Origin of the sequence: Paenalcaligenes hominis (assembly GCF_011927625.1) — a bacterium.
GTDB lineage: Bacteria > Pseudomonadota > Gammaproteobacteria > Burkholderiales > Burkholderiaceae_B > Paenalcaligenes > Paenalcaligenes hominis.
Genome location: NZ_JAATIZ010000004.1, coordinates 56,062 through 171,404, shown reverse-complemented (window position 1 = coordinate 171,404; position 115,343 = coordinate 56,062). Strand labels below are relative to the sequence as shown.

The 115,343-nt window shown below is 47.5% G+C and carries 109 protein-coding genes, 4 tRNA genes and 1 riboswitch (1 of these 114 running past the window's edge); of the genes, 69 read left to right on the top strand and 44 right to left on the bottom strand.

The genetic code is table 11. The annotated features are described in order from the left end of the window. The first annotated feature begins 396 nt into the window (after nucleotides 1-396). The 4 genes from GGR41_RS10755 to GGR41_RS10740 all read left to right on the top strand — a co-directional run bounded on the left by GGR41_RS10755 (nucleotide 397) and on the right by GGR41_RS10740 (nucleotide 5,727). Nucleotides 397-2,148 (top strand): amidohydrolase, encoded by a 1,752-nt coding sequence (locus GGR41_RS10755; RefSeq protein ID WP_167661839.1) that lies wholly within the window; start codon nucleotides 397-399, stop codon nucleotides 2,146-2,148. Between the two features lie 328 nt (nucleotides 2,149-2,476). Next, nucleotides 2,477-4,438: a YkoP family protein gene (locus GGR41_RS10750; protein ID WP_167661838.1), complete on the top strand. Its 1,962-nt coding sequence runs from the start codon at nucleotides 2,477-2,479 to the stop codon at nucleotides 4,436-4,438. After that, entirely contained in the window at nucleotides 4,435-5,025 is a 591-nt protein-coding gene (locus GGR41_RS10745; protein WP_167661837.1) for a polysaccharide deacetylase family protein, read from the top strand. Before GGR41_RS10750 ends, GGR41_RS10745 begins: the two co-directional genes overlap by 4 nt. A 75-nt stretch (nucleotides 5,026-5,100) precedes the next feature. Beyond that, nucleotides 5,101-5,727, top strand: coding sequence for a hypothetical protein (locus GGR41_RS10740; protein WP_167661836.1), 627 nt, complete (start codon nucleotides 5,101-5,103; stop codon nucleotides 5,725-5,727). Nucleotides 5,728-5,813: 86 nt separating this feature from the next. On the opposite strand, the gene GGR41_RS10735 is transcribed toward GGR41_RS10740, so the two are convergent. After that, nucleotides 5,814-6,089 carry a hypothetical protein gene (locus GGR41_RS10735; RefSeq protein WP_167661835.1) on the bottom strand — a complete coding sequence of 92 codons (276 nt, stop codon included), beginning with the start codon at nucleotides 6,087-6,089 and terminating at the stop codon, nucleotides 5,814-5,816. A 211-nt stretch (nucleotides 6,090-6,300) separates the two neighbouring features. On the opposite strand from GGR41_RS10735, the gene GGR41_RS10730 reads away from it, so the two are divergent. The 3 genes from GGR41_RS10730 to GGR41_RS10720 all read left to right on the top strand — a co-directional run bounded on the left by GGR41_RS10730 (nucleotide 6,301) and on the right by GGR41_RS10720 (nucleotide 8,901). Beyond that, a complete protein-coding gene (locus tag GGR41_RS10730) occupies nucleotides 6,301-7,209 on the top strand; it encodes a DUF808 domain-containing protein (RefSeq protein ID WP_167661834.1) in 909 nt (302 codons plus the stop codon). Between the two features lie 394 nt (nucleotides 7,210-7,603). Next, the gene (locus tag GGR41_RS10725; RefSeq protein ID WP_167661833.1) at nucleotides 7,604-7,813 is read left to right on the top strand and encodes a CsbD family protein; all 210 of its coding nucleotides are present in this window, start codon (nucleotides 7,604-7,606) and stop codon (nucleotides 7,811-7,813) included. 176 nt (nucleotides 7,814-7,989) lie between these two features. Continuing rightward, nucleotides 7,990-8,901 (top strand): hypothetical protein, encoded by a 912-nt coding sequence (locus GGR41_RS10720; protein WP_167661832.1) that lies wholly within the window; start codon nucleotides 7,990-7,992, stop codon nucleotides 8,899-8,901. 83 nt (nucleotides 8,902-8,984) lie between these two features. On the opposite strand, the gene GGR41_RS10715 is transcribed toward GGR41_RS10720, so the two are convergent. Further along, nucleotides 8,985-11,051 (bottom strand): catalase, encoded by a 2,067-nt coding sequence (locus GGR41_RS10715; RefSeq protein ID WP_167661831.1) that lies wholly within the window; start codon nucleotides 11,049-11,051, stop codon nucleotides 8,985-8,987. A 181-nt stretch (nucleotides 11,052-11,232) separates the two neighbouring features. On the opposite strand from GGR41_RS10715, the gene GGR41_RS10710 reads away from it, so the two are divergent. Continuing rightward, nucleotides 11,233-11,448, top strand: a complete 216-nt coding sequence (locus GGR41_RS10710; protein ID WP_167661830.1) for a hypervirulence associated TUDOR domain-containing protein — start codon at nucleotides 11,233-11,235, stop codon at nucleotides 11,446-11,448. A gap of 12 nt (nucleotides 11,449-11,460) precedes the next feature. Beyond that, the gene (locus GGR41_RS10705; RefSeq protein ID WP_167661829.1) at nucleotides 11,461-12,210 is read left to right on the top strand and encodes a DUF72 domain-containing protein; all 750 of its coding nucleotides are present in this window, start codon (nucleotides 11,461-11,463) and stop codon (nucleotides 12,208-12,210) included. A 16-nt stretch (nucleotides 12,211-12,226) separates the two neighbouring features. Here the strand turns inward: GGR41_RS10705 and GGR41_RS10700 are convergent, their stop codons facing one another. After that, on the bottom strand, nucleotides 12,227-14,020 hold the full coding sequence (locus GGR41_RS10700) for an ABCB family ABC transporter ATP-binding protein/permease (protein WP_167661828.1): 1,794 nt from the start codon (nucleotides 14,018-14,020) through the stop codon (nucleotides 12,227-12,229). A gap of 315 nt (nucleotides 14,021-14,335) precedes the next feature. Between GGR41_RS10700 and GGR41_RS10695 the strand changes: the two genes are divergently transcribed. Genes GGR41_RS10695 through GGR41_RS10680 form a run of 4 tightly spaced genes read left to right on the top strand, consistent with a single transcriptional unit; the run spans nucleotide 14,336 to nucleotide 17,413 of the window. Then, on the top strand, nucleotides 14,336-15,373 hold the full coding sequence (locus GGR41_RS10695) for an acyl-CoA dehydrogenase (RefSeq protein WP_229711198.1): 1,038 nt from the start codon (nucleotides 14,336-14,338) through the stop codon (nucleotides 15,371-15,373). Continuing rightward, nucleotides 15,361-16,122, top strand: coding sequence for a PIG-L deacetylase family protein (locus GGR41_RS10690; protein ID WP_167661827.1), 762 nt, complete (start codon nucleotides 15,361-15,363; stop codon nucleotides 16,120-16,122). Before GGR41_RS10695 ends, GGR41_RS10690 begins: the two co-directional genes overlap by 13 nt. Further along, nucleotides 16,119-16,691, top strand: a complete 573-nt coding sequence (locus GGR41_RS10685) for a class I SAM-dependent DNA methyltransferase (protein ID WP_167661826.1) — start codon at nucleotides 16,119-16,121, stop codon at nucleotides 16,689-16,691. The genes GGR41_RS10690 and GGR41_RS10685 overlap by 4 nt, the downstream gene beginning before the upstream one ends. 8 nt (nucleotides 16,692-16,699) lie before the next feature. Then, a complete protein-coding gene (locus tag GGR41_RS10680; RefSeq protein ID WP_167661825.1) occupies nucleotides 16,700-17,413 on the top strand; it encodes a glycosyltransferase family 2 protein in 714 nt (237 codons plus the stop codon). Here GGR41_RS10680 and GGR41_RS10675 read toward each other — a convergent pair. Together GGR41_RS10675 and GGR41_RS10670 are read right to left on the bottom strand one after the other, a co-directional pair. Next, nucleotides 17,410-18,315 (bottom strand): TIGR01777 family oxidoreductase, encoded by a 906-nt coding sequence (locus GGR41_RS10675; RefSeq protein ID WP_167661824.1) that lies wholly within the window; start codon nucleotides 18,313-18,315, stop codon nucleotides 17,410-17,412. The two genes, GGR41_RS10680 and GGR41_RS10675, sit on opposite strands and share 4 nt — an antisense overlap. Nucleotides 18,316-18,408: 93 nt before the next feature. After that, the gene (locus tag GGR41_RS10670) at nucleotides 18,409-18,861 is read right to left on the bottom strand and encodes a PAS domain-containing protein (protein ID WP_167661823.1); all 453 of its coding nucleotides are present in this window, start codon (nucleotides 18,859-18,861) and stop codon (nucleotides 18,409-18,411) included. 118 nt (nucleotides 18,862-18,979) lie between these two features. Between GGR41_RS10670 and GGR41_RS10665 the strand changes: the two genes are divergently transcribed. After that, nucleotides 18,980-19,957 carry a MerR family transcriptional regulator gene (locus GGR41_RS10665; RefSeq protein ID WP_167661822.1) on the top strand — a complete coding sequence of 326 codons (978 nt, stop codon included), beginning with the start codon at nucleotides 18,980-18,982 and terminating at the stop codon, nucleotides 19,955-19,957. Here the strand turns inward: GGR41_RS10665 and hemH are convergent. The 5 genes from hemH to GGR41_RS10640 form a co-directional block, all read right to left on the bottom strand. Then, complete coding sequence (hemH, locus tag GGR41_RS10660; protein ID WP_167661821.1) at nucleotides 19,954-20,991, bottom strand: ferrochelatase; 1,038 nt, start codon at nucleotides 20,989-20,991, stop codon at nucleotides 19,954-19,956. The two genes, GGR41_RS10665 and hemH, sit on opposite strands and share 4 nt — an antisense overlap. 38 nt (nucleotides 20,992-21,029) lie before the next feature. Next, entirely contained in the window at nucleotides 21,030-22,448 is a 1,419-nt protein-coding gene (gene phrB, locus GGR41_RS10655) for a deoxyribodipyrimidine photo-lyase (RefSeq protein WP_167661820.1), read from the bottom strand. Between the two features lie 276 nt (nucleotides 22,449-22,724). Beyond that, entirely contained in the window at nucleotides 22,725-23,114 is a 390-nt protein-coding gene (locus tag GGR41_RS10650) for a TehB family protein (RefSeq protein ID WP_167661819.1), read from the bottom strand. 97 nt (nucleotides 23,115-23,211) lie between these two features. Next, nucleotides 23,212-23,637 carry an OsmC family protein gene (locus GGR41_RS10645; RefSeq protein WP_276529468.1) on the bottom strand — a complete coding sequence of 142 codons (426 nt, stop codon included), beginning with the start codon at nucleotides 23,635-23,637 and terminating at the stop codon, nucleotides 23,212-23,214. A gap of 176 nt (nucleotides 23,638-23,813) precedes the next feature. After that, on the bottom strand, nucleotides 23,814-24,251 hold the full coding sequence (locus GGR41_RS10640; protein ID WP_229711196.1) for a PACE efflux transporter: 438 nt from the start codon (nucleotides 24,249-24,251) through the stop codon (nucleotides 23,814-23,816). Between the two features lie 268 nt (nucleotides 24,252-24,519). On the opposite strand from GGR41_RS10640, the gene GGR41_RS10635 reads away from it, so the two are divergent. From GGR41_RS10635 to GGR41_RS10590, 10 genes are all read left to right on the top strand, one after another. Beyond that, on the top strand, nucleotides 24,520-24,912 hold the full coding sequence (locus tag GGR41_RS10635; RefSeq protein WP_077732938.1) for a diacylglycerol kinase: 393 nt from the start codon (nucleotides 24,520-24,522) through the stop codon (nucleotides 24,910-24,912). A 310-nt stretch (nucleotides 24,913-25,222) separates the two neighbouring features. After that, nucleotides 25,223-26,764, top strand: coding sequence for a BcsE family c-di-GMP-binding protein (locus GGR41_RS10630; RefSeq protein ID WP_167661817.1), 1,542 nt, complete (start codon nucleotides 25,223-25,225; stop codon nucleotides 26,762-26,764). A gap of 198 nt (nucleotides 26,765-26,962) precedes the next feature. Beyond that, nucleotides 26,963-28,633: a cellulose biosynthesis protein BcsG gene (gene bcsG, locus GGR41_RS10625; RefSeq protein ID WP_209279802.1), complete on the top strand. Its 1,671-nt coding sequence runs from the start codon at nucleotides 26,963-26,965 to the stop codon at nucleotides 28,631-28,633. Then, nucleotides 28,630-28,812 (top strand): cellulose biosynthesis protein BcsR, encoded by a 183-nt coding sequence (bcsR, locus tag GGR41_RS10620; protein WP_077732941.1) that lies wholly within the window; start codon nucleotides 28,630-28,632, stop codon nucleotides 28,810-28,812. Before bcsG ends, bcsR begins: the two co-directional genes overlap by 4 nt. Continuing rightward, complete coding sequence (bcsQ, locus tag GGR41_RS10615) at nucleotides 28,809-29,534, top strand: cellulose biosynthesis protein BcsQ (RefSeq protein WP_167661816.1); 726 nt, start codon at nucleotides 28,809-28,811, stop codon at nucleotides 29,532-29,534. Before bcsR ends, bcsQ begins: the two co-directional genes overlap by 4 nt. 10 nt (nucleotides 29,535-29,544) lie before the next feature. After that, nucleotides 29,545-32,160, top strand: a complete 2,616-nt coding sequence (gene bcsA / locus GGR41_RS10610) for a UDP-forming cellulose synthase catalytic subunit (protein WP_167661815.1) — start codon at nucleotides 29,545-29,547, stop codon at nucleotides 32,158-32,160. Then, nucleotides 32,150-34,435, top strand: coding sequence for a cellulose biosynthesis cyclic di-GMP-binding regulatory protein BcsB (gene bcsB, locus GGR41_RS10605; protein WP_167661814.1), 2,286 nt, complete (start codon nucleotides 32,150-32,152; stop codon nucleotides 34,433-34,435). The genes bcsA and bcsB overlap by 11 nt, the downstream gene beginning before the upstream one ends. Further along, complete coding sequence (gene bcsZ, locus GGR41_RS10600) at nucleotides 34,425-35,537, top strand: cellulose synthase complex periplasmic endoglucanase BcsZ (RefSeq protein ID WP_167661813.1); 1,113 nt, start codon at nucleotides 34,425-34,427, stop codon at nucleotides 35,535-35,537. Before bcsB ends, bcsZ begins: the two co-directional genes overlap by 11 nt. Beyond that, nucleotides 35,534-38,761 (top strand): cellulose synthase subunit BcsC-related outer membrane protein, encoded by a 3,228-nt coding sequence (locus GGR41_RS10595; protein ID WP_167661812.1) that lies wholly within the window; start codon nucleotides 35,534-35,536, stop codon nucleotides 38,759-38,761. The genes bcsZ and GGR41_RS10595 overlap by 4 nt, the downstream gene beginning before the upstream one ends. A 144-nt stretch (nucleotides 38,762-38,905) precedes the next feature. Further along, on the top strand, nucleotides 38,906-39,310 hold the full coding sequence (locus GGR41_RS10590; RefSeq protein ID WP_167661811.1) for a carboxymuconolactone decarboxylase family protein: 405 nt from the start codon (nucleotides 38,906-38,908) through the stop codon (nucleotides 39,308-39,310). On the opposite strand, the gene GGR41_RS10585 is transcribed toward GGR41_RS10590, so the two are convergent. The 7 genes from GGR41_RS10585 to GGR41_RS10555 form a co-directional block, all read right to left on the bottom strand. Next, nucleotides 39,307-40,320: a YeeE/YedE family protein gene (locus GGR41_RS10585; RefSeq protein ID WP_167661810.1), complete on the bottom strand. Its 1,014-nt coding sequence runs from the start codon at nucleotides 40,318-40,320 to the stop codon at nucleotides 39,307-39,309. The two genes, GGR41_RS10590 and GGR41_RS10585, sit on opposite strands and share 4 nt — an antisense overlap. A gap of 1 nt (nucleotide 40,321) precedes the next feature. Continuing rightward, complete coding sequence (locus GGR41_RS10580; RefSeq protein WP_167661809.1) at nucleotides 40,322-41,629, bottom strand: NAD(P)/FAD-dependent oxidoreductase; 1,308 nt, start codon at nucleotides 41,627-41,629, stop codon at nucleotides 40,322-40,324. Beyond that, complete coding sequence (locus tag GGR41_RS10575) at nucleotides 41,626-41,976, bottom strand: c-type cytochrome (RefSeq protein WP_167661808.1); 351 nt, start codon at nucleotides 41,974-41,976, stop codon at nucleotides 41,626-41,628. Before GGR41_RS10575 ends, GGR41_RS10580 begins: the two co-directional genes overlap by 4 nt. A gap of 57 nt (nucleotides 41,977-42,033) precedes the next feature. Continuing rightward, the gene (gene soxZ, locus GGR41_RS10570; protein WP_077732949.1) at nucleotides 42,034-42,360 is read right to left on the bottom strand and encodes a thiosulfate oxidation carrier complex protein SoxZ; all 327 of its coding nucleotides are present in this window, start codon (nucleotides 42,358-42,360) and stop codon (nucleotides 42,034-42,036) included. Nucleotides 42,361-42,369: 9 nt separating this feature from the next. After that, a complete protein-coding gene (locus GGR41_RS10565) occupies nucleotides 42,370-42,876 on the bottom strand; it encodes a thiosulfate oxidation carrier protein SoxY (protein WP_077732950.1) in 507 nt (168 codons plus the stop codon). Beyond that, a complete protein-coding gene (locus GGR41_RS10560; protein WP_167661807.1) occupies nucleotides 42,863-44,188 on the bottom strand; it encodes an FAD-dependent oxidoreductase in 1,326 nt (441 codons plus the stop codon). Before GGR41_RS10560 ends, GGR41_RS10565 begins: the two co-directional genes overlap by 14 nt. A gap of 147 nt (nucleotides 44,189-44,335) precedes the next feature. Then, complete coding sequence (locus tag GGR41_RS10555) at nucleotides 44,336-44,761, bottom strand: DUF4395 family protein (protein ID WP_167661806.1); 426 nt, start codon at nucleotides 44,759-44,761, stop codon at nucleotides 44,336-44,338. A gap of 162 nt (nucleotides 44,762-44,923) precedes the next feature. Between GGR41_RS10555 and GGR41_RS10550 the strand changes: the two genes are divergently transcribed. The 3 genes from GGR41_RS10550 to GGR41_RS10540 all read left to right on the top strand — a co-directional run bounded on the left by GGR41_RS10550 (nucleotide 44,924) and on the right by GGR41_RS10540 (nucleotide 46,224). Further along, the gene (locus GGR41_RS10550) at nucleotides 44,924-45,250 is read left to right on the top strand and encodes a tetratricopeptide repeat protein (RefSeq protein WP_167661805.1); all 327 of its coding nucleotides are present in this window, start codon (nucleotides 44,924-44,926) and stop codon (nucleotides 45,248-45,250) included. Beyond that, nucleotides 45,247-45,579: a YnfA family protein gene (locus GGR41_RS10545; RefSeq protein ID WP_209279801.1), complete on the top strand. Its 333-nt coding sequence runs from the start codon at nucleotides 45,247-45,249 to the stop codon at nucleotides 45,577-45,579. The genes GGR41_RS10550 and GGR41_RS10545 overlap by 4 nt, the downstream gene beginning before the upstream one ends. A gap of 114 nt (nucleotides 45,580-45,693) precedes the next feature. Further along, nucleotides 45,694-46,224 (top strand): ferritin-like domain-containing protein, encoded by a 531-nt coding sequence (locus GGR41_RS10540; protein ID WP_167661804.1) that lies wholly within the window; start codon nucleotides 45,694-45,696, stop codon nucleotides 46,222-46,224. Nucleotides 46,225-46,265: 41 nt separating this feature from the next. On the opposite strand, the gene GGR41_RS10535 is transcribed toward GGR41_RS10540, so the two are convergent. Beyond that, complete coding sequence (locus GGR41_RS10535) at nucleotides 46,266-46,895, bottom strand: energy-coupling factor ABC transporter permease (protein ID WP_167661803.1); 630 nt, start codon at nucleotides 46,893-46,895, stop codon at nucleotides 46,266-46,268. 79 nt (nucleotides 46,896-46,974) lie between these two features. Then, nucleotides 46,975-47,820, bottom strand: a complete 846-nt coding sequence (locus GGR41_RS10530) for a mechanosensitive ion channel family protein (RefSeq protein WP_167661802.1) — start codon at nucleotides 47,818-47,820, stop codon at nucleotides 46,975-46,977. 300 nt (nucleotides 47,821-48,120) lie between these two features. Between GGR41_RS10530 and serA the strand changes: the two genes are divergently transcribed. The 3 genes from serA (at nucleotide 48,121) to GGR41_RS10515 (ending at nucleotide 51,494) form a co-directional block, all read left to right on the top strand. Then, nucleotides 48,121-49,350: a phosphoglycerate dehydrogenase gene (gene serA, locus GGR41_RS10525; protein WP_167661801.1), complete on the top strand. Its 1,230-nt coding sequence runs from the start codon at nucleotides 48,121-48,123 to the stop codon at nucleotides 49,348-49,350. Between the two features lie 69 nt (nucleotides 49,351-49,419). Further along, a complete protein-coding gene (locus GGR41_RS10520) occupies nucleotides 49,420-49,815 on the top strand; it encodes an SH3 domain-containing protein (protein WP_167661800.1) in 396 nt (131 codons plus the stop codon). A gap of 254 nt (nucleotides 49,816-50,069) precedes the next feature. Then, nucleotides 50,070-51,494, top strand: coding sequence for an aspartate ammonia-lyase (locus tag GGR41_RS10515; RefSeq protein ID WP_167661799.1), 1,425 nt, complete (start codon nucleotides 50,070-50,072; stop codon nucleotides 51,492-51,494). Nucleotides 51,495-51,639: 145 nt separating this feature from the next. On the opposite strand, the gene GGR41_RS10510 is transcribed toward GGR41_RS10515, so the two are convergent. Beyond that, nucleotides 51,640-53,295 (bottom strand): FMN-binding glutamate synthase family protein, encoded by a 1,656-nt coding sequence (locus GGR41_RS10510; protein WP_167661798.1) that lies wholly within the window; start codon nucleotides 53,293-53,295, stop codon nucleotides 51,640-51,642. Between the two features lie 112 nt (nucleotides 53,296-53,407). Between GGR41_RS10510 and GGR41_RS10505 the strand changes: the two genes are divergently transcribed. Continuing rightward, nucleotides 53,408-54,088 carry a class I SAM-dependent methyltransferase gene (locus tag GGR41_RS10505; RefSeq protein WP_167661797.1) on the top strand — a complete coding sequence of 227 codons (681 nt, stop codon included), beginning with the start codon at nucleotides 53,408-53,410 and terminating at the stop codon, nucleotides 54,086-54,088. On the opposite strand, the gene GGR41_RS10500 is transcribed toward GGR41_RS10505, so the two are convergent. From GGR41_RS10500 to dtd, 3 genes are all read right to left on the bottom strand, one after another. Further along, nucleotides 54,085-55,662, bottom strand: coding sequence for a phospholipase D family protein (locus tag GGR41_RS10500; RefSeq protein ID WP_229711195.1), 1,578 nt, complete (start codon nucleotides 55,660-55,662; stop codon nucleotides 54,085-54,087). The genes GGR41_RS10505 and GGR41_RS10500 overlap by 4 nt on opposite strands. Nucleotides 55,663-55,901: 239 nt before the next feature. Further along, complete coding sequence (locus GGR41_RS10495; RefSeq protein WP_077732963.1) at nucleotides 55,902-56,159, bottom strand: hypothetical protein; 258 nt, start codon at nucleotides 56,157-56,159, stop codon at nucleotides 55,902-55,904. 89 nt (nucleotides 56,160-56,248) lie between these two features. Beyond that, a riboswitch (SAM-I-IV-variant riboswitch) is annotated at nucleotides 56,249-56,347 on the bottom strand. A gap of 342 nt (nucleotides 56,348-56,689) precedes the next feature. Next, nucleotides 56,690-57,130 (bottom strand): D-aminoacyl-tRNA deacylase, encoded by a 441-nt coding sequence (gene dtd / locus GGR41_RS10490; RefSeq protein WP_167661796.1) that lies wholly within the window; start codon nucleotides 57,128-57,130, stop codon nucleotides 56,690-56,692. A 131-nt stretch (nucleotides 57,131-57,261) separates the two neighbouring features. Between dtd and fdnG the strand changes: the two genes are divergently transcribed. The 9 genes from fdnG to GGR41_RS10445 all read left to right on the top strand — a co-directional run bounded on the left by fdnG (nucleotide 57,262) and on the right by GGR41_RS10445 (nucleotide 68,316). Beyond that, nucleotides 57,262-60,324, top strand: a complete 3,063-nt coding sequence (gene fdnG, locus GGR41_RS10485) for a formate dehydrogenase-N subunit alpha (RefSeq protein ID WP_167661795.1) — start codon at nucleotides 57,262-57,264, stop codon at nucleotides 60,322-60,324. A 10-nt stretch (nucleotides 60,325-60,334) separates the two neighbouring features. Further along, entirely contained in the window at nucleotides 60,335-61,243 is a 909-nt protein-coding gene (gene fdxH / locus GGR41_RS10480; protein WP_077732965.1) for a formate dehydrogenase subunit beta, read from the top strand. After that, nucleotides 61,236-61,874 carry a formate dehydrogenase subunit gamma gene (locus GGR41_RS10475; protein WP_077734926.1) on the top strand — a complete coding sequence of 213 codons (639 nt, stop codon included), beginning with the start codon at nucleotides 61,236-61,238 and terminating at the stop codon, nucleotides 61,872-61,874. Before fdxH ends, GGR41_RS10475 begins: the two co-directional genes overlap by 8 nt. Before the next feature lie 76 nt (nucleotides 61,875-61,950). Beyond that, nucleotides 61,951-62,892: a formate dehydrogenase accessory protein FdhE gene (gene fdhE / locus GGR41_RS10470; RefSeq protein WP_167661794.1), complete on the top strand. Its 942-nt coding sequence runs from the start codon at nucleotides 61,951-61,953 to the stop codon at nucleotides 62,890-62,892. Nucleotides 62,893-62,900: 8 nt separating this feature from the next. Continuing rightward, nucleotides 62,901-64,322, top strand: a complete 1,422-nt coding sequence (gene selA, locus GGR41_RS10465; protein ID WP_167661793.1) for an L-seryl-tRNA(Sec) selenium transferase — start codon at nucleotides 62,901-62,903, stop codon at nucleotides 64,320-64,322. Continuing rightward, nucleotides 64,319-66,259 (top strand): selenocysteine-specific translation elongation factor, encoded by a 1,941-nt coding sequence (selB, locus tag GGR41_RS10460; RefSeq protein ID WP_167661978.1) that lies wholly within the window; start codon nucleotides 64,319-64,321, stop codon nucleotides 66,257-66,259. The genes selA and selB overlap by 4 nt, the downstream gene beginning before the upstream one ends. Further along, nucleotides 66,259-66,354, top strand: a tRNA-Sec gene (locus tag GGR41_RS10455). The genes selB and GGR41_RS10455 overlap by 1 nt, the downstream gene beginning before the upstream one ends. A gap of 64 nt (nucleotides 66,355-66,418) precedes the next feature. Beyond that, on the top strand, nucleotides 66,419-67,477 hold the full coding sequence (gene selD / locus GGR41_RS10450) for a selenide, water dikinase SelD (protein WP_167661792.1): 1,059 nt from the start codon (nucleotides 66,419-66,421) through the stop codon (nucleotides 67,475-67,477). A gap of 155 nt (nucleotides 67,478-67,632) precedes the next feature. Beyond that, nucleotides 67,633-68,316: a peptidoglycan DD-metalloendopeptidase family protein gene (locus GGR41_RS10445; protein WP_167661791.1), complete on the top strand. Its 684-nt coding sequence runs from the start codon at nucleotides 67,633-67,635 to the stop codon at nucleotides 68,314-68,316. Here GGR41_RS10445 and GGR41_RS10440 read toward each other — a convergent pair whose 3' ends face one another. Continuing rightward, the gene (locus GGR41_RS10440) at nucleotides 68,317-69,327 is read right to left on the bottom strand and encodes a PTS sugar transporter subunit IIC (protein ID WP_167661790.1); all 1,011 of its coding nucleotides are present in this window, start codon (nucleotides 69,325-69,327) and stop codon (nucleotides 68,317-68,319) included. Between the two features lie 131 nt (nucleotides 69,328-69,458). Here GGR41_RS10440 and dbpA point away from each other — a divergent pair, with 131 nt between their 5' ends. Then, a complete protein-coding gene (dbpA, locus tag GGR41_RS10435) occupies nucleotides 69,459-70,844 on the top strand; it encodes an ATP-dependent RNA helicase DbpA (RefSeq protein WP_077732971.1) in 1,386 nt (461 codons plus the stop codon). Between the two features lie 7 nt (nucleotides 70,845-70,851). Here the strand turns inward: dbpA and GGR41_RS10430 are convergent, their stop codons facing one another. From GGR41_RS10430 to bioF, 5 genes are read right to left on the bottom strand one after another with little or no spacing between them, the layout of a single operon-like run. Then, the gene (locus tag GGR41_RS10430) at nucleotides 70,852-72,213 is read right to left on the bottom strand and encodes an adenosylmethionine--8-amino-7-oxononanoate transaminase (protein WP_229711193.1); all 1,362 of its coding nucleotides are present in this window, start codon (nucleotides 72,211-72,213) and stop codon (nucleotides 70,852-70,854) included. Continuing rightward, complete coding sequence (gene bioD / locus GGR41_RS10425; protein ID WP_167661789.1) at nucleotides 72,206-72,910, bottom strand: dethiobiotin synthase; 705 nt, start codon at nucleotides 72,908-72,910, stop codon at nucleotides 72,206-72,208. Before bioD ends, GGR41_RS10430 begins: the two co-directional genes overlap by 8 nt. After that, on the bottom strand, nucleotides 72,907-73,686 hold the full coding sequence (gene bioC / locus GGR41_RS10420; RefSeq protein ID WP_167661788.1) for a malonyl-ACP O-methyltransferase BioC: 780 nt from the start codon (nucleotides 73,684-73,686) through the stop codon (nucleotides 72,907-72,909). The genes bioD and bioC overlap by 4 nt, the downstream gene beginning before the upstream one ends. Next, nucleotides 73,679-74,347, bottom strand: a complete 669-nt coding sequence (locus GGR41_RS10415) for an alpha/beta fold hydrolase (protein WP_167661787.1) — start codon at nucleotides 74,345-74,347, stop codon at nucleotides 73,679-73,681. Before GGR41_RS10415 ends, bioC begins: the two co-directional genes overlap by 8 nt. A gap of 32 nt (nucleotides 74,348-74,379) precedes the next feature. Then, nucleotides 74,380-75,534 (bottom strand): 8-amino-7-oxononanoate synthase, encoded by a 1,155-nt coding sequence (gene bioF / locus GGR41_RS10410; RefSeq protein ID WP_167661786.1) that lies wholly within the window; start codon nucleotides 75,532-75,534, stop codon nucleotides 74,380-74,382. A 19-nt stretch (nucleotides 75,535-75,553) separates the two neighbouring features. Between bioF and GGR41_RS10405 the strand changes: the two genes are divergently transcribed. Both GGR41_RS10405 and GGR41_RS10400 read left to right on the top strand, forming a co-directional pair. Beyond that, nucleotides 75,554-76,048, top strand: coding sequence for a HugZ family pyridoxamine 5'-phosphate oxidase (locus tag GGR41_RS10405; protein WP_167661785.1), 495 nt, complete (start codon nucleotides 75,554-75,556; stop codon nucleotides 76,046-76,048). A gap of 9 nt (nucleotides 76,049-76,057) precedes the next feature. Further along, nucleotides 76,058-76,486, top strand: a complete 429-nt coding sequence (locus tag GGR41_RS10400) for a GNAT family N-acetyltransferase (RefSeq protein WP_167661784.1) — start codon at nucleotides 76,058-76,060, stop codon at nucleotides 76,484-76,486. A 49-nt stretch (nucleotides 76,487-76,535) separates the two neighbouring features. Here the strand turns inward: GGR41_RS10400 and GGR41_RS10395 are convergent, their stop codons facing one another. From GGR41_RS10395 to GGR41_RS10365, 7 genes are all read right to left on the bottom strand, one after another. Next, on the bottom strand, nucleotides 76,536-77,135 hold the full coding sequence (locus tag GGR41_RS10395; RefSeq protein WP_167661783.1) for a YceI family protein: 600 nt from the start codon (nucleotides 77,133-77,135) through the stop codon (nucleotides 76,536-76,538). 151 nt (nucleotides 77,136-77,286) lie between these two features. Continuing rightward, nucleotides 77,287-78,135: an ABC transporter permease gene (locus GGR41_RS10390; protein ID WP_209279800.1), complete on the bottom strand. Its 849-nt coding sequence runs from the start codon at nucleotides 78,133-78,135 to the stop codon at nucleotides 77,287-77,289. Beyond that, a complete protein-coding gene (locus GGR41_RS10385; protein ID WP_167661782.1) occupies nucleotides 78,132-79,334 on the bottom strand; it encodes a quaternary amine ABC transporter ATP-binding protein in 1,203 nt (400 codons plus the stop codon). Before GGR41_RS10385 ends, GGR41_RS10390 begins: the two co-directional genes overlap by 4 nt. A 78-nt stretch (nucleotides 79,335-79,412) precedes the next feature. Continuing rightward, entirely contained in the window at nucleotides 79,413-80,294 is an 882-nt protein-coding gene (locus GGR41_RS10380; protein WP_167661781.1) for a glycine betaine ABC transporter substrate-binding protein, read from the bottom strand. 123 nt (nucleotides 80,295-80,417) lie between these two features. Next, nucleotides 80,418-81,794 carry a Re/Si-specific NAD(P)(+) transhydrogenase subunit beta gene (gene pntB / locus GGR41_RS10375; protein WP_167661780.1) on the bottom strand — a complete coding sequence of 459 codons (1,377 nt, stop codon included), beginning with the start codon at nucleotides 81,792-81,794 and terminating at the stop codon, nucleotides 80,418-80,420. Between the two features lie 22 nt (nucleotides 81,795-81,816). Further along, the gene (locus GGR41_RS10370) at nucleotides 81,817-83,352 is read right to left on the bottom strand and encodes a Re/Si-specific NAD(P)(+) transhydrogenase subunit alpha (protein WP_167661779.1); all 1,536 of its coding nucleotides are present in this window, start codon (nucleotides 83,350-83,352) and stop codon (nucleotides 81,817-81,819) included. A 594-nt stretch (nucleotides 83,353-83,946) separates the two neighbouring features. Next, nucleotides 83,947-84,031, bottom strand: a tRNA-Leu gene (locus tag GGR41_RS10365). Nucleotides 84,032-84,168: 137 nt separating this feature from the next. Between GGR41_RS10365 and rnr the strand changes: the two genes are divergently transcribed. From rnr to GGR41_RS10295, 14 genes are all read left to right on the top strand, one after another. Further along, complete coding sequence (gene rnr / locus GGR41_RS10360) at nucleotides 84,169-86,628, top strand: ribonuclease R (protein WP_167661778.1); 2,460 nt, start codon at nucleotides 84,169-84,171, stop codon at nucleotides 86,626-86,628. Nucleotides 86,629-86,651: 23 nt separating this feature from the next. Beyond that, entirely contained in the window at nucleotides 86,652-87,398 is a 747-nt protein-coding gene (gene rlmB / locus GGR41_RS10355) for a 23S rRNA (guanosine(2251)-2'-O)-methyltransferase RlmB (protein ID WP_167661777.1), read from the top strand. 109 nt (nucleotides 87,399-87,507) lie between these two features. Then, complete coding sequence (locus tag GGR41_RS10350; RefSeq protein ID WP_167661776.1) at nucleotides 87,508-88,755, top strand: cystathionine gamma-synthase family protein; 1,248 nt, start codon at nucleotides 87,508-87,510, stop codon at nucleotides 88,753-88,755. Nucleotides 88,756-88,995: 240 nt separating this feature from the next. Then, nucleotides 88,996-89,268 (top strand): HU family DNA-binding protein, encoded by a 273-nt coding sequence (locus tag GGR41_RS10345; RefSeq protein WP_077732981.1) that lies wholly within the window; start codon nucleotides 88,996-88,998, stop codon nucleotides 89,266-89,268. Between the two features lie 110 nt (nucleotides 89,269-89,378). Continuing rightward, nucleotides 89,379-89,454, top strand: a tRNA-Val gene (locus GGR41_RS10340). 68 nt (nucleotides 89,455-89,522) lie between these two features. Further along, a tRNA-Val gene (locus tag GGR41_RS10335) sits at nucleotides 89,523-89,598 on the top strand. 269 nt (nucleotides 89,599-89,867) lie between these two features. After that, nucleotides 89,868-91,544, top strand: coding sequence for a carbon starvation CstA family protein (locus tag GGR41_RS10330; protein WP_167661775.1), 1,677 nt, complete (start codon nucleotides 89,868-89,870; stop codon nucleotides 91,542-91,544). Between the two features lie 12 nt (nucleotides 91,545-91,556). Then, nucleotides 91,557-91,835 carry a cory-CC-star protein gene (locus tag GGR41_RS10325; RefSeq protein WP_077732982.1) on the top strand — a complete coding sequence of 93 codons (279 nt, stop codon included), beginning with the start codon at nucleotides 91,557-91,559 and terminating at the stop codon, nucleotides 91,833-91,835. Next, entirely contained in the window at nucleotides 91,836-92,846 is a 1,011-nt protein-coding gene (locus GGR41_RS10320) for an ArsA family ATPase (protein ID WP_188372615.1), read from the top strand. A gap of 102 nt (nucleotides 92,847-92,948) precedes the next feature. Next, the gene (locus GGR41_RS10315; protein WP_167661774.1) at nucleotides 92,949-93,821 is read left to right on the top strand and encodes an energy transducer TonB; all 873 of its coding nucleotides are present in this window, start codon (nucleotides 92,949-92,951) and stop codon (nucleotides 93,819-93,821) included. Between the two features lie 9 nt (nucleotides 93,822-93,830). Next, nucleotides 93,831-94,691, top strand: a complete 861-nt coding sequence (locus GGR41_RS10310) for a MotA/TolQ/ExbB proton channel family protein (RefSeq protein WP_167661773.1) — start codon at nucleotides 93,831-93,833, stop codon at nucleotides 94,689-94,691. A 9-nt stretch (nucleotides 94,692-94,700) separates the two neighbouring features. Beyond that, on the top strand, nucleotides 94,701-95,144 hold the full coding sequence (locus GGR41_RS10305) for an ExbD/TolR family protein (RefSeq protein WP_167661772.1): 444 nt from the start codon (nucleotides 94,701-94,703) through the stop codon (nucleotides 95,142-95,144). 28 nt (nucleotides 95,145-95,172) lie between these two features. Further along, a complete protein-coding gene (locus tag GGR41_RS10300; protein ID WP_167661771.1) occupies nucleotides 95,173-95,853 on the top strand; it encodes a response regulator transcription factor in 681 nt (226 codons plus the stop codon). Next, nucleotides 95,837-96,943, top strand: a complete 1,107-nt coding sequence (locus GGR41_RS10295; protein WP_167661770.1) for a sensor histidine kinase — start codon at nucleotides 95,837-95,839, stop codon at nucleotides 96,941-96,943. The genes GGR41_RS10300 and GGR41_RS10295 overlap by 17 nt, the downstream gene beginning before the upstream one ends. Here GGR41_RS10295 and GGR41_RS10290 read toward each other — a convergent pair. From GGR41_RS10290 to GGR41_RS10260, 7 genes are all read right to left on the bottom strand, one after another. Beyond that, nucleotides 96,933-97,379 carry a hypothetical protein gene (locus tag GGR41_RS10290; protein WP_167661769.1) on the bottom strand — a complete coding sequence of 149 codons (447 nt, stop codon included), beginning with the start codon at nucleotides 97,377-97,379 and terminating at the stop codon, nucleotides 96,933-96,935. The two genes, GGR41_RS10295 and GGR41_RS10290, sit on opposite strands and share 11 nt — an antisense overlap. Before the next feature lie 74 nt (nucleotides 97,380-97,453). After that, on the bottom strand, nucleotides 97,454-97,840 hold the full coding sequence (gene mnhG, locus GGR41_RS10285) for a monovalent cation/H(+) antiporter subunit G (protein ID WP_167661768.1): 387 nt from the start codon (nucleotides 97,838-97,840) through the stop codon (nucleotides 97,454-97,456). Further along, nucleotides 97,837-98,118, bottom strand: coding sequence for a K+/H+ antiporter subunit F (locus GGR41_RS10280; RefSeq protein WP_077732989.1), 282 nt, complete (start codon nucleotides 98,116-98,118; stop codon nucleotides 97,837-97,839). Before GGR41_RS10280 ends, mnhG begins: the two co-directional genes overlap by 4 nt. Continuing rightward, a complete protein-coding gene (locus GGR41_RS10275) occupies nucleotides 98,115-98,603 on the bottom strand; it encodes a Na+/H+ antiporter subunit E (protein WP_167661767.1) in 489 nt (162 codons plus the stop codon). Before GGR41_RS10275 ends, GGR41_RS10280 begins: the two co-directional genes overlap by 4 nt. Then, nucleotides 98,596-100,221 (bottom strand): monovalent cation/H+ antiporter subunit D, encoded by a 1,626-nt coding sequence (locus tag GGR41_RS10270; RefSeq protein ID WP_167661766.1) that lies wholly within the window; start codon nucleotides 100,219-100,221, stop codon nucleotides 98,596-98,598. The genes GGR41_RS10275 and GGR41_RS10270 overlap by 8 nt, the downstream gene beginning before the upstream one ends. Next, nucleotides 100,221-100,565, bottom strand: coding sequence for a Na+/H+ antiporter subunit C (locus tag GGR41_RS10265; RefSeq protein ID WP_167661765.1), 345 nt, complete (start codon nucleotides 100,563-100,565; stop codon nucleotides 100,221-100,223). Before GGR41_RS10265 ends, GGR41_RS10270 begins: the two co-directional genes overlap by 1 nt. Next, on the bottom strand, nucleotides 100,565-103,483 hold the full coding sequence (locus GGR41_RS10260) for a monovalent cation/H+ antiporter subunit A (RefSeq protein ID WP_167661764.1): 2,919 nt from the start codon (nucleotides 103,481-103,483) through the stop codon (nucleotides 100,565-100,567). Before GGR41_RS10260 ends, GGR41_RS10265 begins: the two co-directional genes overlap by 1 nt. Before the next feature lie 191 nt (nucleotides 103,484-103,674). Between GGR41_RS10260 and hemN the strand changes: the two genes are divergently transcribed. Both hemN and GGR41_RS10250 read left to right on the top strand, forming a co-directional pair. Further along, entirely contained in the window at nucleotides 103,675-105,075 is a 1,401-nt protein-coding gene (gene hemN, locus GGR41_RS10255) for an oxygen-independent coproporphyrinogen III oxidase (protein WP_167661763.1), read from the top strand. Nucleotides 105,076-105,083: 8 nt separating this feature from the next. After that, entirely contained in the window at nucleotides 105,084-105,773 is a 690-nt protein-coding gene (locus GGR41_RS10250) for a Crp/Fnr family transcriptional regulator (RefSeq protein WP_167661762.1), read from the top strand. Here GGR41_RS10250 and GGR41_RS10245 read toward each other — a convergent pair. Then, nucleotides 105,770-106,669: a recombination-associated protein RdgC gene (locus GGR41_RS10245; protein ID WP_167661761.1), complete on the bottom strand. Its 900-nt coding sequence runs from the start codon at nucleotides 106,667-106,669 to the stop codon at nucleotides 105,770-105,772. The genes GGR41_RS10250 and GGR41_RS10245 overlap by 4 nt on opposite strands. A 248-nt stretch (nucleotides 106,670-106,917) precedes the next feature. Here GGR41_RS10245 and recA point away from each other — a divergent pair, with 248 nt between their 5' ends. The 10 genes from recA to GGR41_RS10195 form a co-directional block, all read left to right on the top strand. Continuing rightward, on the top strand, nucleotides 106,918-108,009 hold the full coding sequence (gene recA / locus GGR41_RS10240) for a recombinase RecA (RefSeq protein WP_229711192.1): 1,092 nt from the start codon (nucleotides 106,918-106,920) through the stop codon (nucleotides 108,007-108,009). A 5-nt stretch (nucleotides 108,010-108,014) separates the two neighbouring features. Then, complete coding sequence (gene recX, locus GGR41_RS10235) at nucleotides 108,015-108,551, top strand: recombination regulator RecX (RefSeq protein ID WP_167661760.1); 537 nt, start codon at nucleotides 108,015-108,017, stop codon at nucleotides 108,549-108,551. A gap of 315 nt (nucleotides 108,552-108,866) precedes the next feature. After that, entirely contained in the window at nucleotides 108,867-109,430 is a 564-nt protein-coding gene (locus GGR41_RS10230; protein WP_077732996.1) for a DUF2889 domain-containing protein, read from the top strand. 75 nt (nucleotides 109,431-109,505) lie between these two features. Next, on the top strand, nucleotides 109,506-110,666 hold the full coding sequence (gene sucC / locus GGR41_RS10225) for an ADP-forming succinate--CoA ligase subunit beta (RefSeq protein WP_167661759.1): 1,161 nt from the start codon (nucleotides 109,506-109,508) through the stop codon (nucleotides 110,664-110,666). Nucleotides 110,667-110,684: 18 nt separating this feature from the next. After that, complete coding sequence (gene sucD / locus GGR41_RS10220; protein WP_077732997.1) at nucleotides 110,685-111,566, top strand: succinate--CoA ligase subunit alpha; 882 nt, start codon at nucleotides 110,685-110,687, stop codon at nucleotides 111,564-111,566. A gap of 89 nt (nucleotides 111,567-111,655) precedes the next feature. Beyond that, entirely contained in the window at nucleotides 111,656-112,642 is a 987-nt protein-coding gene (locus tag GGR41_RS10215) for a DMT family transporter (RefSeq protein ID WP_167661758.1), read from the top strand. A gap of 168 nt (nucleotides 112,643-112,810) precedes the next feature. Then, nucleotides 112,811-114,160, top strand: a complete 1,350-nt coding sequence (gene nhaA / locus GGR41_RS10210; RefSeq protein WP_167661757.1) for a Na+/H+ antiporter NhaA — start codon at nucleotides 112,811-112,813, stop codon at nucleotides 114,158-114,160. Nucleotides 114,161-114,168: 8 nt separating this feature from the next. Continuing rightward, complete coding sequence (gene fdxA, locus GGR41_RS10205; RefSeq protein WP_167661756.1) at nucleotides 114,169-114,516, top strand: ferredoxin FdxA; 348 nt, start codon at nucleotides 114,169-114,171, stop codon at nucleotides 114,514-114,516. Between the two features lie 156 nt (nucleotides 114,517-114,672). Beyond that, on the top strand, nucleotides 114,673-115,164 hold the full coding sequence (locus GGR41_RS10200) for a hypothetical protein (RefSeq protein WP_167661755.1): 492 nt from the start codon (nucleotides 114,673-114,675) through the stop codon (nucleotides 115,162-115,164). A 140-nt stretch (nucleotides 115,165-115,304) separates the two neighbouring features. Further along, nucleotides 115,305-115,343 carry the beginning of a hypothetical protein gene (locus tag GGR41_RS10195; RefSeq protein WP_167661754.1) on the top strand. Its footprint extends 474 nt past the window's final position, so only the first 39 of its 513 coding nucleotides appear in the window; the start codon lies at nucleotides 115,305-115,307; its stop codon lies off the right edge, out of view.

Sequence of the window (115,343 nt, the reverse complement as noted above, 5' to 3'; positions counted from 1 at the left end):
CGGCTTCAAACAGCGCAAGATTGCTAAATTAGGCACTCATTGATTTGCTCCGCTATCAATCAATTTCATCGTGTCATTAGAATTATCATACAACATCCACGCGTCTACTATGTGCTTGTAATGGCTATGGAAGAGGGCAAGCCCTGACTTAAAACGTCGCTGTGTAACAGGGGTAGGGATAGGGTGGCCGCCTTGGCTAACTCTAGAGGCAACGCGGCCGCAGACAGAGTAGTAAGACAGCTATTTAGGGGCGTTGTTTACATTGTGAGTCTTTGCTAAAGGTGTCAGTAAAGGTAAGCGTTAGATTGACAGAAACCAATCCTTTTCATTAGAGTTGATAGGAATTATATAAATAATGAAACAAATCATATCAATAAAAGAAATGTGAGGTGGTGAGTGAGACGAATACGTTTAAGTGCATTAGCAGTCGTTTTATTGGCAGCGACGGGCGGGGTGTATGCCGCTGATGGGCCAGACGCGATTTATTTTGGTGGGCCTATTATTACAATGAACGACAAGGCGCTGTTTGCAGAGGCGGTAGCCATAAAAGAGGGAAAAATCATTGCCGTTGATCGCTTGCGCACTATCGAGGCATTAGCCGATGAGCAAACTAAACGCATTGACCTTCAAGGCAAAACCATGCTGCCAGGGTTTATTGATGCCCATAGTCATTTTCTGGCGACCGGAGCCCAAGCCTTAACTAAGGTGGATTTGAACCCGCCTCCTATGGGCGACGTGCAAAACATTGATGAATTGGTAAGCAAATTAAAAGCGCGGGTTGAGCAAACGGGCGAAAAGGAGCTAGTCAGTGGCTCAGGTTATGACGATACATTCATCACGGAAAAGCGTCATCCAACCAAAGCCGATTTAGATCGGGTTTCCACTCAGGTTCCTATTATTATCACCCATATTTCTGGTCATATTTCGGTAGGCAACTCTAAAGCCTTAGAGCTAGCAGGGATTACCGCAGAAACGCCTAATCCAGATGGGGGGCGTATCGATAAAGATAAAAAAGGCGAACCGACAGGGATAATGGAAGGCAATGCTGGGGCATTAATTACTCAATTGATTTCTGATCAATCAGAAGCAGACTGGGTCGCCGCCATAGAAAAAGGGTCAGAGCTCTGGGCTGCAGCAGGTTTTACTACGGCTTCAGATAACCTGGTTGATCCTAAACAAATCGAGTATTTCAAAACCGCTTTGGCCGAGGATAAACAAAAAGTACGTGTTAACTTTTGGCCAAGAACGCGCAGCGTAGAAGCAGTGCGTGCTTTCCCTGCGGTGCAATCGGGAACAGACCTCAGCGATGGTACTCGCATGTTAGTACAGGGGCCAGTTAAATTTACTATTGATGGTTCTCCCCAAGGCTATACGGCACATTTCACAGAGCCCTACACTACCCAACGTCCTCAAGATGACGGGCAGTACAAGGGGTTCTCGTATTGGGATGATAGGGATGAGATTTTTGATATTATCGAGCAATTGCATCGTGATGGGTATCAGCTAACTATCCACGGTAATGGTGATCAAGGCATTCAAGACGTGATCGATGCCTATGCAGCGGCTCAACGTGCTTACCCGCGCAAAGATGCACGGCATGGCATTATTCATGCCCAATTTAGCCGACCTGACCAACTCGCACAAATGGCTGCGCTCGATATTTCACCCAGCTTTTTCATCGGGCACACTTTTTATTGGGGCGATCGCCATAAAAATATCTTTTTTGGTGAAAATCGTGCGCATCACATGAGCCCACTAAAAGGGGCGTTAGATGAAGGCGTGATTTTTTCCACTCACACTGATACCTATGTCACTCCGATTGACGGTATCCAAATGCTGTGGTCTTCCGTTAATCGCGTGTCTACAGGGGGCGATATCATCGGGGCTGAGCAGCGTATTAATCCTTATGATGCCTTAAAGGCAATTACCATTAATGTAGCGTGGCAGTTCTTTGAGGAAGATATCAAAGGGAGCATTGAGCCAGGCAAGCTAGCTGATTTTGTGATTTTGTCAGCGAACCCCTTATCGTTAGCGCATAAAGACCCTATGGCAATTAAAGATATTGCTGTACTCGAAACCATAGTAGGTGGGGAGACTGTATTTAAAGGCGAGTCAAAAAGCATCGTTGCTAAGCACTATGCTCAATAACAAGGGTTCGCTGATCTAAATTGCGTTTGACATAAAAAGCCTCGTATGGGTTCGATACGAGGCTTTTTTGGTTAAGGCCATCCTCTCTTTTTTTAGGTTAAAGAAAGCTTGTTCGATTTGAACCTGCTGTTACAGTGTGGTAACGCTGTTACATTCAATATGTCTTACCATAGTAAGGTGCTTGTGTTAGAAACATAACCGGTTACGCACATATCGTAATTTTTGGAACAAAGTAGTGGTTTTCAACATTCTTTGAACAGGAGCTCCGTATGAGCACCCGATCTGCTTTTCTCATTATCTGTAGATGTATGTTAGAGGTTCCAGTGGTATGAAAGCACATTCAGATAAATCCGAACCCGCTTTTGATGCGAAAAAGCCTAGACCACGTGTACTGTTGTTAACTTCCACACTAGGTTCAGGGCATTTGCGCGCCACGCAAGCTGTCGATGAGGCACTGCGAGCACGCTGTCCAAATGTGGTGATCCAGACCCTTGATTTTTGGTCATTGCTAGATGCGCCAACGGCGCACACCTTAAGGCAGACCTACCTTTGGTTAGCCCAAGAACGCCCCGATTTATACGAGCAGCTCTATCAGCTAGACCAATACACATGGCGCAATATTATTGAACGCCACGAGCCATTGCCCGCTGTATTAGTTACTGGCATAGAGTGGTTAGCCGCAAGTGCCGATAGCGCGGCCGCAGTAGAGTCGAATGGTACCGCGCATCTAATGGATCGGGCTGTATTCCGTTTGTTTCGTCTGTTGCTTGCTAAACGTGTTCGTCACATACCAGAAAATGGGCTGCGGGTACGGTTGGCGTCGTTTTTAATTCGGTGGAATTGGGCGCGTATTGCCCGACGGTTGTACACACAGCTGAAAGCGTTTGCTCCTGATGTGGTCGTGGCCACACAAATGATTCCTGCTGCCTTGTTTTCGTCGGTCAAGGTACGCTATGGGCTTAATGTGCCTGCGCTTGGGGTGCTGACGGATTACGGCATGCACGATGTTTGGTTGCAGCCTGGGCTTAATAATTATTGTCTGCCGCATGAGCTAATCACCACAAAATGGCACGCCAACCCCAAAGCCACGCCTCCTGCTGCCTTTGGCATTCCGCTTATGTCTAAGTTTAATCAGTTACCTAGCCAAGACGAAGCGCGTGCACAATTACATCTTGACTCAGGTGCTCCTGTGGTGCTAGCACTAGGCGGCGGATTAGGGCTAGGCATAGACACGGTAGCTGCTCGTTTGTTGGCTAATACAAAGGCTCAGGTATTGGTTTTAGCGGGTCAGAATGCAGAGGCACTGGCTACGTTAAACAAGCTAGTCGCCCATTACCCAGATCGGCTTAGTGTGTGGGGGTGGACCGACAACATAGAGGTCTTTCTTCGCGCTGCCGATGTGGTTGTGGGTAAACCCGGTGGGTTAACGGTGGCCGAGGTATTGGCTTGTGGGCGCCCATTACTGGCGACCTGTTGTTTGCGCGGCCAAGAAAGTTTTAATGTGCGTTTTATTGAAGAACATAAGGTGGGGCGTCTCGTACATGAAGACGAGCTATGTCCAGCCGTAGAGGCGCTGTTTGCCGATCCGGCAGCTTTAGCTGATATGCAGGCACGCGCTTGGGCGTTGGGTCGACGTGAGGGTGCGGCCGGGGTCGCCGAGGCAGCTTTGACATTCGCTCAATCCCACACGCCTCAACAACCGGATACGCCGCGCTTAGAATGGTTGCGTCAGATTGCACAGCGCTGTCTTGGCAACGTCGATAAGCTCTATCATCGCTGGCATGGCTTGCAGCCTATTGGCGAAGTCCTGTATGTGGGGCGCACTCGGTATCGCGGCCCGGCAATGACGTTTGCAGATGGAACGCAGCTTAAACCGGGCGATTTCATGGGTACACTGCATTTAAATAATGCGCGCTTTCCTGATCTAGAGGCCGACACCTCCATTCAAGCGGCATTGCGCTTTACACGGCTTATGTTAGCGTCGATGCGAATTTTGGCAGAGCAAGGGCATCAAAACCCCCATTTTTCAGAGTTAACGGTTTACAACGCCGTCAGCTGGCTAGGGCCGCATGGTGCCAAAGTGGGCTTTCAGACACAACCGGTTCCGCCGGGCCCTCGCAAATACTTAAGTAGTCTGTATTTTCGTTTGCTCGTCTGGGCCTTCGCACCTGCTCAGGAAACCCGCGCCTCAGCCAATCCAGAGCCGACTATTTATTGGTTAACACGCGAGCAATTGTTACAACGCTTTGGTAGAGCAGCCCTTAACCCTAACGCAGGAGAAAACGAATGAAGGAATTGTCGTCTACTCTGGCACACCTGCCTGCAGCGGGTTCGGTGTACCTGACTTTTGATGATGGGCCCGATGAACGCTGGACGCCACAGATTCTTGATCTGTTAGCCGAGCAAAACGTTCAGGCCACTTTTTTTGTGGTGGGGCGCTTTGCGTTGGATCATCCTGAACTGGTGCGGCGTATTGCCAGCCATGGGCATGCAATAGGCAATCACACCTGGAGCCACCGTCACCCATGGGCGGTATCAGCAACAGTGGCGCGTCAGGAAGTCCGTGCTGGTACCGAGGCCATTGCGGATGTGACGGGTCTTGCCCCGGTTTTTTTTCGACCACCGCACGGCCGTCTGCGGCGTTGTATGCTCGAAGAAATAGCGCGTCAAGGTCAGACCCTTATCCTTTGGGATCGTAGTGCGGTGGATTGGGGGCCATTAGGTCGAGCCGCTCACATTTCACGCAGACTGGCTGCAGTTCAAGACGGGGATATTGTGTTAATGCATGACAGTGGCCGTGGCATTAACCGCCCCGATGAATTGATTAAAGTGCTGCCAAGGTTTCTTAACCAGCTTAGCGCTCACCAGTCCCAATAAACCTACTTGCTTTGGCAACTACCTATTTTTTATCGCTATGATAGGGATTAGGAGAGACCAACTAAGGAGGGGAGTGTGTCGCAGGCTAAATTTGCTCAAGAGCGCTACGTATTGAAACTGGCACAACCATTACTAAAAAAGCTTTATGGCGAGTTCGAGGTGGATCCCAGCCAAAGCGATAGGCCGGATGCAGCCATCTGGGTGTGCAGACCTCGCAAGCAAGTCGAGTCTACAGGTCGTGTTTTTTCTGTTGGGATTGAAATCACTACGGTAGACAAAGAGGAGCCGCTCGCTTATATCAACGGGGCTCATGCACTGACCCATAGCGAAATAGAAAGCAGTATTGACATTGTAATACCTAAAACCTATGTGTACGATGGGGCGCTAAAAAAGCAAAATAAATACAAGGAATATGCTGAAGGCAATACATTCAAAGAAATTATTTTGGTGTGCTTTAGTCAGGTTTTAAGAATAAGTGATCCGTTTTTTAAGCAGTGCGTGGCGGGCTGGTCAGCGTATTTACTGACCAAGGCAGCTTTCCCCTTTGAAAAAGTCGTGTTTGTAGATATGAAAGAGGGGACAGCTGTACAAGTGTATGATTCACAACGTCCCATTTGGCAACCCCCAACCGCTGAATGTGCAACCCAAGTGGTGCGCGGCGTGACCGATTTCTATCATTTTGTTGATACCAGGCAAAGATAAGCCTATTTCAATCAGCTTTTACTAAGAAAAACCCAGCATAGTATGATGCTGGGTTTTTTCTTAGGGCAATCAGCGTTACTTTTGAGTTACGTGTTTGGCCCTTGCTTTTTATCTAAACGAGCCGGGGTGTCATCTTGTGGCCTAAAGGTGTCTTGGTCAGCCCCTTGGGGGTTTGGATCGCCATCAAATTGAGTGGCTTTGGTGCCTTTGATATCGTCCTTGTCGTAAGGGGTTTCCGAGTTTTTATTAGGCAAGTCAATTTCAGGTTTTTCGTGAGGATTAGGCTCGCGCTGTGGAATATCGTTTGGCTGTTTAGGTACGGGTTGATTGGTATCCGGAATTTCTGTGCGATCTTGAGTCATGATAGTCTCCTGGTTAAGTAATTCATAGGTAGCAGCTTTTGTGCCTAAACTTTACCACTGCCTTGATTCATCCCGATTCATTTCAATCGGTCACAATCCCCGGTTTGTATTCTCTTTCTGTCGGCTACGTCTTACTGTAAAGTTTCGAAATGAGGGCGACTGAAAAACACCCGATTTACGCTAGATATCACTACCTTTTTAGGAGTTGGCCATGGCAGGTGCTAGTTTACTTACCTTACTTGATGACATCACCGCAGTTCTTGACGATGTGTCACTCATGACTAAAGTGGCAGCAAAAAAAACAGCAGGCGTACTAGGAGACGATTTAGCACTGAATGCCGAGCAAGTGTCAGGGGTTCGTGCAGATCGCGAGCTACCAGTCGTGTGGGCAGTAGCAAAAGGGTCTTTTATCAACAAACTCATTTTGGTGCCGGCAGCGTTATTCATCAACACCGTGTACCCGCCATTGGTTACTTTTTTATTAATGTGTGGCGGTATATATTTGGCTTACGAAGGGGCTGAAAAAATTATTCATAGTTTTTGGCCGCAGCTTTTGCATGATGATAAAGCCTCTGCTGACGAACACGAGGTTGTGTTGGAAGAGCACACAGATCGAGCCGCCTGGGAAAAGACCAAAATCAAAGGGGCGGTCCGTACCGATTTTATTCTGTCAGCTGAAATTATAGTGATAGCGCTAGCGTCCACCGTAGGGGCAACCTTGCTTGAAAAAACAGTGGTGCTGTCTTTAATTGCAGTAGGAATTACCGTAGGGGTATATGGGTTAGTGGCTGCGATCGTAAAAATGGATGATCTCGGAGTTCATCTCATTAAAAAAAGCAGTGAGTTCCAACAAAAGATAGGTGAGCTTTTACTGTCAGCGGCCCCCAAGTTGATGAAATTTTTATCCATTGCTGGCACAGCGGCCATGTTTTTAGTTGGGGGCGGCATTTTAGTGCATGGCATTAGCTTTTTGCACCACGAGGTCGAGGACTTGGCGCATTTAACAGGGGTTTTTGAAAATCTCACTACCATGCTCTTAAATGCTGCCGTTGGGCTAGTGGTAGGAAGTTTAGTAATGGCATTGATGCTTGCTATAAAGAAAATGCGGGCTGCTAAATAAAAGCATGGTGCGTCATAAGCCATAATTCATTGATACCAAATGCATATTTCATGTCTTTTTGCATCATTAGACTAAAGTATGAGGCGTGCTGGAGACTGTTTTACATTAAATCGGGGTGCCGTATTTTGGGGCTTAGCCTTATCGAATGAGAAAAACCTAAGACCTAACGGTGGTGTTATTCAGGCCCTGCAGCGGTTTTTCTGTTTGTCATGATGCTTTTACCTATAAGGAAAACACGATGTTAATGATGGCCTTTTTAGTAAAGGCAGCGCTAGGTTTCAAATCGTTTCAATCTGAAGCCCTTTTTTTTAGTTAAACCAAAGTATTGTAAAAGCATAACGACAAAAACTGTATTTCAGCAGTTCCTATTTTTCATTTTTTGAAGGAGTTCAACATGAACGAAGATATCGCAAAAGGAAATTGGAAACAGTTCAAAGGGAAAGTAAAAGAGCAATGGGGCAAACTCACTGATGATGACATTGATGTCATTGGTGGTAAACGCGACCAATTGCTTGGAAAGCTACAAGAGCGCCAAGGGCTAGCCCAAGACGAAGCTGAGAAACAAGTGTCCGAGTGGGAGACTCGGAATAACTACAAGTGGTAATAGGTAGTTTGTGTTAGAAAACAGGCCTTTTTAGGCCTGTTTAAACAACTACGATTGGATTAAGAACACAACGATTTTATAAACCCACTTTTTAGTCCAAACGTTAGTTTATGAGCTCTACGTTGGTATTACTTTTTTCATGCTTAATGAGATGTAAATAAACAAAGGGGGCTGTTATGCAAAGAACTGTAGCTATTACCGAGCCTGTACCAGGTCATCCTTCACACCTCAACCCAGTTCAAGGGTTAAATCAATCCGCTGTGTCGTGGGCAGCTATCATCGCAGGGGCTGTCATTGCAGCCGCATTAACTGTGACACTTCTTATAGGGGGGTCGGGGTTAGGCTTTTTAGCTGCTTCTCCTTGGCAAAACGAGGGCGCTTCCGGAGAAACCATTGCCATTGGCACCATTGTTTGGCTCTTTGTCACCCAAGTTATCGCTTATGGTATAGCGGGATACGTAGCAGGGCGTTTACGCACAAAATGGGCCGATACGCATGTAGATGAAATTTATTTCAGAGACACCGCGCATGGTTTTTTAGTATGGGCTCTTAGCTCTATTGTAGGGATCGTGTTGCTTAGCTCCGCTACAGCTTCTATTGTTTCTGGCACAGCCAAGGTAGGAGCTACTGCCGCGGGTGCAACAGTGGCTGCGGTGGGTGCTGCAGCGGCGCCAGCTATTAAAGACAGTGATACTTTTTCGTTAGATTACTTCACTGATACTTTATTACGTCCTCAAACGCCTCAACAGCGCTATGACCAGCCTGATCCACGTGACGAAGTCACCACCATCTTGACCCGTGGTTTGATGCAAGGTGAACTCTCAGCGGAGGATCAAGATTATTTGGTTCAAGTCGTCGCTGAACGCGCTGGCATCAGCGAAGACGAGGCTAAAACGCGCATTTTACAAGTGACAGAGCGTGCCCAAAAAGCCGCTGATGAGCTTGAGCTTAAAGCAAAAGAAACCGCCGATACAGCCCGTAAAGCGGCAGCAACCTTTGCATTATGGTCTTTTGTCTCGTTACTGTTAGGTGCATTTATAGCCAGTTTTGCGGCGACTATCGGTGGCAGAACACGAGATAATGTCTAAGGGGATCGAGTCTTAGGCAGTGAATACCAACGAACAAAAAAGCTGCTGAGCTATTCAGCAGCTTTTTTGTTTAGTAGAGATAATTAAGATTGAGGAACCCGTTCCCACAACCGTTCAGATACTTTGCTTACTAACGCTTGAGCGTCATTGATATCAACCGTAAAAGCATCGGGTTGCAGTTGTTGGTTTTTTAATAACGCCAAGCCGCCGTCGGAATGCGCAATGGCTTTACAATGATTGTAGGCATCTGACACAAAGTCTTGAACGGGTTTAAGCTTAGCTAAACGCTTGGCTTCTTCAGGGGTCAGAATTAAGGCTACTGCGTCAAATAACACCGAAGGGGCGCCATCGATTTTCTCATCGGCTTTCAAATGGCTGCCATCATTTAACGTGACACCACCTACTTTTTCAGCCACCACTTTATACATCACCTTTGCTTTGTCTAGCGCTTGTTGAAGTTGCTGTACGGCTTTTTTATCGGCGCCATCACTTACCAATATGCCTACGCAACGTCCAGCAACTGCACCGCCACGCTTTAAAATAGACAACGCATCAGAAGGCGGCATATCAAACGGTTCTTTGGCGGCCGGAATGGGAGCCGGCAGATCCAAACCTAAGCCATCTGCTACCGCTTGGGCTAATTCCTTGTCTACATTTAGTAGTTGTCCAAGCATACGTAACCGAACATGATCAAGCTGTACTTTAGACAGCTCAAACACAAAGCCTGCAATAATGTGGGCTTGCTCTACTGGGGTTTGAGAGCGATAAAAAAGGCGCGATTGAGAAAAGTGATCAGCAAAAGCCTCAGCCCGGACGCGTAGCTTCTCTGCAGGTTCTATGTCGTGTCGAGCGACCGTAGTGAAACCTTGCTCAGAGGCGCGCGGGCCAGTCTCTTCACCCACTTCATCTAAACTATTTGGCTCATAAGTAGCCCGCCCTTTAAACACATGGGTTTGCATCATGCCATCACGCTGAAAATTATGCATAGGGCATTTAGGGGCATTGACCGGTATCTGATGAAAGTTAGTTGTACCAAGGCGAGACTTTTGGGTATCCAAGTAGGAAAAAAGTCGTCCTTGTAACAGGGGGTCATTAGAAAAATCAATACCAGGCACCACGTTGGTCGGTAAGAATGCAACTTGTTCGGTTTCTGCAAAAAAGTTGTCAGGGTAACGGTCCAATACCATTCGCCCAATAACTTTTACAGGGATATCTTCTTCGGGGATGATTTTGGTGGCATCTAATACATCATAAGGCTGCTGATCTGCCCATTCTTTGTCAAAGACCTGAATGCCTAGCTCCCATTCAGGGAAGTGGCCTGCCTGAATGGCTTCATACATATCACGACGTAAGTAATCCGGATCTGCACCGGAGATTTTGACCGCTTCATCCCACAAGGTGGACTGCAAACCTTGTTTTGGCTTCCAGTGAAATTTAACAAAATGCGTTTCGTCTTTTTCATTTACTAGAATAAACGTATGCACCCCAAATCCTTCCATGGTGCGAAAAGAGCGCGGAAGGGCACGGTCTGACATGAGCCACATAACCGTATGGGTGGATTCAGGCATAAGCGAGACAAAATCCCAGAACGTGTCATGGGCTGATGCGGCTTGGGGAAAGCCTCGGTCAGCCTCGGGCTTTACAGCATGAATCAAATCGGGAAACTTCATGGCGTCTTGAATAAAAAACACTGGCATGTTGTTGCCGACTAGATCCCAGTTTCCTTCATTTGTGTAAAGTTTTACAGCAAAACCGCGCACATCTCTTGGTGTGTCTTTGGAGCCTTTAGACCCGGCTACCGTAGAAAATCGACAGAAAACGGGAATACGTTCCCCCTTTTTTTGAAACAAGGAGGCTTTAGTTAACTCAGGAATCGGTTGTGTACACTCAAAGTAGCCATGCACACCTGTGCCACGAGCATGGACAATACGTTCAGGAATGCGCTCGTGGTCAAAGTGAAAGATTTTTTCTCGTAGAACAAAATCCTCAAGCAAAGTGGGGCCGCGTGTGCCCAACTTTAAGGAGTTTTGATTATCAGAAATAGGGACGCCGTGATTCGTGGTTAACGGACAGCCTCCTCGCTGTTGGGTTTCACCACCAGAACCCTGGGGAAGTGCATTGTGGGAAGGATTTGACGTATGCTTAGCCATAAAGAGCTCCATCTGAGAAGGACTTTTATAAAATGCTACGGGACCAACAAAATGCCTTTTATTTTTAATCACTTATCAGTTTAATAGAGACACGGCTGAAGTATAGGTAAGTGTCTGATAGGAAAAGTTACTAAATAACGTATCGACGATAACCAATGCAATACCACATGCGAGGTGAATCATGACCAGCAAATTTAAAGTCGGTGACCATGTCAGTTGGAATTCCGAGGCAGGGCGTGTCAGCGGTGTGATTATCCAAATTCACACGTGCAATTTTGATTACAAAGGGTATACGCATCATGCTTCCGAGGACGAACCTCAATACGAAATTAAAAGTGATAAGACCGATCACATTGCGGCCCACAAAGGCAGTGCGTTACGTAAACTAAAAAAATAGGCGGTGTCATTAATGAGCGAGGCAATCACGTATATTGGGTGTGCTGGGTGGTCACTGAATGCACAAGTGGCTACGCATTTTCCTATAGTAGGTACGCACTTAGCCCGTTATGCTCAGGTGTTTTCCGCTGTGGAAGTTAACACCTCCTTTTATCGGGAACATCAGACTAAAACTTACGAGCGTTGGGCTCAGAGCGTGCCTGAGCATTTTTTATTTAGTGTCAAACTGCCTCGGTCTATCACGCATGAGCACCGGTTAGTTAATGCAGAGGCATTGATCCAGCGTTTTGCAGAGCAAACATCGGCCTTGGCGGACAAGCTGGGTTGCGTATTAGTGCAGTTACCGCCCAGTTTAGCCTTTGAACCAAGCCATGCAGATGCTTTTTTTGTCCAGTTACGTAGCGCTATTTCTGCGGCCATTGTCTGCGAGCCGCGTCATGAAAGCTGGTTTACCCCAGAGGCGCGTGCCTTGCTTACACTTTATGATATTGACTATGTGCGTGCTCACCCTAAACCCGTGCCAAACTTAGATCTAGAGCTGCCACGTTCTACTTTATATATACGGCTGCACGGGGTGCCCGTGATGTATTATTCCGCTTACTCCGCGGCTTATATTGATGCGTTGGCCCAACGTATCTGCGAGGTGCGGGCTGACGGCTACACGATTTGGTGTATTTTTGATAACACGGCGCAGGGGCATGCTGTGCCTAATGCCTTACATTTAATGAACCGTTTGGTACAGCACTCTACCGAGACACGCTAAACACTATTACTAGAGCTTACGCATCCACCGTGTCGTGTTGCTGCCACCATAATCGCGCATAATAGCCATCTAAGGCCAGTAATTCAGTATGGGTACCGCTTTCTACTAACATGCCCTGGTCCATCACTAGAATTTGATCGGCGTCACGAATGGTCGACAGACGATGTGCAATGACTAAGGTAGTGCGTTGTTGGCTGACGGCATCAATGGCCGCCATGATGGCTTGTTCTGAAACCGAATCCAGTGATGAGGTGGCTTCATCTAATATCAACAGGGGTGGATTTTTAAGTAACACACGAGCAATGGCTACGCGCTGTTTTTCACCGCCAGACAGTTTTAACCCGCGCTCACCCACTTGGGTTTGATAGCCCTGCGGTAAATGCTGTATAAAGTCTTCCAAATGCGCCATTTTTACGGCTTGCTCGACCTCAACCAGGGTGGCTTCGGGGCGCCCGTATATTAGATTATTGTACAAACTATCGTTAAATAGCACGGTGTCTTGGGGCACAATACCGATGGCAGTGCGCAAACTGTCTTGTGTAATAGTGCGAATGTCTTGACCATCAATGCAAATACTGCCGCTGTCTACATCATAAAAGCGGAATAAAAGACGGGCTAGGGTAGATTTCCCAGCGCCACTGGTCCCGACCACGGCGACGGTATGCCCTGCTGGTATGTGAAAACTGATGCCTTTTAAAATCGGACGATGACTATGGTAACCAAAGTGTACCTTTTGAAAGCTAATGTTTCCGCTACTAATTATCAAAGGATGGGCATTAGGGGCATCTTTAAGTTCGGGTTCCGTATCTAGCAGCCCAAATAAACGCTCTACATTCACCAAAGATTGGCGAATTTCCCTATACACAAAGCCCAGCGCATTTAACGGTACAAATAATTGAATCAAGTACGCATTCACCATAGTGAAATCACCTAAGGTCATTGTGCCATTAGCGACTTCGCGTACGGCCATGCTCATCATGACAATAAGCGACAAACTGATGATAAAGGCTTGGCCTGTGTTCAATGCCGCCATCGAGAGGCGGTTTTTTAATCGAGCTTTTTCCCAAAGCTGGAGCCCTTCGTCATAGTGGGTGGCTTCAAAACGTTCATTATTGAAGTACTTCACTGTTTCGTAATTTAATAGGCTATCAATTGCGCGTGAGTTGGATTGGTTATCGCGTTCGTTGGCCTCGCGCACAAATGGGGTACGCCATTCTGTGACTACAATAGAAAACAACACGTATAGGCTAATCGCCGCCGCAATCACCAACACATAGTGAATATTAAATGCCACCAACAGCACGCCTGCGACCAAAACAATTTCAATAAGAGTCGGCACAATATTAAAAAGTGCAAACCGGAGTAAAAAGCTGATGCCATTGGTGCCGCGTTCGATGTCACGCGCTAAGCCGCCTGTTTTTCGATCTAAATGAAAAGCTAAATGCAGTTGATGCAAATGCTGAAAGACGCGTAACGACACACGACGCATTGCGCGCTCTGCGACGCGTGCAAAGACGGCATCGCGCAGCTCATTAAAAAAAGTACTGCTAAAGCGCAGCGCGCCGTAGGCGCCTACCAATACCAAAGGCACCCAGAGCACCACGTCACTACCTGAATGGTGATCCAAATAATCCACAATGTATTTCAGAGCGATGGGGGTGGAGACCGTAGCCACTTTAGCCAAAATAAGCATGGCCATCGCAAAAAATACGCGACCTCGATATTCGGCTAGATAAGGCCAGAGTCCAGCGATAATGGCCCAGTTTGACTTCTTAGGCGTAGGGGATGATTCATGAGTAGAAGGGGGCACACGCACTCCTAAAAGCCATCAAGCGAAAACGCAAAGTGTACCGCATTCGCAGCTAAATCTCCCACGCAGATGAGATGAAGTGTGCGTTATGCGAACGAAGGACTGGTTGGTAACCCAAAAGCAGTACCGTGTTTTTTCTTGATACATGTCGATTAGATCCACGCCATTGTTTTGCTAAATACTTCATGTAATAGTCGTTTTATCTAGAGGTAGCAGGATTTACATCAACGATGACGCTCACTGGGAAAGTTCAAGAGCACAAGCGGATAAAGGCTTGATCTTGATAATTCCTGAGCTCGATAGAGGAGGGTATCAATGGAAAAAGCCGTTATGTCTTTCACGCAATCCGCCGCCTTAAGTATAGCTAGCCGTTATCGTGCTAATCAAAATAGCACAGCCAAAGCGGATTTGCTTGACGTATTAGGCTCGTGTCAAGATTTGCCTTTACCTGGTTCTGGCCACACGTTAGCTCGTTGGCGCAGGTTGGCTGACGTAGCCGCCTTGGACTTAGTGTGTGCCAAACTTTTCGAAAGTCATACGGACGCCTTGGCTATTTTGGCTGAATTAGGGCAAACCCATTTGATTGAAGACGAGGGGCTGTGGGCGGTCTGGTGCGCCGAGCCGCCTAGTCACCGTGTGCATCTCAACGCAAGCCCCACTTTTTCTGATGGGGTATCTATTCATGGCACCAAAGCCTGGTGCTCGGGGGCGAATGAGGTCAGTCATGCCTTAATAAGCTGCTGGGATGAAAACAATAAACAGTTTTTGGTAGCGGTTGATATGGATCAGCCAGGCGTGATAGTAACGACTGACGGATGGCAAGCTGTTGGGATGGGGGCGACAGAAAGCGTCGATGTCATATTTGACTACGCAGAAGCGCAACAAGTGAGCTCTGCAGACCAATACATTCAACGTCCGGGGTTTTTGCATGGGGCAGCGGGGATTGCCGCGTGTTGGTATGGCGCTGCAGCATCCATTGCTCACTACTTAATTCAGCATGTGCAACAGCGGCCTGACGATGTGCATGCCCAAGCGCATTTAGGTGTCATTGATATTGCCTTGGCGCAAGCGGCCTCGTTGTTAAGGGTGGCGGCACACGCCATCGATCATAGCCCAACTTCGCCGTGTGAACGCGAGGTATGGCGTGCACGCTTAGCCGTAGAAGCAGCGGTGGAAACGGTGTTACAGCGTGTACCGCGTGCTTTAGGTGCAGGGCCGCTATGTAAGCAAGCCCACTTAGCAAATCAAATGGCAGATTTGCCCGTGTTTTTACGCCAAAGTCATGCCGAACGCGATTTAGCTGCGCATGGCATCAGAATAGCTCAAGAGGAGACGGCCCAGTGGAAACTGTAGCGCCACCCCGTTTTATTCAAGGTCAAGGTACCTCTGAGGCCTGCTGGGAACCCTACATAAATGCCTCCGTACTGCCTAGTGGCACGGTGACTGACTTAATCCACCCAAGCGGTACAGTCCATATTGTCGCACCACACCCTGATGATGAGGTGCTAGGTTGTGGCGGTATGATGCAGCAGCTCAGCGCGTTAGGGGTTCCGGTATGTGTGTGGGCAGTCACCGACGGAGAGCGCAGCCATCCGCCAACCCCTGGCCGCACAATGCATAGCCTAGCGCGTCTTCGTACACGCGAAAGTGAGCAGGCTCTAGCTATCTTGTCGAGTGCAATTTGCCGTTATGCGGTGCAGTTGCCTGATGGGGCCGTGTCTGCGGCAGAGGAGCAACTAGGGCATTATCTCAGTATGAAGGTGAAAAAAAACGATACGGTTTTTGCCCCATGGCGCTTAGATGGACACCCTGACCACGAAGCCGCGGCGCGAGCCGCCCTCTATGCTGCACAGCAACAAGGATGCCGTTTTATTGAAGTCCCCATTTGGGGTTGGCATTGGGCTGATCCGAATAAAGGCGAGTTTCCTTTAGAGCGGGCTCTACGTATTCCTTTAAGCGCAGATGAGCTAAAACGTAAAACGTTGGCTATTCATCAGTTTCATAGTCAACTTGGTATTGATGAGCAAACGAACCAAGCCCCTATTTTGCCTGATTACGCTTTGGTACGTTATCTGCGCTCTTTCGAGGTGGTGTTGTTATGACGGATTTTGATGCCTTATACCGACAGCACTCTGACCCATGGCAAATCCGCTCTTCGTGGTACGAGCGACGTAAGCGTGAACTGCTTTTAGCGTGTTTACCTAAAGAGCATTACCGCAAAACACTCGAGTTAGGATGCGGCACGGGTGAGATGACAGCGCAACTCGCACAACGGTCAACGGCAGTGCATGCTGTTGATCTTTCACCTATTGCCTTGCAACGATGCCATCAGCATTTAAAGGCGATGGGCATTCATAATGTCCACACGTCGTGTGTCCGCGTACCTGAAGTCTGGCCTATAAAAGAACCGTGTGAGTTTGATTTACTGGTGGTTTCAGAGTTTGCCTATTATTTGGAGGATACTGAAATTGATGGGTTTATTGAGGGCTGTCAGCGTGCGTTAGAGGCAGGAGGTGATTGGCTGATGTGTCATTATTTGCCGTCTTTTCACGATAGACGTCAAGATACACAATGGCTACACCAACGCATCACCGACACGCTAAACAAAGAACCGATTGTTACCCATAGTGATGAGGCTTTTCTTCTTAACATTTGGCGTCAAACGGACTGAGGTGAACCATGATAGGTGTTTGTATTCCAGCACATAATGAAGAGCAATGCATTGATGCTTGTTTGGCTTCCGTTCTAAAAGCGGCCCAGCACCCTGGACTTCAGGGGGAGCCTGTGCATGTGGTTGTAGTGCACGATACCTGTAGCGACGGCACTGCACTACGCAGTCGCAACTGGCCTATAACAAGTTTGCATGTGGCGTTTAAAAACGTTGGGCTAGCACGTGCTGCCGGAGCCCGCCATCTGATTGAGTTAGGGGTCCGTTGGTTAGCTTTTACGGATGCCGACACGCGCGTCAGTGAAACTTGGTTAATGCATCAGCTCTCTTTTAATACAGAGGTAGTCTGCGGTACGGTAGAGGTGGCAGATTGGTCAGCGCATGGTGTTTTTGCTGAACAAGCACAACAGGTTTTTCAAGCCGGCTATTTAGACCAAGAAAATCACAAGCATGTGCATGGTGCCAACTTGGGGGTGTCCCCTGAAGCCTACCTGCGTGTAGGCGGCTTTGATGCGCTAACTTGCAGTGAAGACCAAGCGCTGGTGGATAAGCTAGTGCTAGTAGGCGCAACCATCGCTTGGACTGCGTTGCCTCGTGTGGTGACAAGCGCGCGCCCCATATCACGGGTAGAGGGCGGTTTTGCGACCACTTTACGCCAAGCTTGGGAAAAAAAGACGCTAGACCCTACCTTTCAGGCCACGGTTGAGTTGAAACCAGGCCTTTAATGGGCTTTTGTTAGTAGGTCGTTTAGGGCAGCTGGCAATTCGGTAAATTGAAAAGAAAAGCCAGCTTGCTGCAATTTCGCCGGCAGAGCATGTTGGCTGGACGTTAAAATGGCTGCCATTTCCCCAAACCCCACCCGTAAAGCCATTTCAGGTAGAACCAGAAAAGTGGGGCGGTGTACAGCAGCGGCAATGGATTGCGTAAATACCGTGTTACGCACAGGGGTAGGAGCACAAGCGTTATAGGGCCCATAAGCGTTTGGGTGAAGCATTAAAAAATCGATCAGGCGTACTTGGTCTGCGAGATGAAGCCATGGCATCCAGTGTTGACCAGTCCCAAGCCGGGTGCCTAAGCCTAACTTAAAAGGCAAAAGAAGCCGCTTTAATAAGCCGCCTTGCGTGCTCAGCACGAGCCCCGTGCGTACAGTAACGACTCGGATGCCTAAATCACTGGCGGGCTGAGCAGCTAATTCCCAGGCCTGGCAAAGTTGACTACCAAAATCGCGAGTTATCACTGGGTCGGCTTCAGTCAGTATTTTTTCTTTGGCGTCCCCATACCAGCCCACCGCAGAACCGGACACTAAGACTTCGGGTCGGTGTGTCAACGTACCTAGCCACTGCACAAGCTCGTTCGTTAAGCGAACACGACTGTCCATAAGTAGCGTTTTACGCTGTCGAGTCCAACGGCGATCGGCAATAGGAGCGCCTGCTAAGTTAATGACCGCGTCTAGCTTAATGCCTTGGAGATATTTTAGATGAGCAAAACCTTGGACGCCCTCGCCACATAAATCGGGCACCTGTTCAGGGCGGCGGCTCCAGACAAAGAGCTCATGGCCTTGGGTGAGCCAATACTGGCACAACGCCTGCCCGATAAGACCTGTACCACCAGTAAGCAAAATACGCATGGTCAACTCACTTTCGCCCGCGGGCTATTAAAAACTATACAATTTTTTATTATTATATAGATATTCGCAGGGCAGTAGCGGTAAAGTGATGAATTAGTCCGTGGCTTTTTGTGATGAGAGCTGTTGCTTAAGCTGGATTAGTTCCGCTTCTAGAGCGTTAATACGTTGTTGAGCTTGAATGGTAGCGCTAACGTCTTTTTGAATGCCAATAAAATACATTAGGTTATCGGCATTATTAAACACAGGAGTGATGGACAGTTCGTTCCAAAATAAGGTGCCGTCTTGTCGGTAATTACGTAATACCGCACGACATGGTTCATGATTTTTTATAGCGTCTCGAATGAGCTCTAATTCGGGTTGAGCGGTATCATTTTTCTGTAGAAAGCGACAGTCTTGGTAAAGAATATCTTCTAACTGATAACCGGTTAAGTATTCAAATGCCGGATTTGCATAAATGATAATTGTGTCATCGCCTTCTTGTTCAGCAATCACAATACCATCCTGAGAGGCATCCACAGCCAGCTGTAATAGTTTTGCATTAATCATTAGATCAGCCCGAGTAAAAGGTCACTATCTCACTAGTATAATACCTAGGCCTACTCACAGGGGGCTGGTCTACTAAGGGCTAAAGATAACTAGCCGTTTTTCTAGGAATTATTTCATTTTGTCCAATAATGAACAGAACGCGCCATTCCAGTTAGGTTTAAGCTCAACCCATACGGATACAGCCCATGACTTACTTCCTATGCGCGACGTAGCACGTCTGACGGGGGTGAATCCTATTACCTTACGTGCGTGGGAGCGCCGCTACGGTTTGATTCAACCCACACGCACAGAAGGTGGTCATCGACTGTATTCCATGACAGACGTACAAACTATTCAGAAAATCAGAACATGGACTGATCGGGGGGTAGCGGTAAGCAAAGTGGCGGCGTTACTCGCCGCCGAGGCAGGACAATATGCAGATCATGCCTCTGCTGATCTTGCTCTTCAGGCCTCACCTGAAACCACAGGGTGGCGAGAGTGGCAAACCCTGATGCATCAAGCCATTCTACGGTTTGATGATAAGGCCTTAGAGCGCTATTACGGCCAACTTTTTTCCACCTATCCACTTCAGCAAATCGTGCAGCAGGTCATGATGCCCTTGTGGCATGAGCTCTTACAGCAAAGCCAATGCGGGCAGCATAGTCAGTGGGTTTTTTATGATGATTTTTTACGAAGCCGTTTTCAGCAGCGCTTACGTTGTACTCGACAATCGCACCGTGATGGGATTGTTTTTATGATGTTAGAAAATCAAGGCTTTGAGCTTGAAGTGTTAGCCTGTGCGTTAGTGTTTGATAACCATCAGGGCAGGGTGCGGGTGTTACCACCGCAACAACGACTCAACGAGTTGCCGTTGCTGTGTCAGAGCATAACACCCCAAGCTGTTGTGTTGTTTTCCTCGACACCCTTGACGGATGCACTGTTGGGTAAGCTAAGACGTGTGGCCTTAAGCATAGATAGCCCGGTAGCGGTGGCAGGCATAGCAGCCGAGCTGGCCACCGATACATTACGCCATTCGCCGTTTATTAATTTAGGCGCAGAGCCGGTGCTTATGGCGTCTAAGCTCGAGCAGTACTTAGCTGGCCGTTTAGATACTTAAGCCAATGCGGGCGCAGGCTTCAAGGTTTTTTCACACAGTCTCACTAAGGCTTCCGCCCAGTCTGCGTTGTCATTCAAACACGGGATCAGGGTTAAGTCCTCGCCGCCGGCTGCAATGAATTGCTCGCGACCCCGTATACCTAGTTCTTCATAGGTTTCAATGCAATCCGCTACAAATGCAGGCGACATCACAAGTAGTTTTTTGACGCCTTGTTGGGCTAGCTCATCTAAGCGACTTTCGGTATAGGGTTCAATCCATTTAGCTCGACCTAAACGTGACTGGAAAGAAACGGACCATTGCGACGGCTTTAACCCTGCCTGACGCGCAAAGCGTTGTGCACTTTGAATGCATTGCGCTCTATAACACGTATCGAGTACTGCACCGGTAGCACGTTCGCAGCAATCAGCGGATTTTAAGCAGTGCGTATTGTTGGGCTCGCGCTTAGTTAAATGACGTTCGGGCAAACCATGAAAGCTGATTAATAGATGGTCAAAGTCTTCTTTAAGTGTAGGCGTGGTACTAGCGACCAATGCATTTAGGTATTCGGGCTCTGCATAAAAAGCAGGCAGAGTGTTGAGCTCAATAGTTAAGTGGTGTTTGCGAATCACGCGCTGCGCTTCTTGAATAGCAGTGGTAGTGGTGCTGTCAGCAAACTGGGGATATAACGGGGCGATCAAAACCTTGCTCACCCCTTGCTTAACCAAAGCAAGCAAGGATTTTTCTATAGAGGGCTCTGCGTAACGCATGGCTAACTCTACGGGCCCATGACGCCAAAGGGGGCGTACGGCATCACACAAACGTTGACTAATGACAACTAAAGGCGAGCCATCTGGCCACCAGATTTGCTCGTAGGCTTCGGCGGATTCAGCTGGGCGTTTGATGAGAATAAGACTAACGAGCAAACGTCGTACTGGCCAGGGTAAATCAATAACATGAGGATCCATTAAAAATTGATTTAAGTAGCTACGTACGTCTTTTACCTCAGTCGAAAGAGGGGAGCCCAAGTTAACCAAGAGTAAACCGTGATCGTGCATACGACTTTCCTTTAGAACACGTGATCAAATAAAAATTGTTAATTAATGGCTTTAAACGCATTGAGCGCACGCTCACGGCTAGCCGCTAAATCCACTATAGGTGCAGGGTAATCAGCCAGGGCAAATAATCCACCTAATTGGCTGGGGTCATGAATGCATTTATTATCTAAATGAGCCAATTCGGGTAACCAGTGACGAATAAATTCCCCATTAGGATCAAAGCGTTGCGATTGGGTAATCGGGTTAAAAAGTCTAAACCAGGGTACGGCATCCGTGCCAGTGGAAGCACTCCATTGCCAGCCCCCATTATTTGCTGCTAGGTCACCATCAATTAAATGGCGCATAAAAAATTGTTCGCCTTGGCGCCAATCAATTAAGAGATTCTTTGTTAAAAACATGGCGACCACCATGCGTAAACGATTATGCATCCAACCTGTAGCAAGTAGCTGACGCATGGCAGCATCAATAAAAGGAAAACCCGTGCGGCCTTCTTGCCACGCTGTTAACTCATCCGGCGCATAGCGCCAGGCGACCCGTTCTGTTTGTTCACGAAAAGGGCGATGCCGTGATACCTGAGGAAAACCCACTACGATATGAAGATAGAACTCGCGCCATAGCAACTCAGTGATCCATGTGATCACACCGAGATTTCCCGTTTTAAACTTCTCGTTATTGGCATGATATGCGGCATTAACACATTGGCGTGGCGAAAGAATGCCGGCGGCCAAATAAGGGGAGAGTTGGCTGGTGCCTGCCAGAGCAGGGAAATCACGCTGCTTATCGTATTGCAAAATCGACCATTCGCAAAAGCGATTTAAGCGGTCTAGAGCAACTTGTTCACCCGCCGGCCACATTGTACGTAATGCCTCACTAGGCGTAGCAAAATCAGAGAGTGTGGCCGGTAGGGGATCGTTCTTTATGGCTAAGGGCGCCTGAGGCGGCGGTGTAGGTAAGCAAACAGGAAGCGCTGCGCTTAATCGGTGATAACAGGCATTTTTAAACTGCGTAAACACTTTAAAAAAACCACCCGAGCGCGTTAGGATCGTGCCTGGCTCAAACAGCAAGCGGTCTACATGGGAATGCACGGAAACACCAACCTGCTTAAGTTGCTGAGCAACTGCCGTATCACGCTGTGTTTCATGAACCCCGTATTCTTGGTTAAGGTGCATTGCATCGACCTGAAGTTCATGACAGAGAATATTAAGTACCTCGGGGACCGCATCCCAGGTATCAGCTACACGAATCAATAAGGGTACATTCAGCTGCGTTAGCTCGGCCTGCAATGACTGCACATTGCGTAGCCAGAAGTCTACTTTGCTTGGTGCGTCATGATGCTGCTGCCATTGAGTCGCACTTAAGAGAAATACCGCTACCGTCGGTCCAGCTGTCATGGCTGCATGTAAAGCCGTGTTGTCTCGCACTCGCAAATCAGTACGAAACCAAATAAGTTGACGCATAGCACCATCCCTTAGTCATTTGTTTATTCCATAAACCATTAAAACGCTCTTAGTGTACGACAGGACGAATTTTATTGTACATTTTTTTATTTTTGTATAGGTATCAATGTGCGCTGAGGTGAAGTAGAAGAATGGCACCTACCGATTGAACCTACATAGCGTGTTAATTGGTTTAGAGTAAAGTGAAAACTAAAGAGACAGTAAAAGAAGGGTTGGGGGCTAAAGCCCCCAAGCTAAGAAACAACACGAGGTAAGCACCCCTTAAGCAAATTATTGTTAAACTACCCCATTATTTTGGTCGTAGACCTCGGGAATAACTTGATTGCGCAGTTTAGAGGTTTTTAGGCTCGCTTTATCTTCGGTGTTAGGGTCAGTCCAAAAGTTAATATTGAACTGGGCGTCATCACTAAGCTCGACGCGATGCCAATATTGCGGGGGGCTCACTGCAAACTGGCCGGCCTGAATGACAATGGTTTGCTCGGGCGTGGTGTCGGTCTCATTGGCAAAACCATAGAAAATCACTGTGCCTTGCATCACACAAATTTGTCCGTACACGCCAGCGGCGGTGTTGTGATGCGTAAGCAACGCCTTGGGTACATTGTCTTTAGTAAAGAAATGGGTTGAGCGTTTTATTTTCCAATGCTTAGGAATAACAATATGGCTCATGGTGGCTCCTTGGCTAATTAACGAGAAAGATTAGGACGTTAATAAAGCGCCAAACAACGATAGCGGTGCAAGTGCCCGTTAGGACACTTGCCCGAGTTTAGCTTTGTAGAGTCGCGTCTAAGCTAATATCTGCGTTAAGAAGTTTAGAAATAGGGCAACCTACTTTGGCTTTGTTAGCAATTTCTTCGAACTGTGTTTGGCTAATACCAGGAATACGTGCTGTCATTTTTAAATGCACTGCAGTAACAGCAAAACCGTCGTCTTGCTTTTCTAAGGTAACAGTAGCCTGAGTGTCAATACTGTCTGGGGTAAAATTTTCCTGACCTAGCAGCATAGAAAAAGCCATGGAAAAACACCCTGCATGGGCGGCCCCGATCAGTTCTTCGGGGTTAGTGCCAGGCTGGTCTTCGAAACGTGTATTAAAGCCATATGGGTTTTTAGTTAAGGCACCACTTTCTGTAGAGATTGTGCCTTTACCTTGCTTTAGATTGCCGGCCCAATGGGCGGATGCGGTTTTTTTGATCATACCTTCCTCTTGAGTCATTAAAAGACGCTAGGATGCCTAGCACGGAGTTAAATCACATCGTACTGAAAGATACTTGAATGCATTCATTCTAACGTAGGAATGCAAGCCATAGCTAATTGAAATTCCTACCATTTTTAAGCATATGAAAATTTGGCGTACATCTTTTAGCGAAGCTAAGTGGTAGGTTTAGTTTGATTGGGCAAAGTGAAAATTTGATCAAACAATAAGGTGAAGAAAAAGGTGTAAAGTAAAAAGAACACCATTAATGCCGCTACCATAGTAAAGGCCGTCCACAAGCCAACTTGATACCACACCATGTATAAGGGCAAAGTAAAAATTAATAACCCTGTTTCAAAACCCATGGCGTGAATAGTGCGTATGCCTAGGGTGCGTCTTAGGATGTGGTGGCGCCGTTCCCATGATTCAAATAACGTGTTGTATACATAGTTCCAGATAATAGCAATCACAGAAACTAAGGTAGCAGCAGGAAGAGACTCTTGGGCATTTCCACCGCTGATAAACATCAGTACAAAGGTAGAAAAAAGGATAGCGAAGAATTCAAAAAGACTAACGTAAGTAATGCGACGTTTTAACGGGGTTAAGGTAATCAATTTATACTCCATTGAGCCTTGATGCGGCTCTAGGTTAGAGAGCCGGCACGTCCCGGTAAAAAGAAGATCATAACCAATAGATAGGTTGCAGTGCCACGGTTTACGCCTGCACAAAAAAGTATAGGTGTTACATTCTTTCTTGTCAAAAAGGCTGTTACATTATCTGGCGCAGTGATTTTTTCTATTTTTTGTAAGCTGTTGTGGCAGGGGTTGTGATTGGTAACTCCTCCATTTGGCCGATTTAATCTATTTTTCAAGCAGGTTATATATGGATAATCAAACACCATCCCCTTTTAAAAGCCATGGTGGCTTGACACGAATTATGCGAGCTTTCATCTACTCTTTACAGGGGTTAAAAGCGGCATGGCAGCACGAGGCAGCGTTTAGACAAGAGTGTGGTTTAGCGCTTATTTTGTTTCCTACTGCTTTTTGGTTAGGCCGTGATGCTACCGAGATTTTTCTACTTTGCTTGGTTCTGGTGTTAGTGCTGGTCGCAGAGCTTATAAACAGTGCAATTGAAGCTCTTGCTGACGCGATCAGTACAGAACATCACCCCTTATTAGGGCGAGCTAAAGACATTGGTAGCGCTGCCGTACTGCTTGCCTTGATCGTGGTAGTGGCGTGGTGGGGCTGGGTGGTAGTAGACCGGTTTTTCCTTTAGTATATATAACTTTGACAGAGCTTTTCACCACTTAAATACGGTTTTTCCTATTTATAAAACATAATTTTTCTAAATAGTGATTAATTGTGTTTTTTTGTATCATTCGTGTGTGTAATTGTTATTTTCTTTACATTAATTAAAAAATCCCTTTACATTTTTTGATAAAAAACGGCTTTATTGTGAGCCCGTTTGGTTACACTCAATTAGGTATGGTTACTGGGGCAAACACCTTTTATTTATTTTAATGTGAGGGTAGCAATTGAGCCAGGCTAAAAGATAAAAAAAGTAGTAATGATGACGAAGGAGGGGTATGGATAATAATATCAAAAAATCACTTTTAACCTACGGCTTGGGATTAACAGCGGTATCACAAGAGTACAAACAGTTACGTGCTGGTTCACTGTATTGGGTTGGCGTCTCAGAGCAAAAAGAAGCCATTCAGTTAGCGGGCCGTACGATCGAAGTGGCTCCTGCTAAAGCTCGCATCCTGCTTTTGGCTGATTCGCATCTGGACGATATGTTAAGTTACATACCTATAGATGCTACCGATCCCATCGAGGTTCGTAGTTATCATTTGCGCGGGCACTCTCCTGTTGACATGCTCGCACTGACCAAACAATTAGATCGTGCCGCACAGCCCAAGGCGCGGCTTATTTTGCTTGTGATGCCTGTGGCTCAAGCTCAGGAATGGGCAAAAAAAGCCGCACTTTTTCTTGTGGAATGGCGGCAGTGGCTGCAAAAAAATCAATCTGTTATGGTCGTAGTCAGTTATGGGGCAGAGTCAGAAACTCTAGTTAATAAGCTTTATCTACACAACGAGGCACTCTCAGGGTTGTCGTTTTTACAGAAAAATGAATTAGATGAGTTGCTCTATCAGGTCTGGCATTGGCGTAATCAGCTAGGCGTATCAGGGCAGGCGTTGTTTCAGCTGACTGCCCAAGGAGATCGCTTAGTATTTACTGATACAGAGCCATTTCCCTCAAGCACTTCTACGCCATCAACGACCTTCCTACAAACTACTGTTGCTAACCAATTAGCACTAACAGGAAGGGATGACTATGTGTTGGTCGACTCATGGGATGCCTTAGTAGAAAAGGGCATCACCGAATTAAATCCTACTTTAGTTTTTGTGTTGCAGCGGCACCAAGATTTAGAGCAGTTAGCGCGAACGCTTTATTATTTACGTCAACAACGTCAACAGGCGTTACGCCTCGTTGTTTTAGAAATGGGCCCGCATGCGCTACGGCATTCAGAAATTGAGCTTTTAACCTTAAGCGGTTGTTCATTAGTCATCCCTAAAGTGAACCTAAGTCGGTTTTTTAACTTGTTAGATGTATTGCATTCCCAGCCTGATCGTTTTCAGGTCACTGACAATTTAGATCAAGCATTACAAAAGGTCCAAGCCCAATCAGTGCGGGGTGAACTGGCTATTCCTGATTTTGTGAGCTACCTAGAACATGTTTATTCTCACTTTGATGGCCATGATCCCCGTGGCAGCCTAGTCGTAATGACGCCTGTTGATATGCTAAGCACCGCACAGCTGTTGGCGCAAATTCAAATTCAACGTGATGGGGATGTGGCATGTGCCACCACCAAATGTGTCTATGTGTTTTTGTTTGAGTGTGAAGCGGGGTTAGTAAATGTGGCGTTAGAGCGTTTGCTACGTTTGCCTTTGTCTGAGCTAGTGACTCACCATAATGTTGTGGTGCAGCCTAGTGATGTCCAACGCGTCGTCGAGCAATTAAAGCGTGCACCTGTGTCTGAATTTATTCCGAAGACTAAGGAGTCCTTGCCTCTTTCAGCTCAAAGGCATGTTTTTCAACCAGTGCGCCAGTCATTACGACATGCATAAAAAGCTGTTTTGGAACTGTAGTGTGATCTCTTGATGTTATGACTTTTTTTATCGGTATAGTAGTAGGCTTTTTATTATTTCCTTTATGGAGGCGCCTAGTGGGTTGGGTATCCGTTTATTTTGTACCTACACGGCTGCTAAAGCCATATCGAGTTTATAAACGACAATAATTTTTTTGCCGAGGTTGAGCAAAAACTCATGGATAAGACAACAACTCATCAACAGGATATGAAACCTAAACGTTCTGCCTTTCTATGGCGTGGTTTTGGGTTGTGGAATTTATACTTTATCGCCAAGTTAGGGTTGTATTGGGGCGGCTATATTAAATTTCATGTGCTCTATAACTGCCTGTTTGCAGCCGCATTGCTCTTACCTTTAGCGCCTCTTTGGCTGCACCGTTTACGTCATGTGTTGGCCATTCCTGCAGGCATAGCGCTGCTTTATTACGATTCGTGGCTTCCACCTATTCGCCGACTTTTAGATCAACCCGAGGTGCTGCAGTTCTCCAATGCGTATTTAATTGAGTTGCTTGGACGATTTATTAACTGGGATCTAGTTGCCTACGCTTTCATTGTATTTGTGGCGTATTTATTTTTAGCACAATGGTTGCGTATCACTACATTTACCGTGTTGGCTTTAGCTGGGGTGGCTCTAACGCAATGGGGTGGTTTAGCTTTGCCCCGATTACAGTGGTCTCAGTTCGTGCAAAACGAAGTCGTGCCTATTTCAACCGCACAAACCAATACGACTAGTCCGGTAGCGCCAGTTAAAGTCAATGCAGCCACTCTAAGCGAGCGCTTAAATGCCGAGCTTGAACAGTTTTATCAGGCTGAAAAACAGCGCCGTATCAGCTTTGAGTCGCTGGCTCCAGATAGCACCGCATTCGACTTATTGTTTTTAAATATTTGCTCGTTGTCTTGGGATGACTTAAAAGCGGTCGGCCTAAGCCAGCATCCTTTATTTGCCAAAATGGATGTGATTTTTGAAAATTTTAATTCAGCTACCTCGTATAGTGGCCCTGCAGTTTCACGTTTAATGCATGCTAATTGCGGACAATTATCGCACGCCGATTTATACGAGCCCGTAGGTAAAGAATGCTCGTTATTTTCCAATTTAGAGGCGCTTGGTTTTGATACGGAAGCCGTACTTAATCATAACGGCGAATTTCAGAATTTCATTGATGATATTACTCAGGAAGGTTCGTTTAGTGCACCGATCGTTCCCACAGAGCTAAAGCCTACCTTACGTGGTTTTGATCATTCACCTATCTGGAGTGATTATGAGACCTTAGCGCTTTGGTTGGACAAACAAAATGCTAAATCCAAAACTCAGCCCGCTGCGCTGCTCTACAACACGATTACATTGCATGACGGAAACCGTGAGGCCACTGCAGATGGTGGCAGCCGCAGTGCGCCTTATGACCGGCGTGCCCAACGCTTGCTAGATGAGCTAGACCGTTTTATGGATCAGCTCGAACGTAGTGGTCGCAAAGCCGTGGTGGTGTTTATTCCTGAACATGGCGCAGCGCTACAAGGAGACAAAATGCAAATATCGGGCATGCGTGAAATACCCACGACAAGCATTACCCATGTACCTGTAGGGGTACGTCTCATAGGTGAAAAAAGCGCTGGTGCAGACCCAGTGGTACAAATTCAGGAACCCACCAGCTTTCTGGCTGTTTCCGACTTAGTCTCACGCCTAATTCATCAATCCGTTTTTGATCAGGACCACATCAATTGGCAGCAGTTGACTGCTGATTTGCAACAAACAGCAGTCGTATCAGAAAATGAGGGCACGGTAGTGATGGAATACGAAGGGGTACCGTATGTGCGGTTAGATGGCAAAAATTGGTTGAGGTATCAGCAATGAGTCAACCTTCACAGCCTTTAACCCAAGACGCTGATGATATTCAGTCCCTGACTCAGTACTTGCATACGGGCGAGTTTGAGTACGTGGATATTATGTCGCATGAAGCCTGGCAGCGGGCGCTAAAACAGTGGCCATTACTAGCAGAGTGGCAGCGTTGGTCACAGGAATCATCGTCATGAAACGTTCTATTATTGCCCTTTCTGGTTTACGGGGTGGGGCCGGCACCACCAGTGTGGCGGCCATGCTTGCAGACAGCTTACGTCGTTTAGATCAGTCTGTACTGGTGATTGATTTCAATGAGGCGGATTTATTACGTTTGCACTTCAATATTCCCTACGAGGAACAGCATGGATGGGCCGCAGTCGTTAATGATCCGTACGCTTGGATGGACCAAACCTATCAAGTCGCTCCATCACTTTGGGTATTACCGTATGGACGCCATGCGCTAAGCACGGCACGCCCCAGCACAGAGGCAATCCAAAGTTGGATTAATGCGTTACCACAGCAACTCGTTACCACAGCAGAATTACCTCAATGGATTCTCCTAGATCTCCCTGTTCTACAAACAGGATTCAATCTTTTATATGAAGCCAGTGCTTTGCATTTGTTAATCGTCGAGCCGGATATGGCCGCCCACATTTTGTTGGGTCAATACGTGATGCAGACGCAAACGCATATTGTAGTCAACCGACATAACCCGGCTTGCTCAGCGACCGAAGCCGTTTTAATGGATTGGCAGCAACGCTATCGTTCACGTTTAGCGCCCCTTAACTTGCATTTAGATGCGCATGTTAATGAAGCCTTAGGCCACAAAATGCCTGCCACCACGTATTTTCCTGAAAGCTCAGCCGCACAGGATATGCAGAGTCTAGCGACATGGTGTTTAACTCACTGCCGTTAGGGGAAAAACAATGACTAAATACCTAGCACGTTGTGTTCTCTCTACGTCGCTCTACCAAGTGGGGGCGCAACACTATTCGTATTTACGTTATCAACGTCGAATGGGAATGTGGGTTGCCTCGTTTTGTCTGCTGATGTGGGGCATAAGCTATACGTTTTTACGTCTAGAAGGCCCCGCTTGGCAGGGTTTAATAAAAAGTTATGCACCTTGGTTTAGTCATTTACAACAACGCCCTTATCGTTTCGCTGATCCAGTGCGTTATGGGCTGCAGTCTTTGTGGTTAGTTATTTGGCGTTTGCCTTTTCATTACTCATCACAGACGCACCCATGGCAAGGGTTGACGCGATGGTATCGGGCTTTCACGATACAACGAAATCGTTTTTTTCTATGGTTAAAACGATTGGCTACGCCGTTCCTTGTCGCTGTGGCGCCTGCCGCTTCGCATCCACAGGCACGTACTCGGTCGAGTTGGTCACAAAAATTCGGTTGGGTCATAGCTATTGGCTTAACGTTGATTTGTGCTTTATTGCTTGTCACCCAACCCTTTAATCTTTTATCGCAATTTGTGTTTGTGATGTTGTTATGGTGTGCGGCATTACTTATCCGTGATGTACCTGGGCGATTTTCTGCCTTAATGCTTATTGTTTTGTCACTCACTGTTTCGGGGCGGTATATTTGGTGGCGCTACAGTTCCACCCTAAATTGGAATGACAGCAAAGACGTTTTCTTTGGTTTGATTTTATTAGCAGCAGAAACGTATTCATGGGTTGTACTGGTGCTAGGTTATATACAGACAGCATGGCCGCTACAGCGCCAAGTCGCTCCATTACCAAAAAATACAGATCTCTGGCCAACCGTTGATTTAATGATTCCTACCTATAACGAGGATTTAAGCGTAGTAAGGCCTACCGTGTATGCTGCGCTAGGCATGGATTGGCCTAAAGACAAATTGCGTATTCACTTGTTAGATGATGGCAGACGTCCTGCTTTCAGAGAATTTGCTGAACAGGCCGGAATTAACTACATCATTCGTCCTGATGGTCGCCATGCCAAAGCTGGAAACCTGAATCATGCCTTAACGAAAACAGATGGCGATTTAGTGGCTATTTTTGATTGTGATCATGTGCCGTCTCGCGCTTTTCTACAGTTAACAGTGGGGTGGTTTTTTCGAGATAAAAAGTTGTCGTTAGTGCAAACCCCTCATCATTTTTTCTCGCCCGACCCATTTGAGCGCAACTTAAGCCATTTTGGTACTAAGCCTAATGAAAACAGTTTGTTCTATGGGCTAATTCAAGACGGCAACGACTTGTGGAATGCCGCGTTTTTCTGTGGCTCGTGTGCGATATTACGACGCTCGGCGGTAGAAAGTATTGGTGGTTTTGCTGTAGAAACCGTCACGGAAGACGCGCATACGGCATTACGTTTGCACCGTAAGGGGTTTAATTCTGCTTACTTACGTATTCCTATGGCAGCTGGTTTAGCCACAGAAAGTTTGTCTGCTCATATAGGTCAACGAATTCGATGGGCGCGAGGCATGGTACAAATTTTCCGTACCGATAACCCGTTGTTGGGTAAAGGGCTAAGCTTTTTTCAACGCATCTGTTATGTCAACGCTATGATGCATTTTCTAGCCGGTATCCCACGGCTTATTTATCTAACGGCTCCTTTGGCTTTTCTGGTGTTTCATGCCTACATTATTTATGCGCCAGCTCTTGTGATTATGCTGTATGTCTTGCCACACATGATGCATGCCGCACTCACTAACTCAGTCATGCAAGGCGCTTATCGACGGTCATTTTGGGGTGAAATTTACGAGACGGTGTTGTCTTGGTATATCGCTTGGCCAACGACGGTAGCCTTGTTCGCACCCAGCAAGGGCACGTTTAACGTCACAGCCAAAGGCGGCTTGGTTAATAAAAGCTATTTTGACTGGAAGATTGCGTTGCCTTATATGGTGTTGGCCCTTTTAAACCTGATTGGTGTGGGGTTTGGGATCTGGCGTTTTATGTATGGGCCAGATAACGAAAAAATAACAGTCATAGTGACCCTATTGTGGGTGGCCTACAACTTAATCGTGCTGGGGGGCGCTGTAGCTGTCGCCGCTGAAAGCCGCCAAGTGCGTCACAGCCATCGTGTGGCGGCCTCTATGCCTGTGCATGTGGTAGCAGCCAATGGCAAGGCATTCGCGGCAACATTAATGGATTATTCCGATTCGGGTGTGGCATTAACCTTAAAAGGGCACGCCTCTTTTATGTTGGGCGAGCGAGTCACGTTGCAATTGCCGCGTGGCGCACGTCAGTTCACTTTCCCCGCCGTGGTAGTAAGACGAACGGATACTGCATTGGGTTTGTATTTAAGTGATTTGACTGTACAGCAACAGATTGATTTTGTGCAGTGTACATTTGCCCGTTCTGATGCTTGGATTACCGCGGGTCAACAGTTTGTGCTGGATCGACCTATGTCCAGTTTTGGTGACGTGGTCAAACTAAGCTTGGTGGGTTATAAGCGCTTGGCCACGTACATGCCATTTCCTTTCAGTTGGGTATTAAAGGGGCTAGCGAATGCATTTTTATGGTTGGGGTCTTTTATTCCTCGTACGCGTCCGGTGAATAGATATGAAAAATAAATTATATAAACAAAGTGTGGCGTTAATGGCGGCGCTGTGTGTCAATGTTGGAATAGGAGCTCAAGAGCCTACAGAGCCTACGTTATTACAGATAGAGCCTCCTCAAGAGTCGGCTGCATCTACGCCAACACGTCAAGACATTTTAGGTCTGAGCCAGCTGACTCAAGGGAATGGTTTTAAGCTTTTAGGCATGCGTAATGCCCAAGCGTTAGAGTTCACTTTACGCCGAGATCAGGTTGTTAATAGTGCTGAGCTGGATTTGGTTTTCACCCCCTCACCGGCCTTATTGCCTAAGCTATCGCACTTACGGGTGTACTTAAATGATGAGCTGATGGGGGTAATTAATGTAGAGAGCGAGTTTTTAGGGCAGAAAATTGCGCGTAAACTGCCTTTAGATCCGTTATTAATGACACGTTTTAACCGAATTCGGCTTGAGTTTGTTGGACACTACACGGATATATGTGAAGACTTAACACATAGCGCATTGTGGCTAGATGTTAGCAAAGAAACGCGAGTCACCATTAATCAAGAGCCATTGCCTTTGGCAAATGACTTAGCATTTTTTCCAGAGCCTTTTTTTGACGCGGGCGATATGCAAGCCCAAACGATTCCGTTTGTGTTCGCGCAGCCGCCATCCAGTACTGAGCTTCAGGCCAGCGCTATCTTAGCGTCGTACTTTGGTAAAGAGGCACAGTGGCGCGATCTCAGCTTTCCTGTTTCTTTCAACGTCTTGCCCGAACACCATGCTGTGGTTTTCGCCACAAATGACGCCAGACCTGATTTTCTTAAATCCTACCCCACTGTGACCGAGCCCACCGTAGAGCTAATGGCTGTGCCGAATAGTCAAACGCACAAGATGTTGTTGATTCTGGGGCGTGATGAGGCCGACTTAGTAACAGCAGCTTCGGCATTAGCGATTGGAAACCCCTTGTTTCGCGGCCGCAGCGTCAGTGTGGATTCGGTAATTGAAGAGGCCCCGCGTCAACCGTACGATGCGCCGAACTGGGTGGCTACGAATCGTCCGGTGTACTTTTCCGAGTTGACGTCTTATCCTGGCCAGCTTGAGGTATCGGGTCTTATGCCCAGACCGATAGATTTAGCCATCAATTTGCCGCCTGACCTATTTGTGTGGGGGAATAATGGCATCCCCATGGAGCTCAACTATCGATATGTAGCCCCCAAAGCCAGCGATGAGTCGCGTTTAACACTTAGCTTAAATAATCAGTATATTGACAGCTATTTGCTTAAATCCTCGGATGAAAAAGGAACCTTTACTCAATTGCGCTTACCATTGCGGGGTAATGAAACCTCCTTAGAGGATGAAAAGCTGTTATTACCTGCAGTGAAAATTGGTTCTAACAACACCATTCGCTTTGACTTTTCCTACGCCAGTACTTTAGGCAGCGCTCAGCATGGGATGTGCCAAACTGTTCTGCCGGTTGACATTCGAGCGGCAATCGATGAGCGTTCAGTTTTAGATTTTTCTGGCTACGCGCATTATATTGCGATGCCAAACTTACGCGTTTTTGCGAGCAGTGCTTTTCCTTTTAGCCGCATGGCTGATTTATCTGAAACCATTGCCGTCGTGCCTGAAGCCCCATCTGCTTTACAAGTTAGTGCGTTTTTAGAAACGTTCAGTCATATAGGGGCACAGGTTGGTTATCCTGCTCTAAAGCTACGCGTCATGTCAGATTGGGAAAAAGCCAGTCAACAGGATGCCGATATTTTGTTGTTGGGTGCCTTACCAGACGCCATCAAAGCTCGCCCTGATGCCAATTTATTATTACAAGACACTGAGAGCTGGTTACGCCAAACCGCTACGAATCATAATGATAAGCAACGTAGAGAAAATCGTGAGCTACTGAAAAAAGCCGAAGTCGAGGCCCAATCATTAGTTCGTATCCGTGCGTTAGCGCCTATGGCTGCACTCGTGGGCTTACAATCCGAGCATTTTCCGCAACGCAGCATTGTAGGCTTACTAGCGAATACTGATGAGGATGTGACTCTGTTACGTGATGCGCTGGCTTCATCAGGAAAACGGGCTGCAATGGATGGGTCAGTCGTGTTAATTCGTGATTCAGGGGTTGCCGCTCAACATGTGGGGTCGACCTATTATGTAGGGCATTTAGAGTGGTGGAAAAAACTCTGGTTTACCTTATCCGACAAGCCACTTTTACTAAGTGGATTGGCGTTTACTCTCGTTCTCATAGTGGCCTTGATCTTATGGGGGCTATTACGACAAGTGGCGCGTCGACGCGTCGAGCATGATGACTAAGCGCTTAATTGCTTTGGGTGTTTTGTGCAGCAGCAGCTGGCTGCTGCAGGCGCAGTCCACGGCTGCTTGCCCCACATCTTGGCCAGCGTGGGAGCATTTTCAAAAGCAAATGATCAGTGCAGAGGGGCGCGTGATTGATTTTTCTGATTCGCGCCATATCACCACGTCTGAGGGGCAAAGCTACGCCTTATTTTTTGCTCTGATTCAAAATGATAAAGCCTTATTCAGACGGCTGGTCAAATGGACAGAGGACAATCTGGCCCAGGGCGATCTGGCCAGCCAATTACCTGCTTGGCTGTGGGGAGAAACCGAAACCAAAGAGTGGGGGGTACTGGACTCGAACTCCGCCTCCGACTCGGATTTATGGATTGCTTATACCCTGCTAGAAGCGGGGCGCTTGTGGCATGAACGACAATACACAGTATTGGGTCATTTGTTATTACAGCGCATTGCTGACGAAGAAATGACTGATTTGCCCTCGTTTGGCACCGTGTTGTTGCCAGGCAAGGTGGGCTTTGCTACAGAAGATGCTTGGCGCTTAAACCCTAGCTATTTACCGCCTCAGCTGGTGTGGCGCGCTCAACATACCTTGCCCCAAAGCGCATGGGCTGAGGTCGCACGCCATATGCCAGACTTGCTGATACAAACAGCGCCTCTTGGTATAGCGCCCGATTGGGTGACATGGCAGGATCAACAGTGGTCTTACCCCACAGCGACAGAACAAATAGGAAGCTATGACGCCATTCGGGTATACCTTTGGATCGGTATGTTAGCGTCAAGTCCCCAAGCCCATCGTTTACAAACCCATTTTAAACAAGCATTACCGTATGTAGATCAGCAAGGATTACCTGCTGAAACCCTAGACGTGCTGCAAGGCAAAGCAACAGGTCAAGGCCCCATCGGTTTTTCCGCCGCTTTATTACCTTTATTTAAAGACACCCCTTTTGGTGCGGCTCAAGCGGATCGTTTAAAGGACGTCCAGTGGGAGCAAATGGGTTACTACAATTTTATGTTGTATTTGTTTGGTCAGGGGTGGGAAGAACAACGTTATGTTTTTGATGCCGAAGGGCATGTAATTCCATACTGGGTGGACTGCCAATGAATCGATATACATTAGTGCCTTTACTTGCAGGCTTATTATTAAGTGTGAAGTTAGCTCAACCGGTATGGGCCGCTCCTAGTAGCGCTGCGGAGCAGCAGTTAATTCACCAAATTAAACAAGGTGAGGCGTTATTTAGGGACGACATTGTCAACGATGCTGTCCAGCGTCTCTACCGTATTAGTCCGCAGCACCCTCAGGGGCTTTTAGCTGAGCTGCGCTTGGCGCTTAGGTTAAATCAACCCGAGCAAGCTCAAGCTAAATTAGCTCAGCTGCAGCAGTCGGCCCCTAGTTCAGATGAGTACGCCGATGCAAGACTATTGGTGGCTTTGACTGAGCCAGAGCGTGAGGTTGAGCTGACGCAAGCGCGTCTATTAGCACGCGCTGGACAGTATGCTGAAGCGCGTGAGCGCTATGACCGTCTACTTCAAGGTCGGTACCCCACGCCTGAGCTTGCTCAAGAGTATTGGCAGGTACGTGTGGGGCAGACGGCCGAATATACCGCTGCGATAACGGCATTAGAGGCCTCGTTAAAGCAGTTTCCGCGCCATGCTGGCTTATTGCGAAGCTTAGTCAATTATTATTTTGCAGTGAACAAGCCGGATACGGCCTTGCAGTATTTACATCAACTGGCTGAGCGCAGCACGGAGCGTCAATGGGCAGCTACACGTGAATACGAGTACCTTAGCGGTCTAGCACTCAGCGATCACAGTCAGGCCTTATGGCAGGATTTTGTACAGCGTTATGCAGACTTAACGAGTCTTCAGGCCCGTGCTCAAGACATCCTCACAGCGCAACAAGCGCGATTAGATGATCCGGCTTGGCGTGCTGGCCAAACAGGTTTGGCTGCCGTCGAGGCTCAAAAAAACCCAACGCAAGCTTTAGCGCAGTTGCAGCAAGCCTTGCGTAGCTATCCCGATGACGTGGAAATCATTGGTAGCATTGGCTTGGCGTATTTACGGTTGAATAACCGTGCTCAGGCCTTGCATTATTTTGAACGGGCCATTGCCACCGAACAGGAAGCTGACCGTAAATCGCGGTGGATAAGTTTAGCGAATTCAACCAAACTGTGGCTGCTGCTTAGCGAGGCTGAAGGTGCTGCAGATAAAGCACAGTGGGCTACCGCACAGCGGCTCTACCAACAAGTATATCAACGAGAATCCACTAATCTTTTTGCTGTGCTCGGCCTAGCACGTTCCTATTTAGCGCAGGGCAATAACGAGCAAGCTTGGCAGTATTACCAAAAAGCCATGCGTTTAGACCCTCACAATGAGTCAGTGCAGTGGGGGGTGGTGGCGTATGCCGACCAGTTTGCGTCCGCCCAAAGCCTATCAGTATTAAAACAATTGCCGTCCACTATGCAAAACAAACCCGTGGTGGCTCAAGCGCTACGCAATTATGAATTAGCGCTTTTAGATGAGCGTATCGCAGAGGCGCAACAGGCTGAACAATGGGAACAAGCCATTGCTTTAATGCGTCAAGGGCAACAATTGGATCTTTCCAACGCATGGCGTAGTTATGGTCTAGCAGTCGCTTTGCGCGATCAAGGGCGGTCTGACGAAGCCTTAGGCGCGTTTAGAGATCATTATTTATTACACAAAGGCGAAGTGGCTACGCAGTATGCCTACGCGTTGTTATTGACCTCATTAGACCAAGGTCAACGTGCATTAAAAGCATTGCGCGAAGTAGAGCTAGCACTATGGACGGAACCCATGCATGAACTCGAGCAACGGGTGCAACAATCCTTAGCCTTAGCAGAAGCCCAACAGTTGTATGAGCAGGGCGAAACGAGCCGCGCCATTGCGCTACTCGAACAGCAGCCCCCTTACAGCGGCGCTCTACTGCAACTGGCTGAATGGTATTACGAGAAGGGCAATTTTGAACGCTCCATTAATACGTATCAAACGTTACAAACAATAGAGCCATTGTCAGCCAGTAGCTACAGAGCCTTAGCGCGGTCGTGGCAAGCAGCGGGTAAGCCCCCTCACGATGCATTGAATTGGTACGCTCAAGGCATGGTCGCCGCTGACCTGTTGCCTGCTGAGGCGGTGCAGCCTGTGCGTGATGATGTGGCTTTTACGCGTGCGATGCGTTTAGAGGATACCGATGACTGGCTAGCTCGGGGCTTACGTACGGAGGCAGAGGCCTTATACCAGCAACAGAATCCCACCATTCGTATTCATAATGACCATTGGTGGCGTAGTGATGGCACGCCAGGCATTTCAGAGCTCACTGCTAACACTACGATTGTGCAAATGAATTACCCGATTAAGTCGGGTAGTGGCTTTATCCGAGCAGACCACGTTCGTATGGATGCCGGTCGGCTCGAGCCAGAGGCTGATGGAGTCTACCGTGGCGAGCTGGGCACTTGTTCCTCAGGGGCGGGCACAGCCTGCAAGGACGGGTTCAAGCAACGTGCTCAGGGCACCAGCGTGGCCATTGGTTGGGCCGGTAAAGATTTGAGTTTTGATTTGGGCACGACGCCCTTAGGTTTCCCTGTCTCAACCTGGACGGGGGGCATTAGCTACTCTGGAAATTGGCGCGCCACAGGATGGCGTCTTACTGCATCACGCCGCCCTATGTCGAATTCGGTATTATCTTTTGCGGGTATCAAAGACATTGGCACAGGCGTGAAATGGGGGGGCGTTATGGCAACTGGTGCGGCGTTAAGCCTCAGCTGGGATCAAGGCGAAGCCAATGGCGTGTGGGCCGATTTAAGCCACCACGTGCTAAAAGGCAAAAACGTTCAAAATAACCAGCGTAGTCGCGTGATGGGGGGATACTACCGCCGTCTGATTAATAAAAACCATGAATTGCTTTCAGTAGGTGTAAATGCGATGCATTGGCGCTATCAGAAGGGGCTAGGTGGGTATGGTTTTAGGGAAGGGGGCTATTACAGTCCTAAACACTACAACTCCCTTTCTTTGCCTGTGCGTTATGCAAAACGTACTGCAAACTGGTCTTTCGTAGTGGAAGGCGGCGCCTCCTTTTCTAGTGCCAAAAATCATCAAGGTGAAACCAGCCGAGGCCTTGGCTATACCCTAAGTGGTGGGGTTGAGCGCCGCCTTAACAAACATTGGGTGCTCGGAGCAGGGCTAGATCTACAGCACAGCAAAGATTACGCACCAAGCCGAGGCATGCTGTATTTGCGCTATACCTTTGAGCCATGGCAGGGCAGCTTACCTTTAGGCTTAGATCCCTTAACCCCGTATGCGGATTTTAAATAATGGTTTGATGTTAACGGTAGCCCCGATACTACCTCCTGTAAGAAGAGATACCTTATTGAAGCTTGCTTTGAAAAGGGGGTGGGTACTTAGTTTACGAGGCATTTGTTAAGATCAAGGGTCTGACCATTTTTAGTGATAAGAACCATGACAAGCGATAAATACCAAAAAGGATTAAATAAACTCAAAGAGCTCACTGTGCCCACGCCAGAGAATGAAACCGGCCACATGGATATTGGGGCCGGCTTCAAAGACGTGGCGCCGGATTTAGAACGTTGGGTTGTGGAGTTTGCTTTTGGTGATGTCTATGACCGCCCTGGCTTAGACAACAAGCAAAAAGTATTAACCACGATTTCGGCTTTAGTGGCCCAAGGCACACCTCAAATAGGTATGCATGTAGTAACGGGTCTTAATGTAGGCCTTAGTCCTAAGGAAATCGTGGGTTGCATTATGCATTTGATCCCGTATGTAGGCTTTCCGCGCGCTTTAAATGCATTGCGTGTGGCTCAAGATGTGTTCGCAGAGCAAGGCGTGTGCGTAGAAACTGCCTAAGGGCGGCTATGCAGCCGCTGATGTAGCCAGGCACCCAACGTGATGCAGGCTAAGCTCAGCATAGAACTATATGCCAAGGTCGAGATACCGCTCAGACCTTGGCCTATCGTACAACCTACCGCAAATACTCCGCCTATTCCCATCAGCGCACCTCCTAACACCGCGCGCACTAATTGTGGTGTGGTCGTAAACCCTTCCCATTGAAAGCGGCGGCGTACTAAGGCACTACACAGTGAGCCCAGGACTAGCCCTAGCACCACGACTACAGCAAATTTGGCCTCCATGCCCGTTGCCAACATACTGTATTGAATACTTTGCCCCACGGGTACAACAAAACTAAGGGAGCTAAGTGGTTGGGGATCAAACGGGTCGGCTGCCCACCAGCCTGTGCTTAACCAACCTAAGACAATCAAAAGGCCGATGATCGCTGCCCCAAATAAATCCCGGTTACGCGTAGGGGTGGTAGGGGCACGCCAGACATACCCCAGTAAAAGTACGACAAGTAGTCCTATCCATAACCATGACCAAGGCAAATGACTAAGGCTACTGTGGGGTAGTTGCACCGTGGTGCTGACTTGCAGCGTATGACGTACGGGGGCGAGCAGTCCAGTCAACGTAGTGAGGGCAGTAATTCCTAAGCTACCCAACACCACCAGAGAGCGTAAATTTCCTTCACCTAGCCGGACTAAAGCGCGCGCGCCACATCCATTTGCTAACGCCATTCCATACCCAAACACCACACCACCTAGTGGTAGTAATAACCACGAAAAAGTAGGGCTGCGATAGATCGATGGGTTGAGATCAATCCAGCCTAAGGCAGCGCTAAGCTGCGTCCCTACTAACGCCACACACAAAGCGAAAAAAAAGCTGTGTAACTGCACGCCTTGTTGATGCTCCCAGTGTTGCTTCAGACCACGATAAAAACAAAACTTTGTTATCTGTGCCGTTACGCCAAACACTAACCCAATGGCAAGGCCTAATAAAAGTGAAAGAGAATGAGGGCTATCCACACTATGTCGCCTTAACTAAAGGGGAATTCCAAATGTCTTGGCTGATGGCTTTATACCAAGCCGCACCGTAATCGGCTTCTTTTTGCCTAAAGGCAGCTGAGCCATCTAAAGGACTCACCCCCCCTGAGGTTTCTATTACGTGGGTCTCATCGGCTACATAGGCATTGGCAACAGAAATGCCATGGTGGGGGGCGATAAGGCTATAACATGTGTTGGCATAAAAAGCTTGGGCAGGGTCTTGGCCGAGTAAGTCATTAACAATAGCTGTTGCTGCCACCTTAGCCTGAGCATTAGCGGCAAAGCCGGATTTGGGCATGGGCGAGGCAATGCTTGCATCACCCACCACATACACATCAGCGACTTGCTGCGATGCAAAATTGCTACTATCAACGGGTACCCAACCACTGTTATCGGTGACCCCAGCCTGAACGGCAATGGCACCTGCTTGTTGAGGCGGAATCACATTGAGCACATCGGCTTGATGCACCGTGCCAAATTCAGTTTCCACTTGTAAGCGGTTGGCATCGACACGGACCACTTTTCCATCTTGGGCAAAAGGGATCCACTCAATCATGGAGCCATAATGTTGCTGCCAACCTTGTTGGAAGAGGGCCTGTTTCGAGAACGCATCTTTAGCATCAAGGATAAGAATCTTAGAGCGCGGCTTATGTTGCTTAAAGTAATGAGCAATCATACTGACGCGTTCGTAGGGCCCAGGAGGGCAGCGAAATGGATTTTCTGGTGCGACCAAAATAAATAAGCCGCCATCGGGCATGGCCTCAAGCTGCTTTTTTAGACGTTGAGTTTGAGGACCCGTTTTCCAGGCATGCGGCGCCAACAAACTGGCCGCTTCATCATAGCCTTCAAGCGCATTCCATTTGAAATCAATGCCTGGGGCTAAAAGAAGTTTGTCGTAATGGATGGCGGCGTGATGAGCGAGATGGACGCGTTTTTGCTCAGTATCGACGGCTGTGGCTAAATCGGTGATAACTCGAATGCCTTGCGCCGCTAGGTTAGAAAAGTCATGTCCCAATTCATCAAAATCTTTTAAACCGCCAAGGTACAGATTACTAAATGGGCAGGTGTAATACTGAGCTTGTGCTTCAATAAGGCTAACCTCGGCTTGGGGCAAGCGTTGTTTAATATAACGCGCCGCTGTGGCTCCCCCAAAGCCCCCACCTACAATCACCACCCGATGCGTAGGTGTACGCGCCAGACTCGGTGCTGACACCACTGCGGCCCCTGCTAGAGCGCTACTACCAATATGGCGTAACCATTGGCGTCTTTTTGGATTTGGGATGGTGCTCATGGCGTCACTCCTGCTTTAGGGGTTATTTCTATTTGAGAAAAGTAGCGCGCTACTGCTGCCAGTTGTGCCTCACTAAGATCGGCAACCAAGCGGTCCATAACGGTAGTATAAGCGGGAGGGTCTGTTTTGAAGGCCAGTAGCTGTTGGCGTAATAGAGCTTCAGGCTGGCCGGCTAATGACGGAATGGCAGTGGTGGAGCGCCCCGCGGGACCGTGACAATTAGCACAGGCTGCGGCCAATACGCTCACATCAAAAGTACGAGTGGTGGACTGTGCTAAAGCCGTCGTGCTGAACACAAGCAATAGGCTGCCCGCCACTTTACACAGAAAAGTAGTGAATGGTTTCATAACAATCGCTAGTAAAAACAAAGCAATAAAGGCTGAGCTTTATTGCTTTATCTGGATTTATGCGCTTAGGGTTAATTCCGCGTTGCCTTGGATGATTTCACCTTCATCATCTTCCCAGGTGAGTCTCAGTTCACCTGACGCAAACGCTATGAAAGTGAATTCGATATAAGGGTTTTGTGACACGGCCGTTTCAGGTGACCAACTAAACAGCAACTCATCGTTGAGATGGGCGGTAAAGGTATGGATGATCTGGCGCGCAATAACACTGCCATCGGCATGTTGCCGGAAGCCACTTTCCATGCGGTGTTCAACTAAGGCACGCACACGCACCAGCTCGTCTTTTTTAGGTGTTGCATTGCTTATCCAAATACGAGGCTTACTCATCTTGCTTCCTTACATGCCACAGCCACCGGCCGTAACGGTGATGGCTTGTTGGGCAATTAGATACTGACCATCGCTCATTCGAGCGAGTGCCTGAATGGTTTGTGACTCGATGAGACGCAAACGCACAGCCACTTCGGTAGTTCCTGCCGCAGGAGTAAACTGGAAGCGACAAGCTAAGGGCTTAGGGTTGCGTTCGGCCAAGACGATGAGTTCTTCGCAGTACAAATCACGAGAAATAGGCAAGTCGAACACCACCTTCACAGGAACTGCGGCTGGGTTGTCGCCTAAAGCAGGAAGCTGTAGTTTAAGCCCCGTTTGATTTGGAGTGGCGCCTTGTAAGAAGGCATCCACCTCAGCTTTTACATCCGCTGGGCTCGCTGCCTGTAGCAGTTGCTGCACCACAGTTGTCGCATGCAAACTCGTGGGTAATGTCAGCGTAGTAAAACCGGCTAGAGCCAGACCTAGCACCTGACGCCGCTGTTGGAAATGCACAGAAGGAAGCTTAGAGAAAGTCATCAAAGCGGCTCTTAATCCAATTGAAGTCATCTTTAACCAGGTCGTTGGTACGGACATCCATATCGATTTGGGTTTGTAGCACCTTGCCGTTAGGATCTAGCTCGTATTCAAACTTAACCGAAATTTCTTCTTGGGGGTCGGCATTGACCATCATGTAACAGAGGTTATCAGGTAAGACCGGTATAACTTCTTTATCTGCTACGCGCTCGGCAATATTTTGCGATACGATTTTTGCAATAGCGTGTGCTACGTGCGCACTTTTTGGGTAGTGGCCAAACTGATCGGAAATAAACCCCATGCAGTCGCCTACTACGTAGACGCTGTCATCACCTCTGGCGGTAAAGTAACGCGGATCAATATCGGCCCAACCTGTAGGTTTGCCATCAGGTCCTGTACCAATTAAATCCGCATAGCGCACCATGTCAGCCGCCTGATGAGGCGGCATTAACACCGCGTCATCGAAATCAAAATCGCCTGCCGCTGTTTTAATATGCTTGTTGAATGGGTCTACCTCTTTCACCACTGCATTAGGCACATGGGTAATAATATCCGGGTACAGCTCTTCGAAAGCCGCTCGGTAACCTTCGCCAATCGGCGCCAGATTTGGCTTGGGGTCTAAAATAATAATTTTGCCTGGTACCTGATTGGCTTTCATGTGCCACGCCATTAAACAGGCTCGCTCATACGGGGAAGGCGGGCAGCGATGCGGGGGAGGCGGTAAGGTCATGACCATCGTGCCACCCTTGAAGTTTTTCAGTTTGCTCTTTAAAGCAAACATTTCTGCGTTGGGAATATACGCATTAGGAAAATGCTTGCGAGTGTATTCTGCCGCTACTTTATCATCGCCAAACCACGCCTCGTACGCATTACGAATGCCGCCTGACAAAATCAAGAAGTCGTAATCCACCATACCATGCGTGGTGCGCACTATTTTTTTATCACGCTCAATGGCATTGACTTCGGTATTAATAAGGGTATAGCCGTATTTATTGGCTGGATTGAGCATATCGTGATTCACAAAATCTGTGTTCACAATATCAATCAGCCATTTGTTGCTCATGGGGCCAGACCAAAAGGTCGGATTACGTTCAAGTAAAATAACGTCAGCGTTGGGGATGAGTTCTTTTATGTACCGTGCTGCGGTCATACCACCCCAACCCCCACCACAAATGACCACACGAGGGCCACTGCCGCTACGGGCAACAAGCTGCTGTTGGGAATGAATAGCCGGCGTGGCCAAAGAAGAAGCGGGTAAAGCTAGCGAACCTAAGGCAATAGTAGGCGTCGCCAACATAAAATGTCTGCGATTCATGAGGTCTCCTCGTAGTCATGCCATGACATACGCCAATAAATGGATAATCAAAACTTGATCAGCCGCCAGTATAGCCAAAATTAAGTCAACGTCAAATGCCGATTAACCACTGAAGGACTACAGTAAGGTTCGCCTACGGGCAAACGTTTACGCTTTAGGTGGGAACCAGCGATACCAGGTGCCGTAAACCCAGCATGCTGCACAAAAAGAAAACGCCCACTCTAAGGTGGTAAAGAGCAATAAAGCGGAAACGGGGACTTGCCACATTGGACTGCCTAGTGCATTAGCGATTAGCGCAACGGCTGAGGCAAACGCTAACACTTTGTTGGCAAACATTTTGGCGCCTGCATTTTCTTTATGTCCACCCCAACCTAATCGTTCGAAGCTGGCATGCCAAAGGCGGTGTGCGGGACAGGCTTGAGGTTTAATAAACCCTCGCACAGTACCTTGAATAAAGAGAATAACCATGAACCAAGGGCTATAAATAAGCGCCAAGCCACTAATAACAAAACTAATAAATGCTTCCCAGCGCGCCACATTGGACCAAACAGGAGGGACATCAAACCGTAACATACATGTTCCTTTTACGAATTATTGAGATGTATTAATATATAATATTAATTTATATAATGAAAGGGCTAAATGGCAAGTAATTAAAGAGACCCTGTAGGTGTATTCGGGCTGAGTGCAACAAATTATGCTAAGTTTGTTTTCGCTTAGTTAAAGGAGATAACCATGTCAGACTTAGTTACGCGACTCGAAGACATGCTAAACACAGGCCAAGATAATTTGCTATTACGATTTGGTTTGGGCAAAGCCTATGCAGAGCAAGAGCAGTATGAAAAAGCCATAATGCATTTAAAACGTGCGCTAGAGCTGGATCCCACCCACTCCAGTTCAGGGTTTTGGTTAGGGCGTAGTTATTTTGAAGTAGGCGATCTAACAAAAGCCCATGACGTATTTGAAACGGCACGCATTACCGCTGAAACACGTGGTGATATTCAAACCGTAAAAATGATTGATGTGTTTTTACGGCGTATTGCCAAGCAGCGTTCGGCATGACAGTGATTAAAACAGTGGCCCTTTTTGCTGTCACAGCGCTAGCAGAAATTGTGGGCTGTTATTTGCCGTATCTCTGGTTAAAAGAAAAGGGCAGTCCTTGGTTATTAGTACCCAGTGTGGTTAGCCTCGCCTTATTTATTTGGCTGTTAACACTGCATCCAGCAGCAAGTGGACGAGTTTATGCCGCCTATGGCGGGGTCTATGTAGTGACGGCTTTGATTTGGTTACGAGTGATTGACGGAGCAAGTTGGTCTTGGTTTGATGTGGTAGGAGCCGGCTTAAGTTTATCTGGCATGGCCGTGATTGTTTTAGGATGGTCGCAGCAATAAAAGACACATTCACTTGCATTTGCTTACCCTAGCAAGTCCATGGCTCTTGGTATGGTGTCAGTAATGGTCTGAATACAGACATGATTTAAAGACCCATTTATCAGGAGATATGTGATGAGTAAACAGAACAGCATTCTTGATGTAGAAGCCATTCGTGAAGCAGCCAGAAAGCATGTTGAAGACGGAGCTGTCGCTTCAGGATACCAAGGTGACAGAGAAAAAATTATTTCTATGCTTAACGAGGCATTGGCCACAGAGTGGGTCTGTGTGCTGCGCTATATGCGTCATTATTTTACTGCTACGGGTATTCATAACGAATCCATTAAGGCCGAGTTTCTTGAGCACGCTCAACAAGAGCAAGCCCATGCAGATCGCATTGCAGAGCGCATTGTACAACTGAATGGCGAGCCGGATCTTGACCCAGCGACCTTAACACAACGTAGCCATGCCGAGTATGACACCAGTATGGATATTAAAGACATGATCCGTGCTAATTTAATTGCCGAGCGCATTGCCATCGAATCTTATCGTCAAATGATTGTAGAGATCGGGGATTCAGATCCTACAACGCGTCAAATGCTTGTTGAAATCATGGCCTCTGAAGAAGAGCACGCCGATGAAATGAGCGATCTATTAGGTCTATAAAGCCAGATAAAGAGATGAGCGCCGTGCTATAAGTACCGCGCTCATTTTTTTTTGCATAAATAGTCGCGGTCTGAATAGGTACATACCCATTCGGGTCTATACATGACTAACGCGGTTAGACTCATACCATTGATTAAGCCTTCAGGAAACATGACTAAAGGTAAAATGCTAAGGTAGTCTTGCACAATAATGAGCCAACTGTGCATATGAGTAAAATAGGCATACAAACCAAACGCTAGCATCGACACAGCGATAGTCAGCGCGGCGTTAAAAAAACCGGCAATAAAGGTATAGATAAATAAATGCCTAGACAAATAGCTATAGGTCAGTAAAAAAATAAAATACGTAAAACAAACTGGCCAGATGACCCCTAGTAAAAGGTTAACCCCAAAGCTATCCCACGCACTGATACCCAGTAGACTCACAAACACTAAGGCCACCGTGCCACATAGAATCGCTAGGCGCCATCCCAGACATAAAGTCAACGTTGTTAAGCCTAGAAAGTGGATGTTTAGCCCGGGCTGAATCCCAGTTTGGAGCATCCATATAGAACCTAAAATCAAGGTGGCAATAAGAGCGAGCTGAATGCGGTCGGAGTCATTATGAAGTACCCGCCAATCGGTACGACGCACGGCAATCGCTATGACTATAAAAGCAAGGACTAAGCTCATAGAAAGACTCGAAACAAGAACAGAATAGTTCTACGTTAGCACTGCTGAATCCCAAGAGCTAGCGTTAAATCTAGGTCATTTAGCTTCGATTTGCTGCGATCAGTTCATCGCCATAGCGCAACCAGATTTGGTTTTGAATGCGTTGGGCTACGTGTTCCTGCTGGGCCACGGGTACGGTATAGCGAATCTCTACCCAGTGTTGCTTGGTGTCGACGGGGTGCCAAAAAACCTCGACTTTGTTTGAGGGGGTTTCTAATAGGGCGATGGAACCTAACCGTTGGAAATGCATTAACGAATCTTGCGACCAGGGCTCGCAGACTTCGGTTGCTACCTTGATAGCTAGCTGGGTAAAGGCCTCGCGAGGAGTCGCGTAGGGCACGGCTAAACGTACATTGCCAATCACATAGGTATTCAAACTGGAGTTATTACTAATGACAGCGCTTAACAATACGCTGTTAGGTAAAATAATTGATTTACCGGTAATTTGATGAGAGCCATTCGTTTCTGAGAGGGTAAGGTTGAGCAAGTCTACATCGACTACTAGGCCTTGAACCCCACTAAGTTCTACGTGGTCACCCACATTAAAGGGTCGAGATAAGGCAAATAATGTGTAGCCCGTAATACACATAATCAGCTCTTTGGTAGACAAAACTAATGCCATGGCAAAAGCCGACAAAGACAGCGCAATGCCCACGATCTTTGTGGCCCAAATCATAATAATCAAGCAAACGGCCGTTAGAATAATAACGTTTTTAATCAAGACCAACTGCTGACGACCCTGGGAACCACGACTTAACACCCGCGCCGGAGCGGTCTGATAGCGCACATTGAGATGATTAAAAAAAATAGCGGCAATAATAACTGCCACTGAGCTCAATAATCGAGCAAACTCACCACCAAAGAAATCGTTAATCGTAGCCAGCATACTCAAAGTTTGATCCTAGGCATTAAAAGGGGCAATTATACCCTCTCTTGATCCCATCGCGTCTGCGGGGAGTGTGTTTTATCTAGCGAACGTGAACAGGCTTAGCCTCGTGCTGCTTTCCCGCACACAGCGTTGGTATAGTGGTAATATGGACTTAAGGGTCAAGCCTAGGAACAAGCACTTGGGTTTGGTTTTTTAGTTCAAGAAAATACTATTTTTTCTTCAATGGAATTCAGCTTTAGGTAGCAGAAGATGTGCTACCTTATTTTATTGTATTTCCAACGTGTCTAAGGGTTACTGATGAGCAAGACATCACTTGATAAAAGCAAAATTCGAATTCTTCTCCTAGAGGGTGTGCATCAAAACGCCATTAATACATTCAATGCAGCAGGCTATACCAACATTGAATCCATCTCTAGCGCCTTACCAGAAAGCGAGCTCAAGGCAAAGATTGCCGACGCGCATTTTGTGGGAATTCGATCTCGCACTCAGTTAACTAAAGATGTGTTTGATGTCGCTGAAAAACTAGTGGCTGTTGGGTGCTTTTGTATCGGCACCAATCAAGTCGATCTTAACGCCGCACGCGAGCGTGGCATCGTTGTGTTCAATGCGCCGCACTCTAACACCCGCTCCGTTGCCGAGCTCGTCCTTGCCGAAGCCATCATGCTCTTACGTGGGGTGCCACATAAAAGCCGTGCCGCCCATGCTGGCGAATGGCTTAAAACCGCAACGGGTTCATTCGAGGCACGCGGTAAAAAGATAGGTATTATTGGTTACGGCAATATCGGTACCCAGCTTTCTGTGTTGGCTGAAGCCTTAGGTATGCAGGTGTTGTACTACGATGTGGTCGCTAAATTGCCTTTAGGTAATGCCCGTCAGGTTGATACGCTAGACCAGCTTCTATCAGAGAGCGATGTGGTCTCTCTCCATGTGCCCGAGCTGCCCTCTACCTACATGATGATCGGTGAAAAAGAGCTCAACACAATGAAGCCTGGTGCCATTTTAATTAATGCGGCGCGCGGTACAGTGGTTGATATCGATGCGTTAAAAGGCGCACTGGACAGCAAGCACCTAGCCGGTGCGGCGATTGACGTGTTTCCTATCGAGCCGCGCTCTAACAAAGACGAGTTTATTAGCCCATTACGTGGCATCGATAATGTCATTCTCACGCCTCACGTGGGTGGTTCCACTCAGGAAGCCCAGGCCAATATTGGTATCGAGGTGGCGCAAAAACTCGTGAAATACAGCGACAACGGTACCTCGGTGTCTTCTGTTAACTTCCCCGAGCTCGCTTTGCCTTCTCACCCCAACAAGCACCGTATTTTGCATGTGCATAAAAACCAGCCAGGCATGTTGGGCGCCATTAACACCGTTTTTGCCAATAACAGCATTAATGTCAGTGGGCAGTTTTTACAAACTGACGAGGCCGTAGGCTATGTAGTGATTGACGTGGATGCAGATCATTCGCAGTTGGCCTATCAAGCCCTTAAAGAAATTCCCGGTACCATGCGCTGCCGTGTGCTGTACTAGTAGTTAGCGCCTAGTCTATCTAAACCCTAGGAAAGCCCTAGGGTTTTTTCTTGGCAAAGTAATCTAACGATGCATATCCTTACAGAAGCAGCAAACTGGCTTTGGTTACAACAGCAGGTCAATGTGTCCGCTTTAGCGCGTCATTTGGAAATAAGTCCAAGGGCAGCACAAAAAATACTAGTGCAGCTTGAAACGCAGACCATAGTAAAGCAGCAACCTTCTGGTTGGACGGTGGCGCCTATGCCGGCTCACTTCTTTCAAAAAAAAGGACGTAGTTTAGGGCGCACCCTAACGATATACCAACGTCCTCGCCATGGCAGTCAGGTTATCGGGGTTATCGCACCACACGTTGATTTTTTAACCCATCAGCAACGTAGTTCATGGTGGCTAGTCTGTAATAGCCAAGGCCGTATTGGTTATATTGATACCGATGCATTGCGTTTAGTACAGCTTGACGCGCCCTAAGGCAAAACGCAATGACCGCGTTTTAGCAGCCTTGATTTCCTGTTACGTCAAGGTAACTGGTCATTTTATGATGCAGTGATAACGGCTAGGCTTGGATTGCAAAGGGTTAGGTGCTAATCTTAGTTGTTTTCATAATATAAAAAATGCTTTTTTTGCTAGAAAACACAAAAAAAAATAGCGCAATTGCTTTTTTGCGCCGTAAAATAAATTTTCGCCGTTTATCTATTTAAAGCATTTGCTTAGGTTGAAATATCGTGTCAGAAATTGAATCCACTCGTATAGAGGAAGACCTTTTAGGTCAAGTTGAAGTCCCATCAAGCGCCTATTACGGCGTGCAAACCTTGCGTGCTATCCACAACTTTACGTTGTCTGATGTGCCGCTCTCTGCTTACCCTGATTTTATTGTGGCTTTAGCTATGGTAAAACAGGCAGCCGCTGCCGCTAACCATGAGTTAGGTTATTTAAGCGATCGCAAGCATCAAGCCATTACCACAGCTTGTCAGCGTATCATTAATGGCGAATACCACGACCAGTTTGTTGTAGACATGATCCAAGGCGGTGCCGGGACCTCTACCAACATGAATGCTAACGAGGTCATAGCCAATATCGCCCTAGAAAGCTTAGGCTGTGCAAAAGGGGATTACCACGAGGTTCACCCCAATAACGATGTGAACATGGCGCAGTCTACCAACGATGCCTACCCAACAGCCATTCGTTTAGGTTTGCTATTAGGTCATAACCAGCTTTTGAGCAGTCTAGAGCAGTTGGTGGATGCATTTAAGGCCAAAGCCACTGAATTCGATCACATCTTAAAAATGGGTCGTACTCAACTGCAAGACGCGGTGCCCATGACCTTAGGTCAAGAGTTCAACGCTTTTGCCACTAATCTCGAGGAAGACCTGGTGCGTTTGCGTACCTTGGTTCCAGAAATTATGTGTGAAATGAACTTGGGTGGTACAGCCATTGGTACAGGCATCAATGCCGACCCGGCTTACCAAGCCCTTGCCGTGCGCGCATTAGCTCAAGTCAGTGGTCAGCCTGTCAAAGCCGCTTCGGACTTGGTCGAAGCCACTTCTGATATGGGTGACTTTATTCTGCATTCTGGCATGCTAAAGCGCACCGCCATGAAGCTCTCTAAGATCTGTAACGACTTACGTTTGCTTTCCAGTGGCCCACGTACTGGCATCAATGAAATTAATTTGCCACCACGTCAACCTGGCAGTTCAATTATGCCAGGCAAGGTAAACCCAGTTATCCCCGAGGCCGTGAATCAGGTTGCATTCCAAATTGTTGGCAACGACATAGCCATTACGATGGCCGCCGAAGCCGGTCAGTTGCAGTTAAACGTAATGGAACCGCTCATCGCCTACAAAATGTTTGAGTCAGTGCGTCTATTACAGCGCTCTATGGATATGCTGCGCGAGCTCTGTGTCGACGGCATTACGGCTAATGAACAGCATTGTGTGCACCTTGTCGAGCAATCTATTGGTTTAGTTACCGCCTTGAACCCTTACATCGGGTATCAAAATTCTTCTCGTATTGCTAAAAAGGCACTGGCTACAGGCCGTGGCATTTTAGAGCTAGTACGTGAAGAGCAGCTACTAGACGAAGAAATGCTGGCAGACATTTTGACACCTCAAAATATGATTGCACCTCGCTTGGGATCAGTTAAAAACTAATCTAAGCATATAGGAACGGCATTAAGGCATGGCTAATCCCCATGCCTTTTTGTTTTTGCCAATAAAAAAGGCACCTAAACGATGCCTTGGTAAAAAGAGTCATGCCGAGCCTGCTACATACCCGTTAAGGTGTGAAGGATGGCAGTTAGTGAGGGAGTTCAGTTTTAGACAGCCCTGAGAGCGCTGCACTTAAACTATAAAGGGGCGCAAAGGACTCGGCACTGGCCATCGGCCATGAGGCACGGAATACCGTTTGTCTGTACTCACCTCGTAACAACTCGCCTTTTTCTAAATCAGGAAAGAGAGCAGAAAGAACGCGGACCTCGCCGTTTTCTAAACGACGCGCTATATGATGCGGACGTAATTCAGCCGGGTGGTGCAAGCCTGCTGCACGCAAAAGTTCCGCTAAGGCTTTAAGCGTATTGTTGTGATAGCTAGCAACGCGCAATGATTTGTCAGAGACCACGAGTGCTTTTTGACGCAACGGGTCTTGTGTGGTGACCCCAGTAGGGCATTTGCCGGTATGACAAGTTAACGCTTGAATACAACCAATAGCAAACATAAAGCCACGCGCACTATTACACCAGTCGGCGCCTAACGCCATAATACGTGCCATATCAAATGCACTGATAATTTTGCCTGAGGCGCCTATTTTAATTTGCTCACGTAGTCCAATGCCAACCAAGGTGTTATGAACTAGTCGTAGTCCTTCAACCAGTGGAACACCCACGTGATTCATGAACTCTACCGGTGAAGCCCCTGTACCGCCCTCGGCCCCATCCACCACGATGAAATCGGGTGTGATTTGGGTCTCGAGCATGGCTTTAGCAATGGCGAACCATTCCCACGGGTGACCAATAGTGAGCTTAAAGCCCACCGGTTTACCACCGGATAGGTCACGGAGCTGCTTGACAAACTGCAGCAGTTCAATCGGGGTAGTGAAGGCGCTGTGTTGGGGCGGAGAAATACAATCTTGCCAAACAGGTACATCGCGCGCTGCGGCAATCTCAGGGGTGACTTTAGCGCCCGGTAAAATACCCCCCTGACCCGGTTTTGCGCCTTGGGATAGTTTGATTTCAATCATTTTTACTTGTTCTTGACGGGCGCGCTCGGCAAAACGTTCAGGGGAAAAATTGCCGTGCTCGTCTCGACAGCCAAAATAACCGGAACCGATATTCCAAATGAGATCCCCGCCGTATTTAGCATGATAACGACTGATGCCGCCTTCGCCGGTGTCGTGGGCAAAATTACCTAGTACGGCGCCTCGGTTTAGGGCCATCACCGCATTTGCTGATAGCGCGCCAAAGCTCATGGCGGAAATATTGAATACCGATAATGCATAGGGTTGAGTGCAGTCTGGGCCACCTACGGTGACTTTAAAGTTGACGTCTTTAATTTGACTGGGGATCATAGAGTGATTGATCCATTCGTACCCCGGGCTATACACGTCGTATTGGGTCCCAAAAGGTTGTTTGTCTTCTTGTTGTTTAGCCCGCTGATACACTAAGGAACGGGCCGCACGTGAAAAGGGCAGTTGTTGATCATCACTTTCCATAAAATACTGACGTATTTCAGGGCGAATAAACTCGAAAAGAAAACGTAAATTGCCGATAACGGGGTAGTTACGGCGAATAGCATGTTTAGTTTGAGTTAGGTCAATGAGACCTAAAAAGCTGAGGCCAATAAAAGGAATCGCTAAAATCCACCACGCCGCACTCTTTTGAAGTGCGAATAGGCTGAATACTGCAGCAGCAAGGATAACAACATAAAATGCAGTATAGCGGGTCAACAAACGTTGCATGAAAGACTCCAAAAGGGTCAATGAAAGTCCAAGTTCAAAATAGTTTAATCATAGGCTATTCTGGCATTTATATACATCTATTCCACACCTATTACCTACACAAGAAAATGTTATGGTTGCACAAAGTATTTACGATATTGACTTTATTGAACTTTATAAAACGCATAAAAAACAGGCGGCGCGTCCTAAATCTTCCCCAGATCGATGGGATCAAAAAGCTGAAGCCATTGAAGTAGGGCAGTTAGATACGCCTTATACCCGTGCCTTTATCGAGGCAATGGCTTTAAAGCCAACCGATACATTATTAGATGTAGGTAGTGGGTCGGGCGCTATTGCGGTCTTAGCCGCGCCCTCTGTCCAGCGTGTCTATGCATTAGATTTCAGTGCAGGCATGTTGGACAAATTACAACTCAATGCGCAGCACTATGGGGCGCATAATATAAAAACATTATGTAAAGATTGGGATGAGGGTTGGGCAGATGTGCCGCAGTGCGACATTGTCACTGCCTCTCGTTCCACTTTAGTTGAAGACATGGCCAGTGCATTGCTTAAGCTAGAGTCCAAAGCAAAACGGCATGTTTATTTAACCTACCCAGCTCATATCGAATTTGGTGCATCGAGCGCTATCGACAGCTCGCAAACGCCCGAGCTTGCGACACCCAGTTATTTATATGTGCTGGCCATCTTGCACCAATTAGGGCGACGCGCTCAGTTGCGTTTCATTAGCAATACCTCGTCTGAGTTGGGTAAAACTCAGGATGTAGACTGGGCGTTAATTGATTGGGAAGTTTAAAGTAACCATTCAATAGGTAATTTAGAAATAAATTGCAGCCACCAGCGACTAAAAAAACTCGTGCCCGGCTCTGTGTCATGAATTTGAGGCACACTGTACTCATCTTCGCGCTCGATCCAATGCACTTTGTTTTTATCATTTAGCACGACCTGGTAACTTTCATAAGGGATTTGGTTATCAAACAGCGCAGAAATGTCTTTGGCTAAGGTGGGGCTATGGATAACAAAGCCTAGCTCGGTATTTAAATGGGCTGAGCGCGGATCAAAATTAAAAGAGCCAATGAAAACTCGCTTGTTATCAATGGAAAAAGTCTTAGCATGTAAGCTAGAGCCCGAGCTACCAAATGAATTTTTGCCTATTTTTTGTAAGTTACCTGATGAGTTGCTTTTTAATTCATATAGCTCGATGCCTGAGTGCAAAATACTTTTACGTCTTTTCATGTAGCCGGCATGCACAGCGCCCACATCGGTGGCTTCATACGAGTTGGTTAAAATACGAATGGTTAAATTAGGGTTATCGGCCAGTACCGAAAAACTTTGTACACCTGTTTTAGTAGGTACAAAATAAGGCGAAATTAAGTCTAAGGTAAATTCTGGCGTTCCAACGGCGTGCTGTAACTGATACGTTAACAGCTGTTCGGGGCTGGCTTGACCTAAAGCCTTAGCTGGGTCGTCACTAACAATTTCTGTTTTGACCCACTCAACCTCTAGTTTACGTTCAACTAGATGTTGTATTATTTCGGCTTGACGCACGACTTCAAAATATTCTTTGGCTCTGTCTGGATTGCTTTGAATGAGCGCACTCAAGTCAAGCTGGTCTAAGGTTTGGTGACTGCGTAAGGTCACAATTTGATTAATCGGGTAGGATAAAGGGCTATCCCAGTAACGATCAAAATCAACGGACACATCGTCAACGACCTTACCCATGGCAATAACATCTAAATCCGCAAACAGCACTTGGTCTGTCGCACCAAAATATTCGTCACCGATATTGCGTCCACCCACAATAGTGACTGTGTTATCAATCGTAAACGACTTATTGTGCATACGATGATTTAAACGCTTAAAATCAAACACATAGCCTAAGCGTTTGACAGTGCGAAATGGAAAAGGGTTAAAAACCCGCACTTCAATGTTTCTATGCTGATGCAATAAAGCCAATTGCGTATCTAGCTTATCTATACCATTGTCATCTAGCAGTAAACGTATGCGTACGCCGCGGTTAGCCGCCTCGTACAAGCTGTTTAGCAGCATATAGCCCGTCGTATCAGCGCGCCAAATATAATATTGGACATCGATGGTTTTCTCAGCAACACGTGCTAATAAAGCCCGAGCTGCAAACGCATCATGTGGGTCGGCTAACGACCGAATACCACTGAGTTCGGGGTGCTCTTGGGCTAAAGGTTTTAATGCCGCACCTATTGAGGTATGAAGGGCTTCTTCGGTGCTTAGGGCTGTTGAAGGTATTCTGTCTTGAAGGGCAGGTAAGCTGCAGGCTGTCAGCACTGATAACGCTACGCTAAGCAGTAAAATGCGTTGGAAAGAAGAAGAAAAAACGGTGCGAAAGCGCATCATAATAAAAAAACAAAAACAGACAATAAATTGATCATACCTGAACCTTTAGTACTGAGCGTGATCAAATTCTTAACGGCATAGGCAAAAAGTAATAAAATGCAAGCTTAAATAACCTAAATAAAGGATGCTTAGGTTGTCTACGCTATGTAGCTCTTTACCTTAGACAACAGGGTTTTGGCGCAAAAAGAATAAAAAAACCCGCTTGAGTTCAAGCGGGTTTTTCTATCAATACTAGGCTGTTATTTATATTGATTGATTATGCGTTGTTTACATTGCTCGACTAAATGCGGCTCTATTTTTTCCAAAAGGCTGAGACTGGTGTCGGGATGAATGCTAGACCACGAACCATAAGCTCTAGGGCTAAAGAGCGATGCCGTGTTGGGATTAAATGAAGCCACTAGCCGTTTTTTGGTTTGGTGATAAATTTGAACCAAGGCTGAGTCAGGAGCGGTAGTCGTAGTAAAACGTTCGCCATCAATGGTAATTTCATTCGCCATAATTTCCTTTTTAGCTCTTTGGCAGAATGCCCGGGGCGAGCAAGTCGGTATAAATAACCCCATAAAAAAATGCCCGCTAGAGGCGGGCGGCGGTAACCCAGTATTGCATTAGTAATGCCACATTATGCATCCACCTTGTATGGGTAACAGGTTGGCATGAACAAGATGTTCAACTCGAAATGTAGATCTATCTTAACGTTGATGAGCGGTGATATCAACCCCCACTTTGTGTAAGGTTGTGTCAACCCAAGTCTTTAGGTTTCATGTACTACAGTGCAAGAACAAGGCTTACTTTAGCGGATCTGTACCTATTATTTCTTGGATTAATTTAATAAAACGCCTCATAATCATGTCTAAAAAACGCTTATTTACCCCTTCAGCACGCGTCTTATAACGTAGCGTTTATTTAAATGTATTGCTGGTGTTACAAACCGTTTGATTTTTTAATTATAATTATATTTCTGTAAGTAATTTAGGGCGGTTGCACTTTTTATGGGTTAATAAAGTAGGTCTTTAAGATCGTTTAAGCTTTAATTAATTTGCATTGGAATAGTAACCGGGCCATCATTAATTAAATGCACATCCATGTCAGCTCCAAATTGGCCTGTGGCAATCTGAGGGTAGGCCGCTTTTGCTTTACTGATAAATTGATCATAAAGTTGCTCGGCTAAGTCAGGAGGCGCGCATTTAGTGAAGCTTGGGCGATTGCCGCGCTGCGTATCAGCAGCTAAAGTGAACTGACTAACCAATAAAATACCCCCGTTTATTTGCTGTACATTCAAGTTCATTTTTCCTTCTGCATCAGCAAAAATTCGTAAATTTATTATTTTTTTTAAAGCGTTGTCTAAGGTGGTGGAGGTATCCGTGGGCTCAGCACACACAAAGACCAATAAGCCTTTGCTGATTGCGCCTACTGTGTTTTCTGCAATGTGCACCTCAGCTTGCTTTACACGTTGAATTAAAATTAACATCGTTGTATACCTGTGTTTATATGGAAAGGAGTATATTTTGAGTACAATGGATTTATGAGATAAATCTCGTAACAACGCATGACATTTATGTCCCTGAAGCATAATTGATTATTCAAAAATGGAGAGCGTCCATGAATAACATGAGTCGGCGCCAGTTTTTTAAGGTAACAGGGGGCACATTAGCGGGGTCTAGTATGGCTCTGTTAGGCGTCACGCCTACACCCGCGGTCGCTGCGGCAAGACAATACAAGCTTGAACGCATGACCGAAACCCGTAGCACCTGTCCTTATTGTTCTGTAGCCTGTGGAATTTTACTTTATAGCTTAGGCGATGGCGCAAAAAACGCCAAAGCCAGTGTTCTTCACATCGAAGGCGACCACGACCACCCGGTAAACCGGGGCACTCTTTGTCCTAAAGGGGCAGGTCTAGTCGACTTCATTCATAGTCCCAACCGTTTGAAATACCCCGAATACCGAGCCCCAGGCTCTGATAAATGGGAACGTATTTCTTGGGATGATGCTTACACCCGTATCGCTAAACTCATGAAAGAGGACCGCGATGCTAACTTCATTCAACGATCAGACGACGGAAAAATTGTAAACCGTTGGACAACAACCGGTATGCTAGCGGCCTCGGCCAGTAGTAACGAAGTGGGATACATTACCCACAAGGTTGTTCGCACAATGGGTATGCTCGTATTCGATAATCAAGCGCGTGTTTGACACGGTCCGACGGTGGCAGGTCTTGCCCCGACGTTTGGCCGCGGCGCGATGACGAACCATTGGGTCGACATCAAAAACGCTGACGTGATTTTGATTATGGGCGGGAACGCAGCCGAAGCTCACCCCTGTGGTTTTAAATGGGTAACTGAAGCCAAGGCAAATCGTGGTGCAAAACTTATTGTTGTTGACCCACGTTTTAATCGTTCTGCATCCGTAGCCGATTTATATGCACCTATCCGTACGGGCACAGATATTGTGTTCTTGGGTGGTGTCATCAAATATTTGCTCGACAACGATCTAATCCAGCACGAATATGTCAAAAATTACACTGACATGTCTTTTGTCGTGCGCGAAGACTTTGACTTTGAAGACGGTCTTTTCTCTGGTTACAACCCAGAGACACGTACCTATGACAAAGCCAGTTGGGATTACGAGCTAGACGAGAACGGCGAGGTCGTCACTGATCCGTCATTGTCACACCCACGTTGTGTTTACAATTTGTTGCGTAAGCATTACGAGCGCTATACACCAGAAATGGTGAACCGCGTTTGTGGTACACCTGTGGATAAATTCCAACAGGTATGTGAACTCTTAGCCACAACCCATACACCAGATCGTGCTGGTACCATCTTGTACGCACTAGGTTGGACACAGCACTCAATCGGCTCACAAATCATTCGCACTGGCGCAATGATGCAGTTGCTATTGGGTAATATCGGTATTGCTGGGGGTGGGATGAACGCATTGCGCGGACACTCCAACATTCAAGGTCTGACAGACATTGGGCTCATGTCCAATTTGTTGCCGGGCTACCTCACTCTACCTAACGAAGCCGAGCAAGACTTTGATGGTTATATTGCAGCTCGCGCGTTGAAACCTTTACGTAAAAATCAGCTCAGTTACTGGAGCAATTACAAGAAGTTTCACGTTAGCTTAGCTAAAGCTTGGTGGGGCGATTACGCCCATGAGTACAACAATTACGCCTACGACTATCTACCAAAGCTAGACAAGCTTTACGATATGCTCCAAGCGTACGAGCTCATGAACAAAGGCGAAATTAATGGTTATATCTGTCAAGGGTTTAACCCATTAGCGGCTGCGCCCAACAAGGCCAAGCTTATAAAAGGTTTCTCCAAGCTAAAATTCATGGTCATCATGGATCCTTTAGCTACAGAAACTTCCGAGTTCTGGCGTAATGCAGGCGAATCTAATGACGTAGACACGGCTTCTATTAAAACCGAAGTCTTCCGTTTACCCACTTCTTGCTTTGCCGAAGAAGACGGCGCATTGGTGAACTCCGGTCGCTGGTTACAGTGGCACTGGAAGGCCGCCGAGCCACCTGCAGAGGCAAAAACTGACATCGAAATTATGGCGACCCTCTATCACCATATTCGAGAGCTCTACAAGAAAGAGGGCGGTACCTTTGCAGACCCGATCAACAATGTGTATTGGCCATACAGCAATCCAGTGCATCCCACTGCCGAAGAGCTGGCCAAGGAACTAAACGGCCGTGCAATTACGGATGTGTTAGATGCCAATGGCAACGTAATCCGCAAGGCAGGCGAACAATTAGCTGGCTTTGGCGAGATGCGTGACGATGGTTCTACACTAGGTGGTTGCTGGATCTACGCCGGTTCATGGACCGAAGCAGGCAACATGATGGCACGCCGTGATAACAGCGATCCTACTGGCATTGGTCAAACCCTTAATTGGGCTTGGGCTTGGCCAGCAAACCGTCGCGTGTTATATAACCGTGCATCCTGTGACCTCGATGGCAAACCGTTCGATCCAACCCGTTCGCTCGTCCATTGGGATGGTAAAAAATGGACCGGCGCAGACGTACCTGACTTCAAAATCGACGAGCTACCAGGCAGTGGGATGGGGCCGTTTATTATGAACCCCGAAGGTACAGCGCGCTTCTTTGCTCGCAAGGGGCTAGCCGAAGGACCTTTCCCTACTCACTACGAGCCATTCGAAACACCATTGGGTTATAACCCCTTGTTCAAAGACAACGACAAGGCAACAAGTAATCCAGCTGCACGCGTGTTTAAAGACGATTGGGCCGAGTTCGGAAAAGTAGACAAGTTCCCGTATGTGGGCACTACCTATCGTATTACCGAACACTTCCACTATTGGACTAAGAACGTTCGACTGAATGCTATTATTCAACCCGAGCAGTTTGTGGAAATCGGTGAAGAGCTCGCAGAGAGCAAAGGCATTAAGCACGGCGACTTAGTCAAAGTGTCTTCAAATCGAGGCTACATTAAAGCTAAAGCAGTAGTGACAAAACGCATAGTTAGCTTAGATGTAGATGGCACACGAGTGCACCAGGTGGGTATTCCTATCCATTGGGGCTTTGTAGGACTGACTAAACCCGGTTTCTTGGCGAATACCTTAACCCCATTTGTGGGCGACGGAAACTCGCAAACGCCCGAGTTCAAGTCCTTCCTCGTAAACGTGGAAAAGGCATAAGGAGATCGTAATGGCATTAAAAGCAATGGACATTAAGCGTCGTTCAGCGACCACGACTCCTCCGCCTGGCGTACGTCATCCTATCGAAGGCACCGAAGGCGTAGCCAAACTGATCGATACCACCAAGTGTATCGGTTGTAAGGCGTGTCAGGTGGCTTGTATGGAGTGGAATGACCTGCGTGACGACATCGGTATTAACACAGGGGTGTACGACAACCCTGCGGATCTGACCGAAAACACGTGGACTCTAATGCGTTTTACAGAATATGTAGACGACAAAGGAGACCTCGAATGGCTCATTCGTAAAGATGGCTGTATGCACTGTGAAGACCCAGGCTGTTTAAAAGCCTGTCCGTCTCCTGGTGCAATTGTTCAACATACGAATGGTATCGTCGACTTTAACCAAGAGAACTGTATTGGTTGTGGGTACTGTATTACGGGATGTCCTTTTGATATCCCACGTATCTCTAAAACTGATCAGAAAGCTTACAAATGTACGCTTTGTTCTGACCGCGTTGCCGTGGGTCAAGAGCCTGCTTGTGTAAAAACCTGTCCTACCGGTGCCATTGTATTTGGCACCAAAGAAGACATGAAAGTGCATGCAGCAGAGCGTATTGTGGACTTAAACTCTCGAGGTTACGAGCACGCTGGTTTATACGATCCCCAAGGTGTGGGTGGCACGCACGTTATGTATGTGCTGCATCACGCAGACAAGCCAGAAATTTACGCTGACTTGCCACGGGATCCTCAAATCAGTCCTATGGTTTCATTCTGGAAAGGCATGGCCAAACCCTTTGGGGTCGCAGCCATGGCATTAACGGCATTTGCTGGATTTATCCATTACATGCGCCGAGGCCCAGTAGAGACCACCGAGGAAGACGAGCGTGCTGCTAAGGCGGAGGATGAAAACCATGTCTGACAAAAAGTACCCCATCGTTAGGTATACAGCGGGCGAGCGTATCAACCACTGGATTACCGCGATAACCTTTATACTGTTGACGGCATCGGGTTTGGCTCTCTTTCACCCAGCTTTCTTTTGGTTATCCAATTTACTAGGAAGCCCTACGTGGACACGTATTCTGCACCCCTTTATTGGTGTGGTTATGTTCCTCAGCTTCTTTATCTTGGCTTTCCGCTTGATGCGATTCAATCGTTTCACGAAAAAAGACAGCGAGTGGCTAAGTGCTATGCCCAAGGTACTCAGAAATGAAACAGAAGGCGTGCCGACCACCGGTCGTTATAACGCTGGTCAAAAGCTACTGTTTTATGTATTGATTATCTTAATGCTTGGTTTGTTAGCATCGGGTATTGTTATTTGGCGCGAGTACTTCTCGTACTTGTTTGGCATTGACATGATCCGTCTTGCTTCTGTGGTGCATGCTCTCTTTGCCTTCTTGTTGATTTGTGCCATTATTGTGCACATCTATGCAGCAATTTGGGTTAAAGGTTCTGTGCGTGCTATGACACGAGGTACCGTTAGCCGAGGCTGGGCTTGGAAAAACCACCGCGACTGGTTCCGCGAAGAAATTCGCAAACAAGACGTAAAGTAGTTTTCCCCCGGCTTTATAGCTAAAAAGAGGCTGCTATCGTTCTTACGGTAGCAGCCCTGTTTTTCTAGGAGTCCTGATGCAGCGCATCTTATCCCGTGGTGAAATCGAAGGGTTAGATCACACCCATATTCCTCGTTTAGCACAGCCCGAGGAACGCTCTGTGTTCCAAGAGCGTGCAAACCGTCTGCGCCAATTGGCAGCAGAAAGTTCAATCGGTGATTATTTATTAGTTATGGCCCACGTGGCCGAGGCACAGCAAGCCGCACTGTTGCGTTATACAACTATCCCAGGCGCAGCCAAAGAGCAGGTCGATCGTGCCCAAGCGCACGGTATGCCTCCTTTGCAAGCCACAGGTTGGAAGCGTGATGGTACATGGCTTGCCATATTGGCAGATATTGTGCAGCATGTGCAGGCTCAGGCAGAAATGCCCGATGCTGTAAAAACCATTTGCCAAAATATAATAGGTGAAATAGCAACCAAAACAGACAGCCTAGAGCACCTTGCTGACGCTTTGTTGGCGCGCTTTGACGAAGGGGTGGATGCCGCGCGTGCACCTTTTGTGATGGCCGCATTACAAGTCTATTGGACGCGTCTTGGCATTAACTTTCCAGAGGGCGATCTACCTATCATCACCCCGTTTGGTGTGTGCCCTTGTTGCGGTAGTTTGCCTGTGTCAAGTATTGTGCGCATAGGTGGGTCACGCGATGGCATGCGTTACGCTATTTGCGGCTTGTGCTCTACCGAGTGGCATGTGGTTCGTGTTACATGTACCCATTGTGAAGACACAGAAAAAATTACTTATCACTCTATCGAAGCAGGGTCTGAAGCCATAAAAGCTGAATCGTGTGGCAAGTGCAATACGTATAGAAAGATTTTCTACCAAAATAAAGACCAAATGGTCGAAGCCGTGGCAGATGATCTGGCTACCCTCGAGTTAGATATGCTGATGGGCGAAGAAGGTTTTTATCGCGTTAGCGACAACCCTTTTTTATGGCAACAGCACCAAACTGAAGACTAAGCTTATTCATGCCTCAATCTGATTTATTAGCGCAAGCCGCGCACATACCTTCTATTGATCGTTTGTTGCAGTTACCTGCGATTCAAGCCTTAACGCAGCAGCACGGCCATACGTTAGTGACTCAGCACTTGAGGCATTTTCAAGCACAACTGCGCCAACGCGCACTAGCACAAAAATTACGTCATGCAGACTTAGCGCTTTCTCAATTAGCCGAACAGTTTGCACGGCAACTGCAGCATGATTTGCAACCCAAACTGCGCCCCATGATTAACCTAACAGGGACTGTGTTGCACACCAATCTCGGGCGCGCTTTATTACCTGACGCCGCTATTGATGCCGTCGTAACCGCTTTAACCACGCCGTCAAATTTAGAGTTTGATGTAGAAACTGGTAAACGCGGAGATAGAGACGATTTGGTCGAAGCCTTGTTATGTGAACTCACGGGGGCAGAGGCCGCAACGGTGGTAAATAACAATGCCGCAGCTGTATTGCTGATGCTCAGCACCTTTGCTCAAGAAAAAGAAGTGGTGGTGTCTCGGGGTGAACTCGTTGAAATTGGTGGTGCTTTTCGTATTCCTGACATTATGAAACGGGCTGGTGCTCGTTTGGTCGAGGTAGGTACCACGAATCGTACGCATGCCTTTGATTATGCTGATGCTATTACTGAAAACACCGCTATGCTGATGAAAGTTCATTGCAGTAATTACGCTGTGATGGGTTTTACCAAAGAGGTCAGTCTTAACGAGCTCGTGCAAATCGGGCGTCAAAAAGGCATTCCTACCACCGTCGACTTAGGCAGTGGTACCTTAGTGGACTTAGCTAAATGGGGCTTGCCCTCTGAGCCCACCGTTAAACAAACCGTCCAGGCGGGTGCGGATTTGGTCACTTTTAGTGGCGATAAACTTTTAGGTGGGCCCCAGGCAGGCATTATTGTGGGTAGCAAAGACTCTATTCGCGCCTTAAAGAAAAACCCACTAAAAAGAGCATTACGCGTAGGTAAGCTGACCTTAGCGGCGCTTGAGCCCGTCCTTGCGCTTTATCGTAGCCCAGAGTTTTTGGCAGAAAAGCTCACTACGTTAGCTTTATTCACACGCCCTCAGGCTGAAATGAAACGACAGGCGCAGGTATTGCAGCCTCTACTACAGAACGCGTTAGGGGCCGAGTACGACGTGGCCGTCGAGCCCATGTTTAGCCAAATAGGCAGCGGCGCAATGCCGGTAGATGTATTACCTAGTTATGGCTTGGTGGTGCAATTCGTTGGCTCAGGGCGCGCGGGCAGTGCCATTATTAAAATAGAAAATTGGTTACGTATGCAGCCCCGTCCCGTTATTGGTCGGATTCATCGCGATACGCTTTATTTAGATCTGCGTTGTTTGCGTGATGTGGATATTCCTTTATTACAAGCTCAGTGGAGTCAAGCGCTAGCATGATTGTGGGTACAGCAGGTCACATTGACCATGGTAAAACCGCATTGGTTCGGGCCTTAACGGGCGTCAATACGGATCGTCTTGATGATGAAAAACAAAGAGGCATCACCATTACGTTGGGCTATGCGTACACGCCTTTGGTTAATGGTGACGTATTAGGTTTTGTGGATGTACCCGGGCACGAAAACCTCGTGCACACCATGGTGGCCGGTGCAACGGGTATTGATTATGCATTGCTTGTGGTAGCAGCCGATGACGGCATCATGCCACAAACTCACGAACACGTTGCCATTCTGTCACTGCTTGGGTTGAAACGTGGCAGTGTGGTAATCAATAAAGCCGATCGGGCCGATCCCGAGGCCATCCAACAACTCAAAAACGATTTACAGCAGCTTCTACAGCACACGTTTTTAGCTGATGCTTTGTATTTTGAAACGGACAGCTTGTCGGGCCAGGGCATTGAAGCCCTTAAGGCTCATTTAGAAGATCAAGCCATGGCCGTGGCTCAGCGCCATTCACAGGGGCTTTTTCGCTTGGCTGTGGATCGCGTGTTTACGCTTGAAGGGCAGGGCACGGTCTTAACCGGAACCGTTCACTCGGGTCAAATTGCTGTGCAAGATGATCAATCCCATTTGCGTTTAATGCCACAAAACAAAGCAGTTCGCATACGCAGTATTCATGCACAAAACACCCCCAGCCCAGTAGCTAAAGCAGGGCAGCGTTGCGCCTTAAACATAGCCGGAATAGCTAAAGAAGAAATCGAACGTGGCAATTGGATTGCGGATAGCCGCTGCTTTGTGCCAAGCACGCATATTGATGTACGTTTAGAGCTATTGGCTTATGGTGACACCACTCTTAAAACATGGACGCCAGTGCATGTACATGTGGGGGCTGCGCATTACGTGGCCCATGTGGTGCCATTAAGCCAAGATCTTATCCGCTCGAATCAAACCGCATTCGCCCAACTTGTGTTTGATGAGCCCGTTTGCGTTATGCCCGGAGACAGGTTCATTGTCCGCAATGCGCAAGCCAAATTAACCATTGGCGGGGGCCAAGTCCTAGATGCCAATGCACCAGATCGTAAACGACGTTCTTTAGCTCGACTTGCTTGGCTAGACGCCGTAGAAACGTATTTAGATGGCAAAGGAATCGCGCCCCTATTACGTCAAGCTCCGTATGGGCTCGATCAGTCTTTTTTACATAGACTAACGGCCACCGAGCCTACTCAGCTCGAGTTACCCGCCGAGTCGCTATGGGTAAGCGCGCCACGTTCGAGCACCGCACAAGTCTTAATCCATAACAATGCCTGGGAGCAATTATTAGCTCGGATTGAAACCGTACTTGCTGAAACCCATGAACGCTATCCCGATGAGCCAGGAGTAGAGGCGGCGCGTTTGCGACGTATGGTGGCTCCTCGAGCGCCAGACTCACTTTGGTTTGGTGCATTGCATGAGCTGCTACAGCGTCAACGTCTGGCACTTAATGGACCATGGTATAGGCTTAGTGGCCATACGGTCAGTTTCAGTCCCAAAGAAGAAGCCATTGCTTTGCAGTTGATTCGGCTATGCCATGAAGGGCGTTACAACCCACCGTGGGTGCGGGATATGGCCCAGACCTTAGAAGTGCCCGAGGATGAATTACGTGCTTTAGGGCGTAAGCTGGTGCGCCAAGGCGTCGTCTACCAAGTGGTGCGCGATTTATACTATCATCGTGATGCCATTTTAGAACTAGCCGCTCGTCTAGCCGAATTGGCCGAGCCAAATGGCGTCAAAGCAGCCGAGTTTCGCGATAGCTTAGCCTTAGGGCGCAAACGAACGATACAAATTTTAGAGTTTTTCGAAAGAATTGGTTATACTCGTCGATTACGGGATAAACATCTAATCCGTCCAGGAAATACCGTTTTTAATCAAACCACCCTAGAGCGTGGTCTAGATTCATAGGAAAGCATTCGTGTCTGGTGATGCGGCTGGGCTTCAAACCCAGTTGGGGGTGTTAGACACTCCTAGGTAGGTTCGACTCCTGCTGCTTTCCGCCATCTCATTATTTGACCTTACAAGTGCAACGTGCTTTGCCTTGCTATTCGAGTTTCGGAGTCTTTCATGTCAAATACCTCTTCTTCGCCAACTCCTCGATTAACATCATTAGCGCATGGTGGTGGCTGCGGCTGTAAAATTGCGCCTGGGGTGTTGTCTGAGTTGTTAGCCTCTATGCCTGCTATGTCGGCTTACCCTAATTTACTGGTAGGCACCGATACCGCCGATGATGCAGCGGTGTATCAACTCAATGACGAGCAAGCACTGATAGCAACCACCGATTTTTTTATGCCTGTGGTCGACGACCCATATCAGTTCGGGCGCATTGCGGCCACCAATGCGTTATCGGATGTGTATGCGATGGGTGGTACCCCCATTATGGCCCTAGCCATAGTAGGTATGCCCATCAACACCTTATCCAAAGACGATATTGCACAGATTCTTAAAGGTGGGGCAGACGTATGCCAAGCCGCAGGCATCCCTATCGCGGGGGGCCATACTATTGATTCGGTCGAACCTATTTATGGTTTAGCGGCGATGGGGCTCGTGCATCCTCAGCACGTACGTAAAAATGCCGAGGCTCGTGCGGGCGATGTGCTCATTCTTAGCAAAGGGCTTGGTGTTGGTGTCATGTCGGCTGCCTTTAAGAAAAATGCGCTACCCGACGCAGCCTATCAGGCCATGATTCAAAGCACTACCCAACTCAATACCCCGGGTGTTGCGCTGGGCCAGTGGGTTGGGGTGCATGCCATGACCGATGTCACAGGTTTTGGTTTGTTAGGCCATGCTTGGGAAATTGCACGCGGCTCTGCCTTAACGATCGAGCTAAAGCAAGACCAACTGCCTTGGCTGCCCCACGTCCAAGATCTAGCCGCTCAAGGGTATATTACGGGCGCTTCTCAGCGCAACTGGGATGCATATGGGGCACATATCGAGTTAGCAGAGACGCTCACTGACACAGATCGCGCCTTGTTAACCGACCCACAAACGTCAGGTGGACTACTTATTTCCTGTGCGTCAGAGCAAGCCACTCAGGTTTTAAGCTACCTCCATAGCCAGGGGTTTGACTATGCCGCTCAAATTGGTCAAGTCGTAGCAGGACCTGCTAAAGTCATTGTGAAATAATTTGTTATGCTTTTTTTGAAACCCAGAGCACTAAAGCTCTGGGTTTTTTTATGTAGTCCAGAACGCATTTATTAGATTCCGTAAAATGACTTGGCAGTCAGACTAATGGTATGGTTGAATGGATGGCTTAAAAAGTACAACAAAGAGGATAAATAATGCGTTTTCTGTCGGTGCTTTTACTTTGCATCTTGGTGGCTGCCTGTGGTTCCAATCCTAAAAAAGCAGCAGGTGAGGGCTATTATCGCGTAGTACGAGGCGATACCTTGACTAAAATTGCGCGCCAACATGGCCAATCAGTCAATCAGCTCATGCGTGCCAATAATATTCGCAACCCTAATCAAATCGAAGTTGGACAGCTTTTGCGCGTCAAAGGCGGAGCAGCATCTACTGGTTCTGCTGGCATGACGGCAGATGCGGGCAGCTCAACCGTTCAGCCGACTCGTCAAACCACTGCCAAATCAGTGCCAGCGCCACGACGCATTAATCTGGTGTGGCCTACTGTTGGCAGTCACAGAAAAGGTACAGGGGCCCATTCCCAAGGCGTTTTTATTCGTGGTAGCGAAGGTCAACCTATTAAAGCGGCCGCAGCAGGCAAGGTGATGTATGCAGGAAATGGGTTGCGTGGGTATGGCAATATGGTCATTATCAGTCATGACACTAACTTTATTAGTGTGTATGCGCATAACAAGGCATTGAACGTCAAAGAAGGCCAATCCGTAAAACAAGGTCAAACGATTGCCTCGATGGGCAGTACCGATACCACAGCAACCCAATTGTATTTTGAGCTGCGCTTTAATGGAAAAGCGGTCGATGTAATACCGCATTTACCCGCTAAATAGTTAGGTACGTAAACGTAAATCGCCGGGTTGTATCCAGCCGCGCTTTTGCATCCACCAACTCATGCTTAAGCATAAAACAGCAGGCAAAATAAAATGCATCAGACCTATAGCTATCCACACGGATGTATCTTGCCCCATTGCTGCTAAGGTACCGACTTGTCCAACCAATCCACTGGTGCCCATGCCCGCACCAGTGGGTATGTTTTTTAACTCAAATATCAGTGTGCCAATGGGGGCAAGCAGTGCTGAGGTTAAAATGGGTGGCACCCAAATTAAGGGGTTGCGAATAATATTTGGTAGCTGCAGCATGCTGGTTCCAAGGCCAACACCTAGCGTGCCAGAAGGGCCATTGTCTTTGTAGCTCATGGCAGCAAAACCTATCATTTGTGCACAGCAGCCCACCGTGGCAGCGCCGGCTGCTAAGCCCCCTAAATCTAAAGAGATCGCTACGGCCGCGCTCGAGGTGGGGCCTGTTAACACCATGCCCATTACGACCGCTATCACTATACTCATAAAGAAAGGTTGTAATGTTATCGCCCATTCAATAGTTTGCCCTGTAGCGCGCATCAATTCACCTAAATAGGGGGCAACCATTTGTGCGACAAACATGCCGCTAATTAATGCGGTGGCAGGGGTGACAATAATATCTAAGGGGGTGGTTTTATGCACCAGCTTGCTTAGTTCGCTGCTTATGGCAACAGCAACAAAAGCGCCTACTGGGCCGCCACCTACGCTGATAGCTAAAGACCCTACCATCGCACTGCTAAAAATGACCATAGCGGGGGCTTGCAAGCCGTAGGCGACTCCTACCCCTATGGCTGCACCTAAACCTGCTTGGGCGAGCGTGCCGACTTCAATTAACCAATCCCAATCTAACCATCCGCCCACCGTTTTTAAGATTAAACCGATGATCAGTGAACTAAATAAGCCCAAGGTCATATAATTCATGGTTTCAATGCCATAACGCTGCAAAGAAAAAGAAATGTTTTTACGAGCTAAAAATTCGCGCATGTCTTTAAACTCATTTTGAGCATAATTAATGGAGGTGTCTTATTGTAGAGGGATAAAGAATGTTTAAGTAGCTTTAGTCGAAAGTGTAGTGAACGCGATACAATAGGAAAATCTATTATTAAGGTGTTTTCATGACTGCTATGACTTCTTTTTCCGAGCTTCCTTTACAGCCGGCACTGCTTCAAACCGTTGCTCAGCTCGGGTTCAAGCAAATGACTCCTATCCAAGCTCAAAGCCTTCCTTTAATTCTCGAAGGGACAGATGTCATTGCGCAAGCGAAAACAGGCAGTGGTAAAACGGCTGCTTTTGGATTGGGGCTTTTACAACATGTGAACCCCGAGCGCGTGCAGCCTCAGGCGTTGGTGTTATGCCCAACCCGAGAGCTAGCGACCCAAGTGGCCGAGGAATTGCGTCGTTTGGCACGGGGCATCCCTAATATCAAAGTTATTGTCATTACTGGGGGCAGCCCAATACAGCGTCAGGTCGATTCTTTAGCGCATGGTGTTCATATTATTGTAGGAACACCAGGTCGAGTGCTAGATCACATCGATCACCAAAGTATCGATTTGGCGACAATCAACACATTGGTTTTGGATGAAGCCGATCGTATGATCGATATGGGTTTTTACGATGAAATGGCGCACATTGTCAGCCAATGTCCACGACAGCGCCAAACCCTTCTTTTTTCTGCGACGTATCCCGACACCATAGGTAAAGACGCAACGCTTTTTGTACAAGACGCTGTACACGTTACAGTGGAAAGCCAAGTCAGTGCGAATCAAATCGCTTCTCACTTTTATCAGGTAGCAGAAAACGATCGCTTTGATGCGGTGGTGACGTTGCTTAATCATTTTCAGCCCACCTCGGCGTTGGTGTTTTGTAATACCAAAGCAAACAGCGACGCATTAACCTACTACTTACGTAGTTTAGGTTTTAGTGCATTGGTTTTACACGGCGATTTAGACCAGCGCGATCGTGATGAGGTCTTAATCCAATTTGCTAATCACAGTTGTACGGTATTAGTGGCAACGGATGTGGCGGCGCGGGGGCTAGACATTGCACAGCTTCCTTTGGTGCTAAATGTCGAGTTGCCGCATCAGGTCGACGTGTACGTACACCGTATCGGGCGCACCGGTCGGGTAGATCAAACGGGTACCGCATTAACGCTGTTTGATACAGACGACCAGGCGTTTATGCAAGCCTTAGCCCAGCGTTTTGGTCCTATCACACCTGAAGCCTTACCTAGCTCAAGCGCCACGACAACTGTACAGGCCGCCCCCATGCGTACGCTGGTTATTGTCGGTGGCAAACGCGACAAATTGCGTCCCGGTGACATTCTGGGTGCGCTAACTGGCGACGCCGGGCTAAGCAAAGAGCATGTCGGCAAGATCAATGTAGGCATGGTGGTCACTCATGTGGCGCTTGCTCAAGAGGTAGCAGATCAAGCCGTTCGTCGCCTAAGCCAATCGGGCATCAAAGCTAAACGGTTTAAGATGCATTTTGTACGCAATAGTTAACTAGCCCTTAGGTTTGAACCGCTAGCTCAATGCCCGCTGTAGCAATAGCGCTTAATTGATCAATTTGCTGCGGTTCAATACAGTAAGGCGGCATAAAATAAATCACATTGCCTAACGGACGCAATAACGCCCCTTGGCTTAATGCATAATTAAATACTTTTAAGCCACGGCGCTCTTTCCAGTGGAAAGGCGTTTTACTTGCTTTTTCTTTGACCATTTCAATAGCCAGTATCATGCCCGTTTGCCGCACTTCACCCACATGAGGGTGGTCATGCAGATGACGTGTAGCATCGTGCATATGCTGGGCTAATAGTTGGTTATTGCCCAGTACATCCTGTTGTTCAAATAAATCTAACGTAGCAAGCGCGGCAGCACACGCTAACGGGTTGCCAGTGTAAGTATGAGAATGCAAAAAAGCGTTCATTTTTTCATAGTCGTCGTAAAACGCCTGATAAATGGTCTCGGTGGTTAGCACTGCGGCCAAAGGCAAATACCCCCCGGTTAGACCTTTTGACAACACCATAAAATCAGGACTAATGCCAGCGTGCTCACAAGCAAATAGTTTACCTGTACGCCCCATGCCTACCGCAATCTCGTCCACAATCAAGTGCACACCATACCGATCACAGGCTTCACGCAATCGTTTCAAATAGATGGGGTGATACATACGCATGCCTGCGGCCCCTTGAACTAATGGCTCAAGAATGACTGCTGCAATTTCGTGATGATGGGTAGCCAATAGTTCTTCCATAGGCTCGAACATGTGTTGGCTGTAACTGGCCCAGTCTTGACCCTCTGCTCGATAGTAACAATCGGGGCTCGGAACTTTAAAACAATCAAAAAGCAGCGCTTTGTAGGTATCGGTATATAAAGCAATATCACCTACGGACATCGTGCCAATGGTTTCGCCATGATAACCATTGCGAATAGTGGCAAAGCGATTTTTTTTACTTTGGCCATGATTACGCCAATAGTGCAGGCTCATTTTGAGAGCGACTTCAATGCTAGATGACCCATTGTCGGCATAAAACACGCGCTCTAAGCCAGGAGGGGTAAGCATGACGAGTCGTTCTGAAAGCTCAATTACTGGTTGATGACTAAACCCGGCTAGCATCACATGCTCAAGCTGATCCACTTGTTGTTTCACGCGTTCATTAATATAAGGGTGGCAATGGCCAAACAAAGTGGTCCACCAAGAGCTGATTGCATCTAAATAGCGATTGCCCTCAAAGTCCTCCAGATACACACCTTGAGCGCGTCGGATAGGAATAATAGGTAACACTTCGTGGTCTTTCATTTGCGTGCAGGGGTGCCAAAGCACATTGAAATCTCTTTGCATCCACTGCGCATTAGGTGACAAATTAGACATAGCATTCGGTATTAAAAAGTAAAGAGGTATCTAAATGACGAGCGACCTCAGTAGGACACGGTGTCTCTAATTGGGGTACCACACCCAAACATGGTGCGCCCAAGCGTTGGCGTAGGAAAGCGATCGTGTGGTTTGTGATGGTGTCCTGTCGGGGGGCGAGGTTAGCTACCCAGCCAGAAAGCGTTAGGCCTTGATGGCGAATGGCTTCCGCTGTGAGCAAAGCATGATTTATGCAGCCTAGTCGCAACCCCACTACCAAAATCACAGGTAACTGCAGGGCGGCTGCCACATCGGATAGACAGTGTTGAGTATTAATTGGCACATGCCAACCCCCAGCCCCTTCTATAACAGTAAGCTGGGCTTGATACGCTAAGACTCGCTGTGTAGCGTTGATTAGATTGCCTAGTTCAAGCGAATGGTTAGCGTAATGCGCCGCAAGATGGGGGGCAATGGCCGGTTCAAAAGCAAACGGGTTGAGCTCATCGTAATGAACCGCCACAGAGCACTGTGCCTGTAACTGCAATGCGTCATCATTACGTAAACCGTCGGGCGTGAGCATGCTTCCAGATGCGATGGGTTTGCATGCCAGCGTGCTAAAACCGCGTTGTTTAGCGTCGTACAATAACGCCGCCGCAATGGTGGTTTTTCCTATTTCGGTATCGGTGCCAGTAATAAAATAGGCCTGAGGTGTGATCATGGTTTTTGTAAAGTGATATAAAGAATGTCCCACGTTGCAGGTAGGCCATTAGAGGTACGGTAATGTTCATAGGCATCAATAAGTTGTTGCCAACGTCGACGTGCGCCCAGGTGAGTCTGAAGGTTCCCGTGAATATGGTTAGCGCCTAGATCACGGAGCTCTTGACGTAGGTGTTTAACGTGGTCATAAAAATAACAATAACGACGCTGTTCAACCGCGATTATTTGCCACTGGCTTTGGTGGCATAACGATAGGTAGTCGTTACGGGTGCGAAAACGGTTCACATGGGGGCCGTCGTCTACCGACGCCCAACTTTGTTTTAGCTCTCTTAAACTGCCTTCTAGTACGGTGCTAAATTGCATCACTCCGCCAGAGCGCACACAGGCATAGCATTGCTCCAGACTTTGCACAAAATTTAATGACCATTGCACGGCAAGACTGCTAATAATTAAATCAAAGTAGTTAGGGGCAAAAGGAAGGCATTCCATATCGGCACAGACATAGGCCTTGGCAGCCACATGTTGATGCATATAACGCAACATGCCTTCGGCTAGATCGACGGCCCAATACTGACTTCCCGGAAAACGCTGCTGTAGTGCTGTGCTGGCATAACCGGTGCCAGCACCCAAATCCATAATTTGCTGGGCGTCTAAAGAGGGCGGCATCGTTTCAATTAACGTATCGCAAACCAATCGCTGCAAGTGAGCAACACGGTCATAACGAGAGGCTGCCGCTGAAAAGCGCTGAGCAACAGCGTGTTTATACGAATTAGGCATGATGATCGTGCAAAAAAGAGTAAATGACTCTAGCAACAGCGTGCGGTGACTGGACAGGGAAGGCATGGCAACCAGCAACCTGAACAGAGTGAATGTGCGGCCAGTAATTTTGAATATGGGAATGAACGGCAACAGGCACCAGTGCATCGTGTGTGGCAAACACATGCAGTTGAGGAATAGTTGTTTGATTCAGCGCCTGAGTGTTGTCGAGCTGAGCTAAAGTATCTAAACCCCATCTCAGGTGCTGCGCATCGGCGTTTAGATCTACTAGGGTATGTGTGGCCTTCTCTGAGTGGCTGGCCCCTTGCCAACACAGTCTTTCAAATTGTTTAAGATTGCGCGTAGGAAATGCCATTTGACGCTCATAAAAAGCGTTGAACTCGTTTTGGCTCATCGCCCAGGGCCAGGTTGGGCTCGCCACAAAGCGTAAATTGGCTCCCAAGCGTGTTACTGACAAGTAATTACCTCGGGTAGCCAACTGTGTGGCCAGCATCCCGCCTAGCGACCACCCCACTAAATGCGTCTGGGGTGGAATGAGACGAGTTAAATGCGCAAGACTTTGCTCTACAGAGGCTTGCATGTAGTCAGAGAGCGAGAGCACAGTAACTTGACCCAGCGGAGTCAATGCTTCAGCCAACGGTGCCATCGCAGCCGCGCTCATCGCCCAACCATTTAATAAATAAAAAGAACGCATTATGAAGTGTGTAAACGAGAAAGCGTCTGTAAGAGCGCGATGATATGTTCTGGACGATGATCAGCACATAACGTGATGCGCAGCCTAGCGGTATGCTCGGGAACGGTAGGTGGGCGAATAGCCCCGACTAGAAACCCGTGTTCACGCAAGGCGCGCGCGACCCGCAGGGTGGTGGTGTTATCGCCTATCACAACAGGTTGAATGGGCGTTTGACTAGGCTGAATGGTAAGGCCCAACTCGGTCGCCGTGCTTTGGAAATGGTGTATTAGGTCTTTTAAATGCGTCCGACGCCAAGCTTCTTTTTCGAGTAGCTCAAGCGCAGTCAGTGTGGCGTAAGCCATAGCTGGCGAGCTGGCCGTCGTATAAATATAAGGGCGTGCAAACTGTATTAAATACTCAATTAATGTTTCCGAGCCAGCAACAAAAGCACCAGCTGTACCGAGTGCTTTGCCCAGCGTACCCATCAAAATAGGCACCTCGTTAACGCTAAGCTGCTCTTGTTCGAGTAACCCGGCCCCATGTGGACCCAGCACACCTATGCCATGCGCATCATCAACCATCAGCATCGCCTCATGAGTGCGGCTGATTTGTACTAGGTCTCGGAGTGGGGCCGTGTCACCATCCATACTAAAAACCCCATCTGTTACGATTAAACAGTGTCCTTGCGCTCGTGCCAATCGTTGTTTTAGGCTGGTCATATCCAGATGCTGGTAACGCAAGAAGCGACATCCTGCTAATAGGGTGCCATCAAAAAGCGACGCATGATTTAATCGGTCATGCAACACGGTGTCGTCTTTTTCCATTAAGGTACTAATGAGAGCAAGGTTAGCCATGTAGCCATTACTAAATAGTAGTGCTCTAGGGCGTTGAGTAAGCGCTGCCAAGGCTTGTTCCAGATCTTCATGGATTTGACTGTGACCCGACACCAAATGCGAGGCGCCAGCGCCGACTCCCCAACGTTTTGCACCCACTTCTAATGCATGAACGACGGCTGGGTGCTGGGCAAAGCCTAGATAGTCATTCGAACTGAAATTAACAAGCTCTTTGTGCCCAATGCGCGTTAGCCCAGACGGTGGGGCATTAAGCACCAGCCGCTCTCTTTGGCGCTGTTGTTGAGTTTGGCGTTGAAGACGCTGATGAATACGATCAAACATAACCGATATGTAAAAGACGATGAAACATGACAAAGAATGGTATGAGGTGGTGCGTCAACTATTGACGCACCAGCGCCTAGCTAGCTTGGCGACAGTCAACGCAAAGCATAGTCCTTTTTTATCTTTGGTTCCGTATGCAATCGATACAAGAGAAAAAGGGTTTTTGATACATATAAGCGAATTAGCTGTACATAGAGCGAACTTAGCGCAAAATAGCGAAGATGTGTCACTAATGGTAACTGAGGCTGAACCGGTTTCAGGGCCGGTTCATGCACTTGTGCGTTTAAGCATGCAAGTCCATGCCCAATTTATTGAAAAAAAAAGCCACGCAGCAGACTTTGATCATGCTAAAAATACGTATAGTGAGCGTTTTCCAGAGGCAGCGTTTATGTTTGATTTTGCCGACTTCCATCTGGTGCGTTTGCGTCCGACTGAGTTGCGACTAGTTGCCGGTTTTGGCGCTGCACGTAATTTAAAAGTGACTCAGTTTGAAGCCTTACTCGAATCGTTATAAGGAATAGCTATGACCGGTAGAGAAAAGTGCGTGATAGGCGCTTGGTCTGATTTAAAACACGATGCGACAGCTGTTCGTTTTGAGGTGTTTGTGCAAGAGCAGCAGGTGCCTGCTGAAATAGAGCTTGATGAATTCGACCCACATTGCATCCACGCTGTGGTGTACGCCCCTTTAGGCGAGCCTGTGGCGACCGGACGGCTCTTGCCCAACGCCCACATCGGGCGGATGGCGGTCAAAGCCAGTCATCGTGGTCAAGGCTTAGGAGGACAGATCCTTACTGTTCTTATGCAAGAGGCCAAAAAAAGAGGGGATAGTACCGTATTTTTGTCTGCTCAACTGCAGGCCATCGATTTTTATAAAATTTACGGTTTTCAAGCGTTTGGTGAGGTCTATCAAGACGCGTATATTGACCATCGGATGATGCGTTGTGACCTCTAAGGCCCATGAAAAAAACGGAGCCTACGCTCCGTTTTTCTAGTCGTGAAAATTAGTCTTGATCAAAAACCAGATCAAAATTCACGGGTACTGTATGCGAAATAAAGGCCAAATTAGCAATTTCGCGCAAACTAACAATACCTTCAGTGAGTGTAAAGTCATTGCCATTAACAATAATCGGGTCCAACGTACTGACCATAAAGCGATCGTTATCTAGGGCAGTGTAACGTAAGGTGGTTTTTACAGGGTGGGTCTGATCAAGAATGGTCAGTTCAGCCTCGACATCAACGTCTTTAAACTGCCCTGGCTGTTGGCCGCTTAGGTAAGCCGCGTCAACCATGCCTTTAACCTGAATGGTAGGGTAGGCAGAGGAATTAAAAAGCATTTCCATCATACGCTCATCACGTATTTCAATGCCCGTTGCGAGCCCTTTAATAGGAAGAGTAAGCTCGAAGGAGCCGTCTTTTTTTAGCTTACCCTCAATGCGTTTGAAACGATGTACCTCTGTAGCGGCATCGGGACCAACTTGAGCTGCTTTAACTGACTGAAAAGTAAAATGAGACTGTGCCTCATTGACTTTCCAGTCGGCCCAAGCAAAGGGACTAGCGATTAAGCCACCTAATAGGGCGAGCGTAGTTAGCTTTTTTTTCATAAGAGTCTCCTAATAATGGGATGACAGCGGCGTCTAAGTTAGCTTGTAGTATAAGATGCCCAGTAAGCGTGATGTAATAGGGCTAGCACGTGATGCATATTTTGCCCCTAGTTAACACTTGGCCCTATCGTCAACGATAGGGCCTAAAGGTTTACTCGGAAGATTGGTCTTTTTTACGTCGTTGTAAGGACTGAGTCAATCGATCTAAGATCATCGCTAAGATAACGACTGCTATACCAGCAACAAAGCCTTCACCTGGGCGTAAGCGTTGAATGGCACGCCATACCTCACTGCCTAAGCCATCGGCTCCGATCATGGCAGCAATCACCACCATGGACAAGGCCAGCATAATCGTTTGGTTAACCCCAGCCATAATCGTAGGCAAGGAAAGGGGCAGTTGGACTTTCACTAATTTTTGCATAGGGGTAGCACCGTACGCATCCGCTGCCTCGATTAAGTCGATCGGGACTTGGCGAATGCCTAATATAGTAAGGCGAATCGCAGGCGGCATAGAGAAAATCACGGTAGCAAATATCGCGGACACAGACCCGATACCAAAAAACGGAATGGCCGGTATGAGGTACACAAAGGCAGGCATGGTTTGCATAAAATCCAATAACGGCATGACTAAGCGATAGAGCCGATTAGAGAGTGCAGCCACGATACCAATCGGTAAAGCAATACAAACGGCCACTAATGTCGCAAAGACCACTAGTGTTAAGGTTTGGATAGTCGGCATCCATAACCCTAAATTCCATATTAGACTTAGACCTAAAACCGAGCCTAATGCTAAGCGCCAGCCGGACGCACGCCAACATAGTAGGGCCACTAAAGCAATTAACAACCACTCAGGTAAAAACAGTAAACCATCATTTAAATGATCCAATGCATTTTCTGTGAATCGTGCGATGCTACGTGTTAGCCCTGCAAAATGGGAAGTCAGAAAATTGAGTGCGGAGTCAATCCATGCACTAAGGGGAAGCGATGGAATAGACATCATAACGGCTCTCCGGCTTTAGCAAGCTCATCTAAGACGGCACCTTTAACAATGACGCCTAACAGCTGGTGTTGGTCATTAAGTACAGCCAGAGGAATACTGCGGTCTCCAAATAATCCAAAAATAGAATTTAAAGGCTCGTCAGGAGTAACAGTGAGCACATCAGTAGAGATGTAGTTTTCAATGCTGCTGGCACCATCACGTAATGCCGCTTTCAACGCAGCGCTGTCAATAAGCCCCACGAGGCGACGGTCACGTTGCAGTACAAACAGCATCTCCACATCATTATCACGCATTTTACGTGCAGTGGTGTGGGGCCCATCTGAGGGGCGAGCCGTAGCACGTACCGGGCGCATTGCACAGCTAGCGCTGAGGATTCGTGTTTTATCCACCCCTTCAATAAAGCGTGCTACGTATTCATCGGCTGGCTGAGTCAGAATGTCTTCTGGAGTGCCTTGTTGCACAATTTCCCCGTCTTTTAGCAAAATAATGCGATCACCAATGTTTAAGGCCTCGTCTAAGTCATGGGTGATAAAAATAGTGGTTTTTTTGGTGCGGTATTGCAGCTCTTGAAGTTCTTGCTGCATGTCTTTGCGAATTAGCGGATCTAAAGCAGAAAATGCTTCGTCCATCAGTAACACGCCCCCATCATTCGCAATAGCGCGAGCAATGCCTACGCGTTGTTGCATACCGCCCGACAATTGATTTGGGTACGCGTTTGCCCAGTTTTCTAAGCCCACTTGCTCTAAGGTGTTTTGAGCAATAGCAGTTCGTTCTGCTTTGGCTATACCACGAATTTCTAAGCCAAATTCCACGTTTTCTAAAACGGTGCGATGCGGAAACAGGGCAAAGTTTTGAAATACCATAGAAAAAAACCGCCTACGCATTTCAAGTAATTTTTTCTCTGACGCGTGGGTGATTTCCTCGTCATCAATAAATATTTGCCCAGTAGATGGCTCGATTAACCGATTTAAACAGCGAATTAAGGTGGACTTCCCTGAGCCAGATAGACCCATAATAACGAGTAGTTCCCCTTCGTACACATCAAAGTTGATGTTATACAGACCTAAAGTCTGGCCTGTTTTTTCAAGAATTTCAGGTCGTTTTAGACCTTGTTGGCGTAATTCCAGAGCACGTTTTGGTTGTGATCCAAACACTTTACTGAGGTTACGCACTTTAATTTTAATTTTTTGATCGTTCATCAGACACAAGTAGGGTGCGTAAGTCTGAGGTTACGATACAGCCTATCTATACCGTAACCTTAGTCATAGAAAGAGAGATTATTCAGAAGCCAGCCATTTTTTTAGCTTCTCAGGATGATCTTCAACCCATTTTTTTGCATTGGCGTACGGGTCGCTATTGGGCTCTTCGTTCATCAGCATAATTTCACCCATATCGTCTGGGGTCCATTCAAACTGATCTAAAATCGCATAAGCCGTGGGCAGGTCTTCTTTTAGGCCTTTGCGTGCAATGGTATGAATTTGTTCAGCACCACCGTACACATTTTTAGGGTCTTCGAGGTATTTGAGATCCCAACGTGCAAACATCCAATGCGGCGTCCAACCCGTCACGACAATGTCTTCATTATTTTTAATGGCATTCGATAGGGCAGCTGTCATGGTGGCATCGCTGCCATCGCGCAGTCGTAGTTTAAGCTTATAGTCTTTAACGACTTGCTCGGTGAGGCTTTGCAACCCGGCGCCTGGGTCAATACCGATGATTTCGCGATTAAAATCACTGGCCTTAGCATTTAAGTCATCAATAGTACTGGCTTCGGTATAAGCGGGCACAACTAAACCGAGTTTAGTGCCATCTAAATTCGGGCCTAAATCATCAATTTTATCTTTAAGGCGTTCGTAGTAGTCTGCATGCGTGGTGGGTAACCAAGCTGCTAATGTGGCATCCGCATCGCCGGTGGCAATCGCTTGCCAAACGGCGGCTGCAGATAAAGAGCTCATCTTGACATCAAAGCCTGCTTTTTCTAATAGCACACGCATGACATTCGTTGAAGCGACCTCAGAGGACCACTCGACGTAGGCGAGATGCACGCTGTCTTTAGCATCGGCAGCATGGGCTACCCCTGCACTGATTAAGCCAAAGCCAAGTAAGGTTGCAGCGCTGACTTGGCGTAAACGGTGCGTAAAATTAGTTATGGGATACATGATTATTCCTGTAATAATTCGTGATCGAATGATTAGCGTTGTTAAACCTTACCATGGTGAACTAGATAAAAAAAGCCCTTTACTCGGGGGGGTAAAGGGCTTTGTAACGCAGTGTATCTTTTTTTAGAGGGCTTTTTGAATGTTTTCTAGAGTCGCTTTGGCATCTCCAAAACACATATAGCTGTTCTCATTAAAAAAGAGCGGGTTTTGTACCCCAGCGTAACCAGAGCTCATAGAGCGTTTGAAGACAATCACATTTTGTGCCTCCCACACATGCAACACGGGCATGCCTGCAATAGGGCTTGTAGGGTCTGTGGCCGCAGCTGGGTTGACGGTGTCGTTGGCGCCAATGACCAAAACCAAATCGGTTTCAGCAAAATCATCGTTGATTTCATCCATTTCCAGCACGATGTCGTAGGGGACTTTGGCTTCGGCCAGCAAAACGTTCATGTGTCCAGGTAAGCGTCCTGCGACGGGATGGATCCCAAAACGCACTTGAACCCCTTGGCGACGTAACATATCGGTAATTTCCGCTACGGTATTTTGTGCGTGGGCTACGGCCATGCCATAGCCGGGGGTGATGATCACAGATTTTGCGTTTTTCAACATATCAGCCACATCTACGGGCTGGATTTCGCGGTGCTCTCCTTCAATATCAGCCCCTGTGCTCGAACCGCCTTCAGAGCCAAAGCCACCTGCAATCACGGAAATAAACGAGCGATTCATTGCCTGACACATGATATACGATAATATAGCCCCTGATGACCCGACTAATGCACCTGTGACAATTAACAGGTCATTCTCCAGCATAAAGCCAGCCGCGGCGGCAGCCCAGCCTGAGTACGAGTTCAACATAGACACTACGACTGGCATGTCGGCCCCACCAATGGCGGCGACCAAATGCCAACCAAAGGCAAATGCAATAAGTGTCATCAAAAATAAAGCAAAGACAGAGCCATCTGCCTTCATAAACCACAGCAGCAGTAGGGCGGCCAAAACCAATGCAGCCAAATTTAAACCGTGTTTAAAAGGAAGCTGTAAGGGTTTGCTGGAAATCTTGCCGTTGAGCTTACCAAAAGCCACTAAGGAGCCAGTAAACGTAATGGCGCCAATAAACACGCCGACAAACACCTCTACTAAATGGATGGTGTGCATGTCTGGCGCAACCGTGTGCGCATTAAAGTAGCTGTTATAGCCTACCAGTACGGCTGCCATACCGACGAAGCTATGCAGTAAAGCGATTAATTCGGGCATTTCGGTCATTTCGACACGCTTGGCTTTATAGATACCTATAGCACCCCCAATCAGCATGGCGATAATGATCCAAGCAAAACCAGAGGCGTGATCGCTAAATATGGTGGCGATCAGGGCAATGGCCATGCCGGCAATGCCAAATAAATTACCATTTTTCGCCGATTCTTGGCGTGATAACCCAGCCAAACTAAGAATAAATAACACCGCAGCAATTATATAAGCCGCTGTGACTAAACCATGAGACATAATAGGTAAACTCCAGTGCTTATTAGTTGTCTTTGCGGAACATTTTTAGCATACGTCGTGTGACATAAAAGCCGCCAAAAATATTAATGCTGGCAATTAAAATAGCAATAAAAGCCAGAACAGAGACAAAACCGTTGCCTTGTCCAATTTGCAAAAGGGCGCCGACGATAATAATGCCGGAAATAGCATTGGTGACGGACATCAAAGGGGTATGCAATGAATGCGTGACATTCCACACCACGTAATACCCAACCACACACGACAAAACAAACACAATCATGTGATTTAAAAAGGCCGCGGGGGCGTTAGCGCCTAACCATAAGAACAACAGCGCCAGTACACCAAGAGGAATGCACTTTTTCCATAACGGAATCGGCTTAGGTGGGGTTTTTACTATTTTTGGCTGAGGAGCGACTTTGGGAGCAGCAGACACCTGAATAGCAGGAGGCGGATACATAAGGTTGCCATCATGCGTCACCATCATATTGCGTACGATGGTGTCGTCTTGATCAAGCACTAAGGCACCGTCTTTGTTAGGTGTGACTAACTTAATAAGGTTTACTAAGTTAGTTGAATACAACTGAGACGATTGCCCTGGCAAGCGATTCACTAAATCGGTATAGCCGATCACTTTGACACCGTTTGCCGTCGTGATCATTTCGCCAGGCACGGTGTATTCACAGTTGCCGCCAGTAGGTGCTGCTAAGTCCACGATCACAGAACCCGGTTTCATGCTGTCAACCATGTCTTTAGTGATGAGAACAGGGGCGGGTTTGCCTGGAATGGCGGCTGTCGTAATGATGATATCGACTTGCTTAGCCTGCTGTGCAAACAGTTTCATTTCGGCAGCAATGAATTCGTCACTCATGGTGGTGGCATACCCATCGCCAGCGCCGGTGTTTTGGACAGGAAAGTCCAATTTTAGGAATTCGCCGCCCATGGATTGAATTTGCTCTGCCACTTCAAGACGAGTATCAAATGCTTTAACAATTGCACCTAGCTGCATGGCTGCGCCAATAGCAGATAAGCCTGCCACACCCGCCCCAATCACCAATACCTCGGCGGCAGGAACGCGACCTGCTGCCGTAATTTGGCCAGTGAAAAAACGACCAAATTCGCTAGCGGCTTCGACCACTGCCCGATATCCACTGATATTGGCCATGGAGGACAACGCATCCATCGCTTGAGCACGCGATAAACGTGGCACCATGTCCATAGCCAGTGTGGTCACGTTTTTAGCTTGCAATGCATTCACCAGTTCGGGTTGAGCCGCTGGCCACACAAAACTGACTAATACCGTCTCAGCTTGCAGTAGGTTCACCTCATTGAGTTGAGGCGGATTGACTTTAAATACGACTGCAGCAGACCATGCTGTGGCGGTGTCGACCACGGTTGCACCTGCAGCCATGTACGCCTGATCATCAAAATAGGCTAGTTGACCTGCATCGTGCTCGACACAGACCTCATAGCCTAATTTAATAAGCTGTTCAACGGTTTTTGGGGTAGCCGCTACCCGTGTTTCACCGGGTAGTGTCTCCTTAGGAATGCCTATCCTCATTTTTTGCCCTTTAAATAAACAAATGTAAAAAATTATTCTTAATGTATTGTGCGCTGCAGCAAGTTATTTTTATAGACTAAATCATATAAGCACATGGCTTTATAGCGCGTCTGTTTTCTATATAGATACGACTATTTTCCCATGCCAATGATGGCAAAGCACAACAAACAGGCCACTTTGCCTACTTTATAGACAACAATTCGTGGCCTGATGTTCTGTGAAGGGGGTAAACAGAAGTGACACCTCTACTTTAGCGCTGCTGGCTAAGTGTGCCAACTTGGAATGGTTAGGGCCAGAACTCGGGGGTGGGTGAATTCTGCGTACCATCCGTAAACAAACACGGTAGAAAAAGACGACTACCTTAAAGGCAGCATAAATTAATCACACCTACCGTGAGAAGCTGATAATTCTACCCATGAAAAAATGCTTTTGCAAAACCAAGCCTACAGAAGAGATAGTGATGGCAAGGAAAAGGTCAGGCTGGAGCTCTAGACCCAGCTATAGTAAGCTTGATTGAAACGCAAAAAAGAAACCGACAAACCATACGGGTTTGGTTTCTTTGGTGTTTTCTATAGAGGAGAAACAAGAAAAAGATGGTGCCCAGAAAAGGAATCGAACCTTCACACCTTGCGGTACACGGACCTGAACCGTGCGCGTCTACCAATTCCGCCACCTGGGCATATCGTTGTATGCTATGGGTATACAGCAAAAAGCTGTTGCAATAGTCGTTGTATCAATTACTGTTTAGGTAAAAAAAACGGTAAAATAGACAGTAAAAAAATTATAAACTCACCTTTTTCAAAATGGAAGTCCCCTTTGACCAAAAAAAACACTACTCCTAATCATGATCTGGACGAGGGTTTGGACCGCTATGATTTACCGCCCGACTTTGACCCTTACGTCCCAAGTCGTGAAGACATCCTAAATTGCTTACGCGATCAATCTAAAGCCATTTCTCTAGAGCAATTAGCTCAGCAATTACATATTGCTTATCCTCTTTCATTAGGTGCAGAGAAACGCGTTATGGCAATGGTTCGCGACGAGCAGCTTCTGCTTGATGCCAAACAACGCGTTAAGCTCAACCAAACCACGCGCTTTATCTCTGGACGCGTTCAGGGCCACCGCGACGGCTTTGGCTTTTTAATCCGCGACGACAAACAAGGGCCAGATTTATTTTTATCGCCCAATGAAATGACACGCGTGCTACACGGCGACCGTGTCTTAGTTCGTCACAACGGCGAATACCGCGGCAAGCCCGAAGCCTCGATTGTCGAGGTTCTCGAGCGCTCTACCAATCGTTTAGTGGGGCGCTTACACCGAGAACATGGCATATTTACTGTTGCTCCCGAAGACCAGCGTATTAAGCACGATATCTTTATTGCGCCCGCCGACATTGCGCAAGCGCGCCCAGGGCAGGTGGTGACGGTTGAAATCACTCGGCAACCCGCACGCCATGTGCAACCTCAAGGCCGCATTATCGAAGTCCTCGGTGAAATTGATGACCCAGGTATGGAAATTGAAATTGCGGTGCGTAAGTTCGATGTACCGCTTGATTTTTCCGATGCTACGTTAAAACAAGCCGCTAAAATTCCTCAGCAAGTCAAACCGGCTGATTTCCAAGGGCGCATCGATTTACGCGATTTGGCTTTTATTACCATCGATGGCGAAGACGCGCGCGACTTTGACGACGCTGTGTATTGCGAGGAAATTAACATCGGTCGTGGTAAAACGTACCGCAAAGGTTGGCGCTTGTTGGTGGCTATTGCTGACGTTAGTCACTATGTAAAGCCTAAAGAACCACTTGACGAGGACGCATTCGAGCGCGGCACCAGTGTGTACTTTCCGCGTCGTGTTATACCCATGCTGCCCGAGGCGCTATCGAACGGTATTTGTTCACTAAATCCGGGCGCAGACCGTTTGGCGTTAGTGTGCGATATGGTGGTAGCAGGCGAGGGCGCTCGCACAGGTAAGGTCACGGCTTATCAGTTTTATTCCGCAGTCATTCACTCGCATGCGCGTACGACCTACACGCAAATCTGGGATGCACTACAGCAGCCATCAGGGCCTGCGGCACAACAGCTAGCCGAACTCTACCCTATGGTTCAAAGCAGCTACGAGCTCTTCACCGTATTACATGCGCAACGCAAAGAGCGCGGCGCTATTGATTTCGATACGGTTGAAACCAAAATCGTATGCAATGATTTAGGTCGTATTGAACGCATCGAGCCTTTAGTGCGTAACGATGCCCATAAACTAATCGAAGAATTCATGCTGGCAGCCAATACGTGTGCGGCTGACTTTATGACACGACACAAGCGTTTAGGTTTGTATCGGGTGCACGAAGGGCCCACTGTGGAAAAGCTTCAAGCCTTCAAGGAATACTTACGTACGCTTGGTTTACAGCTTGGGGGCGGAGACGAGCCCACCACAGCCGATTTTGCGCAAGTAATTGAGCAAGCCAAAGGGCGCACTGACTTCGAGATCATCCAAACAATGTGCTTACGCTCGTTGCAGCAAGCCATTTATAGCCCTGATAACAGCGGTCATTTTGGCTTGGCCTATCCACTGTATACCCACTTTACTTCTCCTATACGCCGTTACCCCGATTTGCTCACGCATCGTGTAATTAAAAGTATTTTGAAGTCAAAACGTTACGTGCCAGATCTGCCCCCCGAGGAAGGCGATGAGCTACTCACGCGTAACCAGCGTGAGCAGTCGTTGTGGGAGCGCTTAGGTATTGTGCTGTCAGCGCGCGAGCGCCGTGCCGACGAAGCCTCTTATGACGTACAGGCCTGGCTAAAATGCTACTTCATGAAAGACCATGTGGGCGAGGTGTACAGCGGAAAAATCACTGGGGTTGCCCCATTTGGTATTTTCATTACCTTAGATGCGCTGTATGTCGAAGGGATGGTGCATATTTCAGAGCTAGGTTCAGACTATTTCAATTTTAACGAAGCCACCCATGACTTACGCGGCGAGCGTACGGGCATACGCTATAAGCTAACAGATGCCGTGCAAGTACAGGTTGCTCGTGTCAATCTCGAAACGCGTAAAATTGATTTTCGTTTGGTCGAAGGCACGGGCTTTAAAACGTTAACAAAATCCAAAGACGAAGAGCGCCCTGGTCGTAACCATAAAAAAGCCGCCTCAGCTAAGCCCAAAGACCTAAAAGGCACAGCCAGCGAGCGTCGTGCTGCAGCCAGAAAAGCAGCACGCAAAGCCGCCATTGATGAACGGGCGGCAACACGCAAAGCAAAAAAACGTTCTCGTCGTTAAGATCATTTAAATAGGAAAGTTATATGTCATTGCAAATGCTAGCGGGCTTTCATGCGGTACAGGCTCGTATTCGTCACGCGGCAGATACCATCAAAGAGCTTTATGTAGAAAATGCCAGACGTGACAAGCGAATGCAAAACTTTATTGCCCAAGCCGAACAAGCTGGCTTGCGTTTGCTCTTTGTAGAAAAACAGCGTTTAGACGCAATGGCTAAAGGGGTGAGACACCAAGGTCTTATTGCAATGGCCACCGAGGTTAAGCTGACGTTAGATCTGGATAACTTACTGGATGAGCTAGAGGATTCAGGGGTTAAACCGTTATTGCTTATTTTAGACAGCGTAACCGATCCCCATAATTTAGGCGCTTGCTTGCGTACGGCCGATGCGGCGGGTGCCCATGCGGTGATTGCACCTAAAGATCGTGCCGTCGGGTTAAACGCGACCGTACGCCGCGTTGCCTGCGGAGCCGCTGAAACATTACCCTATATCACGGTGACTAATCTAGCACGTACTATGCGTCAATTACGTGAGCGCGATATTTGGTTAGTTGGTACCGACGATCAAGCAGAAAACTCTATTCATCAAGTCGATGGGCACCGAGGAATGGCATGGGTAATGGGGGCAGAAGGCGAAGGAATGCGACGTCTTACCCGTGAGACCTGCGACGAGCTAGTCAGCATACCGATGCTTGGCTCGGTCGAGAGCTTAAATGTAAGCGTCGCAAGCGCGGTCTGCTTATATGAAACACTACGCCAACGTCAAACTATCTAATATAACTAAATTGTCTAGGCTTAGCGTTTATGCATAGGCCTAATCACAGCATAATCACTAAGGCGACCAATGTCGCTTTTTGTGTTGTGAGTCTCCTCTTAGGTTCATTATGAAAAAAAATGGTTTTACTACGGCTTTAGTGCATGCGGATCGTCGAGCGGGCGTGGAGTATGGTGCGGTGCATCAGCCGTTGCACCCGTCATCCGAATATGCCTATACCGATGCCAGAGAGCTAGCTGCAGTTTTCCAAGGCAAGTCAGGGTTTAGCTATGCACGACAGGGTACGCCGACCACAGCGGCGTTAGAACGAAAAATTACCCATATGGAACAAGGCACCGGTAGTGTTAGCTTTGCTTCGGGCATGGCAGCAATTCATGCCACCTTTTTTACATTGTTGCGTCAAGGCGATCACCTTATTTGCAGCAAATACATTTTTGGTAATACCAACAGTATGTTGGGCACCTTGCAACAACTCGGTGTAGAGGTCAGTTTGGTTGACGCCACCGATGTTAACCACGTCAAGGCCGCGCTACAGCCCAATACACGCATGGTGTTTAGCGAAACCATCGCTAATCCCAGTACCTTGCTGGCCGATTTACAAGGCATTGGCGACTGGTGTGCCCAGCAAAACCTGCTTTTTGTTATTGATAATACATTGAGTACGCCATGGTTAGCCCCCGCTAAAAACTTCAAGGCGGGTCTAGCCATTAATTCGCTTTCCAAAGCCATTGGCGGCCACGGCCATGCCTTAGGTGGTACCGTTACTGACACGGGGCTATTTGACTGGTCGACTTACCCTAATATTTTTGAGGCCTACCGCAGCGGAAACCCCCAAGGGTGGGGGCTAACCCAAATTAAGAAAAAAGGGCTGCGCGACATGGGTGCAGCCATGTCATCGGATACTGCCCATCGTCTTGTTATTGGTGCTGAAACCTTGTCGTTACGGCTTCAGCAGTCATGCCATAATGCATTAACCCTAGCGCGTTTTCTTGAAACCCAAGCAGCGGTTGTGCAGGTGCATTACCCTGGTTTGGGGCACCACCCTCAACATCAACGAGCTACAGACTATTTTGGTGGATGGTATGGTGGTCTTCTTAGTGTTGAACTGCATGCCGACATTGATGTGTTTGATTTTCTTAATCAATTGCGAGTTTTTGTCTTATCAACCCATCTAGGTGATAATCGAAGTTTAGTTTTACCGGTCGCGCATACCATTTATTACGAAATGGGGCCCGAACAACGCGCTTTGATGGGAATCGCTGACAATTTATTGCGTATTTCCATTGGCATCGAAGACACCGATGATCTCATCCATGACTTTGATCAGGCCTTAAAACACTTCAAGCTCAAGTCTTAACTGACAACTTTTTTACCCTGTCAAGAGTTCACAAGTGTTCTTTTAAATGTTAAAAACACTGTATTAATGCGGCTCTCAGGGTGCTTTTGCTTGACATGCTCAGCAAATCTAGGCTTAATACCGCATGATTGTGTAATTGCTCTGTTAGGCTTTATAGCCGGATCATTACCAACCATTTTTTCAACGCAGCGTTTAGGACCCTCTAAACGCTGTAACACATCATTCAGGGGTAATTCTTAAATGAATAAAACTGAGCTAATCGACTTCATTTCCAACAAAGCTGATTTGTCCAAAGCTGACGCAGGTCGTGCGCTAGACGCTTTTATCGACGCCGTGACCACTACGCTTAAAGAAAAAGAATCCGTCACACTCGTTGGTTTCGGTACTTTTGCTGTTTCTGAGCGTGCTGCCCGCACAGGTCGCAACCCACGCACTGGCGAAACGATTGAAATCAAAGAAGCCGTCGTGCCTAAGTTCCGTCCAGGTAAAGCTTTACGCGACGCCGTAAACTAATCAAAGCAGGGCGTTGAAATTAAATGTTAAATAAAGCTTGCATTTATTTTCTATGCGCCCTATAATCTTTTTTGTCGTCGCAGCAACAACGACATGCAGCAGGACCAAATGGGTGTTTAGCTCAGCTGGTAGAGCGGCGCCCTTACAAGGCGTAGGTCGGCGGTTCGATCCCGTCAACACCCACCATCTTGTTGTATGACACGAGCTTTCCCAAGCTCTTTTTAGTTTGCTAGACAATAAAAGTAGTACTAGATGGGTGTTTAGCTCAGCTGGTAGAGCGGCGCCCTTACAAGGCGTAGGTCGGCGGTTCGATCCCGTCAACACCCACCACCTAGTCTAAAAAATGAACTAAAGCGAAAGCTTAGTTCTTTTTTTTTGCCTATTGCTTTACTCCTTATAAGTTAATAATTAACCAGTAAAGCCTTGTCTTTTGCTTTCTTTTCCTTCATTTAGTCTCACGGCAGTGCAGCCTCTAAGGCCTTTCCCCTAGGGATAATCAGGTAGAGACTCTATTTTACATTTGTTATACATAATGCTCACGCCAGTAGCAAACTGTAAATCTAGCTATTTCAGCTAGATGATTAATAAAGGGGAAGAGTATGAGTGCAATTGTGCTTGTGGTCTTAGGCTTGGGGGGTATGGCTTTAGGCTACATTTTTTACTCGCGGTTCATTGCGGAAAAAATTTATCAACTGGATGATTCCATTCCTACACCTGCGCACGAGTTCGAGGATGGCGTGGATTTTGTACCTACGAACAAGTATGTACTATGGGGACATCATTTTACTTCGGTAGCTGGGGCTGCGCCTATTGTAGGGCCGGCCATTGCAGTCATTTGGGGCTGGTTGCCCGCATTTTTATGGGTCACCCTAGGTACCATTTTTTTCGCTGGCATTCATGACTTTGGTGCAGTTTGGGCCAGCGTTCGTAATAAAGCTAAATCTGTCGGTGCATTAACAGGCGATGTGGTGGGCAAACGCGCTCGTTCTGTATTTATGATTGTGATTTTCCTTGTGTTATTAATGGTAAACGCTGTGTTTGGCGTAGTGATTGCAGGGCTACTCATTAATAACCCGGGTTCAGTGGTTCCAGTATGGGGCGCCATTGCGGTCGCTTTAGTCATTGGTCAAATGATCTACCGCGTTAAAGCTAATCTATTTTGGGTTTCGCTTATTGGTGTAGCCGTACTGTATTGGCTGATTTATATTGGGCCTGATGTGCCAGTTGTTTTACCTGAAAAGGTGATGGGCTTGTCTGCCAGTGCAACTTGGATCTTGCTCTTGTTCTTCTATGCCGCGGTAGCTTCCTTGTTACCTGTATGGATGTTATTGCAGCCTCGCGATTACATTAATGGTTTGCAGCTGTTTGTGGGATTGGGTTTATTGTATGTGGCTGTATTCATTGCTAACCCAACCGTTGTGGCTCCAGCTATTAATACTAACGTGCCTGCCGGTACCCCCTCCATGATCCCCTTGTTATTTGTGACAATTGCATGTGGGGCTATTTCAGGGTTTCACGGTTTAGTGGCTTCTGGTACCACCTCAAAACAATTAAACAAAGAATCCGACGCCCGTTTTGTCGGGTATTTTGGTGCGATTGGCGAAGGCGCTTTAGCCTTAGCGGCTATTGTGGCAGCCAGCGCGGGCTTTGCCACATTGGCCGATTGGCAAGCGGTGTATGATTCCTTTGGTAAAGGCGGCGTAGCGGCCTTTGTGAACGGGGGCGCCACCATTTTGCATTCGGGCTTAGGCTTTAACTCGGAAATTGCTGCCACCATGTTAACTGTGATGGCGGCATTATTTGCTGGCACCACGATGGATACGGGTTTACGTTTGCAGCGCTATATCTTCCAAGAGTGGGGTGAAATCTACAATATTGGCTGGTTAGGAAAACCGTTCCCTGCCACATTATTGGCTGTGGTCAGTTGTTTGGTGTTGGCATTTGGAGCAGGCGGGGCCGATGGTTCAGGTGGTTTAATTATTTGGCCTTTATTCGGTACGACTAATCAGTTGCTTGCTGGCTTAACGCTATTAGTGATTGCGGTGATGCTGGTACGCAAGCGTGTTACAGCCACTTATGTGATTTGGCCTTTAGCTTTTTTACTCACCATGACTTTGGCTGCTTTGCTAATCCAGTTACACGACTTTTACCTGAAAAAAGATTGGTTCTTGCTCGGTCTTGATGTGGTGGTATTAGTGGCTGCTATACTGGTTACACTCGAGTGCGTCAGTGCTTTACGCACAGAAAAACGCAAAGCCGTCGCATCCACCTTCTAAGGAGCTTCTGTTATGAAAGGCGCATGGTCATCAATTCGAGAGTGGTATCAACAGGCTAACGAATTAGGAACGGAGTTCTACAATGCGCCTTATCGAGCGGCGATAGCTCGAGCCAAGCGCGAAGAAGACGATCTATTTATGTTGCTAGTGTTTGCTGAAATGATGGGTATACCAAATCCCGCTTCTTGGTACACACTGGAGCTACAGCCAATTCTATTAGAACGGTTTCACGATTGGCATACCCGTATGGGTATGGAGCGCTCGCCGCTTGATCATTTTAGGTGTTGCTAAATGACAATTCCTTTTTCACAACTCATGCAGCAACGCGTGATCCTTGTCGGTGGTAAAGGCGGGGTAGGGAAAACAACAGTATCCGCGGCCATAGCAGTCAAGGCCGCGGCGGCGTTTAATAAAAATGTGCTGTTGGTGTCTACTGATCCAGCCCATAGTCTTAGTGATGTATTTGGGCGCGCTATTGGCAGTAAGGCTGTACACCTGCAGCACCACTTACATGCCCTAGAGCTAGACCCCGAAAAAGAAGTCGATTTGTATCTAGAGCGCGTGTTAAGTCAAATGCGGCGCTACGCAGGCCCCGACCAAATTCACGAACTGCAACGTCATTTGCGGTTATCTCGGTTATCACCTGGCGCCCAAGAGGCCGCTTTACTAGAGCGCATGGCGCAATTACTGCAACATGGGCTAGACGAGTATGATTTAATTATTTTTGACACGGCGCCCACAGGGCATACCTTACGCTTATTAAGTCTGCCCGAAGTCATGGCAGCATGGACAGACGGCTTACTTAAACACAACAAGCGCTCCGAACAATTAGGCAAGGTGTTAGCTCATCTTAGCCCGGACAAAGATGTCAACAATATTTTTAAAAGCCCACACGAAACCAAACATGCGGGCTTAGATGAAAAAAGCCAGGAACTTGTCCATACACTCGAGGCTAGACAAAGCTTATTTCATCATGCGCGGCGTGTGCTACACGACCCCAAACTAGCCAGTTTTATTTTTGTTTTGACGGCCGAACGTTTACCCGTTTTAGAAACAGAGCGTGCCGTGCAGTCCCTTAAAGACATAGGGGTTAATGTAGCCGGTTTAATTATTAATCGCTTATTACCGCCTCAGCTCGAAGGGGGGTTTTGGCAAGCTCATCTAACGCGTCAGCACGATTATTTACAACAAATTGAACAGCGTTTAGGCCAATTGCCACAGCATCATTTATGGCTACAAGAACAGGAAATTCAAGGGCCAGAGGCCTTAGAGCAATTTGCCGCAGGATTATCTACTGACTAAGCATTTGAATGGTATTGATAACTATTATCATTACTGTTAAGATGGCGCTTTAGCTAGGCACGGCATGGCCGTGGCGCTCCCATTTTATTAGTACGTGTAGGTATGCCTCATCCATCTCACCATCAGTTAGATCGTTCGCGCCTCTGGCTCAAGATTACAGGTATTGCTGCTGCTGTTGGTATACACGCCAGTGTATTTGCTTTTCTCGTATATAGCTCAGAACCAAAACGAGCAGCTGAACTGGGCCAAGAGGAAATCATAGGCATAAGTTTATTGGACCTAAGTGAGCCAGAAGACAACCTGACCGCCGATGAGGTAGCCGAAGTCGTGGCGGAAGCAACGGTAGAAGAGGTGATTGAGCCCGAACCTGAACCTGAACCCGAGATCGAACCCGAACCTGAGATCGAGCCGGAACCTGAGATTGAACCGGAGCCCGAGCCCGAGCCCGAGCCCGAGCCTATCGTCGAGGATCCTGTCATTCCAGAGCCTGTGGTGGAAAAACCGAAGCCTCAGCCCAAGCCGCAACCAAAGCCAAAACCAAAACCGGTCCCTCAGCCTGAACCCAAGCCTGTCCCTCAGCCCAAGCCTGAGCCAAAAAAAATAGCAGAGGTGGCTAAACCCGCCACAGCGCCTCAACCTGCCGATCCTCAGAAAGCGGCCGGTGGTCAACAAGCCAAAGCGATCGACCCCAATCAACCCCGTGTCATTGGCCAGGTTAACTATCTAGGGGCCGCGCCACGCCCGGTATACCCGCGCGCATCCCAACGACGCAATGAGCAGGGCACAGTGGTTGTCCGGGTGCTTATTTCTACTCAAGGCACGGTGGTCGATGTGTGGGTAAAAAATACCTCTGGGCATACGCGTTTAGATGAGGCTGCGCTTAACGCGGTGCGCAAAGTAAAGTTCAAGCCGTATACCGAAAATGGTGTTGCCTACAGGGCAATGGCCGATATCCCTTTTGATTTTGTTTTATAGGACTCAGGCATGATGCAGGAGCTATTCGATGCGTTATTTGTTAGCATAGCGCAACTCAGCAGTGTTAGCACTGACTTACAGGAACCCATTCAACACACCGCACAGGCCGCAGCCAGCACAACCAATGCTTTGGCGCCAGCTGCTTTAACCCAAGCAGAAGCTCAAGAGGGTGGCATGTTGCATTTTATCGCGCAAAGCGACTGGGTAGGAAAAAGCTTATTTGGGATTCTTTTATTAATGTCAGTGGCAAGCTGGTATTTGATTATTGTGAAAAGCATCACCAATATGCGTTTAAAAAGTCGTTCTAAACGTTTTTTACGCGAGTTTTGGGCGGCCAGCTCATTAGAGCAAGTGAAAAATGAAATTGCTACTCACGGAGCTACCGAACCTTTTGCTCATTTAGCCAGTCATGCTATCCATGCAGAAAGTCATCATGCTAAGTACGGTGCGTTACGTCTAGAGGAAAAAGGCTCTACCCAAGCTTTTGTGACGCGTATTATGCGTAAAGTCATTGATGAGGAAACGGCTCGTTTAGAAAATGGATTGACACTCTTGGCCTCTGTCGGTTCCACTTCACCTTTTGTGGGCTTGTTTGGTACGGTTTGGGGGGTCTATCACGCGCTAATCAATATTGGCTTGTCCAGTGAGGTCGCATTAAATAGTATTGCTGGCCCCGTGGGTGAGGCATTAATTATGACTGGCTTAGGTTTGGCAGTGGCGATCCCTGCCGTGTTGGCTTATAACGCATTTGTCCGTGCTAACCGCGTTTATTTAGCTCAGCTTGATGCGTTTGCTCATGATCTGTTTACTTTCCTGACCACAGGGCAACAGGTCGCCGAAAGCAACGGTAAATCCCCCTCAAGTAAATAAGGACATCCCATGTCGTTTGGAAGCTTTGATCGCAATAGCTCACACAATGCCACGAATGCGGAAATAAATATGGTGCCATTGATTGACGTGATGTTAGTGCTACTGGTTATTTTTCTTATTACGGCGCCGTTACTGACTCATTCCATTTCTGTGCAGTTGCCTCAAGCTTCTGCCCAAGCAGTGGAAAACGAAAAAAAATATTTGGATTTAGCGATTACTTTAGATGGGGCGCTGTATCTGGATAATAATGAAGTTCAGCTAGAAGACTTAACCGCAGCATTACAACCGTATTCCCTAGAAAACCCACAACCTGAAATTCGTATTCGTGCCGATCACGACACACGGTACGAGCTGTTAGCTCAGGTAATGAGTAAAGCTAAGGCCTCTGGTCTAGCACGGTTAGGCTTTGTCACCCGTCCTGACAGCACAGCGACTGTACCAGAGGCTCCCTAAATAGCGTTAATCAGTATAAAATCGTGCTATGCGATTACTAATTATTGAAGACGATCACGTATTAGGGCCTGCCTTGCAGGACTTTTTACAAGCTCAAGGCTACCAAACACAGCTGATTACCCGTGGTGATCAGCTGTTGTCACAATTAGAGCAATACCCCGCCGATTTACTTGTACTAGACCTAAACCTCCCAGGAAAAAGTGGGCTAGAAGTATTGCAAGAATTACGCCAGCGCGGCCACGAGGTACCCGTTTTAATTTTAACGGCACGTGATGCCCTCGAAGACCGTGTTGCAGGTCTGGATGCCGGTGCCGATGATTACGTCACCAAACCTTTTGAGCTCGCAGAGCTCGCTGCCCGTGTTCGTGTATTAGCTCGTCGTTACCCTGGGCATAATCATCAGCGGCTCGAAGTAGGTGCTTTGCAACTCGATATGCAACATAAAGAATTACTTTATGCGGGGCAACGCTTGGCCGTTTCAGTGCGCGAGTTCTCTTTATTGCAATTACTGATGCAACGTGCTGGCAAGGTCGTTACCAAGCAGCAAATTATTCAATTTCTCTCCGAAGGAGAGGCCGACTTCAGTGACAATGCGGTAGAGGTTTATATATATCGACTCCGAAAACGACTCGAACCCACGGGTCTAAGTATTCAAACCCTGCGTGGGTTTGGTTATGTGCTCGAGCCGAACCATGAAACGACCCATTAAGCAATTACGGTTGTCATTACATAAAGGCAGCCTTGCTCGGCATTTAATGCTGCGTCTTTTTCCGCCTATTGCTTTATTAGTGATATTGGATTTAGCTGTAACGTGGGTGCTAACCAGCCGTATGCATCTAGAGGAATGGCTATTACGCGATATCTTTTGGACGATGCTACTTAGTCAACTGCTTTGGGTGGCTTTATTTGGCTGGGTACTTATTGCTGGGTTACGCTCGGGCTTGCAGGCTGTAGAGCGGCTTGGTGCAGAGATTGCAGCGCAGGATGCAGACGAGCTGCAGCCTTTAGTGGCCGAGGACTTACCCGCGGAATTACGGCCTTTAGTCGACCATTTTAATCAGCTGCTCATACGCTTAGATGAAAGCGTGGCTGCCCAAAAGCGGTTCATTGCCCACGCTGCGCATCAACTGCGCACCCCTTTAAGTACACTACGCTTAGAATCAGAGCTCATGCTAGCTAAAGACCTAGCAGTAGAAATGCGTGCACCGGTTGAACGAATAAAGTTAAGTACAGAACGTATGATCCGACTGGGACAACAATTATTAGTCCTAGCGCGCGTAGACGCAGCGGCTAGTCCTACAGATTGCTTTGTTCGTTTGGATTTATGTGAATGGGCACGCACAAGTGGCGCTGAATGGATTCAGGCAGCTCATAAAAAACAATTAGAATTACAGTTAATTGCCCCCGAGACGCCAGTCTGGGTGGATGCTGACCCATTGCTATTAGACGAGCTTTTAGGGAATTTAATTGATAACGCGCTCTGCTATTCACAGGCTCAACATCAAATCACAATACGCGTTACCGCGAATCCGCCTACCTTAAGTGTAGAAGATGATGGTATAGGTATTGACCTTAAAGACAGCCATCAACTTTTTGAAGCGTTTTACCGTGGTGCTGACAATCAACAAAGTGATGGGTCAGGCTTGGGGCTTGCCATTGTACGAGAAATCGCCTTGGCACATGGGGCGGGCTGGAATCTATTAAGCCGTCCTCATTATAAAGGAACACGCATTAGCATTGTTTTTCCAGGCCCGCGTATGGGTATCGGCTTAAGACGCCAACTGCGCCCTAACGAATAGGGGCAGGCTGTGTTGGAATACTACGCACCGGATTGGTGGGCACAACAGAAGTCGGTTCTTCTTGAATGGTAATGGTGGATTCACGCAAAATCCCGCCGCCTTCGACGGATCCAAATTCTTTAGAGGGAATCTGTCCTGTCATTTGCGCAACGCAGTCTTCCTGAGCAGAGGCAGATTGCAAAGCTCGGCAACGTGCAATACGGTTTTGTGTCAAGGTTGATTCACTGATCTGTGCAGGCGGAGTCCGTTTAGCTTGTTGCAGGGCAGCGCCAGCATCGCGTTTGCAGTTTTGCTTTGCGGCGGCCTCGTTAAGTTGATTACATACCGCCATCGCGTCGTTGTAGGCTTGTTGTGGCGTGGGATTTTGAGCCTGAGCACTATGAAAACCTAAAGACATCACAAGGCTAGATACAACTAATAGAGATTTCTTCATCATTGACTCCTTGGGTTAATGCCGAGATTTAAGTGTAACAACAATAAAAGCAACTAAAAGTAATGGAGTGCTGCTGATTACTTAGGCGGTAATTTAATCTCTGTTTTCATTGGCATATCCATTAAACCTGGCTCATCAGGCGCATACTCAGCCAAACGCTGTTTGGTTTCACGTTTAATAGCGGCGCGCATAAGCAATATTGCCGTTACAGGAGAAGTGACTACAAGAAGTACTGTAATAATTAAAGGATACACCAACAGTTTTTTGGCGCCAAAACTAGCCACTAATGCACAAGCAACGAGCAGGCAAAAAACACCTAAAGTATTACCTAAGGTGGGCGCATGCATACGAGAATAAAAGTGGCGTAATCGAACTAAGCCTAACGTGCCTACCAGCGTAATAATGCCGCTTAATGCAATTAAAAGACTAATTAATACCGTAAGCCAAAGTGGAAATTCATTCATGGTTCGATCACCTCGCCACGTAATAAAAACTTAGCCATTGCGGCTGAACCTACAAAACCGAACAAGGCAATTAACAACGCAATATCAAAGTAAAGGATAGAGTTAAAACGCAAGCCCAACGCCAGCAAAGCCATTAAACCATTGCTATACATGGTATCTAGAGCTAACACACGATCGGCAGCGGTGGGCCCTGTCATTAAACGATACACAGAAATGCCCATGCCAATGGTGTAACAAGCTAACGCAAAAAGGCTAGCCCAATGTAGTAGTGCATTCATTCAAAAATCTCTATTAAGGGTTCTTGATATCTTTTTTGGATAGTATCTAACCACTGTTGCTCATCTTTAAGGTCAAGAATATGCAGTGTTAATACGTGTGTATTGTAGTTAAAGCCCGCCCAAACCGTACCAGGTGTATACGTAATAATGCAGGCTAGAGCTGCTAACCCATGAGGGTCTTTAAGACGAATCGGTATGTCTAAAAAGCCTGGAGTAGGATGGGCTTTTTGTCTAAATAAAACGATATACCCTACGTCATAATTCGATTTAACGATATCCACCGCAACATGCCAACACAAGCGCAAGGCGATAAAGGGGTGATGCATGGTGGCTCGAATAGGCCTAAAGGGAAGAGCCGCCACACTTAGGGCAATGCCTAAACCAACAGCTAAAACCACGTTTCCCTTTGATATGCCATTTAATAATAACCAAAGAAAAGCGAGTAGAACGGGCAAAAATAAGAACTGCGCATATTTTTTAATCATACATGCCCCCTTCATGCACAGGGCGGATAGAATCGCGCGCTAATACAGCCGAAATATAACTACTTGGTGTATCGAGATAGGCGGCGGTTTGTTCTAAATACTGAATAATCGGGCCTGCTCGCATAGTTAATACAACACAGACCGCAATTAAACTAGCAACTGGCAAGGCTTCATTCAGACGCAAACGCGGTACTTTAATATCGCTAAAACTCCAAAATAAGCGAATTCCCGTGCGTGAAAAAGCCATTAAGCCAATAAAGCCTGATACCAATACGGTTGCTGTGAGAATCCAAGCATTACCGGTGGCTCCAGAAGCCTTAAGTGCGGCGGATAATAATGACAGTTTTGCCACAAAGCCCGACAGAGGGGGCAAGCCTATAATTAGCAAGGCACAGGCAATGAATGACATCCCTAAAAAAACCATTGCGGCAGGGATGGCAATGCCAATCACATCGTCAGAGCTATCTTCACTTTCTGGGTCGGTCAGATCAAAGGCTTCTTGGCTGACAGCTAACAAATCTGAGCCAAAACTCTGTGCGCGTCCTACCATTTCAAGCAACATGAAAAAAGCAGCCGTGGCTGGCACAGAGCTAAGTAAGTAGTATAAAGCAGGGCCCGTTAAGGTAACGCCAGGCATACCTAAAGCAGCTAAAAGCGTACCAGAGGAAATGACAATACAGTAACTGGCCATGCGTTCGGGCTGATGCGTAGCCAGCAAACCGAATGACCCAAAAGCTAGGGTGGCTATACCGACAGGAAACATCCAGTCCCCCCCGAAGGCAGCGGGGGCGCCCGTAGGCACTAGCAGTGAACCAATGCGCAGCAAGGAATAAATGCCGACTTTGGTCATAATGGCAAACATAGCGGCTACAGGCGGACTTGTGTTCGCATAGGTGTCAATAAGCCAGTAATTGAGGGGCCAAGCCGCCGCTTTGATGAGAAAGGCAATGCCTAAGATAGCGGCGGCCGCCTCGAATAACCGCCTGTCACCCCCAGACAAGTGGCCGACTTTTGCTGCTAGATCGGCCATATTTAGGGTGCCTGTGACCCCGTAAACCAATGCTATTGCTATCAATAGTAAAAAGGAGGCCAGTAAATTGACTGCGATGTAGTGCAATCCTGCGCGCACTCGATCGCGTCCTGATCCGTGTAGCATTAGGCCATACGAGGCAGCTAAAAAGACTTCAAAAAATACAAAGAGGTTAAACAGATCGCCAGTTAAAAAAGCACCGTTTAAGCCCATAATTAAGAGCTGAAACAACGGGTGAAAATGCACACCAACGCGATCCCACCGAGCGGTAGCATACCACCAAGTAGCGCTAGCTAAAATACAAGTCAAAACAAGCATTAAAGCGGCTAAGCGGTCCACTACCACCACGATACCAAAGGGCGCTGGCCAATCACCTAACAGGTAAACGCCAACCCCATGCAGCCAATTTGTATCAATTGAGCCGTCTGCCATACCTAACAAAGTAACTGCAACTACCAACTGAAGCGCCAAGGAAAGCACACCAAGTGTAATTTTAAGCTGACGGTTTTTGTCTCTGACAAGCAGCATAAGAGCCGCGGTCAACAAAGGAATGGCAATAGGGAATATGGGTAAGTGCTGCTGCCACATTAGGCTTGTTCCTCGCGTCCATCAACATGATCCGTACCAGTGAAGCCGCGATTTGCAAGCAGCACAACCAAAAATAACGCCGTCGTCGCAAACCCAATAACAATAGCAGTCAGTACTAAGGCCTGAGGTAGCGGATCTGCATACAGACTTGGATCGGCCCCAAGCTCATTGGAAATGACCGGAGGAGCGCCCACCCGGATTCGACCCATAGCAAAAATAAAAAGGTTTACCGCATAGGAAAGCAGTGAGAGGCCCATGATGAACTGAAAGGTCCGAGGACGTAGCAACAACCAAATTCCAGAACCGGCAAGTACACCAATCGCTAAGGAGAGAATGACTTCCATTAGTTATCCTTTTTATTTTGTAAAACACTTTGAATGGCGGGGAGCATGCGATAAAAACGCAATGATTGGTGAGCAAGGGCAACCAAAATCAATACCGTAGACCCCACCACCAACATGAATACGCCTATGTCAAAAAGCAGGGCACTTGAGGTATGGATTGTGCCCAACCAAGGCAACTTAATATCCCAGCTCTGGGCGGCTAAAAAGGGTTTGGCATACCACCACACCATCATGGCGGCGAGCCCGGCAGTCAGCATACCGCTAGCAATCCACGTTTGTGGTTGGATTAAAGGCCTGGACTCTACCCATACAATCCCACCCACCATGTATTGCAAAATAATGGCGGTGGCCATAATTAAGCCAGCAACAAACCCACCGCCTGGCAAATTATGACCGCGTAATAAAAAGTACACGGAAATAAGGGCCGCAATGGGCATAAGTAAACGCACCAGCACAGCAGGGATACGCATAATGCCATCGGGCAAAAGGGCATGCGGATCGGGCTCATCAAAGGTGGTGCTAAGCATACTGTGCTGATTTTGACGACGCGCTAAAGGTTCGGCTACGGTTTCTACAGGCGGTCTAAAACGACGTAGCAATGCAAAAACACTGAGTGCGACGATGCCCAACACGGTAATTTCCCCAAACGTATCAAACCCGCGGAAATCGACTAAGATCACATTCACTACATTCGCTCCCCCCCCAAGAGGCAAGGCTTTCTCAACTAAGAAAGACGAAATGCCGTCGGTTGTAGGACGCGTCAAAATGGCAAAACTTAATGCGGCAATGCCTGTGCCGCCAATCACAGCGACGCTCAAGTCGCGGATGCGGCGGAATCGAGCTTGGGAGCGCGTTAAACGCAGTCCATCGGGAATAGGGATACGTTTAGGTAGCCAGCGTAAGCCCAGTAAAATGAGCACCACGGTGACCACTTCAACCGCCAGTTGAGTTAGAGCTAAGTCGGGTGCAGACAGCCAGGCATAGCTGAGACTAGTCACTAAGCCCGCACCACCAGAGAGCAAAAGAGCCGCGGGGCGATGAAATTTCGCATAATAGGCGGCGCTTAAGGCACACGCAGCGCCCGCTACCCAGATAATAGCGAAAAGTGGATCAACCGGACTGAGATGGCCTAAAGCAAACCATCCATTTTTATGTAAAGGCAACGCGGCGACCACAAAGGTAGCCAATAATATAAGCAGTACTTGACGCTGGAGGCGATCAGAGTAGGTATGGCGAATAATAAAGTCCGCTCCGGCTTCAATCCACCCCATTAGCCATTCGAAAATACTGCCTGCGTTAATCGTGTAAAGCAGTGGGGCACGGTCTGATCGGCCTTTACGGTAACGATTCAGTATGCCAATAAGGATAACCCCCCCCAAAGTGGCGATCACACTCATTAACAGCGGAACATTAAAGCCATGCCAAATATGTAAATTGTACTGGGGGGTTGCAGCCCCAAGAATAGAATGCACTGCCACATACAAGACAGGCCCGACCGTATAAGTAGGAAATACCCCCACAATTAAGCAAATACATACCAAGATTGCGCTAGGAATAAGCATTAAACGAGGGGGTTCGTGGGGTGTGCGCGGTAGATTATGGGCAGGTGGGCCAAAAAACACCTGGCTGATAAAGCGATACGAGTACGCCACACTAAATACACTGGCAGCCACCGCAACAAAGGGCAAAATCCGGTTAAACCAACTGCCATTGGCGCTGAAGACCGCCTCTGTGAAAAACATTTCTTTGGATAAAAAGCCATTTAACAACGGTACACCAGCCATGGATGCCGCTGCTACAGTAGCCAGCGTGGCAGTCACTGGCATAAAGTGACGCAACCCAGAAAGCCGGTTTAAGTTGCGCGTACCGGACTCGTGGTCAACGATACCAGCGGCCATAAACAGCGAGGCTTTAAAAGTCGCGTGATTAATAATGTGAAATATAGCGGCAACTAATGCCATGGGAGTGCTTAAACCAAGTAGGACGGTAATTAGCCCTAGATGACTGATGGTGGAATAGGCAAGTACGCCTTTCATATCCCGTTGAAAGGTAGCCAGGTAGGCACCCAGACTAAGGGAAATCAACCCGGCGCCGCCTACCACCCACAGCCATGCTTCGGTACCCGCCATGACAATCCAAAAACGGGCCAGTAAAAACACCCCCATTTTCACCATAGTGGCTGAGTGTAAATAAGCAGAAACTGGGGTTGGGGCAGCCATAGCGCGTGGCAACCACAAATGAAAAGGGAATTGAGCACTTTTAGTAAAGGCACCTAAAAGCAGTAGCGTCAGTAAGATGGGATACCAATGGTGGGACTGAATTTGTTCGCGAGATTGAAGTACAGTATGTAGGTCATAGCTGCCTGCCACGTGTCCCAGCATTAAGACACCTGCAAGCAAACATAGGCCACCTCCGCCTGTGATAACTAATGACATGCGCGCACCGCGTCGTGCGTCTCGTCGATGGTACCAGTAGGCAATGAGCATGAACGAAGAGAGACTGGTTAGTTCCCAAAAGACCACCAGTTGGATCAAATTGCCTGAAATGACCACCCCAAGCATGGACCCCATGAAGGCTTGGAGAAACGCAAAAAATCGTCGTGCAGGATCTTTGGGCGATAAATAATAATGTGCATACAGAGCAATTAAGGCGCCCATCACACTGACTATTAAACTAAATAGCCACGCAAACCCATCCATACGCAGTGTGAAATCAATGCCATGCGTAGGAATCCAGCGTGTACTGTATAGCAAGACTTCGCCATTGAAGATCGCTGGTGTGCAAAAAAGAGTGAACAAAGCACAGCTTGCCGCAACTACGCCTGCAAGGAGTGCATGGAAGGTGCGTTGAGAGGCGGGAAGTAGTGAAGAGAGTAGGCTGCCAATAAAGGGCAAGACTAAAATTATGAGCAAATACATCAGGCTCTCTGCAGCAAAGTGGTTTATTTAGCCCTTAATAATACGACATTTGTTGCTATTTTTCGCAGAAGAAATACAAAGCAGCGTTAAGGGGAGAAAGAAGTCCTTGATCTATATCAATCAGTTTTGCTCGTAAAAACGCCATACTATTTAGTAACAATACAGTATACGCACGCGTTTAGGGAGTAAAAATGCACGATATAGCGGAACCTATCGACATGGTACATATTTCAGAAAGTCTGATCAGACGCTTCGATCGGTCAGGGCCGCGTTATACCTCGTATCCCACTGCTGACCGGTTCGTCGATAATTTTAGTAGCGAACATTATATAACGGCTTTAGCGAAGCGTCAGCAAAATGTCAGCTTGCCCGATTATTCTGTGTATGTGCATTTGCCGTATTGCCAGTCTCTTTGCTATTTTTGTGCATGCAATAAAATCATTACCCAAGACACCACGCGTTCAGCTGCCTACGTGCAAACCGTATTAAAAGAGCTGCAGTTACTAGAGCCCCATTTGGGTCAAAACCGCTTGACAGGACAGTTGCATCTTGGCGGTGGGACGCCCACGTTTTTGCAGCACGAGGAACTCCAACTCCTGGTGCAAGGCATTCGTTCACAGTTTGATTTTGCGCCAGATGCCGAATTGGGCATAGAAATCGATCCTCGCACGGTAGCTAAAAACCGTTTAGAGCAATTAGCGGCTATCGGGTTTAATCGTACTAGCTTCGGTGTACAGGATTTTGACTCAGCGGTTCAAGCAGCGATCAACCGCATTCAGCCTTTAGAAATGGTGGCACGCGCAATGGATGCCAGCCGCGCTGCGGGGTTTCAGTCTATTAATACCGATTTAATTTACGGTTTACCTAAACAAAGCCTAGATAGCTTTGAGCAAACTGTTACAGCGCTTGTGGCACTGCGGCCTGATCGTATTGCGTTATATAACTATGCGCATTTACCTCAGCGCTTTAAGGCCCAACGTTTAATTCACGCAGATGATCTGCCATCTGCCGATGAGCGTTTGCAAATTTTTTTAATGGCCGCACAGCGGCTTTTGGATGCTGGCTATGAATACATCGGTCTGGATCATTTTGCATTACCCGATGACGAGCTAAATAAAGCGCGCCTAGACAAAAGCTTACACAGAAATTTTCAGGGTTACACCACACGTGCCAATAGTGATCTGATTGGTTTAGGGGTGTCTGCTATTGGTAAAGTAGGTCAGACCCATATCCAAAATCAACGCTCTTTAAACGCCTACACGGAACAAATTAACGCTGGTCAGCTAGCGACGTTCCGCGGTCACGTGATGCACAACGAGGATGTATTACGTGAAGAGCTCATCATGACCTTAATGTGCAGTATGCCAATCGATTTTCATGACTACTACCAGCGTTACGGTATCCATTTAACCCAACGTTTTGCTGATGAGTTAGCTGCTCTGCGTCCTTATGTCGAGGCAGATCTGCTTGAGTTAGACGCTGACCACATGCAAGTCACAGCAAAAGGCCGTTTATTTGTACGGGCAATCAGTATGGAGTTCGATCAATACTTGCGCCAAAGCACGACCGCCACCTATTCAAAACTAATCTAGAGAACATTATGGCTCAAGCTAAACTTACTTATACGGTTGCGCCCCAGTATTTACAAAGCCATCCCTTATTTAAGGACTGGGGGGCAGAGGAGTTAGGGCGCTTTTATGAGCAATGCCATCGGGTTGGTTTTGCTGAAAATGAGTATTTGTTTAAGCGCGACCAAGGCTGCGTCGCTTTTTATATTGTGGAAACAGGGGCGGTGCAATTGCAATGGCAAACGCAGACCAATCAGGTTAAAAGCTTGCACTACCGCACTACAGGTGGTGCCGTAGGAGACGCTTGTGTATTAATGGGTGATACCTATCGGGTTGATGCCTTGGCCTTAGAGCCGACCGTTGCCCTTAAAGTTACTAAACAACATTTTTATACTTGGCTAGCTAACCACCCTTTATTGATGATGGGGCTCGTAGCGCAGTTAAGTCAGAACCTGTGTTATTTATTTGGTGATGTAATGACAATGCACTCGGTTTCTGGCACCCAACGTGTCATTCATTATTTGGTGGATCGCATCCCATTAAAAAAACACCAGCGCATCGAGCTCGATCGCTCTAAAGCGCATATAGCAGCAAGCTTAAACTTAACGCCCGAGCATTTTTCACGCATTTTAAATGACTTGATTAAAAATAAGTTTATTGAGGTGACTGGCCGTCAGGTCATAGTAAAGGACCTAGACGGCTTACTAGGCTATACGCGTTAAACAGGGCTTTTCTTTTCGCCGCCCAAAGCCTCTAAGAGCTCGTGAATCAATACATTGAGCTCAGAGCTCATAAGTAAAAAATCAGCGTCAAACACATGAGCCTCGTCGTGACTTTCAGATTGATTTTGTTCGGTCAGTAGATCGGTGGGCGCAATACGCTTTAACTCAAGTCCCTCGGTTAGCACAAACGAAATTTTATCGGACCAAGTTAAGGCCAAACGGGTGCATTGTTTGCCGTCCACAATATGATTACGTACCTCGTCGCTGTCTAAATTGTGGCGTGCATAACGTACTACCGAACGGCTTTCCCCACTGCCTTTAAGCTCTGCGTCTTGATCAATGGTAAAAGGGTAGGGCAAGGTGAAGTCAGCAAGCCAACTGGTCATGGCCGCAGCGGGGGACTGTTGGGTGTATACCGGCAGTGCTGGAAAAAGATCAAAGGTTTTAGCAATAAGCCCCATGACCTCGTCTGCTGTGGCGGCCGCTGCAGCATCAATGGCTAACCATCGGTTTTCTGGGTCTATCCATACCGACACAAAGCGCTCGATACTAAACGCGCGCGGCAAGAGCTCTGTAATTAAGTCCTCTTTGAGCTCTTTCATTTGTTTACGGCCGACCTTATAGCCTTGTTCTTCTTCTTTGTCTTTGGCTCGGGCTCGGGCAATTTGATTAATGACTGTGCTGGGCAAGAGCTTTTTTTCAGCTTTAGCTGTAAGTAAAATTTGGCCCTGAACCCGATGCACTAAATCAGTCTGCTCATGAGCTGGCGCCCACCCGAGGCTAACAGGGTCTTGGCTTGAACCTGGGGTAAACGCTTTTTTAGCAACTAGCTCGTCAATTGAGTCGGCAGTCCATTCAGGATGAAGGCGGAAAAGTCGTAAGTTTTTAAACCACATGTGAATTTAGTAATTAGTGAAAAGAAGCATTCTATTCTATGCCACAAGTATAAAACGTGCTGCAGGTTAATTTGAGCCATTAGCACTAAACATTACAGTTAGACGCAAGAACATAGGCTAAGCTAACATAACAGCTAAACAACAGTTTACATTGATGCACGTATTCTACTGGTTATCTGTATATTTATACAGTATAATAGCTTTATATTGATAATGATGGTTTGCCCATTACTACATAGGACATATACATGGACGATAAGCGCAACAAAGCTGTAGCTGCAGAACGTGAAAAAGCCCTAGCTGCCGCACTGTCTCAAATTGAAAAGCAGTTTGGTAAAGGCTCCGTAATGCGTTACGGAGACAACCAAGTCGAACACGACATTCAGGTGTGCTCCACTGGTTCTTTAGGCCTAGATATCGCTTTAGGTGTAGGCGGGCTGCCTCGTGGTCGAGTCATAGAAATCTACGGTCCCGAGTCGTCTGGTAAAACCACGCTTACCCTCGAGGTCATTGCTGAAATGCAAAAAATCGGCGGTACTTGTGCATTCGTTGATGCCGAGCACGCTCTAGACGTTCAGTACGCTTCTAAATTGGGTGTAAACCTTGATGACTTGTTGATCTCTCAGCCAGATACGGGCGAACAAGCCCTCGAAATTACGGACGCCTTAGTCCGTTCGGGTTCTGTGGATTTAATCGTCGTGGACTCGGTCGCAGCACTAACACCTAAAGCCGAAATCGAAGGCGACATGGGCGACTCTTTACCTGGTCTTCAAGCTCGCCTCATGAGCCAAGCCCTGCGCAAATTGACCGCTACTATCAAGCGTGCGAACTGTATGGTAATTTTCATTAACCAAATTCGCATGAAAATTGGTGTAATGTTCGGTAGTCCCGAAACCACCACAGGCGGGAATGCCTTAAAGTTCTACTCTTCAGTGCGTCTTGATATCCGTCGTATTGGCTCAATCAAACGCGGTGATGAAGTCGTAGGTAACGAGACCCGCGTTAAGGTTGTAAAAAACAAAGTGGCGCCACCTTTCAAGCAAGCCGAGTTCGATATTATGTATGGGGGCGGCATTTCACGCGAGGGCGAAATAATAGATCTAGGCGTACAGGCTGGCATTGTCGACAAGGCCGGAGCCTGGTACAGCTATGAAAGCACACGCATTGGTCAGGGCAAAGACAATGCGCGCGAATACTTGCGTGAAAACCCAGTTTTAGCACGGGAAATTGAAAACAAAGTACGCGCACATCATGGCATTACCGTACTCGAGGAAATCAAAGAATCCCCAGCGCCTGCTGCAGCAAAAATAGATGCTGAAACGGTCGAGGATAAAAAATAACCGTTATGCAAAACTTTAATGACGAGGGCGATTTTGAGCAGCTCGGCTTTGAAGATTTCGAACAATTAGGTTCGGCTAAAGAACCCCCCTCCAAACGGAAGGGGGTTTCTTTAAAAGCACGTGCTATTGATTTCCTGTCTAGACGTGAACACTCTAGGCTCGAGCTGCAGCGCAAATTACAACGTCATTCTGACGATCTCGAAGCCATTACCCAACTACTAGACGAGCTCCAGGCCCAAAACTGGTTGTGTGATGAACGCTTCACTCAAAGCTTAATCAACCGTCGCGCCCACAAGTTCGGCACCCGGCGTCTCTTGCAGGAATTACGCCAACAAGGGGTTGATGCCGAACACATTGACTTAGCACTAGAACAATTAAAAGATTCCGAGTTTGAACGGGCATTAGAGGTTTGGGAACGCAAGTTTGGCACTGCTCCTACCGATCAGAAAAGCTATGCAAAGCAGCACCGGTTTATGGCGAGCCGTGGTTTTAGTCCAGATTTACTGCGTAAAATTCTCGACCGATTCAACGAGGCTATCTAAATGGTTAAAACGGGTCGCCCTAGCTTCAGGTGACCGCTACGCGTACATTTTGTGACTTGGCGCGTAGCATGGGGCACATTTGCTCTTAAAAACAAAATCGTGCGCCAAGACTAGGTGTAGCCAAGTATTTTTAGTTAATGGTACGCTTAGGCGTTAGGCATTTCTTAGCCCCATCGCTTAACAGCTTGCTTAAGTGGCTACGGTTTTATTCTGAATCCGTGCTATTTTAATTTTTCATAGAGAAAATAGCTGCCTAGCGTGGGAGGTGCGCTATACTTAGAGTGTTTTGTTGTTCGCTTTCCTGTAGGTATTTGTATGGCTTTACCCGAAATCACGGTTGCACGTATTCCTTTACACAAACGTTCAGTTGTCGTAGAGGTCTTCGAGCGTGCCGATGGTTTATGGGATCTTGATGCCGAACTGGTCGATACCAAATCCTACGCTTTCCCCTTGTCCAATGGTGGTGAACATCCTGCTGGTCAACCTGTACATCATATGCTGCTACGCATAACTATTAATAGCGACTACACCATTGTAGATGCAGGCGTACAGTACGACGCAGCGCCTTATGCCGTGTGTGACACGATTGTTCAAAGCTATCAGAAGCTGATAGGACTGAACTTAATTCGTGGGTTTAGACACGAAGTGCGTGCACGCTTAGCCGGGAAACACGGCTGCACGCACATGACAGAGCTAACCAACGTTTTACCTACTGCCGCTATCCAAGGTGTAGCAGCGCGATTAAACCGTTTTAATTCTGGCCAAAAACAACAAACAAGGCCATTTCATATAGATGGTTGTCATGCTTTACGGGCCGATGGCGAAGTAGTTAGGGAATTTTACCCAAAGTGGTATGAAAAGCCCGAAACGGCGCAGTAACTTGAGTTTTGTCCACGTGTTTCTTGTAAACCCGTGGATGATTTTTTAATGTGTTCTTAGACTGACAGGTACTAAATGAAAATTCATGAATATCAGGGCAAAGCACTGTTAAGAAAGTACGGAGTAGCAGTGCCAGAAGGCATCCCTGCTTTTTCCGTCGACGAGGCAGTGGCAGCAGCTGAAAAGCTCGGGGGACCGGTGTGGGTGGTTAAAGCACAAATTCATGCCGGCGGTCGCGGTATGGGTGGTGGTGTAAAACTAGCTCGCTCTATGGATGAAGTTAAACAGTTGGCTACTGAAATCTTGGGTATGCAGTTGATCACGCATCAAACTAGCCCCCAAGGTCAAAAAGTACGCCGTTTACTCATCGAAGACGGCGCTGACATTAAAACGGAATATTACGTAGGTATTGTGACAGACCGTGAATCCCAGCGTATTTGCGTGATGGCCTCCGCCGAGGGTGGTATGGAGATCGAAGAGGTCGCAGAAACAAATCCAGAAAAAATTCTAAAAGTATTTGTGGATCCTAAAACAGGACTCACCACAGAAGAGGCAATTGGCTTGGCTGCTGGTATTGGCATTCCCGAAGCTTCCCAAGCTCAGGCCGCTGACCAGTTCCAAAAGCTTTATCAAGTTTACTGGGACACCGATGCCTCATTAGCGGAAATCAACCCACTTATCTTGACGGGTTCCGGCGATATTATGGCACTTGATGCCAAGTTTAACTTTGATACCAATGCGTTATTCCGTCAGCCTGAACTCGTGGAATACCGCGATTTAGACGAAGAAGATCCCGCAGAGGTCGAAGCCAGCAAGTACGATTTGGCTTACATTCAGCTCGAAGGCAACATCGGATGCTTAGTGAATGGCGCTGGTTTAGCTATGGCTACCATGGACACCATCAAGTTGTTCGGTGGCGAGCCAGCTAACTTCTTAGACGTTGGTGGCGGAGCTACAGCAGAAAAAGTAACTGAAGCCTTTAAGATCATGTTGAAAAACGATGATGTTAAAGCCATTTTGGTAAACATTTTCGGTGGCATTATGCGTTGCGACGTTATTGCAGAAGGCGTTATTGCTGCATGTAAAGCCGTGAACCTTGATGTTCCTCTCGTTGTGCGCATGAAAGGTACTAACGAAGAGCTAGGCAAAAAAATGCTAGCAGAGTCTGGCTTGCCTATCATCAGTGCTGACACCATGGCCGAAGCTGCAACCAAAGTGGTTGCCGCCGCTAAGTAACCGGAAAGGATTGTTTACATGTCAATTTTGATCAACAAAGATACCAAGGTCATTACACAAGGTATTACCGGTAAAACCGGTCAGTTCCACACACGTATGTGCCGTGAATACGGTAACGGTATGGAAGCCTTTGTCGCTGGCGTCAACCCACGCCGTGCAGGCGAAGATTTCGAGGGCGTGCCCATTTACGCGACAGTGAAAGATGCGCGTGATGCTACCGGTGCAACGGTTTCTGTTATTTATGTCCCGCCAGCAGGTGCTGCCGATGCTATTTGGGAAGCTGTAGACGCAGATCTCGATCTCGTTATTTGTATTACCGAAGGCATTCCTGTGCGTGACATGCTCGAGTTACGCAATCGCATGCGTGATGAGAACAAGAAAACGTTATTGCTTGGGCCAAACTGCCCAGGTTTAATTGTGCCTGATGAAATTAAAATCGGCATTATGCCAGGCCATATTCATCGTAAAGGTCGCATTGGTGTAGTAAGCCGTTCCGGTACACTCACTTACGAAGCCGTTGCCCAATTAACTGAGCTCGGTCTGGGTCAATCCGCCGCAGTAGGTATTGGTGGCGATCCTATTAACGGTTTGAAGCACATTGATGTGTTGAAAATGTTCAACGACGACCCCGATACCGATGCCGTTATCATGATTGGTGAGATCGGTGGTCCCGATGAGGTTAACGCGGCACGTTGGGCTAAAGACAACATGACCAAGCCTATTGTTGGCTTTATCGCAGGGGTTACAGCGCCTCCCGGAAAACGCATGGGTCATGCAGGTGCGTTAATTTCTGGTGGTGATGACACAGCGGATGCAAAATTAGCCGTCATGGAAGAGTGCGGTATCAAAACCACACGCGATCCATCTGAAATGGGTAAGCTTCTAAAATCGATTCTGTAATCAACAGATGATAAAGCTTAGCTAGACAAACCCCGCTGAAGCGGGGTTTGTTGTATGTTGTGATGTTGAATCATTTAATAATTAAAACCATGGCACACCAACGACAACGTTTAACTCCCCAAGCCACTAGCCTTATGGTGTTATTGTGCTTTGTTTGGGCTTTGGCACAAGTAGGCTTGAAATATACAGCGCATGATATGGCGGCGACCTTGCAAATTGCAGTGCGCTCCATTGGCGGTGCGGTGTTGACGTGGGGGTTTGTTCGGTGGCGAGGGCAACGGCTGTTTACTATGGCTGGCGCTTGGCGGCCAGGAGTCGTAGTGGGGGCTCTTTTTGCTGGGGAATTCTTTTTCGTTGGCGAAGCCTTACGTTACACCAGCGCCTCGCATGTTTCTATTTTCCTTTATACCGCTCCCATTTTCGCCGCTTTAGGCTTGCACTTTTTTACCCCCGATGAGCGCTTACAACCACTGCAATGGTTAGGGGTATTACTCGCCTTTGTGGGGGTCACAATTAGCTTTCTTGGTCGCGACACACTCACCATGTCGGGTGCGAGTCTGCATGGGCTGTTAGGCGATGGACTAGCGCTTTTGGGCGGCTTATTTTGGGGTGCCACGACCGTCGTCGTACGAGGCACACGTTTAAAAAATGCGCCCGCCACAGAAACGTTGTTTTATCAATTATTAGGCGCCTTTGTTATTTTATTAAGCGGAGCCTATTTAACAGGTCAAACAGGGGTAAATTGGAGCTGGTCGTTGATTGGAAATTTAATTTTTCAAACGATTGCGGTGTCTTTTGCTAGTCTATTGGTTTGGTTTTGGTTGCTACGCCATTACTTGGCATCACGCTTGGGCGTCTTGTCCTTTATGACCCCCTTGTTTGGGGTACTGCTAGGCGTACTGCTATTAAATGAACACATAGAGCGCAGCTTTATGGTGGGTGCCGTGTGTGTGGTACTAGGTATTATTTTAGTCAATGGCCATGACTGGTTTTTTAAGTCGACCAAGCTAAACCTAACAGTTAGCGTAAACACTGACAATCAAGAGTCTTCCTCGCCAGATCAATCAACCCGCTAACGTTCACGGCGCAAGTTAGACCTAGCGGTGTGGAGCGCACAGCGCATTCCAGATTTGCATAGCTAAAGAATTTACGTTACGCTTTGCGTGGGTATTTGTCTAGCATGGGGCTAGGCAAATAGGTAACGTACAGGTCGGGCCGCCTGCACATTTCATTATTTTAAGGTTATGAAAAATAATACCTCACCCAGTCAGCTCCCGTTTGGCCATCGTCTTGCTCAGTCCGTTTCAGACCAATTCACTCGTTTAACTCATATCGAAGCCTTTGGCGGCATAGTTTTAATTGCTGCTGCCGTGGCGGCGCTTGTGTGGGCGAACTCGTCCTATGCACAGCAGTATTTCGACTTTTGGGAACAAACAGTGGGTTTTGAGCTAGGTGATTTCGCCATGTCGGGAAGTCTGCATTTTTGGGTTAACGATGCCTTAATGACTGCTTTTTTTCTAGTGGTCGGGATGGAGATTAGACGAGAAATACACGAAGGGGCTTTATCTAGCTTTGCGCAAGCCTCATTGCCTTTAGTAGCAGCAGCAGGTGGTGTTATCGTACCGGCCCTGATTTATCTGATGATGAATACGGATCCGGTACAGGGCAGAGGTTGGGCTGTACCTACCGCAACGGATATTGCGTTTGCGGTAGGGGTGCTTGCTTTGTTAGGACGCTCTATTCCCTCTAATGTACGCATTATGCTTTTGGCAATTGCCATTATTGATGATGTGGTTGCTGTACTGATTATTGCCTTTTTTTACTCTGGCGGTTTGGATTACAGCGGCCTCTGGCTCATCGCAGCAGGTATGCTTCTGGTGGTTGTGTGGCAGCGGTTAGGTATCGCTTCTGCTTTTGCTTATTTAATTCCCGGAGCCATACTATGGTTTGGGGTGTTAAAGATGGGTGCACACCCAACCCTGGCAGGTGTCATTTTAGGTTTAATGACCCCCGTGTATGCGCGTCCTTTACGCGCTGATCCGCTAACAGTGGTTGAAGAAAATATAGCGCGTATTAAGGCGCAAGCCCACTACTCAGATAAAGACGAGTTAGTGATATTGCAGTCTATTGAAAAAGTACGTGAAGCACATCGTGAACTATTACCGCCAGTGGCTCGAGTGCAAATGCAATTACACCCTTGGGTAGCATTTCTTGTTATGCCGGTCTTTGCTTTAGCCAATGCGGGAGTCAGCTTTAAAGGTTTAGAGGTTAGCTCTGGAGCAGCACAATCTGTGATGTGGGGCGTTATTCTGGCTTTAGTTATCGGTAAGCCACTAGGTATTTTTATAGCCTGTCGTCTGGCTGTCGCGTTAAAAGCCTGTCAGCTAGCCGAGGGGGTAACCTGGTCAGGCATTCTATTAATTGGCTTGCTAGCAGGGATTGGCTTCACTATGTCTATTTTTATTGGTACGCTGGCTTTTGATAATGAAAGTCTGCTTAATGCGGCTAAGCTCGGTGTTTTGGTGGCTTCTTCAAGTGCTGCGCTATTAGGCTTAGGATGGGGCGCGTGGTATGTGCACCGTCTTAATAAGTAGGTGAAAAGATGCCCTTCGTTGTTACCGAATCCTGTATTCAATGCAAATACACAGATTGTGTGGCGGTTTGCCCGATGGATTGTTTCTTCGAAGGGCCCAATTTTCTAGTGATTCACCCTGATGAATGCATTGACTGTTCTATTTGTGTCGCCGAATGCCCGGTGAATGCGATTGTTAGTGCTAATGAAATCAGAGCGGATCAGGCTGAGTTTGTCGAGCTTAATGCTCGGCTAGCTCAGCATCCAGAGTGGAAACGCATACGTAAATCTAAGGCGCCCTTGACCGAGCATGAATACTGGAAAGACCAAACCGTTAAACGCCACTTGTTGCAACTTTCCTATTCAAGCCCAAAATAGTGTAGTGCCTTTTTTGCTAGGCTTGGGCTAGCGGTAATAGTGATTAATGCTATTCATGAATAATCAAGACTTAGCACTGAGAAGCACAGTTAATGCAAGTCATACCTGATAAAAAGCATTACAATCAAATCTTTGGTATTTGAGTGTGGAATTTGTATGTTGTGGCTAGTTATAGCAATAGCACTGCTAGCGGTTGTGCTTATGATCAAAGGGGGTGGGTGGTATTTCCGCGAAGATAACAGTGCAGAATACGCCCCTACAAAACGCAAAGGTGCCTATTTTATTGGCATAGGCGCAGTGCTTTTACTCAGTTTAGCCTTTTGGAACGAATTCGTTTATAAAAAATCCCAAAGTGCACTAGAGCGCGAGGAAAAGCGTATCGCTGCTATTTGTACCGATGTGGTTAAAGCTTTTAATAAAACCAAAGAAGAGGTCGAGGCAAGCCTTACCGATATGAAACTAGTGCAGTTTCCATTTTTACCAAAAACCTCTTCTAAAGCCCTAGGTCAGTGTCAATTTTCTATTGTAGCAACTGTAGAGGCTAGCCATAGAACAGACGGTACCCACAGTAAAACATATAACGCCTTGGTTGAGTATGACCCTCAACAAGAAATCTGGCATGTGCGTCAGGTAGACTGGCTAGATTAAGCGCAAAGCTGACCTCAGATTTCTAGTCGTTATGTTGTATTGAGTCACCCAGATACAGAGTATTAAGATAATTCAGCAATCTTAACCATAAGGTACAAGATGGCTTTGTTTTTTAACGCTTTATTACGGAGATAAAAGTTATGACAATTACGAGACAAGGCAGTAATGCGGGCGTTTGG

Bases quoted from the DNA above. Each gene is read 5' to 3' on its own strand.
- GGR41_RS10750 (WP_167661838.1), top strand. From the start codon at position 2,477: ATGAAAGCACATTCAGATAAATCCGAACCCGCTTTTGATGCGAAAAAG.
- GGR41_RS10745 (WP_167661837.1), top strand. From the start codon at position 4,435: ATGAAGGAATTGTCGTCTACTCTGGCACACCTGCCTGCAGCGGGTTCG.
- GGR41_RS10735 (WP_167661835.1), bottom strand. From the start codon at position 6,089: ATGACTCAAGATCGCACAGAAATTCCGGATACCAATCAACCCGTACCT.
- GGR41_RS10730 (WP_167661834.1), top strand. From the start codon at position 6,301: ATGGCAGGTGCTAGTTTACTTACCTTACTTGATGACATCACCGCAGTT.
- GGR41_RS10725 (WP_167661833.1), top strand. From the start codon at position 7,604: ATGAACGAAGATATCGCAAAAGGAAATTGGAAACAGTTCAAAGGGAAA.
- GGR41_RS10720 (WP_167661832.1), top strand. From the start codon at position 7,990: ATGCAAAGAACTGTAGCTATTACCGAGCCTGTACCAGGTCATCCTTCA.
- GGR41_RS10715 (WP_167661831.1), bottom strand. From the start codon at position 11,051: ATGGCTAAGCATACGTCAAATCCTTCCCACAATGCACTTCCCCAGGGT.
- GGR41_RS10710 (WP_167661830.1), top strand. From the start codon at position 11,233: ATGACCAGCAAATTTAAAGTCGGTGACCATGTCAGTTGGAATTCCGAG.
- GGR41_RS10705 (WP_167661829.1), top strand. From the start codon at position 11,461: ATGAGCGAGGCAATCACGTATATTGGGTGTGCTGGGTGGTCACTGAAT.
- GGR41_RS10695 (WP_229711198.1), top strand. From the start codon at position 14,336: ATGGAAAAAGCCGTTATGTCTTTCACGCAATCCGCCGCCTTAAGTATA.
- GGR41_RS10685 (WP_167661826.1), top strand. From the start codon at position 16,119: ATGACGGATTTTGATGCCTTATACCGACAGCACTCTGACCCATGGCAA.
- GGR41_RS10680 (WP_167661825.1), top strand. From the start codon at position 16,700: ATGATAGGTGTTTGTATTCCAGCACATAATGAAGAGCAATGCATTGAT.
- GGR41_RS10675 (WP_167661824.1), bottom strand. From the start codon at position 18,315: ATGCGTATTTTGCTTACTGGTGGTACAGGTCTTATCGGGCAGGCGTTG.
- GGR41_RS10670 (WP_167661823.1), bottom strand. From the start codon at position 18,861: ATGATTAATGCAAAACTATTACAGCTGGCTGTGGATGCCTCTCAGGAT.
- hemH (WP_167661821.1), bottom strand. From the start codon at position 20,991: ATGCACGATCACGGTTTACTCTTGGTTAACTTGGGCTCCCCTCTTTCG.
- phrB (WP_167661820.1), bottom strand. From the start codon at position 22,448: ATGCGTCAACTTATTTGGTTTCGTACTGATTTGCGAGTGCGAGACAAC.
- GGR41_RS10650 (WP_167661819.1), bottom strand. From the start codon at position 23,114: ATGAGCCATATTGTTATTCCTAAGCATTGGAAAATAAAACGCTCAACC.
- GGR41_RS10635 (WP_077732938.1), top strand. From the start codon at position 24,520: ATGGATAATCAAACACCATCCCCTTTTAAAAGCCATGGTGGCTTGACA.
- GGR41_RS10630 (WP_167661817.1), top strand. From the start codon at position 25,223: ATGGATAATAATATCAAAAAATCACTTTTAACCTACGGCTTGGGATTA.
- bcsG (WP_209279802.1), top strand. From the start codon at position 26,963: ATGGATAAGACAACAACTCATCAACAGGATATGAAACCTAAACGTTCT.
- bcsR (WP_077732941.1), top strand. From the start codon at position 28,630: ATGAGTCAACCTTCACAGCCTTTAACCCAAGACGCTGATGATATTCAG.
- bcsQ (WP_167661816.1), top strand. From the start codon at position 28,809: ATGAAACGTTCTATTATTGCCCTTTCTGGTTTACGGGGTGGGGCCGGC.
- bcsA (WP_167661815.1), top strand. From the start codon at position 29,545: ATGACTAAATACCTAGCACGTTGTGTTCTCTCTACGTCGCTCTACCAA.
- bcsB (WP_167661814.1), top strand. From the start codon at position 32,150: ATGAAAAATAAATTATATAAACAAAGTGTGGCGTTAATGGCGGCGCTG.
- bcsZ (WP_167661813.1), top strand. From the start codon at position 34,425: ATGATGACTAAGCGCTTAATTGCTTTGGGTGTTTTGTGCAGCAGCAGC.
- GGR41_RS10595 (WP_167661812.1), top strand. From the start codon at position 35,534: ATGAATCGATATACATTAGTGCCTTTACTTGCAGGCTTATTATTAAGT.
- GGR41_RS10590 (WP_167661811.1), top strand. From the start codon at position 38,906: ATGACAAGCGATAAATACCAAAAAGGATTAAATAAACTCAAAGAGCTC.
- GGR41_RS10580 (WP_167661809.1), bottom strand. From the start codon at position 41,629: ATGAGCACCATCCCAAATCCAAAAAGACGCCAATGGTTACGCCATATT.
- GGR41_RS10575 (WP_167661808.1), bottom strand. From the start codon at position 41,976: ATGAAACCATTCACTACTTTTCTGTGTAAAGTGGCGGGCAGCCTATTG.
- soxZ (WP_077732949.1), bottom strand. From the start codon at position 42,360: ATGAGTAAGCCTCGTATTTGGATAAGCAATGCAACACCTAAAAAAGAC.
- GGR41_RS10565 (WP_077732950.1), bottom strand. From the start codon at position 42,876: ATGACTTTCTCTAAGCTTCCTTCTGTGCATTTCCAACAGCGGCGTCAG.
- GGR41_RS10560 (WP_167661807.1), bottom strand. From the start codon at position 44,188: ATGAATCGCAGACATTTTATGTTGGCGACGCCTACTATTGCCTTAGGT.
- GGR41_RS10555 (WP_167661806.1), bottom strand. From the start codon at position 44,761: ATGTTACGGTTTGATGTCCCTCCTGTTTGGTCCAATGTGGCGCGCTGG.
- GGR41_RS10550 (WP_167661805.1), top strand. From the start codon at position 44,924: ATGTCAGACTTAGTTACGCGACTCGAAGACATGCTAAACACAGGCCAA.
- GGR41_RS10545 (WP_209279801.1), top strand. From the start codon at position 45,247: ATGACAGTGATTAAAACAGTGGCCCTTTTTGCTGTCACAGCGCTAGCA.
- GGR41_RS10540 (WP_167661804.1), top strand. From the start codon at position 45,694: ATGAGTAAACAGAACAGCATTCTTGATGTAGAAGCCATTCGTGAAGCA.
- GGR41_RS10535 (WP_167661803.1), bottom strand. From the start codon at position 46,895: ATGAGCTTAGTCCTTGCTTTTATAGTCATAGCGATTGCCGTGCGTCGT.
- GGR41_RS10530 (WP_167661802.1), bottom strand. From the start codon at position 47,820: ATGCTGGCTACGATTAACGATTTCTTTGGTGGTGAGTTTGCTCGATTA.
- serA (WP_167661801.1), top strand. From the start codon at position 48,121: ATGAGCAAGACATCACTTGATAAAAGCAAAATTCGAATTCTTCTCCTA.
- GGR41_RS10520 (WP_167661800.1), top strand. From the start codon at position 49,420: ATGCATATCCTTACAGAAGCAGCAAACTGGCTTTGGTTACAACAGCAG.
- GGR41_RS10510 (WP_167661798.1), bottom strand. From the start codon at position 53,295: ATGCAACGTTTGTTGACCCGCTATACTGCATTTTATGTTGTTATCCTT.
- GGR41_RS10505 (WP_167661797.1), top strand. From the start codon at position 53,408: ATGGTTGCACAAAGTATTTACGATATTGACTTTATTGAACTTTATAAA.
- GGR41_RS10500 (WP_229711195.1), bottom strand. From the start codon at position 55,662: ATGATGCGCTTTCGCACCGTTTTTTCTTCTTCTTTCCAACGCATTTTA.
- GGR41_RS10495 (WP_077732963.1), bottom strand. From the start codon at position 56,159: ATGGCGAATGAAATTACCATTGATGGCGAACGTTTTACTACGACTACC.
- dtd (WP_167661796.1), bottom strand. From the start codon at position 57,130: ATGTTAATTTTAATTCAACGTGTAAAGCAAGCTGAGGTGCACATTGCA.
- fdxH (WP_077732965.1), top strand. From the start codon at position 60,335: ATGGCATTAAAAGCAATGGACATTAAGCGTCGTTCAGCGACCACGACT.
- GGR41_RS10475 (WP_077734926.1), top strand. From the start codon at position 61,236: ATGTCTGACAAAAAGTACCCCATCGTTAGGTATACAGCGGGCGAGCGT.
- fdhE (WP_167661794.1), top strand. From the start codon at position 61,951: ATGCAGCGCATCTTATCCCGTGGTGAAATCGAAGGGTTAGATCACACC.
- selA (WP_167661793.1), top strand. From the start codon at position 62,901: ATGCCTCAATCTGATTTATTAGCGCAAGCCGCGCACATACCTTCTATT.
- selB (WP_167661978.1), top strand. From the start codon at position 64,319: ATGATTGTGGGTACAGCAGGTCACATTGACCATGGTAAAACCGCATTG.
- selD (WP_167661792.1), top strand. From the start codon at position 66,419: ATGTCAAATACCTCTTCTTCGCCAACTCCTCGATTAACATCATTAGCG.
- GGR41_RS10445 (WP_167661791.1), top strand. From the start codon at position 67,633: ATGCGTTTTCTGTCGGTGCTTTTACTTTGCATCTTGGTGGCTGCCTGT.
- GGR41_RS10440 (WP_167661790.1), bottom strand. From the start codon at position 69,327: ATGCGCGAATTTTTAGCTCGTAAAAACATTTCTTTTTCTTTGCAGCGT.
- dbpA (WP_077732971.1), top strand. From the start codon at position 69,459: ATGACTGCTATGACTTCTTTTTCCGAGCTTCCTTTACAGCCGGCACTG.
- GGR41_RS10430 (WP_229711193.1), bottom strand. From the start codon at position 72,213: ATGTCTAATTTGTCACCTAATGCGCAGTGGATGCAAAGAGATTTCAAT.
- bioD (WP_167661789.1), bottom strand. From the start codon at position 72,910: ATGATCACACCTCAGGCCTATTTTATTACTGGCACCGATACCGAAATA.
- bioC (WP_167661788.1), bottom strand. From the start codon at position 73,686: ATGCCTAATTCGTATAAACACGCTGTTGCTCAGCGCTTTTCAGCGGCA.
- GGR41_RS10415 (WP_167661787.1), bottom strand. From the start codon at position 74,347: ATGAGCGCGGCTGCGATGGCACCGTTGGCTGAAGCATTGACTCCGCTG.
- bioF (WP_167661786.1), bottom strand. From the start codon at position 75,534: ATGTTTGATCGTATTCATCAGCGTCTTCAACGCCAAACTCAACAACAG.
- GGR41_RS10405 (WP_167661785.1), top strand. From the start codon at position 75,554: ATGAAACATGACAAAGAATGGTATGAGGTGGTGCGTCAACTATTGACG.
- GGR41_RS10400 (WP_167661784.1), top strand. From the start codon at position 76,058: ATGACCGGTAGAGAAAAGTGCGTGATAGGCGCTTGGTCTGATTTAAAA.
- GGR41_RS10395 (WP_167661783.1), bottom strand. From the start codon at position 77,135: ATGAAAAAAAAGCTAACTACGCTCGCCCTATTAGGTGGCTTAATCGCT.
- GGR41_RS10390 (WP_209279800.1), bottom strand. From the start codon at position 78,135: ATGATGTCTATTCCATCGCTTCCCCTTAGTGCATGGATTGACTCCGCA.
- GGR41_RS10385 (WP_167661782.1), bottom strand. From the start codon at position 79,334: ATGAACGATCAAAAAATTAAAATTAAAGTGCGTAACCTCAGTAAAGTG.
- GGR41_RS10380 (WP_167661781.1), bottom strand. From the start codon at position 80,294: ATGTATCCCATAACTAATTTTACGCACCGTTTACGCCAAGTCAGCGCT.
- pntB (WP_167661780.1), bottom strand. From the start codon at position 81,794: ATGTCTCATGGTTTAGTCACAGCGGCTTATATAATTGCTGCGGTGTTA.
- GGR41_RS10370 (WP_167661779.1), bottom strand. From the start codon at position 83,352: ATGAGGATAGGCATTCCTAAGGAGACACTACCCGGTGAAACACGGGTA.
- rlmB (WP_167661777.1), top strand. From the start codon at position 86,652: ATGTCATTGCAAATGCTAGCGGGCTTTCATGCGGTACAGGCTCGTATT.
- GGR41_RS10350 (WP_167661776.1), top strand. From the start codon at position 87,508: ATGAAAAAAAATGGTTTTACTACGGCTTTAGTGCATGCGGATCGTCGA.
- GGR41_RS10345 (WP_077732981.1), top strand. From the start codon at position 88,996: ATGAATAAAACTGAGCTAATCGACTTCATTTCCAACAAAGCTGATTTG.
- GGR41_RS10330 (WP_167661775.1), top strand. From the start codon at position 89,868: ATGAGTGCAATTGTGCTTGTGGTCTTAGGCTTGGGGGGTATGGCTTTA.
- GGR41_RS10325 (WP_077732982.1), top strand. From the start codon at position 91,557: ATGAAAGGCGCATGGTCATCAATTCGAGAGTGGTATCAACAGGCTAAC.
- GGR41_RS10320 (WP_188372615.1), top strand. From the start codon at position 91,836: ATGACAATTCCTTTTTCACAACTCATGCAGCAACGCGTGATCCTTGTC.
- GGR41_RS10315 (WP_167661774.1), top strand. From the start codon at position 92,949: ATGCCTCATCCATCTCACCATCAGTTAGATCGTTCGCGCCTCTGGCTC.
- GGR41_RS10310 (WP_167661773.1), top strand. From the start codon at position 93,831: ATGATGCAGGAGCTATTCGATGCGTTATTTGTTAGCATAGCGCAACTC.
- GGR41_RS10305 (WP_167661772.1), top strand. From the start codon at position 94,701: ATGTCGTTTGGAAGCTTTGATCGCAATAGCTCACACAATGCCACGAAT.
- GGR41_RS10300 (WP_167661771.1), top strand. From the start codon at position 95,173: ATGCGATTACTAATTATTGAAGACGATCACGTATTAGGGCCTGCCTTG.
- GGR41_RS10295 (WP_167661770.1), top strand. From the start codon at position 95,837: ATGAAACGACCCATTAAGCAATTACGGTTGTCATTACATAAAGGCAGC.
- GGR41_RS10290 (WP_167661769.1), bottom strand. From the start codon at position 97,379: ATGATGAAGAAATCTCTATTAGTTGTATCTAGCCTTGTGATGTCTTTA.
- mnhG (WP_167661768.1), bottom strand. From the start codon at position 97,840: ATGAATGAATTTCCACTTTGGCTTACGGTATTAATTAGTCTTTTAATT.
- GGR41_RS10280 (WP_077732989.1), bottom strand. From the start codon at position 98,118: ATGAATGCACTACTACATTGGGCTAGCCTTTTTGCGTTAGCTTGTTAC.
- GGR41_RS10275 (WP_167661767.1), bottom strand. From the start codon at position 98,603: ATGATTAAAAAATATGCGCAGTTCTTATTTTTGCCCGTTCTACTCGCT.
- GGR41_RS10270 (WP_167661766.1), bottom strand. From the start codon at position 100,221: ATGTGGCAGCAGCACTTACCCATATTCCCTATTGCCATTCCTTTGTTG.
- GGR41_RS10265 (WP_167661765.1), bottom strand. From the start codon at position 100,565: ATGGAAGTCATTCTCTCCTTAGCGATTGGTGTACTTGCCGGTTCTGGA.
- GGR41_RS10260 (WP_167661764.1), bottom strand. From the start codon at position 103,483: ATGTATTTGCTCATAATTTTAGTCTTGCCCTTTATTGGCAGCCTACTC.
- hemN (WP_167661763.1), top strand. From the start codon at position 103,675: ATGCACGATATAGCGGAACCTATCGACATGGTACATATTTCAGAAAGT.
- GGR41_RS10250 (WP_167661762.1), top strand. From the start codon at position 105,084: ATGGCTCAAGCTAAACTTACTTATACGGTTGCGCCCCAGTATTTACAA.
- GGR41_RS10245 (WP_167661761.1), bottom strand. From the start codon at position 106,669: ATGTGGTTTAAAAACTTACGACTTTTCCGCCTTCATCCTGAATGGACT.
- recA (WP_229711192.1), top strand. From the start codon at position 106,918: ATGGACGATAAGCGCAACAAAGCTGTAGCTGCAGAACGTGAAAAAGCC.
- recX (WP_167661760.1), top strand. From the start codon at position 108,015: ATGCAAAACTTTAATGACGAGGGCGATTTTGAGCAGCTCGGCTTTGAA.
- GGR41_RS10230 (WP_077732996.1), top strand. From the start codon at position 108,867: ATGGCTTTACCCGAAATCACGGTTGCACGTATTCCTTTACACAAACGT.
- sucC (WP_167661759.1), top strand. From the start codon at position 109,506: ATGAAAATTCATGAATATCAGGGCAAAGCACTGTTAAGAAAGTACGGA.
- sucD (WP_077732997.1), top strand. From the start codon at position 110,685: ATGTCAATTTTGATCAACAAAGATACCAAGGTCATTACACAAGGTATT.
- GGR41_RS10215 (WP_167661758.1), top strand. From the start codon at position 111,656: ATGGCACACCAACGACAACGTTTAACTCCCCAAGCCACTAGCCTTATG.
- nhaA (WP_167661757.1), top strand. From the start codon at position 112,811: ATGAAAAATAATACCTCACCCAGTCAGCTCCCGTTTGGCCATCGTCTT.
- fdxA (WP_167661756.1), top strand. From the start codon at position 114,169: ATGCCCTTCGTTGTTACCGAATCCTGTATTCAATGCAAATACACAGAT.
- GGR41_RS10200 (WP_167661755.1), top strand. From the start codon at position 114,673: ATGTTGTGGCTAGTTATAGCAATAGCACTGCTAGCGGTTGTGCTTATG.